An 83,839-nucleotide genomic window follows, 5' to 3' on the forward strand; every position below is an offset into this window, starting at 1 on the left:
GTGCTCGGACTGCTCGGGCGTACGCCTGTGCTCGGGAACGTAGAGGGTCATCGCGGCTGCTCCTTCGTTGTTGCTGCAGCCCGGTCCGGAGGGACCCGGGCCCACGCCGCGTACGGGGTGCTACTTGATCTCGTCGGCGGTGTAGTAGTCGGAGTCGACGAGCACCTTGGTGACGTCGTCCTTGGTGACCACGACCGGGTCGAGGAGGTAGGACGGAACGACCTTCTTGCCGTTGTCGTAGGTCTCGGTGTCGTTGACCTCGGGCTCCTCGCCCGCACCGACGGCGACGATCATGTCGACGGTCACCTTCGCGAGCTCGCGGGTGTCCTTGAAGATCGTGGAGTACTGCTCACCGGCGTTGATCGACTTCACCGACTGCACCTCGGCGTCCTGACCGGTCACGACCGGGAGGTCGGCGGTGGTGTAGCCGTTGCCCTTGAGGGCGGCGATGATGCCGAGCGAGAGGCCGTCGTAGGGCGAGAGCACGCCCTGGACCTTCGTGGAGGCGTACGTCTTGGTGAGGATGTCCTCCATGCGCTTCTGCGCGGTGGCGGGGTCCCAGCGCAGGATCGCGGCCTGCTTGAAGTCCGTCTGGCCGGAGGGGATGACGATCTCGCCGGACTTGATCAGCGGCTCGAGCACCGACATGGCGCCGTCCCAGAAGAAGGTGGCGTTGTTGTCGTCCGGCGAACCACCGAAGAGCTCGACGTTGTAGGGGCCCTCGCCCTTGGCCTTCAGGCCCTCGACGAGCGAGGTCGCCTGCTGCACGCCGACCTGGAAGTTGTCGAAGGTCGAGTAGTAGTCGACGGCCTCGGTGTCGCGGATGAGGCGGTCGTAGCTGATCACCGGGATCTCCTGCGAGTCGGCGGTCTCGAGGACCTCGCCGAGCGCGGTGCCGTCGATGGCCGCGACCACCAGGACGTCGACGCCCTTGGTGACCATGTTCTCGACCTGGGAGACCTGGGTCGGGATGTCGTCCTCGGCGTACTGCAGGTCGACCTTGTAGCCCTCGGCCTCGAGCTGCTTCTTGATGTTGTTGCCGTCTGCGATCCAGCGCTCCGAGGACTTGGTCGGCATGGCTACACCGACGGTGCCCTTGTCGCCGCCCTCGCCGCCGTCGCCGCCGCCGCATGCCGCGAGGCCGAGCGCAAGCGCTGCCGCGGTGATCGTGGTGAGTACCTTGCGCACTTACCTGCTCCATTTCATCTACGGCCGCGTCGGTAGGCCTACGCGCCGCTGTCGGGGGGTGCCGGGAGATCGGCGCACGGGCCGGCTCCCAGGTGAGTCACATCACAGATGTGAACGCTCACATCGAGACAATGTGCCTCGTCATGTCCGAATGCGTCAAGTGCAGGACGACGATGTTTCCGACTCGTGACTTACGGGAGGCTCCGTTGATCATCTGGGCTACACAGCGGACTCACAGACAAGCCCGGAGGCCGTCCCGTCACAGATGACGTACGCCCACCAGTGCCCCGGCGCCGTCCGGCCAGGTGACCTGGATCGACTCCGCACCGTCGGCGTCGGAGCCGTCGACGACGCGCTTCACGACGATCGCGAAGCTGCCCGCGTCCACGCGGGTGTCGGCACCGTGGGAACGGATGGTGACGCCGTCGAAGTGCGGCACCGCGTTGCGCGACCACGAGCCGGTGCCGGTCGCGGTGACGACGCTCTCGCGGCGATCCACCAGGCGGCCCCGGTCGTAGACGTCCATCGGCTCCTGGGTCGCGCCGGTGAGCGCGGCCGTCAGCAGGGCCCGGACCGCCACCGCGTCGGCGGTGGCGTCGTAGACGTAGCGCGTGCCCAGCGCCGAGTGTTCGGTGGTCGCCATCAGGAAGTCCTCGGCGCCGTCGAGGGGCGCCTCACGGTAGGAGACCGGGAGGTGGACGACGGACTCGCCGACCTCGAGGAGCACGCACTCGATCCCGACCCGTCCGGCCGGGTCGTCGAAGCGGTAGGAGCCGATCGTGCCGGTCAGGTCACCCTCGCACCACGACCGGGTGGCGAGCCAGGCGCCGAAGATCTCTTTCTTCGTCGGGGTGAGCGTGGCCTTGTGAACGATCGACATGACCGTTATCTACCAGTTCAGGACACCTTGTGGCTATCGCCTTCGCCGTCCGAGGTGGTGTCGGTCTCGGAGTCGATCTCGGCGTCCTCCTTGGCACGAGCCGCTTCGACCGCCTTCGCGGCCCGCGTCTCGACCTTCTCGGCGAAAGCCCGCCGCTGCGGGTCGAGCACGAAGAAGGAGAGCACGCCGCTGATCACGAACGCCAGGATCACCGCGAAGAAGATGTCGACCTCGCCCGCGACGAGCGACCAGATGCCCGCCACGATGCCGAAGGTGGCGACCAGCGACAGCAGCCGCAGGCCGGTGTAGATCCAGAACTCTTTCATCGGGAGGCTCCCTCGGTGAGGTCGACGACCGCCGGGGCTGCGGGCGCAGCGTACGAGTGCTGCGAGGTCGAGGAGAAGTAGTTGATGCCGATGAAGTTGAACCACAGCGTGGCCAGCCCGATCAGCGCGACGATCGCGGCCTTCTTGCCCTTCCACCCGGCGGTCGCACGGGCGTGCAGGTAGCCGGCGTAGACGACCCAGGTGATGAACGCCCAGACCTCCTTGGGGTCCCAGTTCCAGTAGGAGCCCCAGGCCTCGTGGGCCCAGATCGGACCGGAGATCAGCACCCCGAAGGTCCACACCGGGAACGCGAAGGCATGGATCCGGTAGGAGACCCGGTCGAGGTTGTCGAGGTCGGGCACCCGCGCCAGCAGAGCGGCGTCGGGGAAGCGGTTCTTGAGGAGGTACGTCACCGAGGCGATGCCGCCCAGGGTGAACCCGCCGGTGGCGATGATGGCCGCGATGACGTGGATGACCAGCCAGTAGGAGTTGAGCGCCTCGGTCAGCGGCGCGACCGGCTCGTAGAGCCCGACCACGGCCAGCATCAGCACCACGACGGTGAAGCCGAGAACCCACGGCGCCATCCAGGACAGCTTGAGCCGCCGATAGAGAACGACGTACGCAGCGGCCACCACGAACGAGCCGGAGATCGTGAACTCGTACATGTTGCCCCACGGCACCCGGTTGGGGTCGGCGGCCATCCCACGGCCGACCAGCGCGATCAGATGACACGCGACCGCGATCGCGGTCAGGAACAGGCTGAGGCGTCCGAAGAGGGCGGCCCGCTGCTCACGTACGGCAGCGGCGGGGTTCGCCGGGGCGTCGGTCTCGTCGGCCGGGACACCGGCGCCGACGAGCTCCTTCTCCGCGACCGCGGCCCTGGCCCGCGACTGCCAGGCCGACCACTCGACCAGCGCGCAGAGCAGCGCCAGGAAATAGACGACGCCGGCGGCCGTGATGGCCTGGTTGCTGAGTACGCCCCAGGTGTGGTCAGTCATCGGTTCTCCTCCTGTGTCCGCGCGCCTCGTAAGGTCTCCGCAAGGCCGGCGACGACGGCAGCGGTGTCTCCACCGCCGGAGCGGTCGAGGGCGGCGATCTCGACCAGTGTGCGCCCATCGACTCGGCGGGCGCGAACCCACACCCGTCGCGAGCGGATGAAGAGGGACCCGAGGAGCCCCACGAGGGCGAGGGAGACGCCGAGGAGCGCCCACTCCTTGCCGGGCGACTTCGAGATCTGCACCCGGTTCCACTGCTGGACGTCGTCGAAGGAGATCGATCCCAGACCGTCGGGGAGCTCGGCCGTCTCCCCGAGGCGCAGGTTGAACGCCTTGCCGGTCTCGTCGGGCGACATCATGTTGGCCTTGGAGGTGTCGAGCGAGTAGACCGACTGCGGCCCGGCGTCGAGGTTGAGGTCGCCCCGGAAGCCCTGCAGCGAGAGCATCGCGTGCGAGCCGTCCCCGATGTCGCCCATCAGGTTGACCGGCTCACCGTCGACCGTGCCCTCGAACGGGTAGAACAACCCCTGGAAGCCGAGCTCCTCGGGCGAGGCGTACGGCGCCTTCACGACCCCGAAGGAGAGCAGGTTCTGGCTCTGCGGGAGGAAGATCGTCGGGCCGGAGTAGGCCACGTCGCCCTTGCCGTCGCGCACGGTGATCACCGGCGCATAGCCGTGGGCGAGCAGGAAGACGTCGGTGCTGCCGATGGTCAGCGGGTGGTTGACCCGGAGGTCATAGCTCTTCTCGTCGCTCGATCCGGCGGTGTAGCGGATCTTCGAGTTGAACCCGCGCGCGGTCCCGGCACCCGCTCCGGTGCTCAGCCACTCGGCCTTGAAGTCGTCGATCTTGAAGGTGAAGTCGTCGAGGTCCTCGGGAGCGAAGAGCGAGCCCGACTTGAAGTCGTCGTACTGCGACAGCTCGTTGGCGAAGCCGTACTCCTCCCCCACCAGCACGATCACGCCGCCCTTGTAGCCGAACAGGCTCCCGGTCGCGAACGCGACCAGCACGATGATCAGCGACATGTGGAAGATCAGGTTGCCGGCCTCGCGCAGATAGCCCTTCTCGGCCGAGACGGAGTCGCCGTCACCGTCTTTCCGGATGCGGTAGCCGCGCAGCTGCTTCCGCGCCGCGGCGAGCACCTCGGCGGGCTCCTCGTCGGTGACGTACGACGTGGAGTCGGGCAGCCGGGTCAGCTTGGCCGGCGTCACCGGCGGCTCGGCCCGCATGGCCCGCGCGTAGACGAGGCACCGCGGGATGATGCAGCCGACCAGCGAGACCATCAGCAGCAGGTAGATCGCCGCGAACCACGGCGTCGAGTAGACGTTGAAGAGCCCGAGCTTCTCGTAGATCGGCGTCAGCGTCGTGTGCGCCTCGCGCCACTGGTCCGCCTTGAGCGAGTCGACCCCGTCCTGCGGGATCAGCGACCCCGGGACGGCGGCGAGCGCGAGCAGCAGCAGCAGGATCAGTGCCGTACGCATCGAGGTCAGCTGGCGCCAGCCCCAGCGTGCCAGCTCGCGGGCGTTCAGCTCGCCCGGGCGGCGTACGCCTTCGTTCTTCTCCTGGTCGGGAGCGGACGTGGTGCTCACAGTGCGATTCCCTCCCAACGCTGGACGAGCTGGACCTGCAGCCACTGGACGCCGTTGTCCCACCAGCCGGTGAGCATGGCGATGCCGATCAGGATCATCAGCACGCCGCCGATGATTGTGATCGCGCGGGTGTGCCGGCGGAACCAGGTGAGCGCGACGGTGGCCTTGCGCCACATCACCGCGACGAGGATGAACGGGATGCCGAGCCCGAGCGCGTAGACCGCGAGCAGCAGGCCGCCGCGGGCGGCGGTGCCCTGGTCCCAGGCGAGCCCGGCGATGACGCCCAGCGTCGGCCCGGTGCACGGGGTCCAGGCCAGCCCGAAGAGGAAGCCGAGCAGCGGGGCCGCGGCCAGACCGACCGCCGGCACCTGGTGGAACTTCAGGTCGCGCTGCAGCAGCGGGATGAAGCCCATGAACGCGATCCCCATGATGATCGAGAGCACGCCGAGGACCTTGGTGCCGGTCTCCTGGAACGCGAGCAGCTTGTAGGCGATCCCGCCCACGGTGATGCCCATCAGGACGAAGACCACCGAGAAACCGGCGACGAAGAGCAGGGCGCCCGCGAGCATGCGGCCGCGGCGTACGTCACCGGAGGCGAGGTCGGCGCCGGACAGGCCGGTGGCATAGGAGAGGTAGCCCGGGAGCATCGGCAGCGTGCACGGCGAGACGAACGAGAGGAACCCGGCCAGCAGCGCGACCGGGATGGCCAGCATCAGCGACCCGCTCCCGGCGGTGCTCGCGAACCAGTCCGTCATGCGCTCTCCCCTGCCGTGGAGATGAGCTCGTCGAGCGTACGTGCCGAGGGGATCTCGCCGCGGATCAGCGCGGCCACGCGCCCCTCGGTGTCGAGGATCGCGGTGGCCGGGATGGCGCGCGGCGCCAGCGAGCCCTTCAGCGCGAGGACGGCGGCGCCGTCGGGCGAGTAGACCGACGGGTATTCCACGCCGTAGTGCCGCTCGAAGGCCAGACCCTGCGCGGCCGAGGCGTCGCGGGTGTTGAGCCCCACGAAGGCGACCTCGTCGCCCAGCTCCTCGTAGGCGGCCTGGAGCATCGGCATCTCCTTGCGGCACGGCGCGCAGCCGGTCCACCACACGTTGAGCACCGTGACCTTGCCCCGAGTGTCGGCGAGGTCGAACGGCTTGCCCTCGAGGGTCTCGCCGGCGAGCTCTACCGGCTCCCCGCGGTCGGCGACCGGGATCTCCTGGGTGCGGCCGTCACCGGAGATGTAGCCGGCTTCGTTCGTGCCGGTCTGCCCGCAGGCAGCAAGCAGCCCCACCATGACCACGGTGAGGAGAAGACCGCCAAACCTGTAACGCACGCCCAGGACTCTGCCTAACAAAACTGAGAGACTTCTAATCTTCCGAGTCGCCGGCCGAGAACGGCGCGTACTTGTCCTTCGCCGGCAGCATGTCGCCGGCCGGCTCTCCGTAGGAGAGCGCGACGAACTCGTCGTCGACGAAGTGCAGCGAGGTCAGGGAGCACAGCGCGCACTGGCGACGGCGCGGGTCGTGCAGGAAGCTGCGACCCTCGATGTGGAGCCGGGTGGTCCAGATCGGCAGCTGGTGGGAGACGATGACCGCCTCGTGGCCCTTCGCCAGGTCCCGGGCGTCGTGGATCGCGGCCATCATCCTGGCCACGATCTCCAGGTAGGGCTCGCCCCACGACGGCTTGAGCGGGTTGAGCAGCTTCGGCCAGACCTTGGGGTCCTTCAGCGGCCCCATGCCGTCCTTGAAGCTCTTGCCGACGAAGAGGTTCTCCGACTCGAGCACCCGCTCGTCGAGCGAGATGTCGACGCCGAGCGCCTTCGCCAGCGGCCCGGCGGTCTGCCGGGCGCGCTCGAGCGGGCTGGAGATGACGTGGGTGATGTCCTGCCCGCCGATCCGGTCGGCGACCCGCTCGGCCATCCGCAGGCCGAGGTCGGAGAGGTTGAACCCTGGCCGGCGCCCGTAGAGGATGCCCTCCGGGTTGTGCACCTCACCGTGGCGCAGCAGGTGGACCGTGGTCTCGATGCCATTTCCCTGGGACGTCATGCCTTCACCTTTACAGCAGCCTCGGCGGCGTACGGAAGCGCCTCCGTGATCTGGGAGATCGCCCGCTCGTCGTGGGCGGAGGAGAGGAACCACGCCTCGTAGGCGCTCGGCGGCAGGTAGACACCCTGGTCGAGCATGGCGTGGAAGAAGGCCTTGTACGCCGCCTCGTCGGTGGTCTTGGCCTCGTCGAAGTTGTGCACCGGCCTGTCGGTGAAGAAGACCGAGAACATCGTGCCGGTGGACTGGATGACGTACGGGAGACCGACCTTGGTGAAGCTCTCCTCGATCGCGGCCTTCACGACGTCGGCGGCCTTGGTGATGTGGTCGTAGACCTCGTCGGTCGCCAGCTTGAGGGTCGTGAGGCCGGCGGTGGTCGCGACCGGGTTCCCGGAGAGCGTGCCGGCCTGGTAGACCGGCCCGTCGGGGCTGAGCGAGCCCATCACGTCGGCGCGGCCGCCGAAGGCCGCCGCCGGGAAACCGCCGCCCATCACCTTGCCGAAGGTGACCAGGTCGGGCGTCCAGCCCTCGTGCTTGCCGTCCAGACCCCACTGCCCCTGCTTGCTGGCCCGGAACCCGGTCATCACCTCGTCGGAGATGAACAGAGCGCCGTTCTTCGTGCAGGTCTCGCTCAGGAACTCGTTGAACCCGGGCTCCGGCGGCACGACGCCCATGTTGCCCGGCGAGGCCTCGGTGATCAGGCAGGCCACCCGGCCGGCGTATTCCTCGAACGCCGCCGTCACTGCGGCTCGGTCGTTGTACGGCAGCACGACGGTGAGCTCAGTGCTGCTCTCCGGGACGCCCGGGGTGCCGGGGATCGCGTGGGTGACCAGCCCGGAGCCGGCGCTGGCGAGCAGCGAGTCGACATGGCCGTGGTAGTTGCCGGCGAACTTCAGGATCACGTCACGCCCGGTGAACCCTCGTGCCAGCCGAATGGCCGACATCGTCGCCTCGGTGCCGCTGCTCACGAACCGCACCTTCTCGACCGGCGCCCGCTCGACGATCGCCTCGGCGAGCTCGACCTCGGGCGTGGTCGGGGTGCCGTAGGACGTGCCACGCGTGACGGCCTCCAGGACCGCCGCCTGGACCTCCGGATGGGCGTGGCCCAGCAGCATCGGGCCCCAGGAGCAGATCAGGTCGACGTACTGGTTCCCGTCGACGTCGGTCAGCCACGCCCCCTTCGCCTCCCGGATGAAGCGCGGCGTCCCGCCCACCGCGTTGAAGGCGCGCACGGGCGAGTTCACGCCGCCCGGCGTCACGGCCTTCGCGCGGGCGAAGAGCGCTTCGGATGCCGCTGCGGACAGGGGTGAGATGTCGTGAGGCACCGGGTCATTCTTCATCAACCCCACCCGAATCCCCATTTCCGCCCGGCGCGACTCCTGGTCAACTGTCTTGGTCACGTACGCTGACGATATGCGCTTCTTGATGACGAGAGACCTCTGATGGCGCGCGTCTCGGCCGACGTACGCCGCGAACGCCTGGTCGAGGCCGCGATCCGGGTGATGGTCCGTGACGGCGTCGCCAAGACCACGACGCGCTCGATCGTGGCGGAGGCCGACATGCCGCTCGGGGCCTTCCACTACTGCTTCCGCTCCAAGCAGGAGCTGCTGGAGAACGTCATCGAGGCGATCACCGGGCACACGCTCAACCTGGCCCTGGTGGAGATGCGCGGCGAGGAGTCGTTCGAGGAGAAGCTCCAGGCGGCGCTCAGGGCGTACTGGCAGCACGTCATCGCCAACCCCGACGAGCACCAGGTGACCTATGAGCTGACGCAGTACGCCCTTCGTCAGCCGGGCCTGGCCACGGTCGCGCGCCGTCAGTACGAGACCTACCTCGAGGCCAACACCCAGGTCCTCACGGTGCTCGCGGAGTCCACCGGGGTGACGTGGGATCAGCCGATCCCGATGCTCGCGAGATACCTCACCGCCAACATCGACGGCCTCACCCTGCTGTTCCTCAACGAGGGCGACGCCGAGGCGGCCGGCGCCGCGCTCGACTTCGCCGCGGCGCACGTCGCCTCCATGGCCAGATCGGCGTAGTCACGGGTCTTTGGACCGTTGACCCGGTCATGCGACCAACTCTAGGATGCGGCGTACGTCACGCATCCTGGAGGCACTGTGAACGCCGTCCGCACGCTGCTCTGTCTGGTCCTCATCGGCTTCGTGGCGTTCGCCCCGCCAGGCTGGTCGTCGCCGCCGGACCAGTGGTGGGAGTCGGCCGACCGGCCGGCGCCCGACTCCCAGGTCAACGTCACCGGCAAGCCGTTCACCGGCACCGATGCCAAGGGTGACGTACGCGGCTTCGCCGACGTCCACAACCACCTGATGACCAACGAGGCGTTCGGGGGCGAGCTGGTCTGCGGCAAACCGTTCTCCGAGGCCGGGGTCGCCGACGCTCTCGAGGACTGCGCGGCGCACTACCCCGACGGCTCCGGCGCGCTGCTGGAGAACCTCACCGGCGCGGAGCCGGACGGCAAGCACGACCCGGTGGGCTGGCCGACCTTCAAGGACTGGCCGTCGTACCGCACGATGTCGCACCAGCAGAACTACTACGCCTGGCTGGAGCGGTCGTGGCGAGCCGGGCAGCGCGTCCTGGTCACCGACCTGACCAGCAACGGCGTGATCTGCTCGATCAACCCCAACCGGGATCGCGGCTGCGACGAGATGGAGTCGATCCGGCTGCAGGCGGAGAAGACCTACGACCTGCAGGACTTCGTCGACAGGATGTACGGCGGCGAGGGCAAGGGCTGGTTCCGGATCGTCACCGATCCCGCACAGGCCCGGCAGGTCATCGAGGACGGCAAGCTCGCCGTGATCCTCGGCGTCGAGACCTCCGAGCCGTTCGGCTGCAAGCAGGTCCTCGACATCGCCCAGTGCAGCAAGGCCGGCATCGACCAGGGCCTCGACGAGCTGCACGCCCTCGGCGTACGCAGCATGTTCCTGTGCCACAAGTTCGACAACGCGCTCTGCGGGGTGCGCTTCGACTCGGGCACGACCGGGACGATCATCAACGTCGGCCAGTTCCTGTCGACGGGCACCTTCTGGCGGACCGAGAAGTGCCGCGGGCCGCAGCACGACAACCCGATCGGCGACGCAGCGGTCCCCGAGATCGAGGAGAAGCTGCCCGCGGGCACCGAGGTGCCGACGTACGACGACGACGCCCAGTGCAACACCCGCGGCCTGTCCCGGCTCGGCGAGTACGCCATGCGCGGGATGATGCAGCGCGGCATGCTCGTCGAGCTCGACCACATGAGCGTGAAGGCCACCGGCCGCGCGCTCGACATCCTCGAGTCGGCCGACTACCCCGGTGTCATCTCCAGCCACAGCTGGGCCGACCTCGGCTGGGCCGAACGCGTCTACGGGCTCGGCGGCTTCATCGGTGAGTACATGTTCGGACCGGAGGAGTTCATCGGCGCCGCCGGGCGGACCGAGGCGCTGCGCACCGAGTACGACAAGGGCCTCGGTATCGGTAGCGACTTCAACGGCCTCGGCTCCCACCCCGCTCCCCTGGGTGCCGACGGACCCAGCCCGGTGACCTATCCGTTCCGCAGCATCGACGGCGGGTCGGTGATCGACAAGCAGGTCACCGGCGAGCGGGTCTGGGACGTCAACACCGATGGCGGAGCCCACGTCGGCCTGGTCCCGGACTGGATCGAGCAGATCCGCCGCCTCGGCGGCACGGAGGCCGTTCAAGACCTGATGGGCGGAGCCCAGTCCTACCTCGACACGTGGGGTGCCGCAGCCGACTACACGCTGCCGAGCAACCTCGCGGCCGGGTCGCGCGCCACGGCGAGCTCGTCGGAGTGGAGCGCCTTCACCAGCTTCGCGCCGGGCCGCGCCATCGACGGCGACACCGGCACCCGCTGGGCCAGCGACTGGAGCGACGACCAGTGGCTCGCCCTCGACCTGCGCAGCGAGCGGACCGTGGGCCGCGTGGTCGCCGACTGGGAGAGCGCCCATGCGGCGGCGTGGAAGGTCGAGGTCTCCTCGGACGGTACGACGTGGCGCACGGTGTGGTCGACCGACGCCGGGAAGGGCGGGGTCGAGACAGCCACCTTCGAGCCGACCACCGCCCGCTACGTACGCGTCCACGGCGTCAGCCGCGCCACCCGCTACGGCTACTCGCTGTGGGAGGTCGGCGTCTACGACCGCTGACCTGTCTTGGCTGGTCCCGCCCGCCGGTCAGCGGCGGGCGGCGATCAGCTCCTGGTACCAGCGGAACGAGTCCTTGGGAGTACGCCGTAGCGTGTCGTAGTCGACGTGCACGAGCCCGAAGCGCTCGGCGTACCCCTCCGCCCACTCGAAGTTGTCGAGCAGCGACCACGCGAAGTAGCCGCGTACGTCCACGCCCGCGGCGATGGCGTCGGCGACCGCCCGCAGGTGCGCGTCGTGGTAGTCGATCCGGCGCTGGTCGTGGACTCCGCCGTCGGCGGCGACGGTGTCGTGGAACGAGCAGCCGCTCTCGGTGACGTAGACCGGCGGCAGCGCGTCGGCGTACCGCTCGTGGAACTGGGTCAGGATCTCGGTGAGCCCGTCGGGGACGATCGCCCACCCGAAGTCGGTGGTGGGTACGCCGACGAGCTGGCGCGGCTCGAACGGAAGCCCCTCCGGCATGATCGCGCCCTCGAGCGCCGGGCCCTGGTCGCCGCCGGATCCGGGGGCGCCGACCAGCACCGGCTGGTAGTAGTTGATGCCGTACCAGTCGAGGGGCGCCGAGATCACCTTGAGGTCCTCCGCCACAGGCCCCGGCATCATCGAGGTGATCAGCTCGTCGGGATACTCGCCGCGCAGGATCGGGTCGGAGAACAGCCAGTTGGTCAGCGTGCCGAACATCTCGGCCGCCTCCCGGTCCTCGGCCGAGTCCGACGCCGGCCGGGCAGGCTGGTGGTTGGACGCGATGCCGATGTTGCTCGCTCCGGCCGCGCGCAGCGCGGAGACGGACAGGCCGTGGCCGAGCAGCAGGTGATGGGCCACCGGCAGCGCGTCGAAGCCGAGCGCCTGGCCGGGGGCGTGGGTGCCGAGCGCATGCCCGAACATCGTGACCACGACCGGCTCGTTCAGCGGCATCCACATCGAGACCCGGTCACCGAGGTGCTCGCCGACGATCGCGGCGTACTCGGCGAGTCGGAGCGAGGTGTCGCGGTTGAGCCAGCCGCCGGCGTCCTGCAGAGCCTGCGGCAGGTCCCAGTGATAGAGCGTCGCGGCCGGCTTGATGCCCGCCTCCAGCAGGCCGTCGACGAGCCGGTCGTAGAAGGCCAGCCCCTCGGCGTTGGCCGGCCCGGAGCCGGTCGGCTGGATCCGCGGCCAGGCGATCGAGAACCGGTAGGCGTCCACGCCGAGGTCCTTCATCAGCGCGATGTCCTCGGGGTAGCGGTGGTAGTGATCGCACGCGACCGCCCCGGTATCGCCGTTCTTGATCCGGCCCGGCTCTGCGCAGAACGTGTCCCAGATCGACGGCCCGCGGCCGCCCTCCTCGACGGCACCTTCGATCTGGTAGGACGCGGTGGAGACGCCGTACACGAAGTCGGCGGGGAGCTGCAGGCTGGGCAGGTCAGGGTGGGTGGTCACGAGTTGTCTCCTATCGAACGGACTTGATCCGGTAGACCAGGACGGCGCCGGTCAGCGTCACGCCGGCGGCGACGGCGTACAGGGTGGAGTAGCCGCCGAGCATGCTCACGATCGGCGCGGCCACGACGGGGGCGAGCACCTGCGGCAGCGAGTTGGCGATGTTGACGACGCCGAGGTCCTTGCCGCGGTCGATCGCCTCGGGGAGTACGTCGATCATCAGCGCGAGGTCGACCGAGGTGAACACGCCCATGCCGAGACCGAGGACGGCCACACCGATGATCGCGGCCGTCCAGGAGTGGAAGCCGGCCAGCGAGAGGGTGCCGGCAGCCATCACGACGCCGGCGACGGTCACGAAGATCCGGCGGCGGTCGAACCGGTCCGACAGCCATCCGCCGGCAACGACCGTGACCAGGAGAGCGAGGGAGTTGACCGCCGAGAGCAGGAAGACGCCGGCTTCGGGGTTCTCGTGCTGAACCGCGTCGTCGAGGTAGAAGAGCAGGTAGACCAGCCCGATCGAGAACCCGAGGTTCATCAGGAAGCGGGTGAGCCACGCCCAGGCGAAGTCGGGGTGCATACGAGGGCTGATCCAGAAGCCACGGAGGAACGTTCCCCACGAGAACGATGGCCGGTCGGCGGGGTCGAGGACCAGGTCGCGGCGCATCGCGACGTACGGCGCACTCGCGATGACCAGGAAGACCGCGCACGCGAGGTAGCCACCGACGATCCCGCCCGCAGCCGCCGCGAGCCCGGCGCCGACGACGGCGCCGACGGTCTGGGCGAGGCCGAGGAAGCCGCCGATGGTGCCGCGCTGCTGGTGCGGCGCATGGTCGGGTACGGCGGCGGTGATCGCCGCGAAGTTCGCGTTGAGGGCGATCTGGGCCAGGCACCAGCCGATGGTCACCACGACGAGGTTCGGCGCGAAGGCCAGCAGCACCAGGCTGGCCACACCTCCACAGATGCCGAGGACCGTCCACGGCAGTCGACGGCCGTAGCGCGACGTGGTCCGGTCCGAGAGCGCGCCGAAGACCGGGTTGGCCACCGTCGAGCAGAGCGCGCCGATGCCGACGACCCAGGCGAGCGCGGCCTCCTTGTCGTCACCGGCGAACCGCTCCGCCTGCATCCCGAGCAGGGTCAGGATCGGGCCGAACCATGCGGTGAACAGACCGACGTTGGCCAGCGAGATCGCGGCCACCCATGATTTGGGGGCGGGCTTGGCCGGCTCGTCCAGCGCCGACCGAGTGAGCTCAGAGCTGGTCACGTTGGGCGCCGATCAGCTGCTGATACCAGGAGTAGGAGTCCTTCGGCGTCCGCACCAGGGTGTCGTAGTCGATGTGCACGAGGCCGAAGCGCTGGGTGAAGCCATACGTCCACTCGAAGTTGTCGGTAGGCGACCAGACCCAGTAGCCACGGACGTCCGCGCCCTCCTCGATCGCCTGGTGTACGGCGCGCACATGCGCGTCGAGGTAGTCGATCCGGCCGTCGTCGTGGATCCTGCCGTCGGGACCGGGTTCCTCAGTGCCGGGCTGCGAGGTGCCGTTCTCGGTGACGATCAGTGGCGGCAGGCTCTCGCCGTAGCGCTCGGTCAGGGTCAGCAGGATCTCGCGCAGGCCGTCGGGGTTGATCTCGCCGCCGAGCCCGGTCTTGGGTCCGTCGACCTCGACCGCCCGGAACGGCATCTCCGCCGGGATCTCGTGCTCCTGGATCAACGACGGCTCACCGGTCGGGGCGGCAACTCGCTGCGGGCTGTAGTAGTTGACGCCGTAGAAGTCGAGCGGGGTCGAGATGACCTCGAGGTCTTCGGCGACCGGACCGGGCATCCCCTCGGCATACCCCTCAGGGTAGCGGCCGAGGAGGATCGGGTCGCCCCAGATCCAGTCGGTGAGGTCGGCGCTGAACGCAGCGGCGGCGAGGTCCTCCGGGCTGTCGGAGCCGGGCCAGGTCGGTGCGTGCGGGTTGGCGGTCCCGATGCTGCGGCCGCCGGCCGCACGGATCGCCTGGACGCTGAGCCCGTGGGCGAGCAGCTGGTGGTGGACGGTCGGCAGCGACTCGAAGAGCAGCTCCTGCCCGGGGGCGTAGCCGCCGATCGCGTAGCCGAGCAGCGAGAGCACCACCGGCTCGTTGAGCGGGATCCAGTACGCCGCACGGTCGGCCAGCCGCTCGGCCACGACCGCGGCGTACTCACCGAAGCGGAGCGCGGTGTCTCGGTTCATCCAGCCGCCGGCCTCCTCGATCGGCAGCGGGGTGTCCCAGTGGTAGAGCGTCGGCGCCGGCTTCAGACCGGCCGCCAGCATCTCGTCGACGACCCGGTCGTAGAAGTCCAGGCCCTTCGCGTTGACCTCGCCCGACCCGGTCGGCAGGATCCGCGGCCAGGCGATCGAGAATCGGTAGACGTCGGCGCCGAGGTCGCGGACCAGCGCGATGTCCTCGGGGTAGCGGTCATAGAAGCCGGCGCTGGTCGCCGGCGTCGACCCGTCGGCGATCCGCCCGGGATGCTCACAGAAAACGTCCCACGTGGACCGCCCCCGCCCGTCAGCGTCGAGCGCGCCCTCGGTCTGGTACGCCGAGGCGCCGACACCCCACTCGAAGCCAGCGGGGAATCGGGGCAGCGGCCGGGTCATGGCCTGACGATAACGCGAATACCGAATGGACGCTAGGTTTTCGTTCGGGCCACCTAGACTGCGAGCATGTCCAGCCGAGCCCGTGGCCCGTACGCCAAGTCCGCCGAGCAGCGGCGCCGGATCCTCGACGTGGCTCAGGACGTGTTCGGGCGCCGCGGCAGCCACGGAGCGTCGCTGCGTGAGATCGCGGACCTGGCCGGCATGAGCCAGGCCGGGGTGCTGCATCACTTCGGCTCGAAGACGGGCCTGCTGATGGCGGTGCTGGAGGAGCGTGACCAGGCCTCGCGCCAGCAGGCGGACACCGGCGCGACCTGGGACGAGCAGGCCGAGGTCGCGCGGAGCATGTTCGAGCGGGCCATCGCCGACCGCGGGCTGACCCAGCTGTTCACCACCGTCACCGCAGAGTCGATCGTGCCCGGCCACCCGGCCCACGACTTCACCGTCGCCCGCTACCGGCGTACCGCCGCCGAGTTCACCGCAGCGCTGACCGAGGCCGCACCGGACGAGCTCGAGCCGGACGCGGCACCCGCTACGGACCTGGAGGGCGTCGCGCGCCTGGTGATGGCGGCCATGGACGGCCTGCAGCTGCAGCACCTGCTCGACCCGGACGCGAACGTGCTCGGAGCCTTCGACATCCTGCTCGAAGCGCTACCTCTCCTCGCCCCGCGCTCACCCGGCTCGGCGGACTGACCGACGTTCATCGGGGGCGAATCGGGACGCCATCAGCAACAGGACCGGGCTCAGCAGCAGCGGCAGCACGAACATCGCGCGGTGGCTGACCTGTTCGGCGACGGTGGCGATGGCGACGGCGGCCACGAGGTAGCCGACGTAGTTGGACACATTGACCCGGGCGACGGCCTGACCGCCACCGTCGGCGTCGAGGTGGCCCGCCGCGACGAACGACAGCGGCGGGATCATCGCCAGTCCGGCGCCGAGGAGACCGAAGCCCGCGACCGCGACCCAGACCGACGGCGCGGCGACGACGAGCGCCATCGAGACGATCGCGACGAGCCCGCTGATGCGCACGGTCCGCACCGGCCCGATGCGGCGTACGACCTTGTCGCCGAACAGCCGGGTGACCAGCAGCACCGCCTGGTATGCCGTGAACGCCAGGGCCGCCGCGCTCTGCGTCGACGACAGGCCGTCGACCAGGTAGATGCCACCCCAGGCCGAGATCGACGAGTCGAGGAACCACATCACGAAGGTGGGTACGGCGAGCAGCAGGACCGGCAGCCACGGCACCTGCGGTGCGTGCGGCGGGTGGTCACCGGCGTCGACATGGCCGTCGATGGGGTCGACCACCAGCAGGTCGCCCAGCAGCGCGGCGTTGAGCGCGAGCCCGACCGCGCAGACGATCGCGAACGACAGCAGGAGCGACCAGCCCAGCTCCAGGGTCAGCGCCGCATAGCCGCCGCCGATGACCGCGCCGAGGCTCCACATGCCGTGGAAGCCGACCATGATGCTGCGGCCGTAGCGGTCCTCGATGCCGACGCCCTGCATGTTCATCGCCGCATCGATCTGACCGACGAAGAGCCCGTAGGCACACACCGCGACGACCAGGCCCGCGACACTGTCGGGGAGCGAGACCAGCAGCGTCGCCACCGACGCGCCGACGAGCGCGACCCTGAGGACCCTGGCGCTGCCGAAGCGCGCGGCGGCGTACCCGGTGATGACGCTGCCGACGACCGACGCGATCGCCACCCCGCCCAGCAGCAGGAGAACCTGGTAGTCGCTCAGGTCGTGCTCGGCCTTGATCGTGGGCAGCCGGGTGATCAGGGAAGCGAAGGTGAAGCCCTGGATCCCGAAGGCCGCGAAACAGGCCCGGCGGGCCGCACGTGGCGGCGCGGGGGTGGCGGTCGTGGTCACAGGAACGTCTTTCCTTCTCCTCGGTAGGTCGGGACGGCGTCGACGACGCTGCCGCCGTCGACGAGCACCAGCTCATCGACGTGTTCGCAGAGCTCGCCAGCCTTGGTGTGCCGGAACCACACCCGGTCGCCGATCCCGAGACGGGCGGCCGCGGCACCGGTCAGCGGCGTCTGCACCTCGCCCGCTCCCTCGGACGACACCAGGCCGAGGCCGCGCGGCCACACCGGGATCGGGAGCCGGTCCTTCCCGGCCGCGCCGGAAGCGATCCAGCCACCGCCGAGCACCGTCGCGTGGCGCGGTGAGGGGCGGCGTACGACCGACAGGACGAAGTACGCCGCAGGCTGGGGACGGAAGCGGGTGTAGTGGTCGAACTGGTGCGGAGCGAGCAGTCCGGACCCGGCGGCCACCTCGGTCACGGCGTCCTCGGCGACAGTCGTCTCGATGCTGCCGGTGCCGCCGCCGTTGACGAACTCCAGCGGCGCCACGCGTCGCACAGCGGCCACGGCGGCGGCCCGTCGTTCGGCCAGCTCGTCGACGGACCTCCGCTGCAGCGCACGGACGACGTGCTTGGACAGGCCCGGCTGGTTGTCGCCCATCCCCGCGATCTGGCCCTCGTACGCCATCACGCCGACCAGCTCGCAGCGCGGGTGCGCCACGACGGCCCGGGCGAGCGCGCCCGCCTGCTCGGGCGCGTGCACGGGCGAGCGCCGGGCGCCGAGGTGCACTCGGCCGGAGACCAGGCGGAGCGAGGCGTCGAGCTCGATGCAGATCCGGATCCGCGGACCGCTGGCGCCGGCCGCGGCGGCGATCAGCTCCAGATGCTCGACGCTGTCGATCATCAGGGTGACCCGAGAGGCCAGGAGGTCGTCGTCGGCGAGCCGCTGGATGGCGGCCGTGTCGGCGGTCGGGTAGCCGACCACGACGTCCTCGATCTCACGCGCCAGCCAGAGAGCCTCGGGCAGGGTGTAGGCGAGCACACCCTGGAAGCCCGGCATCGCCAGCGTGCTCCGGAGCAGGGCACGGCAGCGCACCGACTTGCTCGCGACACGGATCGGCTTGCCGCCGGCACGGCGCACCAGGTCGGCTGCGTTGGTGCGCAGTGCGGCCACGTCCACCACGGCGTACGGCGTGGGGAGGTCGGCGGTGGCGGCTTCGAGGTCTTCGAAGGAGGTGCGCGCCCGCGTCGGGACAGTGAGATCCAGCATTCATCGAGAATGGACCGCTCGACGGACTAGGTCAAGTGTCCAAGACTATTGACCTTTGGTGTGACCTGGGTCATCCTGAGGCCCGACTGCCCACAGAAGGGATCCAGCCATGAGCACTCGATGGCGCAACTGGGCCGGTACCGAAGAGGTGACCCCGGCACGCGTGGCCACGCCCGCGACGACCGATGAGGTCGCGGCCGCAGTGAAGACCGCCGTCGCCGACGGCCTGACCGTGCGCGCGATCGGATCCGGGCACTCCTTCACCGGCGCTGCTGTCGCGCCCGGCCTGCAGCTCCGGCCGGACCGGCTGGACGGCGTACTCGCCGTCGACGCGGCCTCGGGCTTGGTCACCGTCGGGGCCGGACTCCCGCTGCACCGGCTCAACCCGATGCTCGCCCAGCACGGGCTGGCGATGGAGATCCTCGGCGACATCGACCGGCAGACGGTCGCCGGCGCGGTGTCGACCGGCACCCACGGCAGCGGCGAGAGGTTCCGGAGCATCTCCAACCAGATCCGCGCACTCGAGCTGGTGCTGGCCGACGGGTCGGTCGTGACGTGCTCGCGCGAGGAGCGGCCGGAGCTCTTCGAGGCCGCGCGGGTCTCGATCGGAGCGCTCGGCGTGATCACCAAGGTGACGCTCCAGTGCGTGCCGCTCTACGCGCTACGCGCGGTCGACGCTCCGATGCCGCTCGACGAGACGCTCGACGGGCTCGACGAGCTGGTGGCTGGCAACGACCACTTCGAGTTCTTCTGGTTCCCGCACACCACCACCGCGCTGACGCGCCGGTTCCAGCGGCTGCCGGCCGACGCCGAGCTCAACCCGATGAGCACGCTCGCCAGGACCCTCGACGACAAGATCGTCACCAACATCGGCTTCGAGGCGCTACTGCGCGTCGGCACCCGCTTCCCTGGTCTGGTGCCGGGGATCACCCGGTTCGTGACCCGCGCGGTGTCGTCCCGGGATTTCACCGACCTGGCCCCGAACGTGTTCGCGTCCCACCGCGACGTACGTTTCCGCGAGGGTGAGTACGCCGTCCCGCGGGCCGCGATCGCAGCCGTGCTCCGCGAGCTCCGGCACTGGGTCGACACCCATGACGAGAAGGTGTCGTTCCCGCTCGAGGTCCGCTTCGTGAAGAGCGACGACATCTGGCTCTCGCCGGCGTACGACCGCGACGTCGCCTATGTCGCCTTCCACCAGTACCACCGGATGCCCCACGAGCGCTGGTTCTCCGTCTGTGAGGACATCCTCGGCGCTGCCGACGGGCGTCCGCACTGGGGCAAGATGCACCGGCTCACCGCGGCCGACCTCGCCGAGCGATACCCGCGGTTCGGCGACTTCACCGCGCTACGCGACGACCTTGACCCGACCGGCGTCTTCGCCAACCCGTACGTCGACCGGGTCCTCGGCCACACCTTGCACCAGAGCGCGCCGACCCATCACTGACCTTCGGCGACGATCAGGTCCTCCAGGTTGCGCATCGACTGCTGGAACGCCTTCCGCAGCCCGGGCTGGGTGACCTTGTCGATCACCGCACCGAGCGGGCCGAGACCGACGCGGTAGCGGACGGCGTATGTCATCTCGGTGCCGGCACCGTCGACACCGTCGACAGCGACCGGCCGGAACCGGAAGACGTTGGTCATCTCGTGCAGCGGGGCGAAGCCCTCCCCGGTGTCGATGCGGGTCGTCAGCGGCTCGATCTCCCTGACCGTCCAGGTCGACCGCGTGGACAGCGGTCCGATGGTGCGGTTGCGTTCGGCGTAGGTGCGGCCGACCTCGGCCTCGCCGTGATGGTCGGTCACCTCGTAGACGCCGTCCACCCACTCGGCGTACCGGTTCGTCGCCGACACCACCTGCCAGACCCGGTCCACAGGGACGGCCAGCACAGCGGTCTCGCTCAGCTCGGTCATGCTCATCTCTCATTTCCTTCCAGTACGTCGATCACGGCAGCCGCGGCGTCGCGGCCGGAGCGGACGGCGCCGTCCATGTAGCCGTTCCAGTAGTCGGCGTGCTCCGCGCCGGCCCAGTGCACGAGCCCGAAGGGCCGGTCCCGCCACTCGCCGAGGGCGGTGAGGACGCCGGGGGCGAGGACCGAGGTCGGCCCGCCCCGGGTCCACTCCTCGCTCGACCAGTCCTGCTCGAAGTAGTCGCGCGGCCGCAGCGCCTCCCGGCCGACCGCCCGCGCGAAGGTACGCAGCACGGCGGCCCGGCGCTCGCGGGGCGGCCGGTGGGCCAGCGCCCGCCAGGCACGGCCGCCGAGGAACCCCATCAGCACTCCGGGTCCGCCGCTCGGCGGGGTGTTGTCGAACATCGAGCAGATCGCCGAGTCGGGCGAGCGGAACGTGGCCTGGCCGGAGAGACCTTCCGCGCGCCAGAACGGCTCGTCGTACACCGCCTCGCACTTCATCAGGTTGCCCATCGGCATCCGGTCGAAGAGAGCCGCCTGCGGCGCCGGCAGCAACGGCGACCACGAGATCTTGCCAGCGAGCGGGGGCGGGACGGCGACGATCGCGTGCCCGGCCTGCCACACGCCCGCGTCGGTACGCAGCTTCACGGTGCGGCCGTTCTGCTCGATCGCGCGCACCGGGGCGTTCGGCACCACCCGGTCGCCGAGCTGTTCGGCCATCGCCAGCGAGACCCCCTGCGAGCCGCCGACGAAACGATCCTGCTGGGCTCCGCCCTCCACCCCGATCCCACGGGCGATCGAGCCGGGGTTGTCCTCATCGCCCATGCCCGCGACGTAGTGGAGGCTGAACAGAGCCGAGGCATCCGCCGCGGTGCCGCCGTAGGCCGAGCCGAAGAAGATGTTGACCAGGTCGACGCCGGCGGCGCTGACCGTGGTGTCGCGGATCCACGAGTCGAAGGTGACCGCGTCCAGCCGTGCGGCGTTGCGTGCCTGCCACGGCTCGCCCAACGGAATGCGCCGGGCGAGCCGGTCGATACGCGCCAGGGTGACCGCGACATCCGCCAGGGCCGTCGGGTCCGGGGGTACGTCGCCGGCGTAGCGCTTGGCGCGGCCGCCGCGGACGTAGACCGCCTCACCCTCGGTGTACGCCGGGAAGGTCTTGACGTCCAGCTCAGCGGCCAGCCCGAGAATGTGGTTCTGGGTCGGTCCGACGAACTGGCCGCCGGCCTCCACGACCTGGCCGTCGCCGAGGTCGTGGTTGAGGGTGCGGCCGCCCACCCGGTCGCGCGCCTCGAGCACGACGACGCTGCGTCCCGCGGCCACCAGAGCACGGGCGGCGGTCAGCCCGGCCAGGCCGGCGCCGACGATCGCCACGTCGACCCGAGCTGTCCGCGGCACTCCTCAGACCTCCTTGAGCGCGGCACTGGCGGCGAAGCTCTCGACCGAGGCGAGGTCGAAGCTGCCGAAGTCGGACCCGAGGCCGCCGGCGACCTGGGCGGCGGTCGCGCAGCCCAGCTCGGCCGCCTCGGTGGGCGTCCGGCCCAGCGCGAGACCCCGGATGTAGCCCGCCGAGAACGCGTCACCGCAGCCGGTGGTGTCGACCACCTCGATGTCGTACGCCGGCACCCGAACGGTCTCGTCTGCAGTCACCACGACCGCGCCCTGGGCGCCGGCAGTCACGGCCACGCAGCCGGCGCCGGCCTCGACCAGCTTGCGGCAGGCCACCTCCAGGTCGGCGGCCCCGGTCCAGCCGAGCGCCTGCTCGTCGTTGACCAGCAGGTGGTCGACATAGGGGAACGCGGCCGCGATCCACTCGAACATGCCCGGGTCGCCGGGCGCGAGGGAGTCGAGCGAGGTGGTCACGCCGTTGTCGCGCGCGTGGGCGAGGATCTTCGCCGCCGCGTCGCCGCCCATGAACTCCGGACCGCCGAGGTGCAGGTGGTCCGCCGCGGCGATCACGTCCAGCGGAGCGTCGTCGGGACCGTAGGCGCCGTTGGCGCCGATCACGTGGAACGCCGGCCGCGACCCGTCGGGGCGGATCGGGAGCACGCTCGCGGAGGTCTGGTGGTCCTCGCGGCGTACCAGATGCTCGGTGTCCACGCCGTCGCGCTGCAGCAGCGAGAGCAGCTGGTCGCCGACCGCGTCGGTCCCGATGGCGCCCGCGCTGACGACGGTCGCGCCGAGCTTGGCGAGCACCAGCGCGGTGCCCCCGGCGGGGCCGGCCGCGGTGACCCGGATCTCGTCGACCAGCTGGCCGTCCTGTCCTTCGGGGATCGCCTCGACGTGGCGTACCAGGGTGTCGAGCACGTGTGCGCCGAGGGTGACGACGGTGGGGGAAGTGGTCACGAGTTCTCCTGTGATGAGGGGCGGGTGGTGCCGTAGCCGCGGGTCAGGGCGGCGTGGATCACCGCGACCTGTTGGTCTTCGTCGAGGACGCGCGGGGTGCCGATGGCGGCGGCTCGCCAGTAGACGGTGCATCCCCACTCCAGGAGCAGGGCCAGCTCGACCGCCTTGGCCAGGTCGGCCGCATGGGTGATCGCGCCGTGGTTGGCCATGAGCGCGCCGCCGCGGCCCTCGAGTGCCTCGATGACCAGCTCGGCGAGCTCCGGCGTGCCGAAGGTGGCGTACGGCGCCACCCGGACCGTGCCGCCGAGCGCCAGCAGGCCGTAGTGGACGCACGGCAGCTCGGTCAGGACGCACGACAGCGCAGTGGCCATCGGAGCGTGGGTGTGAACTATCGCGCCCGTCTCGCGGCGGCGGTAGAGCCCGAGGTGCAGGTCGACCTCGGAGGTCGGCGCGAGCTCACCCGCGACGACCTGCCCGTCGAGGTCGAGGACGGTCACCTGGTCCGCGGTCATCGTGGCGAACGACGCCCCGGTCGCGGTGATCGCGACCAGGTCACCGGAGCGGACACTGACGTTGCCCGCCGTACCGATGACGAGCCCCTCGGCCGCCAACGCCCGACAGGCGTCGGCGACCGCCGCTCGCTCGGCGGCCAGCGGGTTCGACGTGACGGTCATCGGAGCTCCTCAGCCGCCTGCGACGGGATAGTGGTCGGAGTAGTCGGTGTAGGCCGTTCCGGCGTGCTCCCAGGGCGGCGACGTGGGCGTGAGCACCGTGTTGGTCCACACCCGCGGGCGTACGTGGCCGCGGCGATGCAGCACGTAGTCGAGGTGCTCCTGCCCGCCCGTGGCGAGCGGGTTCGTCGTCGGGTCCCAGCTGAACGGGTGTCCTGCGTACGCCGTCGGGGCGACGGTGTCGGTGGCCGCGAGTAGGTCGGCGTACTCGGGCGAGGCTCTGTCGACGTTGAGGTCGCCGGCCACGATGACCTGCTCGTCTGCCGGGATCGCCAGGCCGTCCAGGAACTCGTCGATCTCCGCGAACTGCTCGGCGCGTACGGCCGCGCCGTCGCCGAAGCAGAGCGGGTCCTCCGCCTGGACGTGGGTGCCGACGACGTGGACAGGAGTGCCGTCGACATCGAGCTGCACGTAGACGAAGCCCTTGTTGGACAGCGCGTCGGCGCCGCAGCCGCCGCTGTAGACGTACTGGATCCTGTGGGTGATCGGCCACTTGCTCAGGATCGTCACGCCGCCGTCCTCGGGGGTCAGCCAGGAGTACGCGCCGAGGGTCTCGTCCCAGCCCGACCTCGAGCGCCCGAGCACCGGCGTCTGGTGGGGATACTGCGCTGCGAGCCGGCTCTTGAGGGTCTCCGAGGGACCGTTGTCGAAGGCCTCGTCGAAGACCACCACGTCGTAGCCCTTCACGTAGTCGGCCTTCGCGATCAGCTCGGCCCGGGTGGCGTTGGCCTTGCCGCCGAAGATCGCCGGCAACATCTGGACGTTGTGCGTGAGCACTCGCACTCGCGGCGTGGTGGCCGCCGCTTCGGGCGCGGCTGCGGCGGTCCCCGGGAGCGCGAGCCCCGACGCCGCCAGCAGAGCGACACCCACCAGCCGAGCCGCGACCCGGCTCACGAGCTGACCCCGAAGACGGGCGAGGTGCCGGTGAACGACGAGACCGTCCCGAGCAGGTTGCGCGCATCGCCGAAGTAGCGGATGCGGTAGCTCCCTGACGCGGTGCCAGGCGGGACGTCCCACGTGATCGTCACCTTGGAGGCCGCGATGCCGTCGCGCGCCCAGCGGAACTTCGTCGACCAGTCACCGTCGTCGGCGACCCGCTGCCAGGTCGCACCCACCTTGCGCTCGACGGCGAGGTAGCTGCCGCCGTGGTGCAGGCCGTTGTTGGGATGCGCGCCGGCGAAGACGACGCTGGCCTGCTGGCCAGGGCGGTACGTCGGGGCAGGCGCGGTCAGGACGTCGCCGAAGCGGTGGCCGATCTGCGGCGCATCCATCAGCACGGCGCCACTCGGCGACGGCAGCTGCCACACGCTGCGGTCGCCCTCCTTCTCCCCCAGCGGTACGTCGACCCCGTCGTCCATCGCCGAGCCCAGGTCGGAGGCGACCTGCGCGAACGCCGGCTGCTCGTAGCGGCCGAAGAGGGTGCTGGCGCCTTCGTACTCCTTGGAGTCGTACTCCTCGGGCGTGGTCAGATAGTGCGCGTAGGCGTTGGCGTAGCCCTGCACGAGCACGTTGTCCAGGTCCGTGCCGACCGCCTCGGCCACCGCCTGCCGGATCCGCAGACCCGCCACCACGGTCACCTCGGCCGGGATCCCGACCAGGTAGAAGTCGCCGATCCGCATCAGCTGCACGGGGAGCTTCTGCTGCACCAGGTCGAGGTCACCCACGGGCAGCAGCACCTCCTTCGGCGACTGACAGGCCTTGAGCGCGGGCGAACCGGTGTAGAGCGCTCCGGAGATCAGCCCGACCAGCGGGTTGCCGCCGTCCTTGCCCTCCTTGAAGATCGGCAGTCCGCCGCCGCCGTCCTCGGTGCTGCCGGCGGCGAAGGAGGCGCCGAGCGCAGCCGAGCAGGTGTTGTGCGGCTTGCCGTCGGGGGTGAACTCCGGCCGTACGGCGACCTTGGAGAAGTCGACGTACACCATGCGCGAGTCGATGCCGCCCTCGAGCGACCGCTTGTCGGACTCGAGCCCGTCGCGGGCCGCGTCGAACATCCGAGTGCCGATGATGCGGGTGTTCTCGAACTCGTCCTTGGTCGGGCCGTCGGTCGGCTGCAGGTTGAGGTTGGGCGACATGTCGCCGGCGTTGGACTGCGCGAACGACGCCACGAAGTCGGGGGCGGTGTCGTCGATGTAGTCGACGCCGCGCACCTGCCGCTCCCAGACGTACTCCGCGTAGCCCTTGTTGTCGGGGCTGATCAGCGTGTTGCCGGTCGACATGCTGGTGGCGTGCACCGGGAACCAGTTGATGACCCCGTCGAGGCTGGTCGACCCGTCAGGGGCCTCCCGCCGTACCTGGAGCGTGGTGCTCCGGGTGTCGCTGCCGTTGGGGAAGTACGCCTTGTCGGACTCCGGGTTTCGGTCGAACGCCTGCTTGGAGCGGTTGACGTTGGCGTTGGTGAGCTGGCGGGTCGACAGGCTGAGGTCGGCGGGCGCGAGGTCGGCGTCGGCCCGTCCGATCGAGGACACGATGCCGTCGACGACCGCTCGGAACGTCTTCTCGTGATAGCCGAGCGTCGTGAGGTTGTAGAGGTTGTGGTGCGAGAACCCACCCGGCCCTGCGTGGGTGTGGGTCGCCGTGAGCATGACGTTGCGCTCGCTGTAACGGTCGCCGTACCGCTGTTCGAGCTTGGTCAGGACGGCGTCGCGTACGCCCTGGAAGATCATCCCGACGTCGGCCACCACGTGGACCACGCGCTCACCGCTCGCCGCGTCGGCGATCACGAAGGCGCGGGCGCGCTGACGCATGTGGATGCCGGTGGTGCTCTGGGCGAGGTCGGCGTATCCCATCATGCCGTTCTCCCCCGGCTCGCCGGTGACGTCCGCGATGCCACGGCCGACGAGGTACGTCGACTCGGGGGCGGCGCTCGCGATGCTCAGTCCCGGCCCGGGTGATGGCCCGAGCACCAGCACGGCGGCGACAAGGGCGGCGACCAGCAGGCTGGCGCACGTCGTACTCGAACGTTGGTGGCGCATCGGGTCGGGTCCTCTCGCCGGGTTGCCGCCAGGCTCTCCCGTGGCCAGGCGGTGTGATGAGGATTACCCTTTTCGCCTGTTCGGTCAATCGTCCTGGTCAGTTGACCCACATATTGGGACCAGAATGTTTCGGATCCGGGTTCGGCGTCATGAACTGGAGCTTTCATCCGTCTCACAGGCGTCTCGTTTAGTGGAACGCTATGTTCACGTAAAACGTGACGCGCGTAACTTTGACGTGAGACGGTTCGTTTGAACGTTGCATGAGGGAGCACGACCTCCGTACGATTTCAGTGCGGTGATCACCAGGGGAGATTCGATGTCCGCTTCGCGCTACAGCCGCCTTCAGAAGGCGACCGCGCTCGTTCCGCTCGCGCTGCTGAGCGCGGCCTGGACGGTCAACGTCACCGGTCTGACGCAGTCGAGTGCCACCGCATCAGGGCCCAGATACGACGACGCGTTCAGCCTGCCCGACGGGACATCGGTCCCGGCCGAGGCGATCGAGGCGCCGGCCAGCGTCTCGGCCTCGACCAACGAGGGCGGCAAGTCGCTGCCCGGGACGGCCAGCGCCGCCGGGATCCCGTCCGCCGCGCTCGCCGCCTATCAGCGTGCGGCCACAGTCATCAACGCCGCGGACGCCGCCTGCAAGATCGACTGGCCGCTGATCGCCGCGATCGGGCGGGTCGAGTCCAACCACGGGCGCGCCAACGACAACCGTCTCAGTGCCGAGGGCGTCTCCACGCCCGGCATCTACGGGGTGCCGCTCAACGGCAAGGGCAACGTCTCCCAGATCACCGACACCGACGGCGGGCAGTACGACGGCGACACCAGCTACGACCGCGCGGTCGGCCCGATGCAGTTCATCCCCTCCACCTGGGCGATGGTCGGCGTGGACGCCGACGGCGACGGCAAGCGCAACCCCCAGGACATCAACGACGCCGCCCTCGCCTCCGCCGTCTACCTCTGCTCCGGCAACGACGACCTCTCCACCGACCAGGGCGCGCGAGCAGCGGTCTTCCGCTACAACCACAGCCAGTCGTACGTCACGACCGTGCTCGGTGTCGCCGAGGCCTACCGCTCCGGCGACTTCACCTCCATCCCGAACAGCACGGTCCCGGTCGACTACGCGATCCCGCGGATGGAGGCTCCCAAGTCTTCGAAGCAGAAGGACCGCGAGCTCCGGGCAGGCGGCCAGCAGGCCGGCCCGCGCGGCGGCTCCTCGCAGTCTCCCTCCGGCCCCTCCAGCGAGGCCCCTTCCGGGGAGACTCCCGGCGGGAGCACTGGTGGTGGCACCGGGGGCGGCGGTGACGACGGCGGCAGCACCGGCGGGCCTGCGGAGACGGTGACCGAGCCGCTCAAGGAGACGGTCGAGACGGTCGTCGCTACGCCCGCTCAGATTCTTGCCGCGTGCCAGCGTGAGCTGGCGAAGTACCCGCTCCTGAGCGCGAACCAGTCGGGCCAGGCCTTGACCCAGTGCGTCAATGCCATGGCCGGCAAGACACTCGAGCAGGTCAACGCGACCGTCGGCAACCTACTCACGCTGATCCTCAAGGGCATCCTCGGCGGCCTGTTCGGAGCCCTCACCGGCAACTGATCCGATAAGACGAAGGGCCCCGCCATCCGGCGGGGCCCTTCGTCGTGTCTGGAGCGCTGATCGGCGCCCAGCCACGCATGTAACACGTCGTTCGTAGGACTATCCGGTCGCTCCAATAGGGCGAGTAGTCCTACGAACGACGTGTTACACCCCGCGCGGGCAGCCACAACGGGTTCGCGACAGTCAGGCGGCGGGCTCGTCGTCCTCGTACTCGGTGACGAAGGCACGCCCGAGCTCGCGGACCGCATCCAGGGAGGATGCGTCGGCCAGCAGGGAGCTGAGGTGGTAGTCGGCGACCGACTCGGCCAGCGCGTCGGGGCTAGCCGGGGCCTTCTCGTCGTCGCGCCGGCCGTGCCAGAGCCGGTGCTGGGCGCCTTCGTTGAGCGAGAGCAGCATCAGCGCGGTGGCGGCGGGGTCGGTCTGACGCAGCTCACCGCTGGCGACGCCCTGCTCGAGGAGCTGGGCAGCCGCGTCACGCAGCTTGTCACCGTCCTCCTCGAAGCCCGCGAAGACCTGCGGCTGCGCCAGGGCGGCCACCTCCAGCTCGTAGAAGTCGAGCGGAGCGGTGCACAGCTGGCGGACGTCGGTGTAGAGGAAGGCGTAGAGCCGCGGAGCCGCCGGGCCGGCCTCTTCAAGGAGCTTCTCCGCGAGCGTGAGCGACTCGCGGTTCTTCTCCATCAAGGCGGAGAGGATCTCTTCCTTGGATTTGTAGTAGTAGTACATCGAGGACTGGCGCAGTCCGACGCACTCGGCGATCTGGCTGATCGTCGTCGCCGCGACCCCTTGAGCGGTGAAGAGGCGGGATGCCTCTTTGAGAATCTCTTCCCGCGGGTTCGCCGAATTCCGTCCACTGTTGCGCGGCCGACCGGTGCGCTTTGTGCTGCCCAACTCTCGATTGGTCACAGGCTCGAGTCTACTCTCAGGATATGTTCCACGTCACAGAGGTGCTCGGCTGATCAAGCGAGAACGTCAGCCTCGCAGCCAGCCAGCTGCTTCGGTGGCCCAGTAGGTCAGAATGACGTCCGCACCCGCCCTCTTGAAGGCGGTGAGTGTCTCCAGGATCGCCGGTTCGCGGTCGATCCAGCCGTTCGTGGCGGCGGCTTCCAACATCGAGTACTCCCCTGAGATGTTGTAGGCAGCCACCGGAACATCGACAGACTCACGCACTCGCTGCAGGACGTCGAGATACGGGAGCCCGGGCTTGACCATCACGATATCGGCACCCTCAGCGACGTCAAGGAGCGCCTCGCGGACGCCCTCCAGCGCGTTGGCTGGATCCTGCTGATAGGTCCGCCGGTCGCCCTTGAGCGCGGAGTCGACGGCCTCGCGGAACGGGCCGTAGAAGGCCGAGGCGTACTTCGCGGAGTAGGCGAGGATCGAGACATCGGTGTGGCCCGCGCCGTCGAGGGCGTCGCGGGTCACCGCGACCTGGCCGTCCATCATCCCGGACGGGCCGACCATGTGGACGCCGGCCTCGGCGTGGGCGATCGCCATCTGGGCGTAGATCTCGAGAGTGGCGTCGTTGTCGACGGAGCCGTCCTCGGCGAGCACACCGCAGTGGCCGTGGTCGGTGAACTCGTCCAGGCACAGGTCGCTCATCACGGTGAGCGCGTCGCCGACCTCGGAGACGACGTCGGCGATGGCCACGTTGAGGATGCCGTCGGGGTCCAGCGCGCCCGAGCCGACCGCGTCCTTCGTCTCCGGTACGCCGAAGAGCATGATGCCGCCGATGCCGGCGGACGCAGCCTCGGCGGCGGCCTTCCGCAGCGACTCCCGGCTGTGCTGGACCACGCCGGGCATGGTCGAGATCGGGACGGGCTCATCGATCCCCTCGCGCACGAACGCGGGCAGGACCAGGTTGGCGGGACGTACGGCCGTCTCCGCGACCATCCGGCGCATGATCGGCGTGCGGCGCAGCCGGCGGGGACGGATCACGGGCTTCTCGATGCTCATCTGCACTCCATCGCAAAAGGGTACGTTCCACGGTAATGCAACAGCCGCGTGCACCCACACTCGGGAGCACGCGGCTGTTGCCGTCGAACGGTCGGTTCAGGAGGTGCGCGAACGGCGGCGCGAGGCGGGGCGCCGGTCGGACGGCTTGGTGACCGGCAGGCCCTGCTCGACCAGCGAGGCACGACGCGCCGCACCGAAGGCGGCGAGCGCCTCGGTGAGCGCCTCGATCGACGGCTCGGGCGACATCACGTCGACCCGCAGGCCGTGCTCCTCGGCGGTCTTGGCGGTGGCCGGACCGATCGCCGCGATCACCGTGGAGGTGTGCGGCTTGCCTGCGATGCCGACCAGGTTCCGGACCGTCGACGAGGAGGTGAAGACCACCGCGTCGAACTTTCCGGTCTTGATCGCGTCGCGGGTCGGCGCGGGCGGCGGGGCCGCCCGGACGGTGCGGTAGGCGGTCACGTCGTCGCACTCCCAGCCGAGGTCGACCAGGCCGGCGATGAGGTTCTCGGTGGCGATGTCGGCGCGCGGGAGGAAGACCCGGTTGATCGGGTCGAGGTCCTCGTCGTACTCCGGCCACACCTCGAGCAGGCCGGCGGCCGACTGGTTGTCGGTGTTCGGCACCAGGTCGGGGCGCAGGCCCCAGGCCTCGAGCGCCTGCCCGGTCTTCTCGCCGACGGCGGCGATCTTCAGACCGGAGAAGGCGCGGCAGTCCAGGCCGTACTCGTCGAACTTCTCGCGTACGGCGCGCACCGCGTTGATCGAGGTGAAGGCGATCCAGTTGTAACGGCCCTCGACCAGGCCGCGTACGGCCTTGTCCATCTGCTGCGGGTTGCGCGGGGGCTCGACGGAGATCGTCGGCACCTCCTCGGGCACGGCACCGAAGCCCTTCAGCTTCAGCGACAGCGCAGGCGCCTGCTCCTTGGTGCGGGGCACCAGCACGCGCCAGCCGAACAGCGGCTTCGTCTCGAACCACGAGAGCGTCTCACGCAAGTTGACCACCTTGCCGATCACCACGATCGCCGGCGGCGCCATCCGTGCGGCGCGAGCGTCGACGGCGATGTTCTCCAGCGTCGACTCTACCGTCGACTGCTCGGTCGTGGTGCCGACGCGGGTGATCGCGACCGGGGTCTTGGCCGAGCGGCCCGCCGCAACGAGCTCCTTGGCGATGTCGCCGATCATGCCGACACCGGAGAGGAGAACCAGGGTGCGGTTGTCGGCGTACTGGCTCCAGTCGATCTTCTCGTTGCAGGTGACGACCGCGACCTCTTGGTGGTCCTTGGTCGTCAGCGGGATGCCGGCGTAGGCCGGAACGGCCGACACGGACGAGACGCCGGGGACGATCTCGAAGCCGATGCCCGCCTTGGCGCAGGACTGCGCCTCCTCGGGGCCGGAGGCGTAGAGGAAGGGGTCGCCGGTCATCAGGCGCACGACGCGCTTGCCCAGCTTCGCCTGCTTGACGACGGCCTTGGCACGGGCGGCGTTGGCCAGGGGCTGGCCGTCGACGCCGAACCCGCCGTCGATGAACTCGGGTCCGACCGGTTCCGGGGTCTCGTCACCCTCGGCCGGCTCGACCGGCTCGGGGATGCCGAGAACGCCGCGCACCATCGAAGCGTGCTCGGGGGCCTCGGTCACGACAACATCGGCCTGCTTCAACAGGTCGATCGCCCGTACCGTCAGCAGCTCAGGGTCACCAGGACCGCTGCCGACGAAGGACACCCAGCCCAGTGGGGTGGCCGAGCTGTGCTCGGCCGTCTGCTCGGTGGTCTTTGCTCGGGTCATGCGTTGTGCACCTTGTCCTGCTCGGGAGCGGTCTGGGGGGAACCGCCCGTGTCCATGACAGCCTGGCCGGGGTCAGTGGTGGGGTCGTCGGTCAGGTCTGCTGCACCCTCGGCGAGCATCTCCTCGGCGAGCCGGCGTCCGACGCCTGCGGCGTCGTCGAGCGGCCCGGATGCGGAGAGTCGGATCGAGAGCGAGCCATCGAGTGAGAGCGCGACTGCCCGCACCCACAGCTCTGGTCCTTCCTCACCCTCAACCACGTCGGCGAGGGTCCCGATGGGCGCGGCGCAGCCACCTTCGAGGGTGGCGAGCACCGCGCGTTCCGCCTCGACAGCCGCTCGGGTGGGCGAGTCGTCGAGGGAAGCCAGAATCTTGCGTACGTCGGCATCGGCGTCGCCTGCGCGGCACTCGACCGCCAAGGCCCCCTGACCAGGAGCGGGCAGCACCTGGATCGGGTCGAGGACCTCGGTGACCTCGTCGAGCCGGTCGATGCGGGCCAGGCCGGCACGCGCGAGCACGACAGCGTCGAACTCGCCCGAGCGGACCTTGCCGATGCGGGTGTCCACGTTGCCGCGGATGCCGCCCAGCTCCAGGCCGAGGCCGAGGGCCTTGATCTGGGCGACGCGTCGCGGCGAGCCGGTGCCTACCCGCGAGCCCGGCGGGAGCTCACCGAGGGTCAGGCCGTCGCGGGCGACGATCACGTCGCGCGGGTCCTCGCGCGGCAGGATCGCGACCAGCTCGATGCCTTCCTCGGGGTAGGTCGGCAGGTCCTTGAGGGAGTGGACCGCGAGGTCGATCTCCTTGGCGTGGAGCGCGTCGCGCAGCGCGCTGACGAAGACGCCCGTCGAGTTCGCGCTGGTCAGCGGGGTGTTCGCCGCCTGGGTGCGATCGCCGTCGGAGACGATCTCGACCAGCTCGACGATGTGGCCCTGGGCGCGGAGCATCTCCGCGACGAGGGTCGACTGGGTGACGGCGAGCTGGGAGCGGCGGGTGCCGAGACGAAGAGTTCTCATGAGTGGTCTCCTGGGACGTCGGCCCGGGTCACCGCGGAGACGGCCTCGGGGTCGAGCGCGAAGAGCTCGGCGAGCGCAGCGGCGTACGACACCGCGCCGGTCTCGTTGGCGAGCTCCTTGACCCGGACGGTCGGTTCGTGAAGCAGCTTGTCGGCCACGCGGCGTACGGTCCGGAGGACCTCGGCGCGAGTCACCTCGTCGAGACCGGGCAGCTTGTTGTCGAGGCGCTCCATCTCGGCGGCGACGACACCGGTGGCCATGGTCCGCAGCGCGACCACCGTCGGGGTCACGGCGGACTGGCGACGAGCGCTCAGGAACGCCGCGACCTCCTGGGTGACGATGTCGCGGACCGCCAGCACCTCCTTGCCGGCGGGCGAGGCGTGCAGCTCGTCGGCGAGGGCGGCCAGGTCGATCAGGGTGGCCCCCGGGAGCGACCCCGCGGCGGGGTCGATGTCGTGGGGCAGGGCCAGGTCGATCAGCGCGATCGGGCGGCTGCTGCGGTCACCGACCATGTCCGCCGGGACGAGCAGCCCGCTGGCGCCTGCGCAGGTGATCACGATGTCGGCGGCCGCGACCTCGTCGGCCAGCGTGTCGAGCGAGGCGGAACGCGCGGAGTACTCCTTGGCGAGGCGCTCGGCGTTGGCCGTGGTGCGGTTGACCACGACGACGTCGGCGGCCCCCAGCCGGGAGACGGTCGCGGTGGCCAGCCCGGCCATCGCACCGGCGCCGACGACGGCGACCCGCTTGCCGCGTACGTCACCCACGGCTCGCGCGGCGCGGTCCAGCGACGCGGTGACCAGCGACGGGGCGGCCTGGTCGATGTCGGTCTCCGCGCGCGAGCGCTTGCCGACCCGCAGCGCCTGCTGGAACAGGCTGTTGAGCGCCGGTCCGACCGTGCCCATCTCCTGACCGAGCTGCAGGGCCGCGCGGGCCTGCCCGAGGATCTGGCCCTCGCCGACAGCCATCGAGTCGAGCCCGGCAGCCACCTTGAACAGGTGGGAGACGGCACCGTCGTCGTAGTGGACGTAGAGGTGCGGCAGCATCGTCTCGAGCGTCTGACCGGCACCCTCGATGATGCGGCGGGAGAGCTCCTCGACGGAGCCGTGGAAGCGCTCGACCTCGGTGTAGATCTCGAGACGGTTGCAGGTCGCGATGACCGCTGCCTCGCTGACGTGTTCACAACCAGCCACGTCGGTGAGAAGCTTCTGCAGGCCGTCCGCGTCCACCGCCGCCGCCTCGAGCAGCGAGACCGGCGCAGAGTTATGTGAGATGCCGACAACAAGGACACTCATGCGGTGATCCCTTCCTCGGAACCATTGTCCACCGTCTCCACAGCTTCTGCAGCCTTGCGCGACTCGTGATACGCGAGGATCTGCAGCTCGATGGAGAGATCGACCTTGCGTACGTCGACGCCGGGCGGCACGTTCAGGACGGCGGGCGCGAAGTTGAGGATGCTGCTGATGCCGGCCGCGACCATCGCGTCGGCGACGTCCTGGGCAGCGGTCGCCGGCACCGAGATGACTCCGATCGAGACCTGCTCGGCCGCGACGATCTCGGCCAGGTCGGCGAACGGTCGCACCTCGAGCCCGGCAACCGTCCGGCCCTGCATCGGCGCGGCCGCGTCCAGGAGCGCGACGGTGCGGAACCCGCGGCTACTGAAGCCGGAGAAGTTGGCGAGCGCCTGACCCAGGTTTCCGATACCGACGATGATGACCGGCCAGTCGTGGGTGACGCCGATCTCGCGGGCGATCTGGTAGCTCAGGTAGTCGACGTCGTAGCCGACCCCACGGGTGCCGTAGGAGCCCAGGTAGGAGAGGTCCTTGCGCAGCTTGGCCGAGTTCACCCCGGCAGCCGTCGCGAGCTCCTCGGAGGAGCAGGAGGCGATGTTGCGCTCGGCGAGCGAGGTCAGCGCCCGGAGGTAGACCGGAAGCCGGGCGACAGTCGCCTCGGGGATGTCCCGGTGGGGGTCCTGGGCACCGCTGCCCTCGCCCGTATTCGTGCTCCGTGCCGTCACGCTCTGCTCTTTCAATGCCGGCGCCACAGACGGGGGCTTTTTAGCCCGGGATCGCCCTGCGGCTCAGCCACCATACGGAGTTTGTGACCGCGAGAACAAACTCGCAGAGCGTCGGCTAGCACACGTGTTTGCGGAGTTGTCAGAGGGGGGTTGTTCGGGGTAATGGGCCGATCGACAGTTATTCTGGGGAGCGCGCGAGCGCTGTCCTCAGCCGCTCCTCGGAGACACGCCAGAAGTCGTGCTGCTTCCCGTCGACATACGTCACGGGCACCTCGTTCGTGAAACGCTCGCGCAGTTCCTCGTCGGCGTCGATGTCGACCTCGGTGTAGTCGTCCCCGACCACCTTCTCGAGGACCACCCGAGCCTCGTCGCACAGATGGCAGCCCTGACGGGAGTAAAAGGTCACACGCGGTTCCATCCGACCATCTTGACACCTGGGTCCCGTGACGACGTCCGGACCACTACTGTTGGCGAAATGAGCAGCGCCAGCGACCGCCGCCGTGCCGAGCTGCGGCGAAAAGACCTCAAACGCCGCTCGGCTCTCGCGGGCGAGGCATCGGCCGCGGCCGCGGAGATCGAGGCCTGGCTCTATCCGACGACCGGAGACCCGACAGCGGCAGCCTTCTTCGACGTGGACAACACGATCATGCAGGGCGCGACGATCTTCCATCTGGCCCGCGGCCTGCACCGGCGCAAGTTCTTCCGTACGCGGGACATCGCCTCGGCCGCGTACAAGCAGGCCTACTTCCGGGTGGCCGGGGTCGAGGACCCTGCCCACATGGAGTCGGCGCGCTCGTCGGCGCTGTCGTTCATCCGCGGCCATCGCGCCGAGGAGGTCGAGAGCCTGATGGAGGAGATCTTCGACGAGGGCATGGCCCACCGGATCTGGCCCGGCACCAGGGCCCTCGCGCAGACCCATATCGACCAGGGACAGCGGGTGTGGCTGGTGACCGCGGCGCCCGTCGAGGCCGCCCGGGTCATCGCCCGGCGGCTCGGGCTCACCGGCGCGCTCGGGACGGTGGCGGCCACCGAGGACGGCGCCTACACCGGTGAGCTGGTCGGCGAGATGCTCCACGGGCCGGCCAAGGCGGAGGCGGTCAAGGCGATCGCCGCCCGGGAGGGCCTCGACCTCTCCCGCTGCGCCGCCTACTCGGACTCCTACAACGACCTGCCGATGCTCTCGCTGGTCGGGCATCCCTGTGCGATCAATCCGGACGCGCGCCTACGCGCCCACGCGCGCGTGAAGGGATGGCCGATCCGTGACTACCGCACCGGGCGCAAGGCGGCCCGGGCCGGCGTGGTGACCGCGGCGCTGGGCGGGGCGGCCACAGGGGCGATCGCGGTGGCGATCGCACTCCGCGGACGGCGGGACTGATCGCGCCGTTGGCGACCTGTATGCAGTGCCGGGTATTCGCCGCTCTGTCAGGAAATTGCCAACACACGCCGAGGCAACTTCGGCTCGGGACCTGACATCGGGATGCCCTAACCCGTAAGGTTGGGCTCGCTCAGGGGGAGTCTTCGGGAGGGACCCACATGTCGCGCCGCGCCAATGACGTCCATCGTCGCTTGGATGCGCTGCGTGCTGCGGTCGAGCTCTTGATGAACGAGGGCTACGAACCCGCCTACGCCGGCGTTGCCGGTGCGTCCGGTCCGCTCGCCGAGCCCGAGCGTCGCGGCTCGGGTGGCACCCACGAGTCCAAGCCCCGCTCCGACAACGAGCCGGACGACGACACCGAGCTCGCCACCTCCTCGGAGGAGAGCGAGGCCGACCGCACCCGGCTGATCGCGCTCGTCGAGCTCGCCCGCAAGGGTGACAAGGAGGCGTTCGGCCTCCTCTACGACCACTACCAAGGCGCGGTCTACCGGTTCCTCTTCTACCGGACCCGCTCCACCCAGGTCGCCGAGGACCTGACCTCGGAGACGTTCTTCCGGGCGCTCCGCTCGATGACCGGCTTCCGCTGGCAGGGCAAGGACTTCGGCGCCTGGCTGATGACCATCGCGCGCAACCTGGCCACGGACCACTTCAAGGCGGGACGTACGCGCCTGGAGATGACCACCGAGGACATGGGTCAGCACGACTCGTCCTCGGACGGGCCGGAGAAGATCGTGATGGCCGGGATCACCAACGAGATGCTGCTCGGGGCTCTCACCAAACTGCCCGACGAACAGCGCGACTGCATCATCATGCGTTTCCTCCAAGGGCTGTCAATCGCAGAGACAGCGGCTATCCTCGGGCGCAGCGACGGAGCCGTGAAACAGCTCCAGCTGCGCGGGATCCGCAATCTCGCCAAGCAGATGCCTGACGGGATCCGCTGATGACTGTGTTCCGCACCACCTTGAATGCTCGACCGGTTGCCGTAACCCGCGGCCGGGGCGACTCGTTGTCCGACATGGCAGCACCTTGTGCGCAGCTGTTTCGACGAATCCCTGACAGCCGATACCGAGTAGGAACCCCCCGATGAGCCCGGCATTCCCGGCGCGAAAGCGTGCCGACGAGTTCGACCGAATGGTCGCGGCTGCTGCCGCGACGGATCGGCGTGCCTCGCAGTCTGCCGACGAGCTTCGTGATCTGGCCGTCTTCGCTTCGTCGCTCTCCACTCTCAGCGACTCCGCCGTCCCCAGTCGCGACTTCTCCGTCTCCCTTCGCGAGCGCCTCATGGAGGCCGCCGACACCGAGCTCGTGCCCGCGCCGCGCACCGAGAAGACGGTCGAGCGCAAGCTCACCGTCGGTCCCGTACGCAGGCCGCGCCGGCAGCGCAAGCTGGCTGTCGCCTTCGCCGCGATGGCGATCGTCGGCGGCACCGCGGGTGCCGCGGCCGCGTCCCAGACCGCTCTGCCCGGTGACTCGCTCTACCCGGTCAAGCGTGCCGTGGAGAACGTCTCCGCCGGCTTCACCGTCAGCACCCAGGCCCGTGGCATCCGGATCCTCGAGGACGCCGGCACCCGCCTGCGCGAGGCCAAGTCGCTGGTCGCCGACGCGCCGATGACCGACTCCGAGCGGGTCACCGCGACGCTCGAGACCTTCTCGCGACAGGCCGCGCACGGCTCCGACCTGCTGATCAGCGACTTCGAGCAGTCCCAGGACAACGACTCGCTCGCCCAGCTGCGTACGTTCGCGGCCGATGGCGTCGAGGAGCTGGCCGAGCTGAGCCCGCAGGTGCCCGAGCGTGCCGAGCCGGCAATCTCCGACGCCGCGCAGACCCTCGTGCTGATCGACCAGGCCGCCGCCCAGCTCTGCCCCACCTGCGAGGGTGGCATCACCGAGCTTCCCGCGACACTGGTCTCCAGCCTCACCTCCGACATCGACGGGCTGCTTCCGGCCGACACCGTCGTCGAGGCCGAGGCGCTGCCGCCGCTCACCCAGGACGACAACGCGCTCGACCTGCCCTCCATCGACCCCGACAAGATCGGTCCCGGCTCGGTGACCGATCCCAAGGGCGAGAAGGACGAGGCGGAGAAGCCCTCTGAGGAACCGGAGGAGGACGGCAGCATCCTGCCGACCCCGTCCACCCCCTCCGACGGCGATCCCTCCGAGGATCCGGACACCGACCCCGGCACCGTGACGGACCCCGTCACCGGCCTTGTCACCGGCGTCACCGGCCTGGTCGGCGACGTGCTCGCCGGCGCCACCGGCCTCCTCACCCCGTAATCCCGCCGAGAGGTCGATTTCTGACATCGAGTGGTCCAGTCGATCTCAGAAATCGACCTCTCGCGGTCAGAAACTGACTTCTCGGCGGGGTGACCTCTCGGGATCAGCCGAAGACGGAGGCGCGCTCGCCCAGCAGGCGGTAGAGCGTCTGCTGGATCGTCTCGCGCACCTGGTCGGTGACGTTGAAGACCAGCATCGGGTCGTCAGCCTCCGAGGCGTCGTACGCATCGGTGCGGATCGGCTCGCCGAACTCGATCAGCCACTTCGACGGGAGCGGGATGAGACCCAGCGGCCCGAGGAGCGGGAAGAACGGTGTGATCGGCAGGTAGGGCACGCCGATGACCTTGGCGAGGGCCGGGATGTTGCCGACGAGCGGGTAGATCTCCTCGGCGCCGACGACGGAGAGCGGGACGATCGGGACGCCGGTGCGCAGGGCGGAGGAGACGAAGCCGCCGCGACCGAAGCGCTGGAGCTTGTAGCGCTCGCTGTAGGGCTTGCCGATGCCCTTGAAGCCCTCGGGCCAGACGCCGACCAGCTCGCCGTTGCGCAGCATCCGCTCGGCATCCTCGCTGCAGGCCAGCGTCGCGCCCGCCTTGCGGGCGATGTTGCCGACGATCGGCATCCGGAAGACTAGGTCGGCCCCGAGCGGGCGCAGGTTGCGACCGAGCTCGTCGTGGATCGAGACCATCGTCATCAGGCCGTCCATCGGGATCGTGCCGGAGTGGTTGGAGACGATCAGGGCGCCGCCGTCGGTCGGGATGTTCTCGATGCCGCGCACCTCGACCCGGAACCACTTCTCCTTGATCGGCCGCAGCACGGCCAGCATGAAGCGTTGGGTGAGCTCGCGGTCGAAGCCGTACTCGTCGACGGAGTATTCGCCGGAGATCCGGCGGCGCAGGAACACGATGAACCGAGCGAGCTGCTCCTCCCACTCGGCGCCGAAGACCTCTTTGGCGGCGCTCTCCAGAGCCGCGGCCCAGTCGGCCGCCGGGATCGCCCGCAGCGGGTGGCGCTCGCGCGCCGTGGTGCCGGTGAAACCCTGGGCGGGGGACTCAGTCACCGGGCGCTCCTGTCAGTCGGCTCTCCAAGGCGGCCAGCGCACGGTCGGCACGGTTCGCGGACGGCATCACGCTGTCCGCGAAGTCTACGACCGTGTCCTCGGTCGTGTATCGGGGTTCGAAGCCCAGCAGCGAGCGCATCCGCGTGGTGTCGACGCCACGACCGTAGGTCAGCAGCGCCCTCAGCTCGGCGGGATACTCGCCGCCGCCGAACCTCGCCAGGCCGAAGAGAGGCTCGGGGATCGGCACGGTGACCCGCTGCAGCCGGCGCGCGACCTGCGAATGGGTCAGCACGCCGTCGCCGGCGACGTTGAACGTCCCGGGGACCCCGGTGCGTACGGCATGCTCGAGGACGCCGTAGAGATCCTGCTCGTGGAGGAACTGCAGGCGCGGGTCGAAGCCGAGCACGTTGGGCACGACCGCGCGCCGGAAGTGGGACGCGATCGGGCTGACCACGCTCGGACCGAGAACGTTGGCACAGCGCAGCACCGTGACAGCGATGTCCGGGCGACGACGGGCGAAGCCGCGTACGTAGGACTCGATGTCGGCCGCGTCGCGGGCATAGCCGGAGGACGGCGTGCGCCGCGGCTCCATCGACTCGGTGAACATCGCCGGGTCGCGGCTGCTCGCCCCGTAGACCTGGGTCGTCGACTTCACCACGACCTGACGCAGGGACGGCGCGGTCTGACAGGCCGCGAGGAGCTGCATCGTCCCGATGACGTTGAGCTCCTTCATCGTCGAACGACCCCCGGTGGTGCCGGGGGTCGCGATGACGCTGAGGTGGACGACGGTGTCGACCTCCTCCTTGGCGATCACCTTGGCGATCACCGGGTTGCGGATGTCGGCTCGGACGAATCCGACCTTGCCGATGTCACCGCGAGGCGGTGCGACATCGACGCCGATCACCCGCTCGACGTTGGGGTGGCGGGCGGCAGCGCGCGCAAAACGGCGACCGAGGTCACGCGAGACCCCGGTGACCAGGAGGACCCGACCCTGCTGCCCGCCTCGGGCTTCGCTTCGGCCAGGTCCGGTGCGTTCCGCCACCTACGCCACGAACGTCACTTGCCGAGCTTGCGGCGCTGGACGCGAGTCTTCTTGAGCAGCTTGCGGTGCTTCTTCTTCGCCATGCGCTTGCGACGCTTCTTGATGACAGAACCCACGGGGAACCCTTCACGATCGTTGCAGAGAATGCCGGCCCGGTGCCGACGCGGCCACTCACCGCAGCGCGCGGCAAACAGACCTAGGGGGTAAGACTAACGAAGCCAGGGCACCCAGAGAGAATCGGTGACCCGATGGGATCGGTGTTGCCCCCGCGCCCATTGTGCTGGGCGCGGGGTCCGACAACTAGCCCGCGTTGTAGAACGAGCTCTTGAGGTATTCGTTCGCGTCGTCCTCCCGAACCCGGAAGGAACGACCGACACGCACCGCAGGCAGCTCGCCCGAATGAACCAACCGGTAGACCGTCATCTTGGATACGCGCATCATCGACGCAACCTCGGCAACGGTCAGGAACTTGCTGTCAGAGATGTCTCCAGAAGGAGTAACCATCTGCTTCCACCGTTCTCTCTCGAGTGATCGCGACGCCGGCGGCTTCCCCACCGCCGGTCCAAAACGCGATCCCAAAGTGAGAATAGGGCCTGATGTGACTGATGGGGAAGGGGACACCCCTGAGAATCTCACATACCACCGGCGTGTCGAGTTGCATCTGGGCGCGACGAACTGCGGTTTCTAGACCGTCCCGAAACTATCTGACTGGGCTACGGCATCGGGTCGAGCCCGTGCAGCGGGAACACCGCTGTGCGAGTCGCGTGGACCTGCCGGTCCAGCCACGTGCCGGGGTCATATCCGCTCCCCCAGTCGCGGTAGGCCGGTTCACGCCCGTCCGTCATGCGCAACGGTGCGACCCTCCCGAGGCGCGTCTGCACGTGCTCACGCCAGCCACCTGGCACGTCGAGCGTCGGCTCCAAGGGATTCCCCGACACTAGCGCAAGAAGGTGCGTCCATGCGCGTGGCACGACGTCTACGACCGCATAACCGCCGCCGCCGAACGCCACCCACTTGCCCCCGGCCACCTCGTGGGCGAGCTCGTGGAGCGCGACGTACGCCGCCCGCTGGCCGTCCACGCTGAGCGCCAGGTCGGCGAGGGGGTCGTCGGTGTGCGAGTCGCAGCCCTGCTGGGTCACCAGGATCTCCGGCTGGAACTCCCGGATCAGGTCGGGCACGACGGCGTGGAAGGCGCGCAGCCAGCCGTGGTCGGCCGTGCCGGGCGGCAGCGCGACGTTGACCGCGCTCCCCTCGGCTTCCGGCCCGCCGACCTCCTCGGCGAAGCCGGTGCCTGGGAAGAGCAGCTGGCCGGTCTCGTGGAGCGAGATCGTCAGGACGCGCGGATCGTTCCAGAAGGCCCGCTCGACACCGTCCCCGTGGTGCACGTCCACGTCGACGTACGCGACCTTCTTCACGCCCTGGTCGAGGAGCCACTGGATGCCGGCGGCGACGTCGTTGTAGATGCAGAACCCGGCCGCCCGTCCGCGCATCGCGTGGTGGAGGCCGCCCATGATGTTGGCGCTGTGCAGACTCTCGCCGGAGTAGACCTGGCGGCAGGCCTCGATGCTCGCGCCGACGATGTGGGCGCTGGCGTCGTGGATGTGCGCGAACACCGGGTCGTCCTCGGTGCCGAGGCCATGGGCGAGGTCCGACTCGCCGCTCCTGCCGGCCTTGATGACCGCCTCGATGTAGCTCTCGTCGTGGATGGTGAGCAGCTGCTCCGGGGTGCCCATCGGCGCCTCGACAACCTTCAGATGGTCGAGTACGCCGAGCTCGCCGGCCAGGCGCATCGTCAGGTCCACCCGGATCGGCGCCATCGGGTGGGTCGGGCCGAAGTCGTAGTCGGCCAGACTCTCGTCGAAGACGACCGTCGAGTGCCCCTGGCACGAGGTCGGCCACGTGGTCGGCGGAGTCGTCATGAGCCACACGGTATCTGTGACGTGTGAGACACTGGCGAGGTGTTCAGCATTCGTTCCACCCAGTGGTGGTCCGCCTCCTAGGCGGTCCACCCGATTGTTGAGCACTCACATCAGGCCGCCCACGGGCGGCCTTTCTCGTTGATCGTCGCTGACCCGTGGGCCTCACCACCCCGAAAGGTCCACCATGACCAGGCGACTCTCCCTCATCACCCCCTCCGGCCGACTCACCATCGGCAACCTGCTCGGCGCGCTGCGGCCGATGCGATGTATCGAGCCTGTCGAGATGGCCGCCACGGCCGACTCGGACGCCTTCTACGGGCTCTCCGACCTGCACGCGCTGACGCTGCCGCACGAACCGTCGGTGCTGCGTACGCGGACGGAGGAGATGGCTCTCCTCCTGATGGCGTCCGGGCTCGAACCGGCCACGTTGTTCATCCAGTCCCACGTCCCCGCGCATCGCTCGCTCAGCTATCTGCTCGAGTGCGTCGCGCACACCGGTGAGCTGGGCCGGATGATCCAGTTCAAGGAGAAGTCGCGCCGCGTGGGGGCGTCGGTGCGCGCCTCGCTGTTCACCTATCCGGTGCTGATGGCGGCCGACATCCTGCTCTACGGGGCGACGGAGGTGCCCGTCGGCGACGACCAGCGCCAGCACGTCGAGCTCGCCCGAGACATCGCGATCCGGTTCAACACGACGTACGGCCGGGTCTTCTCGGTCCCACAGGCGGTGCATCCGGAGGCCGGGGCCCGGATCATGGATCTGGCCGAGCCGACCCGCAAGATGTCGAAGTCGGCTGGCGACACGCACCCGGGCTCGATCTTCCTGCTGGACGATGCCGATGTCGTACGTCGCAAGGTGGCCCGTGCGGTCACCGACTCTGCCGGAGACGTCTCCCGCGACGAGGAGCGGCCGGGGGTCACCAACCTGATCGACATCCTCGAGGCCTGCGGCGGATCGGCGACCGGGCTGTCGAGCTACGGCAGCCTGAAGGCCGCGGTCACCGACGCGGTCGTCGCCGAGCTCGAGCCGATCCAGAAGCGCTACCGCGAGCTCGCCGCCGACCGGACGTACGTGACGCAGGTGTACGCCGCCGGAGCCGAGAGGTGCCGCGAGGCGACCGCGCCGGTCCTGGCCGCGGCGGAGGCGGCGATCGGGCTGGCTTGAGGAGCCGCCGCGAGTAACACGTCGTTCGTCGGACTTCTCGCCCTATCTGATAGGGCGAGAAGTCCGACGAACAGCGTGTTACAGGCGGGCTGGGCGCTCAGATGCGTACGTCGGCCAGTTCTCCCACTCGCGCGCCCTGCGGCCGCAGGTAGACCACGAAGGTGACCAGGGCGCAGACGGCGTAGAAGATGGTGAAGGCGATGAACGCCGACTTGGTGGCGTCGAGGGGGTTGTCGACCCAGGGGCTGTTGAAGGCGATCGGGATGAGGAAGCCGCCGACCGCGCCGACGGCGCCGATGATGCCGACCGCGGCGGAGGACTTCTTGGTCGATCCGACGAGTGCGGCGTCACGCTCGGCGGTGCCCGGCGTGGTGGCCAGCTCGGCCTCACGACGGAAGATCGACGGGATCATCTTGTAGGTCGAACCGTTGCCGATGCCGGTCGAGGCGAAGACGAGCATGAAGAAGCCCAGGAAGACCGGGAACCAGGACTGGTTCTCGAACGCGATCGCGGGGGTCGCGTCCGGGTTCGGGGTGAGCTGCATCAGGGTCCACAGCACCCCGAGGGTGAAGACGACCAACCCGATGAACGCGCCGAGCGTGACCTTCGCGCCGCCCCAGCGGTCGGCCAGCCAGCCGCCCAGCGGACGGGTCGCGGAGCCGATCAGGGCGCCGAGGAAGGCGAAGTAGGCGAAGTAGATGCCGGTGCCGAGCGGCGCGGGCTCGGGCACCCAGAAGTTGAGCTTGATCAGCAACGGCATCGCGGCGGAGTAGCCGATGAAGGACCCGAAGGTGCCGATGTAGAGGAACGACATGATCCAGGTCTGCTTCGACTTCACAACCGAGAGCTGTTCCTTCGGGGAGGACTTGGCGTCAGTGATGTTGTCCATGAAGAAGAAGGCGGCGAAGATCGCGATGACGGCCAGCGCCGCGTAGACGAAGGCGGCGCGCTCGAGGTGGATGCCGCCGTCGGAGGCCTTGATCAGCCCGAAGATGCCGGCACCGCCGACGATGACCGGCAGCAGGAACTGGATGAGCGCGACGCCGAGGTTGCCGCCGGCGGCGTTGAGGCCGAGCGCGGCACCCTTCTTGTCGGAGGGGTAGAAGAAGTTGATGTTCGCCATCGAGGAGGCGAAGTTCCCGCCGCCGAGGCCGGCGGTGGCGGCGATGACGCAGAAGACCCAGTAGGGGGTGGACGGCTGGGTGACGGCGTACGCGAAGCCGAGGGTCGGCACGAGCAGCAGCGCGGCCGACATCATCGTCCAGTTGCGGCCGCCGAACTTCGGCACCGCGAGGGTGTAGGGCACCCGCAGCAGCGAGCCGACCAGGTTCGGGATGGCGATCAGGAAGAACAGCTGGCTCGGGGTGAAGTCGAAGCCCTGGGCGACCAGGAAGGCCGAGGAGACCGACCAGATCAGCCAGACCGAGAAGCCGAGGTGCTCGGCGAAGATCGACCAGATCAGGTTGCGGCGGGCGGTCTTCGCCCCGGTTTCCTCCCAGAAGGTGGCGTCCTCCGGACGCCAGTCGTCGATCCAGTAGCGGCGGCTCATGGTGGGCTCCTCAGATGCGGCAGTCGGCGAGATATCACTCACCATCGCCAGTCCACGTTTCAGCCGGCGCCAACCCTCGCGCGCAGGCCCGTCAACTTCCTCTCACGACCTCACAGGGCTCACAACCTCACCGCTGCCACCGAGGACGGCGTTACCCAAACCGGGCGATTCGATCGCCACCAGAGGAAATGAGACTGAAGAACGACCGGCGACGACGCGGTCGCTGGTCGGTACAGACAACACAAGGGGGACACGCAATGTCCAGACTTCCACGGTGTCTGACGGCGGCCGCCGCACTGATCCTCGGTGCGGCGCTCATCGCCACCACCCCAGCAGCGCAGGCACATTCCAAACCTCGTCTGCCCACCGGCGTACTCGCATCCGGCCTGCTCTCCCCGCTCAGTGCGGCGGTGGGCGATGACGGGACGGCGTACGTCTCCTCGAACTTCGCCGGTCAGATCCTGAAGGTCCGGCCGGGCAAGTCGCCGAAGGTCGTCTACACCGATCCGAACGGCTACGAGGTCGGCGGGCTGTCCGTCCACGACGGCGTGGTGACCTTCGTCGTCACCCGCTCCAACCGCGAGACCTTCGAGAACACGGGCAGCTGGCTGAAGAGGCTCTACCCGTCCGGCAAGGTCAAGACCGTCGCCGACCTGCACGCCTACGAGAAGAAGCGCAACCCCGACAGCCGTACGTCCTACGGGTTCCGCAAGAGCGACCCCGAGTGTGACGCGAAGTGGCCGGCCGAGATCGGCGCGCCCGCGTCGTACAAGGGCGGAGTCGACTCCCACCCGTACGCCACCGCGACCAAGAAGGGGAGCACCTACGTCGCCGACGCCGGCGGGAACAGCATCCTGTCGGTCTCCTCGTGGGGTCATGTGAAGACCGTCGCGACGCTGCCGGGGATCCCGTACAAGTTCACTGCGGAGGCCGTCGAGGGATTCGGGCTCGACCCATGCTTCGTGGGTCGGACCTACTACTTCGAGGGCGTGCCGACCGATGTCGAGACCGGCCCTGACGGGCGGCTCTACGTCTCCAGCCTGCCGGGCGGGCCGGAAGGCCCCGAGCTCGGATCTCGCGGAAGCGTCTTCAAGATCGACGCCCGCACAGGTCACCAGAAGCAGATCGCTCGTGGCTTCCTGGGTGCCACCGGCGTCGCGGTGAGTCCGCACGGCACGATCTACGTGGCCGAGATGTTCGGGAACAAGATCACCGCCGTACGCCACGGCCACCGTTGGACCAAGGCCTCACCGCCGACTCCTGGGGCCGTCGAGTGGACCAGGTGGGGCGTGGTCGCCACGACCGACGTCCTGTCAGGCACCGACGGCACTTCGCCGCCGGCCGGCCAGCTGGTCAACCTCGGGTAACCGTCGACAAACGACAACCGACCCGCGGCGATGGTGTTCAGTATTTCCTGTTGTTCAGTTACCCTGAACAACAGGAAATACTGAACGGACGTGACGATGACCATCGACCCTGACACTGCGGTGACATACCTGAGCGAGCTCGGTCTAGCCCTCGAACTGGAGTCGCCCACGGACCACAACGGTTATGTCTTCTGCAGGGCCACACTAAGCCGCGGCAGGACGACCACGCCGTACGCTTTCATGGGGACCCAGCGACTCCGGCTGGCCGACGCTCGAGGCGCGCTGGTCCTCGCCGGCGGGCTACCGCTGCTCGTCTGGGCTCACCACGTCCCACCTAAGACGGCAGACGCCCTCAGCCGCGCCGGCATTCAGTACGCAGATGCGGCAGGCAACGCCCATATCGAGTTCGGCGATGTCTTGGTGGATGTCCGCGGACGCCGACCGAGGGGTCCCGCACCGCAGTCGCCAACGACCACGGTCACCAACCTGTTCAGCACCAGCCGATCTCAGGTTGTCTTCGCCCTTCTCGCCTGGCCGGCGCTCTGGCGCGCCTCCCAGCGCGAGATCGCCCAAGCCTCTGGCGTATCGGTGGGGCTGGTGAACGACACGCTGCGGCTACTCCGTGCGTCGGGCTACGATCTACCCGCGCCCGGGACCCGGAACAGCGACCTTCTCGACCACTGGGCAGCAGCGTTCCCCGGCGGGCTCGCCCCTCGGCTTCGGCTAGCCGACTTCCATGGGGACATCGACGTCGAGAAGCTCCGCGGCACGTCGATCCACATCAGCGGCGAGAGTGCCGTACGCGACTCGATCCGTCCTGCGACGCTGACCCTCTACGTCGACGACCTCGCGCAGCCCGACGGACCAAGCCTGCCGATCTTGAACCGCTGGCGCACCGACGGCACCATGAACATCTTCGTACGACGGAAATTCTGGCGCGATCCCGACGGTGAAAAACACCCAGCGGAGTCGCCTCGACTCAGTCCGTGGCCACTTGTCTACGCCGATCTTCTGGCGGCCGGAGACCCGCGCCTACGCGCCATCGCCCATGATCTGCGTGACCATGCAGCTTGATCTCTCCCGCGTACCGGCTGGAACGCTCGACCCGGTGAGAGCCGTCGTCGACGCGGCCCTGAGCGCCGCTACGAACCTCCATCCTGACGACGTCATGCTCGTCGGCGCCCACGCCCGCGATCTCTGGCACACCTCGCTCGGGCATGAGACCAAGACAAGACCCACGCACGATATCGATATCGCGGTTGCCTTGGCCTCCTGGGACTCGTACCGGGATCTCACCAGCACTTTCGCACCGACCGGCAGCAACCAGATCAGATACCGCATCGCGGGTATCGACGTCGACCTCCTTGCATTCGGCGGGGTCGAGCACCCTGCCGGCGTCGTCACCCCACCACCTCGTAAGGAAGCCGTCAGCGTGTGGGCGTTCGATGAGATCTACGACGCCGCGGTGCCGCTCGACCTGGGGCTCGCCGACCCCATCCGTCTGCCTTCCCCCTCCGGATACGCGGCGGCCAAGCTCGCCGCCTGGCTTGATCGTTCCTCCTACGGCGAATTCAAAGACGCCCAAGACATCGGCATCGTGCTGTCGTGGTACTTCGACTCCTCAGAGGTGAGCGATTCCCTCTACCAAACCGAAGAGGGCAATGGTGTTTTGGCCGCCGAAGAGTACGACTCGGACCTTGCCGCCGCGCATTGGCTCGGTCGTGATGTCGCGATCCTCATCGGCACCGCGCGAACCGCCGAACTCCTCGCACGATGGCCCGGCGACAAGGCGAACCTGGGCGCATATCTGGGCCTCTCCTTCGCACCATCCTCTTCACCTGAACATCGACGGCGGCTGGATCACGTCGCGGCCCTCTCAAGGGGATTGAGCACACACTGAGTTGAGGGTGGCTCGGGCTGCCCGAACGACGCTGCGGGCGCCCGAGCCGCCCGCCACGTACGTCTCATCTCCTGATCCGCCGATCCTCAGCCGAGGTAGCGCTCCCACGGGCCGGTGATGGCCAGGGTGTAGCCGGGGTCCTGCATGTTGACGAAGAGGACCTTGCCGTCGGGCGAGAAGCACGGCCCGCAGAACTCGGAGTCGTTGAGGTCGTTGCGGGCGATGGCGTACGACGGGCCGCCCGGGAACGCGCCGAGCACGTGTGAGGCGCCGGAGCCGTCCTCGGCGAGCACCAGCGAACCCCAGGGGGTGACGGTGACGTTGTCGGGGCCGTCGAAGGTGAGGTCGCTGTACTTCGGAGCCGGGGCGTCGTCCTCGGACTGCGTCTGGTGCGGGAAGTACGTCACCAGCTGGATGGTCTCGGCCGCGTAGTCGTAGAACCAGACCATGCCGTCGTGCGGGGACGCGTCGGCGGGCATGTCGCCCTCCTCCCACGCGTAGGAGTTGACCACGTAGACGCCCTCGTCGGTGCCCCACACGCCCTCGAACTTGCGGCCGCGGGTGACCTCGCCGTCGGCGAACTGCTCGCGGCACGGCGTCTCCTGGGCGTCGCGCTCGGGGACGGTCTTCCACTTCACCGGGAAGGGCTGACCCATCTGCGCGGAGGTCAGGTAGGCCACGTCGGGCAGCACCGAGCCGTCGGGGAGGATGATCTGCATCGCGGCGAGCGTGCCGGCGTCGTCGGCCAGCTCGGTGAGCACGCCCGGGCCGAGCCTCACCCCGGCCGGGGCGGTCCAGCGGTAGAAGAGCCCGTTGGGCTCGTCGGCGTCCTCGGAGAGGTAGACCTTCGTGCGGGTCTTGTCGATCGCGAGGGCCTCGTGGTCGTAGCGGCCGAAGGCCTTGATCGGGCGCGGGTCGGCCGAACCGTCGGCCCAGACCTCGAAGACGTACCCGTGGTCCTTCTCGTAGACGCCCTTGGCGCCGTCCTCGCCCTCCCACTCCTCGCCGGCGTCGTTGACGGTCTCCTCGCAGGTCAGCCAGGTCCCCCACGGCGTCGGGCCGCCGGCGCAGTTGGTGGAGGTGCCGGAGATCGCGACGAACTCACCGAAGTTGGCGCCGCCCGCGTCGGTGGTGATCACGGTGCAGCCGCCCGACGGCGCGCCCGGGTCGTAGACGGTGCCCTCGACGAGCGGGACCGGGATGCCCTCACCGGGCTCGATCTCGTGGTTCTGGATCAGCGTGTAGCGCCCACGCCTCCCGCCGAGAACCATCATCCCGTCGTGGTTGGACGGCGTCTTCTCACCCGTCTTCAGGGTCGTCTCCCCGGCGGAGGTGACGATGGCGTACGCGAACCCCTCGGCCAGCGCGAGGATCCCCTTGGGGTCGTCCACGAGCGGCGGGAACGGCTCGCGGGCGCGCTTGCGTCCCGGGGTGCCGGGCCGCGCCGGCTTCGCCTCGGCAAGAGCGGGAACGGCACCGGCGACGGCCAGGCCGACCCCGGCCGCGGCTCCTCCGGTGAGCAGGGAGCGTCGAGTTGCGGACATGGGTTGGTACTCCTCGGAGCTTGGTAGGGGATCCCGAGACAGGTCTCAGCCCTCTACCCAAGCCACTCCGCAACACCTGCGCGCCCGCGCGAGATGAACCTCAGGCGACGTCGGCGTGAAACGTACGCCGGCGGCGCGTCAGGCCGCTCCGAACAGGCCGTTCAGGCCGGTCCTCCGGGCGGGGCCGGAGCGCCCGCTCTCCCACGCGTACCCGCACCTGCAGCACATCAGCCGCCGGCGGCCCCCCGCCGAACGCGAGAGAACCCGGATCTCCTCGTCTTCGGTGCACTTGGCACACATAGCCGAAGTCATCGAGTGAACTCCTCGCACTTCTCAAGTGAACAGAATCTGTACAACTCAGCCCAGGGTGACATATGCCCGGGTCCATCCACCAGATGACAACCTCCTGTGGATGAACTGTAAAGCGCTATTGACCAGCGGGAACGTCGTCGGCGTTGGCGACGCCGTAGGGGATGTGGACACCGGCGATCGACTCGACCGCCTCGTCCAGATGGGTCGTCTGGTCGTCGAAGAAGATCAGCGGACGGAGCACCTCGAGCACCCGCACCTTCTCCACGCCGCCGAGGAAGAAGGCCTCGTTGACGTAGACGTCCCAGGACTGCAGGGACCGGATCGCCCGCTCGTGGGCGGGGGCTCCGCGGGCGGTGACGAGCGCGATCCGCAGCCGTGGCTCGTAGCCCGGATCCTCCAGGCGGCGCTGCTCCTCGATCTGCTGGATCCGGTTGAGGTCGCGCAGCAGCGGCTGCAGCGGCCCGGGCTCGAGCGGCTCGGCCTTCCGGCTGGCCTCGTAGGCCCGATATCTCTCGATCCCCTCCTCCCGGAAGACCCGCTCGGAGCCGTCGTCGGCGAGCACACCATCGAAGTCGAAGGCGACGACCACGGAGCGATCGGTCTCGTCGTACGTCGCCGCCGACGGCAGCACGTGACCGGCCGGGAACCCCTCGCGGCTGGCCGCGATGACGTCCTCGCGGTTGCCACTGAGGAACAGCGACATCCCGAGCGCGCCGATGTAGGGGTGGGGCGAGCGGCCCTGGGTGAAGACCGCGCGGGTCATCGGCAGGCCGTGGTGCTCGATCGAGCGCATCACCCGCAGACCGGTGTTGGGGTCGTTGCGCGAGACCACGATCACCTCGACGAGCCCGTCGTCGGCGTCGGCCGCCAGGTCGTTGAGGCTCAGCAGTCGCTTGATGAACGGGAACGCGACACCCGGTCTGAGCGGGTCGTCGATGCGCTCGTCCTGGTAGCGGCGGTAGGCCTTCTCGCCGTGCTCGCGGAAGTACGCATCCGACTCGGTGAGGTCGAAGAGCGCGCTCGAGGCGATCCCGACGACCAACCGGTCCCTCAGCTCGTATCCCACGCGTCGCAACCTACCGCCGATAAATCGATAAATCGTGTGCGTTCGGGGTCATGGCCTGTCTAACGTGGTCGTCATGCAGCAGCGACCGCGCCCGTGAAGACACTGCACGGGTTGTGGGGAAGCGGCTATCCCTCCTGGGTTGGGTCCAGGCGATCGCGGGTTCGAGTCCCGCCAACCCGACGACGAAATCAGTCCGCGTTGGTGACGCGGAGGAACTCCTGGACGTCGAAGACGGCCCGGAAGACGCCGGCAGCCTTCGGGAGCAGCGGCGCGACCTCGGCGTACGGGACGACGCGCGGGTCGGTGACCCGGTGGTCGACGCCGTCGTAGACGATCGTGGCCGAGTTGGCGGCCAGCACGTTCTGGGCCCAGTCGACCTTCGAGGTGTAGGGCAGGTTGATGACGAAGCCGTCGGGGGTCGGGAACGGCGTGATCGGGGTGGCGTACTCCCGTCCGCTCGCGCGGCCGACGTGGAGGACGACGCCGTTGGTGGCGCCTTCCATCCCGGCGGTCTTCAGGGCCTCGGAGGCGAAGCGCTTCGAGAAGGCGCGGATGCGGTCCTGCAACCACGGCGACTTGTTGCGCATGCCGATCACGAAGGCGGCGCCCGCGCCCGCTACGCCGACAGCCAGCAGACCCGGGATCACTCGACTCAATCGCATGCCGCAAACCTACCTCGCGCCCCTGCGGTGGCCCGGGTGACAGATAGCGTGGGCGCCGTCACAATTGTGTGATCGGAAGAGAGGAGTGCGGATGCGGCGCTGGCTGCGCTCTCCCTTGCGCACCCACCTGGGCACAGAAGCCGATCGGGCGACCTTCCGCACCCTCCACAACGCATCGCTGGCGAGCCCGGCGTTGCGTGGCGGCCTGACCGTCGACAGCGCCGAGCGCGCCGCCCCTCACCTGCAGGCGCTCCTGGCCGCCCCCGCGCTCGCGATCACCGACACCGACGGCCTGCTCGCCTGGGAAGGCATCGGCACCCACCACCAGGAGCACGTGACCAAGCTGGCCGAGGGGACGCTGGAGCGCGGCGCGACCCGGTTCTACGACCGGGTCGACCTGGAGTGCGGCCAGGCGGGCTGCCCGCTGCACTCCGCCGTGGTCAGCCCGCTGGTCGTCGACGACCACCTGGTCGGCACGCTTCAGGCGTACGCCCCGGACACCTCCGCGATGATGGTCCGCGCCACCGACGAGGTCGCGACGTGGGTCTCCGGCCAGCTCGAGCTCGCCGAGCTCGACGCGTCGCGGCGGCGCCTGATGGAGGCCGAGGTGCGCGCGCTCCGCGCGCAGATCAGCCCGCACTTCATCTACAACTCGCTGGGGGCGATCGCCAGCTTCGTACGCACCGATCCGGAGCGTGCCCGCGAGCTGCTGCTGGAGTTCGCGGACTTCACCCGCTACTCCTTCCGGACCCATGGCGAGTACACGACGTTGTCCGAGGAGCTCCGCTCCGTGGAGCGCTACCTCCTGCTGGAGCAGGCTCGGTTCGGCGAGCGGCTCTCGGTGAGGCTCTCGGTGGCGCCCGAGGTGCTGCCGATCGCGGTGCCGTTCCTGTGCCTGCAGCCGCTGGTCGAGAACGCCGTACGCCACGGCCTGGCCGACGCGCAGACCGGCCACATCTCCATCCGGGCCGCCGACAGCGGCACCGAGTGCGTGATCGAGGTCGAGGACGACGGCGCCGGCGAGGACCCGGAGAAGGTACGCAACGCGCTGGCCGGCGGCGCCGACTCCGTCGGGCTCGGCAATGTCGACGCCCGGCTCCGCAACGCCTACGGCGACGACTACGGCCTGGTGGTGGAGACCGCCCCCGGCGCCGGCACGAAGGTCATCCTCAGAATCCCGAAGTTCGCCCCAGGAGTGCACACATGAGTGGCCGTACGACGCAGGCGTTCGCCGCGCGACAGGGAGCGCCCGGCGGCCGGCTGAGGATCCTGGTCGTCGACGACGAGCCGCCGGCGGCCGACGAGCTCTCCTATCTGCTCACCCAGGACGCGCGGGTCGCGGAGGTGCGCACCTGCCTGAACGCGACCGACGGGCTGCAGCAGCTGCAGGGGTCGGGGGTGGACGCGGTGTTCCTCGACATCCAGATGCCCGGCCTGAACGGGCTCGAGCTGGCCCGGCTGCTGGCCCGGTTCAAGACGCCGCCGGCGGTCGTGTTCGTGACTGCTCACGAGGAGCACGCGCTGGAGGCGTTCGACCTGCGCGCCGTCGACTACGTGCTCAAGCCGGTGCGCGCCGAGCGGCTGGCAGAGACCGTCACCCGGCTGATGGGCAGCATGCCGGAGGAGGAGCCGAGCGGTGACGTACAGATCCCGGTCGAGCTCGGCGGCGTCACCCGCTTCGTGTGGCGCTCCCAGATCACCCACGTGGAGGCGCAGGGCGACTACGCCCGGCTGCACACCGCCGACGCGTCCCACCTGGTGCGGGTCCCGCTGACCCAGCTGGAGCAGGAGTGGGCCTCCGCCCGGTTCGTACGCATCCACCGCTCCCTCCTCGTCAACCTCGCCCACGTGACCGAGGTGCGCTCGGAGGCCGGGCGCTGCTCGGTCGTAGTCGGCGGCTCCGCCCGCGGGACCGAGCTGCAGGTCAGCCGCCGGCACACGCGCCAGCTCAAGGACCTGCTGGCCCGACGGTCATGAGCCGATCCCGATGACAGAACCACAGCGCGTACGCGTCACCGGACCGCCCCGACGACGCCCGGCCGTCCGACGGGTCGACGTCGACGAGGACACCCGCCTCGGCGAGATCTACCTCGGCTCGCTGATGCGCGCCCAGTTCTCGATCGCCCTCCGCACCCTGGCGGTGCTCTTCCTCGGCGTCGGCTCGCTCCCGCTGCTGTTCTGGCTGGCTCCGGGTCTGGTCCGCACCGCGCCGTTCGGCGTACCGCTCCCCTGGCTGCTCCTTGGGGTGCTGGTCTACCCGTTCCTGTTCCTCCTCGGCCGCTGGTACCTGCGCGGCGCAGAACGCAACGAGGCCAGCTATGCCGACCTGCTCCGCTCGGACGACGAGACGCCATGACCCTCGACTCCGCCCCGGCGATCGTCGCGGTCACCCTGGTCACCCTGGCGACGCTGACCATCGGCACCTGGGGCCTGCGGTTCAGCCGCACCACCAGCGACTTCTACGTCGCGTCGCGGTCGGTGCGACCCGGACTCAACGCGAGCGCGATCGGCGGGGAGTATCTCTCGGCCGCCTCCTTCCTCGGGGTCGCCGGGCTGGTGTTCACCTCCGGCGCGGAGATGCTCTGGTATCCGATCGGCTGGACCGCCGGCTATCTCGTGCTGCTGACCCTGGTCGCGGCACCTTTGCGCAGGTCAGGGGCGTATACACTGCCCGACTTCGCCGAGGAGCGGCTCGCCTCCACAGGAGTGCGGCGGCTCTGCTCGCTGCTGGTCGTGAGCATCGGCTGGCTCTATCTGCTGCCCCAGCTGCAGGGCGCCGGGCTGACCTTGGAGCTGGTCGCGGGCGCACCTCGCTGGGTGGGACCGGTGCTGGTCGGGACGGTCGTGCTGGTCAGCGTCTTCTCGGGCGGGATGCGCTCGATCACGTTCGTCCAGGCCTTCCAGTACTGGCTCAAGCTGACCGCGCTGCTGGTGCCCGTCGGGGTGCTGGTCGCGGTCTGGGCCAACGACGGCGCACCCCGCGCCGACCTCAGCCAGGCCTGGTCGCTACCCATCGGCACCGACACCACGACCGGCCTCTACGCCACCTACTCGCTCATCGCGGCGACCTTCCTCGGCACGATGGGCCTCCCGCACGTGGGCGTCCGCTTCTACACCAACCCCGACGGCCGCGCCGCCCGCCGCACGACCCTGGTCGTGCTGGCTCTCCTCGGCGTCTTCTACCTGCTGCCGCCGATCCTCGGCCTCCTCGGACGCGTGTACGCAGCCACCCCCGCCTCCGCCGACACCCTGGTGCTGGAACTGCCCCGGCTGATGGTCCCCGGCTGGGCTGGCGACGCGCTCACCGGACTGGTCTGCGCCGGCGCCTTCGCGGCCTTCCTCTCGACGTCGTCGGGTCTGGCGATCGCCGTCTCCGGAGTGCTCTCCCAGGACGTCGTCGTGCCGCTGCTGCGCCGAAGGGGCAGCCGCTTCGGCGGCGTCGCCGCTTTCCGGATCGCCTCCCTGGTCGCCGTCATCGTCCCGGTCGCCGGCGCCCTGCTGACCCCCAGCGTCGGGGTCGCCCGCGGCGTCGCGCTGGCCTTCGCTCTCGCCGCCGCCACCTTCTGCCCGCTGCTCCTGCTCGGCATCTGGTGGCGCCGGCTGACCGCCTACGGCGCCGCCACCGGTCTCGTCACCGGCCTGGTCACCACCGGGTCGGCCGTGGTGTTCACGATCAGTGGGTCGCGTACGGGCACCTGGGCGGATGTCGCGCTCACCCAGCCCGCGCTGTGGGCGGTGCCGCTCTCCTTCGCCGTCATGATCGTGGTCAGCCTCGCCTCCGCCGCCCACGTCCCGGCCCACACCACCCGGCTCCTGGTCCGCCTGCACTCCCCTGAGCCGGTGACCGAGCCGGCTGTGTCGTCCATGAAGGCGGCCCTGCAGGAGCGCTGACCGGGCCGCGACAGCAGCCATTCAGCGTACGAAATCGACCGCTCGTCGCGCGACGACGCCGTCTACCGAGGGACCGGGCGTTACCCCGCGACGAGCGGTCCGACAGGCCCCTAATGTGACTGCGATCACACGTCGTCCGTCATCCACCCCCACGGTTGACGGCCTCGTCAACGAAAGGGTTAGACCGTGAGCGAAGAAGCGCACGACCAAGCCCACCGGCACGACCCGGTCTACGACAGTCTGCACGCCACAGCGGAGTTTCGCGCTCTGCGGTCGGCGTACCGGAAGTTCGTTTTCCCGGCCACGGTGGCATTCCTGGCTTGGTATCTCCTCTACGTGTTCTGCTCCAACTGGGCAGAGGACTTCATGAACACCAAGGTCGTCGGCAACATCAACGTCGCGCTGGTCTTCGGGCTCCTCCAGTTCGCGACCACGTTCGGTATCGCCTACCTCTACGCCAACTACTCCAACAAGCACCTCGACCCGCTGGCTCGGAAGCTCGACGAGGAATACGAGATCGAGAAGAGGCAGCTCTGATGGACGGTAGCCAGATCCTCACCACGGTCCTCTTCCTCGCGGTCGTCGCGGTCACGATCGGCATCACCTTCTGGGCGAGCCGGCAGACGAAGACCGCGGCCGACTACTACGCAGGTGGCCGCGGCTTCTCCGGTTTCCAGAACGGCCTCGCCATCGGCGGCGACTACATGTCGGCGGCGTCGTTCCTCGGCATCTCCGGCGCCATCGCCCTGTCCGGCTACGACGGGTTCCTCTACTCGATCGGCTTCCTCGTCGCCTGGCTGGTGGCGCTGCTGCTGGTCGCGGAGATGCTGCGTAACTCTGGTCGCTACACGATGGCCGACCAGCTGGCGTACCGGATGAAGCAGCGTCCGGTCCGGCTGGCGGCGGCGACCTCCACGGTCGTCGTCTCGATCTTCTACCTGCTGGCCCAGATGGTCGGTGCGGGCGCCCTGGTGGCCCTGCTGCTCGGCGTCGAGGACCAAGCGGTCAAGAACATCGTGATCCTGTTCGTCGGCGCGCTGATGATCTTCTACGTCACCGTCGGCGGGATGAAGGGCACCACCTGGGTCCAGATCGTCAAGGCCGTCCTGCTGATGACCGGTTCGGCGCTGATCGTCATCCTGGTGCTCGCCCAGTTCGGCTTCAACCTCTCCGAGCTGCTCGGCTCCGCCGCCGACGCCTCGGGCAAGGGCGACGCCTTCCTCCAGCCCGGTCTGAAGTACGGCCTGAGCTTCACCAGCGAGCTGGACTTCGTCTCGCTCGGGCTCGCCCTGGTGCTCGGCACCGCCGGCCTGCCGCACATCTTGATCCGCTTCTACACGGTCCCGACCTCGGCGGATGCTCGCAAGTCGGTGCTGTGGGCGATCGGCCTGATCGGCGTCTTCTACCTGTTCACCCTGGTCCTGGGCTTCGGTGCGGCCGCGCTGGTCGACCCGTCCACCCTGGACAAGGCCGGCAACCTGGCGGCACCACTGCTCGCCCAGGAGGTCGGTGGCGGTGAAGGCTCCGTCGGCGGCGCCGTACTGCTGGCTCTCATCGCCGCGGTCGCCTTCGCCACGATCCTCGCCGTGGTCGCTGGTCTGACGTTGACCTCCTCGGTCTCCGTCGCCCACGACATCTACAACTCGGTGATCAAGCGTGGCAAGGCCACCGAGAAGGAGGAGATGAAGGTCTCCCGCTGGGCCGCGGCGGGCATCGGCCTGGTCGCGATCCTGCTGGCCATCCCAGCGCAGTCGTTGAACATCGCGTTCCTGGTGGCACTGGCGTTCGCGGTCGCCGCCTCGGCGAACCTGCCGGCGATCATCTACAACATGTTCTGGGCGCGGTTCAACACCCGTGGTGCGGTGTGGTCGATCTACGGCGGCCTGATCTCCTGTGTCGGTCTGGTCTTCTTCTCGCCGGTCGTCTCCGGCAAGGTCGACCCGGCCACCGGCGACAGCCTCTCGCTGTTCCCGGCCGGCATCGACTTCTCCTGGTTCCCCCTGGAGAACCCCGGCATCATCTCCATCCCGCTCGGGTTCTTCCTGGGCTGGCTGGGCACGGTGACGTCGAAGGAGCCGGAGACCGCTGAGCGTTACGTCGAGCTCGAGGTGCGCGCCCTCACCGGCGCCGGCTCGGAGAAGGCGATCACGCACTGATCCATCACGGCGGGCCGTCGTACACAGGTGTTGTACGACGGCCCGCCATCATTCTTTCCCCCGCACTACCCTGTGGCTTGAGCCACACATTTTTCGTACGTAGGAGTCACTGTGAGCGACGAGACCCTGTCCAACCTGCTGCACGAGAAGCGCCGGTTCGAGCCCCCGGCCGAGCTTGCCGCCGCTGCCAACGTCAAGGCCGATGTGTACGACGCCGCTACCGCGGACCGCGACGCGTTCTGGGCGGCCGCCGCGGAACGGCTCACCTGGTCCAAGCCGTTCGATCGCGTCCTGAACTGGGACAACCCGCCGTTCGCGAAGTGGTACGAGGGCGGCGAGATCAACGTCGCCTACAACGCCGTCGACCGCCACGTCGAGGCCGGGCTCGGCGACCGGGTCGCGATCCACTGGGTCGGCGAGCCTGCCGACGACAAGCGCACCATCACCTATGCCGAGCTCAAGGACGAGGTCTCCCGGGCCGCGAACGCCTTCGAGGCCCTCGGGGTCGGCAAGGGCGACCGGGTGGCGATCTACATGCCGATGATCCCCGAGGCTGTCATCGCGATGCTGGCCTGCGCGCGGATCGGCGCGATCCACACCGTCATCTTCGGCGGCTTCTCCGCCGACGCTCTCGCGACCCGCGTCGTCGACTGCGGCGCGAAGCTGATCGTCACCTCGGACGGTGGCTACCGCCGTGGCGCACCCTCGGCGCTCAAGCCCGCCGTGGACGAGGCGGTCACGAAGGTCGAGGCGACTCAGCCCGGGCTGGTCGAGAACGTACTCGTGGTCAAGCGCACCGGGCAGGACGTCGACTGGAACGACTCGGTCGACAAGTGGTGGTCGGATGTCGTGTCGTCGGCGTCGACCGAGCACACTCCGGTGGCGCACGACGCCGAGCACCCGCTCTTCGTCATGTACACCTCGGGCACCACCGGGAAGCCGAAGGGCATCCTGCACACGACCGGCGGCTACCTCACCCAGGCGGCGTTCACGCACTGGGAGGTCTTCGACCTCAAGCCCGAGACCGACGTCTACTGGTGCACCGCCGACATCGGCTGGATCACCGGCCACTCCTACATCGTCTACGGACCGCTGGCCAACGGCGCCACCCAGGTGCTCTACGAAGGCACCCCGGACTTCCCCGAGAAGGGTCGCTGGTGGCAGATCATCGAGGAGTACGGCGTCACGATCTTCTACACCGCGCCGACCGCGATCCGAACGTTCATGAAGCAGGGGCGCGCCATCCCGGACGGCCGCGACCTCTCCTCGGTCCGCCTGCTCGGGTCCGTCGGTGAGCCGATCAACCCCGAGGCCTACATCTGGTACCGCGACGTCATCGGTGGCTCCTCGGTGCCTGTCGTGGACACCTGGTGGCAGACCGAGACCGGCGCGATCATGATCTCGCCGCTCCCCGGGGTCACCCACGGGAAGCCGGGTTCGGCGATGAAGGCCCTGCCGGGCGTGGGCGCCGACGTGGTCGACGACAACGGCGTCTCCGTCCCGAACGGTGCCGGGGGCTACCTCGTGCTGACCCAGCCGTGGCCGTCGATGCTGCGTACGATCTGGGGCGACGACCAGCGCTACATCGACACCTACTGGGCGCGGTTCAAGGACCAAGGGTTCTACTTCGCCGGCGACGGCGCGAAGAAGGACGAGGACGGCGACGTCTGGGTCCTGGGCCGCGTCGACGACGTGATGAACGTGTCCGGGCACCGGCTCTCCACGACCGAGATCGAGTCGGCCCTCGTCTCGCACCCCTACGTCGCCGAGGCGGCGGTCGTCGGTGCGACCGATCCCGACACGGGCCAGGCCGTGGTGGCGTACGTCATCCTGCGCGACGGGTCGCCGGAGGACTGCCACAAGGAGCTCTCCGACCACGTCCGCAAGGAGATCGGCCCGATCGCCAAGCCGCGGCAGATCATGATCGTGCCCGAGCTGCCCAAGACGCGCTCGGGGAAGATCATGCGCCGACTCCTCCGCGACCTCGCCGAGGGTCGCGGCGTCGGCGACACGACCACGCTTGCCGATCAGACGATCATGGATCTGATCGCCGCCGGGAAGACGACCGCCACGGACGAGTGATCACGGACGGGGTCCCACAGCGGCCCGGTCGCCCCTCGGGGTGGCCGGGCCGCTGCGTACGTCTAGTGCTTCTTGTACTTCACCCGGCGGATGAAGTGGCTGTCGGTCCAGATCGGGTCCTTCGTGACGGCCTCACCCGACCCGGGCGCATGCCAGACCCAGCGGCGGCCGTCGCGCTTCCCGGCGTAGATGCCGACGTGGTAGACACCGCCGCTGCCGTAGAAGAAGACCAGGTCGCCCTTGCGCGGCTTCTTGACCTTGAAGGTGTGGCCGACCTGGGCCGACGAGCTGTGCGGCAGCTTGCGGCCGAGCTTCTTGTAGACCCATTGTGTCAAGCCCGAGCAGTCGTAGGCGTGGGGGCCGTTGGCGCCGTAGGAGTAGGGGTCGCCGGCCTGGCTCTTGACGCGACGCAGCGCTCGCAGCCCGCGCGACTTCTTCTTCTTTTTCTTGGTGGTGTGGGTGCTCGCCTGAGCGCTCGTGCTGGCGCTGGTCTGGGCACTTGCGCCCGGCGGGGAAGCTGCCGTGGCGGACTGGTTGGGAGCGGCGGCGAGCGCGAGACCGACCACAAGGGCGGTCGCGAGGCCGACGGTCATCGTTCTGCAGGCGCGCGAAAGCGCACGGACACACGATCCGGTCATTCGAGGTTCCCCTGTTGCAGCGACGCCTGCGAAGGTTCACCTGTCGGATTCGGGCTGCTGTTGCCCGGGCGCTGGTCTCATCTACGCCTTCACCCCGAGCCGGTCTGCCTTGTCTCTGGCTCCCGGCGTACTGCTCGGTTCCCCCGTGCCCGCCACCGTGGTCGGATCGACTCTCCTCCGGTTGTGACGGGCCTCGGCGCGACCGGAGCGGCCCCACCATTCGGTGAGGGCTCATCCACTATGCAACGGAATCTGGTGCCTGGCGGGGCATTTGTGCAGCAACTCACTCTCTGTTCGATAAATTTATTCGTGTTTGATTCCGTTTGTGCTCGCTTTCCGGTCGGAAACGTCCCCAAGTTGAGCACCCTCCTGTCTCTGACAACGGTGCTTGCTAGGGTCGAGATCAGGTGTGCCGGGAAGTCTGGTCGGCGTGACATCGTCGACCCCTGAGCCCCTGGAGGCCCACCCGTGACCGACACCCGCAACCGCCTCTTCACCCGCGGCTCCTGGCTGGAGACCTCGCGGACGGCCGAGATCCTGCGAGCCGAGACGACCGGCGGCGTACTCCTCATCATCGCCGCGATCATCGCGGTCATCCTGGCCAACAGCCCGTGGCAGGAGGCGTACGAGGCGGTCCGCGACTTCCGGGTCGGGCCCGAAGCACTGCATCTCGACCTGACCATCGGGGCCTGGGCGGCCGACGGTCTGCTCGCGATCTTCTTCTTCGTCGCCGGCCTGGAGCTCAAGCGGGAGTTCGTCTCCGGCGACCTCCGCGACCCCCGGCGGGCCGCACTGCCGATCGCGGCCGCGGTCGGCGGCATGGTCGCGCCGGCGCTGGTCTACGTGGCCGTCAACCTGATCGGCGACGGTTCACTGGCCGGCTGGGCGACACCGGTGGCCACCGACATCGCATTCGCGGTCGCGATCCTGGCGGTGATCTCGACGCATCTGCCGGCGGGGCTGCGTACGTTCCTGCTGACCCTCGCCGTCGTCGACGACCTCCTCGGCATCACCATCATCGCGGTCTTCTTCACCTCGGAGCTGCACATCGGCTACCTGCTGCTGGCGCTCATCCCGATCGGGCTCTTCGCGGTGCTGGTGCAGCGTCGCGTACGCAGCCCCTGGCTGCTCCTCCCGCTCGCCCTGATCGCCTGGGCCCTCGTCCACTCCAGCGGCGTCCACGCCACCGTCGCCGGGGTGCTGCTCGGGTTCACCGTGCCCGTGATCGCCCGCAATCCCGAGGCCAAGCGCGGGCTCGCGGAGCACTTCGAGCACCTGGTCCGACCGATCTCCGCCGGTGTCGCGGTGCCGATCTTCGCCTTCTTCGCCGCCGGCGTTTCTCTCGGTGGCTGGGACGGGGTGACCAGCGCGATGCGCGACCCGATCACGCTCGGCATCATCCTCGGCCTGGTCGTCGGCAAGACCATCGGTATCTCCGGCTCGACGTGGCTGCTGGCCCGGTTCACCAAGGCCTCGCTCGACGACGACCTCGCCTGGTGGGACGTGATCGGGATGGCGATGCTGGCGGGCATCGGGTTCACCGTGTCGCTGCTGATCGGCGAGCTGGCTTTCCACTCCGATCCCGGCGCCCATGACCACATGAAGGTGGGCGTGCTCTTCGGGTCCGTCCTGGCCGCCGCCTTGGCGACGGTGGTGCTGCGTGCCCGCAACCGGGTCTACCGCCGCATCGAGCAGGTCGAGACTCTCGACGCCAACAAGGACGGCGTGCCGGACGTGTTCGAGGATGATCAGGGTCGGGACCGGTAAGGTCGTGGGCGCTCCCCAACACACGTTCAGCGAAGGGTTCCCATGGCAGTCGACATCGTGAAGTCCCCGGGCGACGAGGACCCGACGATCGGGAAGCTCGTCGTCGACGCCACCCGTGACATCTCCGAGCTCGTCAACAAGGAGATCACGCTCGCCAAACAGGAGCTCAAGGTCTCGATGACCAACGCCGGCGTCGGCGTCGGTCTCTTCGCCACCACCGCGTTCCTGCTTGTCCTCGCCGTGATCATGCTCTCCTTCTCGGCGGCCTACTTCATCCACTGGGCCGGCCTCGGCCTGCACTGGTCGTTCCTCATCGTCTTCGGCTTCTACGTCCTCCTCGCCGCCCTGCTCGGCTTCATCGGCGTACTCAAGGTGAAGAAGGTCAAGGCCCCCGAAAGGGCCATCGCCCAAGGCAAGGAGATCCCCCGGGCTCTCAAGGGCCAGCGCTGACCCACCTGCCGAATCGGTAGTTGTGGCGGACGAATAGGTAGTTCTGGCGAACGAGTTCGGGCCACTTACTGTCCACAGGCGCCCTTCGGGCTGAAGTTATCCACAGCCGGCGGAAACGGCAGTGAATTTCGTACGCCACGGGCGCACAGTGGCTCGCATGAACCTGTCAGTTGTCGGCGCTGCCTCGGCTCTGCCAGCGCGCCCCTTTACCGCCAGCGAGCTCAACGAGCTCTCCATCAAGAGGTACGACCTCCGCGTCGCCGTCGAGCGCGGAGAGGTCCTCAGACCCTTCCGCGGTGTCTTCATTCCCTCCGACGTGGAGGACACCGCGGAGACGAGAGCTGCAGCGGTTTCCCGCGTCGTATCTCCACACCACGTCGTGTCCGATCGCACCGCCGCATGGATCCATGGGATCAACACCTACTCGCTCAGCGAGCAGACCCAGATTCCGGCCGTCGAAACATGCGCACGTCGTGGCTTCGCGCCGACGCGCCTGGAAGGAGTCGACGGCCGCTCACGTGACCTCCTCGACCGGGACATCACGACGATCAACGGCGTCAGGATCACGACCCCCTTGCGAACCGCGCTCGATCTCGGGTGCAACCTGAAGCGCCGCGAGGCAATGGCCGCCCTCAACGACTTCGCCAAAGAGCACGGCATCACCCGAGTTGCCCTCAACCAAGAGCTTCCCCGTTTCAAAGGCCGACGCGGTGTCGTCCAGCTTCGGGAGCTCGTTCCGCTTCTCAATCGCCACGTCGAGTCCCAGCGAGAGTCCTGGACGTTGCTCGCAATCAGCGACGCCGGTCTACCGCTCCCTGAGACGCAGGTCTGGGTCGATGTGGAAGGCATTCCGACCTATCGCCTCGACTTCGCTTACCGCCTCGCCAAGGTCGCCGTCGAGTACGACGGCGAAGACCATGACGACCCGGAGCAGCGGATCTACGACGAGGAGCGACGAGGCTGGCTGGTCGACCATGGCTGGATCGTGATCATCGTGCGCCGAGGAGACTTCACGGGCGATCGCCTCGACGCCTGGCTCCGGGAGATCAAGGACGCGCTCACCCCGACGTACTCCTCACGCCGCTTCTGACCACACCGCGCGGTCCTCAACCAGCCGAGTCCGCAGTTGTGGCGCGTCGAATCTGTAGTTGTGGGCGACGCAACTCGAGTTTCGTCGCCCACAACTACAAATTCGACGTCCGGAACTACCGACTCGGCCGCCACATCTACCGTCTCGGCAGGGATTAGCCGGCGCAGGCTCCGGTGTCGACAGCAGCGGTCTGGGAGCGAGCCTCGCGGGCGATCTCGATGACCTGGTCGGTGGTGAGGGCGTAGCCGGTCTCGGAGTCGGTGACCGAGGCCGCGAAGACGACGCCGACGACGTCGCCCTCGGAGTCGACGATGGGGCCTCCGGAGTTGCCGGGGCGGATGAGGCTGCGTACGGAGTAGACGTCTCGGATGACGGTGCCGACGCCGTAGATGTCGGGCGAGCGGAGGCGCTGCTCGGCACGGATACGACCGGGCTGTACGTCGAAGGGGCCGTCCTGCGGATAGCCCAGGACGGCGATCGGGTCCTCCGCGCCGGCGGTGCGGTCGAACTCGAGGCGCTCGAGGTTGCCGCCACCCTCGAACTTCAGGACCGCGATGTCGATCTCGGGGTCGTAGTGGACGACCTTGGCATCGTTGGCGCCTTCACCGACGATGACGTTGGGGTCGTCGACGCCGGCGACGACGTGGGCGTTGGTCATCAGGTAGCCGCGGCCGATGACGAACCCGGTGCCCTCGACACCCTTGCCGCACTCGTTGGCGCCGCGGATCTTGAGGACCGACTCGCCGGCGCGTTCGACATCGGGGTCGGTGAGCATCCGCCGCGGTCCGGGTCCGACCTCGACGATCCGCTCGCTGGCGAACGGCTCCAGGTAGCGCGGGAAGAACGAGGTGCCGACGACGTCGTTGAACGCGCTCAGCGCACGGTCGGCAGGCGACGGCATGATCGAGTCGACCTTGGCCAGGATCGCCGACCCACGCACCGCGGGCGTGAGCCCGTTGATCTGTGCCCCCGAGACCGCGACCCCGAGAGCCCAGGCGACCACCAGCACGGCCGCCGCGCTGAGCAGCGAGCCGCCGAGCGCATCGACGATCCGGGCCGGCTGCCAGGTGATCTCGTCCCGCACGCGTACGCCGCCGTATTGCAGCACCGCCTGCCCGATGGACGCACACGCGATCACGACGAACAGAGCGCCGAGCGAGACCCACAACGACGGAGCCGCGCTGCCGAGCACCTTCGGTGCCAGCCAGATGCCGATGAAGCCACCGAGCAGAAGTCCGCCGGTCGCGAAGGCGCCGGTGATGAAGCCCTGCCAATAGCCCGAGAGCGCGTAGGCCCCGACGAGGATGATCAGGATCCAGTCAAGAAAGTTCACGGCTGATTCCGTTCGCGTCCCTGGAACATGTATTCGGGCAACTCCTTGATCGGGGCGTCCGGAATCTCCGTGATCCACCCGAGATAGGTGAAGAAACGGCTGATGATTCCACCTGTGAAGCCCCAGAGGATGACATCCTTCTCCGGTCCGATCAAGAACGCGGGCATCAGCCATCCGCTACGGCCCGGCGCGCCGACCTGGATCCGGTGAGCAGGGTCGATGAGATCCGACAACGGCACCCGGTAGACGGCGTGCACCTCTTCTACCGAGCGCGTGGTGACCGGAGACGGCTCCCGCCACCACGCGATGATCGGCACCACCGCGTGATTGGAGAACGGGATCCACAGTGCCGGAAGGCGGCCGACGACGTCGACACCGGTCGGGTCGAGCCCGGTCTCCTCCCAGGCCTCTCGGAGCGCCGCCTCCTCGGCTGTCTCACCCGGATCGAGCCGACCGCCGGGGAACGAGACCTGGCCCGGGTGCGACCGCATCGTGTGCGAACGCTCGGTCAGCAACAGGTCGGGCCCAGAGGGACCTTCGCCGAAGAGCATCAGCACGGCCGACTCGCGGGCGCTGCCATCGGCCGGCGGCAGGAACTGTGAGATGTCCTCGCCCTGGATCTGCTGCGCCGCCTCGACGATCTCGTCGAACCAGTCCGGCCGCGTTCCGTTGGCCGCCTGACGCTCGCTCACAGCTCGATCCCCAGCTTCTTCTCGACGAGCTCCTTCACCTGGGAGGCACTGGTCATGCCACCCATCTGCAGCAGCTCGACCTCGCCGGAGGTGGACAGGACGTACGTCGCCGGCACCGATCGCGCCGTAAGCGGCCCGCCCTGCAGCTCACCGCCTGGATCGGCGTACATCGGGAAGGTCACCCCTCGCGAGATCGCCTCCTCGAGCGCGACCCCGGGGACGGTGTCCATGACGTCGATGCCGATCACCGGCACCTCGTCGCCGTAGGTCTCGTAGAAGCTCTGCAGCGCCGGCATCTCTTCCTTGCAGGGCGCGCAGAAGCCCTGGAAGAGGTTGATCACCATCGGTCCCTCGAACGAGGCGAGGTCGGCGGACTCGCCACCGCCGAGGCAAGGCAGCACGATCGACGGCAGGCCACCGTCGCTCGCGGACCCTTCCTCGCAGGCCTCCACCTTCGACGCCTTCTTGGCCGCCACCATCTCCGCAGTGGCCACGTTGACCTTGGAGGACGGCTCGTCGGCGAGTGGCGCGCCGGACTGGCCGCCCCCGCTCAAGGAGTCGGTGCCGCAACCGGCCAGGGCGGCCAGCAGCAGGGCGGCTGCCGACGCGACCCGGGCTCGTCTCCCCAGGGCACGAACCATCAGTTGCGGCCCTCCGTACGGACCAGCTTGGCCGCGGCGACTGGGTCGGTCGGCCCCTCGCCGTACGCAGGGCACAGCTGCGCCACCGGACAGGCACCGCACGCGGGCTTCTGCGCGTGACAGATCCGCCGCCCGTGCCAGATCACATGGTGGGACAGCATCGTCCAGTCCCGCTTCTCGAAGAGCGCGCCGACCTCGTGCTCGACCTTGACCGGGTCCTTCTCGGTCGTCCAACCGAAGCGCCGCGAGAGCCGTCCGAAGTGCGTGTCGACGGTGATCCCCGGCTTGCCGAAGGCGTTGCCGAGCACCACGTTGGCGGTCTTGCGGCCGACGCCGGGCAGCTTCACCAGCTGCTCCAGACGGTCAGGAACCTCGCCGTCGTACTCCTCCACCAGCACGGCGCTCAGCTTCAGCAGCGCCTCGGTCTTGGCACGGAAGAAGCCGAGTGGTCCGACGAGCTGCTCGAGGTGCTCCCGGGGCGCCGCCGCCATCTCCTTCGCGGACGGGTACGCCGCAAAAAGGGCCGGTGAGGCCAGGTTGACCCGCTTGTCCGTGGTCTGCGCGCTCAGCACGGTCACGACCAGGCATTCGAACGGATTGGTGAAGTCGAGCTCGGCCTTGGCATCCGGGTAGGTCTCACCGAGGATGCGGTCGATCCGACGGGCACGACGCACCAGACCCAGGCGCGTCTCAGTCGCAAACTTCTGGGCAGGCACGCAGCAAGGCTACGCGGCCGCACCGACAATCCCGATCCGGCCTAGAGCTCGGCTACCACAAACACCGCTCAACACATGCACTTTCTGCCCTTATCGGTGGGTGATGTGCACTTGTGAGACGTTCCACAGATAGGATTCCCGGTGTAATACCCGCGGATGTGGGGAAAATCCAGGAGGAATGGCCGCAATGGACAACGACGTACTCCGTCAGGCACCGCTCTTCAGCGCACTCGACGACGAGTCGATGACGGCCCTGCACGCCTCGATGGCAGAGTCGAAGCTCCGCCGCGGAGAGGTGCTCTTTCACGAGGGCGACTCCGGCGACAAGCTGTACGTCGTGATCGACGGCAAGGTGAAGCTCGGCCGCACCTCGTCCGACGGCCGCGAGAACCTGCTCGCCATCATGGGCCCCGGCCAGATGTTCGGTGAGCTCTCGCTCTTCGACCCCGGCCCCCGCTCGGCCACCGTCACCGCGGTCACCGACTCCGCCTTCGCCAGCCTGTCGCACGAGGACCTCCTCAAGTGGCTCGAGGGCCGCCCGGTCGTCGCCCGCGGCCTGCTCGCCCAGCTGGCCGGCCGCCTCCGCAAGGCCAACGACGTCGTGGCGGACCTCGTCTTCTCCGACGTCCCCGGCCGTGTCGCGAAGGCCCTGCTCGACCTCGCCGACCGCTTCGGCCGCACCGCCGACGACGGCGTCCACGTCCACCACGACCTCACCCAGGAGGAGCTCGCCCAGCTCGTCGGCGCCTCCCGCGAGACGGTCAACAAGGCCCTGGCCGACTTCGCCAGCCGCGGCTGGCTCCGCCTCGAGCCGCGCAGCGTCGTCATCATGGACATCGAGCGCATGGCTCGTCGCGCCCGCTGATTCTTTACCTTCCAACAGGCATCCGGCCTCCTCCCACCTGGCGTAACAGCAGGTGAAAGGAGGCCGAGATGCTTTTCGGATCAGACTCGGGTCAGGCGGAGTTCGACGAGTTCGTACGCTCCCGCGCCCAAGCGCTCTCCCGCACGGCGTACCTGCTGACCGGTGACCCCCACCTCGCCGAAGACCTCCTCCAGCAGGCGCTCCTGTCCGCGGCCAAGGCCTGGCACCGCATCGAAGGACACCCCGAGCCGTACGTCCGGCGGATCCTCTACACCCAGAACATCTCCTGGTGGCGCCGCCGTCGCTTCGCGGAGACCCCGCTGGACACGCACGAGGCCACCATCGCAGCGCCCGAGACCGGCGACAAAGACCTCAGGCTCAGCCTGGAACAGGCCCTTGCACAGCTGACGCTGAAACAGCGCACGATCCTGGTGCTGCGCTACTTCGAAGACCTCACCGAGGCCCAGACCGCCGACATGCTCGGGCTCCACGTCGGCACCGTGAAGTCGGCCGGCCGTAAGGCGCTCGACCGGCTGCGCACCCTCGCCCCGCACCTCGAGGAGCTCATCAATGAATGACCAGAAGCTTCGCGACGAGCTCTCCCGCATCGCCGACACGACACCCGCTCTTCGGGTCCCTGACGGCCTGTACGCACGCGGTCGCCGCATCCATCGCCGCTCGGTCGCGATCGTGGCGGCCTCCGTCATCGCGGCCGTGACTCTCATCATCGTCGGCTTCACCGGGCTCCCCGACCGACAGTCCGATATCGAGCCGGCCGAGCGCAACGGCGACCTGGCCGTCCCAAAGATGGTCGAGACCGCGCCGGAGTGGTTGGCCCAGCTCGACGGGCTCGGCTCCTACGCCCACGCCGACGTCATGGAGGACGACCTCGACCTCGGCGTCGGGGCAGTCGCGTACGTCCGGAGCAGCGGCGACGAGAACGGCAGCGTCCCGGTCGTGGTTGATGCCGCCACGGGCAGCTATCACGTGCTCGACCTGCCTGGATTCGTCGGCAAGGAGGTGCGCGGCCAGCCGTCACACAGCGCCCTCGCACTCTCGCCGGACGGCAGCCATCTCGCCTGGGCATGGGCCGATCCCACCGACAGCGACACCACACCGCGTCCAGCCGGCGTGAGGGTTGCCGACCTGACCACCGGGGACGTACGCAGCTGGAACGTCTCCGCGCAGCACGACGCCGCGGTCTACGTCCACAACCTCGAGTGGTCCACCAACGGACAGTGGCTGCTGTGGCAGGGCTGGCAGATGCAGAGCTGGCGTGACGCTACCTTCGAGACCGAGACCTCCCGGGCCGGCGGCATCGGGCTCGGGGGCGACGGGTTCCTCTTCACGGATGAAAGCTCCGCCCAGGCCGATCAGCAGAACAGGGAGCTCGGGTTGAGCCGGGAGGTCGAGTGGGCCATCTCGGACGACGGCACGATCGCTCGCCTCATCGAGAGCCACGTCATCACGCAGGCACCCGGGATGGACCCCGAGAACCAGCCGTTGACCCCGATCGACGAGGGACAGTACGTCGGCCTGGCTTTCAGAGGAACAGAGCTGCAGGTCATCAAGCAGCCCTTCGGGACCGAGGTGCTACCGGCGGACGGGAGCTCACCCGGACTGAAGACCACTGCGAGTGGATACCCGCGGCTCGTCGGCTGGGCCGGCGCGAACCCGATCCTCTGGCAGGAGATCGACGACAACCTCACCTCCTTTGATCAGTACTGGTCGGCGGCCCCCGACGGCAGCTCGAGCCTCGTCGCGATGCACAGACAGATCGCCAAGGGCGCGACGATCGCCTACCGGCTGATCGAACCCGGTGAGGTCAGGACCACCGTCATCCGCCCCGACCCGACCTGGCCCGAACCGTCCAGCAGTCTGGGCCTGCCGATGATCGGCCTCATCATCGCCCTGTTCGCCCTCGTCCTCGCCCCGTTTGTCGTACGACGGCGTCACTTCCGTTCGGCGAGGAAGGCCAGCTGAGCGCGCACCGAGAGCTCCGCGGCAGCCGCCCACACGAACGGAGTTACTGCGGCCGGCGCTTCTGTGGATGGAGCGTCTCGTGACGGGCGAGCATGGCGACGTACTCCTCGATCCTGCGCGCCCGCGCGGCCTCGGTCTTCAGGGAGGTGATGCGGTGATAGAGGGCGTAGCGGTTCTGCGAGGTGAGGACGTCGTACATCGCCTGGGCCTCGGGCACCGCGGCAATCGCGGCGAGGAGGTCGGGCGGAGTCTCTGCGGTGGCCGGACCGGCGTACGCCGCCTCCCACCGACCATCCGCCTTCGCCGCCTCCACAGCGGCCCGCCCGGCGGCGGTCATCCGGCCGTCGCGCTCGAGGCGGTCGATGTGCTCGACGTTCCTCAGCGACCAGCGGCTCTTCGGCCCACGCGGGGTGAACCGCTGGAACGACGACTGCTCGTCCCGCCGCCGGGCCTGACCGTCGATCCAGCCGAAGCAGAGCGCTTCGTCAAGCGCGGTCTGCCAGGTCAGCGTGGTCAGCGTGCCGCCCTTCTTGGTCAGCACCAGCCAGACCGCGGGCGTGTCGGCATGGTGCTCCTCCAGCCAGGCCCGCCACGCGGGTGGGTCGGGAAGCAGGAGCTCGGCTCCGGACAGGATCGCCATGAGCCGAACAGTAGGCCTCAGCGCTCAGCGAGGTAAGCCAATTGCGCTCGCACCGAGAGCTCGGCGGCACCCCAGAGGACCTGGTCGACATCGGCGTACACGATCTCGACGATCGCCCGCGGGTCGGCCTCGGCAGGGGTGGTGCCGAGCCCGGAGAGAGCTTCCTCGACCTGGCCGAGGCGTTCGCGGCGGTGGGCGATGTAGTAGTCCAGCGCACCGAGGGCGTTCCCGATGACCGGGCCGTGACCGGGCCAGACGCTGCCGACACCGTGCTCGGAGGCGAGGGCGTGCAGGCGGTCGAGCGAGTCGAGATAGGCACCCAGCTCGCCGTCGGGGTGGGCGACCACGGTCGTCCCACGCCCGAGGACGGTGTCGCCCGTCAGCACCGCCCCGTCGGCGGGTAGCCAGAAGGACAGCGAGTCCGAGGTGTGTCCGGGAGTTCCGACGACGCGGATCTCCAGACCGTCGACCTCGATGACGTCACCGTCGCCGAGCCCCTCGGTCCCGAGCCGGTATTCAGGATCAAGAGCGCGTACGCCGGCTCCAACCCGCTCCGCGAAGGCCCGTGCCGCCTCGGAGTGGTCGTAGTGATGATGGGTCAGCAGCACCGTCGCCACCTCGCCGGCGGCCTCCGCGACGGCATCGAGATGCCCCTCGTCGAGAGGTCCGGGGTCGATCACGACCGACCGGCGCGCGCCGGGCTCGCGCAGCACCCAGGTGTTGGTGCCGTCGAGCGACATGATCCCGGGGTTGGGCGCGAGGATGCACTGCCCGCGCTCGCCGAATGCCCCGCCTGACCAGGACTCGTTCATGAGCGTTTCCTTCCGGCGACGAGGGCGGCGTGCAGCGGCATCATCGACAGCGTGTGCCCGCCGTCGACCTCGGTCACAGCGGGAGTGAACATCGTCAGCACACGCTCCGCGGCGACCGCGAGGACCTCGTCCTCGGACCCGAACGAGGTGACCTCGAGACAGTTGAGATAGGTCGGCGGCATCATCGCCAGCTCGCCGGCCTCGACCTGGGCGACCGCCTCGGCGGTGCTCAGCCAGAGCACCGAGGACGACTCGCTGGACACGTCGCGCGTCACCTGCCCCTCGGGGAGGCGCGCGACGAAGAACCAGGTCGCGAAGCGCTTCGGCTCGAAGACGGGCGTCGTCCAGGCGGCCCATGGCCCCAGCAGATCCGTACGCAGCACCAGCCCGCGCCGGGTCAGCAGCTCGGTCAACGACAACGAGCGTGACTCCAGGGCGGCCCGGTCGGCCTCCCAGTCGTCGCCCGAGACGTCGTCGACGACGGAATCGCCCGAGGCTCCCGCGAGCAGCACCCCGGACTCCTCGAACGTCTCCCGCACCGCCGCGGCGACCAGCGCTCGCGCGCGGGACTCGTCGACCCCGAGCCGCCGTGCCCACTCACCGGCGGACGGCCCGGCCCAGCAGGAGTCGGGCAGCTCGGCGTCGCGTACGTCCACGCCGCCCCCGGGGAAGACAGCCATCCCGGCGGCGAAACCCATCGTCAACTGCCGACGGAGCAGGTAGACCTCTGGGCCAGCGGATCCGGCATCGGAGCCCGGCCGCAGCAGCAACACCGTCGCCGCGTCGCGCGGCTCGACCGGGGTGCGTACGCCCTGGGCGTACTCCCCGGCCAACGCCACGATGTCGTCACCAAGCCGGACTGGAGGGATCGGGATACGCACGTTCGTCACTGTAGCGACGCTCACACCAGCGCCCTACCCCCATCCGAGCCTCAGACCAGGCTCAGATCTCGACGATGATCTCCACCTCGACGGGGGCGTCGAGCGGGAGGACGGACACGCCGACGGCGGATCGGGTATGGCGTCCAGCGTCACCGAAGACCTTGCCGAGCAGCTCGGAAGCACCGTTGGCGATGCCCGGCTGGCTGGTGAAGTCAGGAGTGGAGGCGACGAAGCAGGTCACCTTGACGACCCGCTTGACCAGCGACAGATCGCCGATCTCGGCCTTCACCGCAGCGAGCGCGTTGAGCGCGCACTGCTGCGCGGCCGCCACACCCTCCTCGGGCGAGACCTCGCCACCGAGCTTGCCGGTGGACAGCAGCGCGCCGTCCTTCATCGGCAGCTGCCCCGAGGTGAAGATGTAGTCGCCGGTTCGAAGCGCCGGGATGTAGGCAGCCACCGGCGGCACGACGTCCGGCACGCTCAGCCCGAGCTCGGCGAGGACGTCCTCGGGGCCGCTCACTCGGAGACCGCCCGCTTGAAGAAGCCGACGTAGTTGCCGGTGCCGTTGTCGAGGATGGAGACGAGCTCCCACCCATCGGCACCGAAGTTGTTGAGAATCTGCGCCGCAGCGTGGTTGAGGATCGGCGCTACCTGGTACTCCCACTTGGTCATATCGGCACCCTACTTCGCGGACCCGCGGACCGGTTTTCCGGCGACATGGTTTGACCTTCCAACCGAGGACCCGGCCCACTATCGTCAGGTCCGTGACTCCCGCAGAGCAGCTGAAGACGTACGTCGACACCTGGTGGTCCTCCGTCCAGGACCTCCTCACGCTCCTCGAGGAGCTCTCCGAGCCCGACTGGGACCAGCCGACCGATCTCCCCGGCTGGGACGTACGCGCGATCGCCTCCCACGTCGCTCACCTCGAGGGCCTCACCGCCGGTGCGCCTCGCGAGGACGCCCCCGTGCCGGAGTCCGCCCACATCAAGTCGCCGATGGGCCAGTTCACCGAGATCGGCGTGATCACCCGTCGCGACGCCTCCCCGGCGAGCATCATCGACGAGATCCGCCGCTACACCGCCGTACGTCACGACGAGCTGCTCGCCTCTCCGCCCGAGGACCCCGCTGCGCCGGCGTCCGGCATCTTCGGTGCGCTCGGGTGGACGACCGGCAAGCTGCTCCGCAACCGGCCGCTCGACCTCTGGCTGCACGAGCAGGACATCCGCCGCGCCACCGGCCGCCCGGGCAACCTGGACAGCCCCGGCGCCCTCCACACGGCCGACTACCTCCTCGAAGGTGTCGGTTTCGTGCTCGCCAAGAAGGCCGGCGGCGCTCCCGGCACCTCCGTCATCGTCGAGGTCGAGGGCCACTCTCCCTACGCCTTCACCGTCACCAAGGAGGGCAAGGGAGTCCCCGTGGCCGACCCGGTCACCGCCCCCACCGTCACCCTCTCCACGGACCGGGAGACGTACGTCCTCCTCACCGGCGGCCGCGCCTCCGGTGATCCCGCCAAGGTCGAGATCACCGGCGACACCGCGCTCGGCACCAAGATCGTCGAGAACCTCAACATCACCCCCTAGTGGCGCGACCCCGTTAAAGTCACTCCCATGAGCGAGCGCAAGCGAGCGGCATTCGGCCTCAGGCCGCCGCGTCCGTACTCTTGGCTCCTCTCAACGGAGGCGGCGGCATGAGTTCCGACTGGCCCCACGTGCAGCTGCATGTGGTGACCGGCAAGGGCGGCACGGGCAAGTCGACGTTCGCTGCGGCCCTGGCGCTCGGGCTGGCCTCGCACGGACAGAACGTCCTGCTGTGCGAGGTCGAGGGCCGCCAGGGGGTGGCGCGGATGTTCGACGTCGACCCGCTGCCCTATGCCGAGACCCGCATCGCGACCGGTCTGCGGCTGCGGGCGCGATCCGGTGCCGACGCCGAGCCGGGCAACGTGTACGCCCTGCACATCGCCCCGGAGGAAGCCCTCCTCGAATACCTCAAGATGTACTACAAGCTCGGCCCGGCCGGCCGCGCCCTCGACCGCTTCGGCGTGATCGAGTTCGCGACCACGATCGCGCCCGGGGTCAGGGACGTACTCCTCACCGGCAAGCTCTTCGAGGCCGTCCAGCGCAACAGCCGCAACAAGGGTGCCCGGACCTACGACGCCGTCGTGCTCGACGCTCCCCCGACCGGCCGGATCACGTCCTTCCTGAACGTCTCTGAATCGGTGGCGGGTCTGGCCAAGGTCGGCCCGATCAAGCACCAGGCCGACACGATGATGACCCTGTTCCGCTCCCGGCGCACCGCGGTCCACCTCGTCACGCTGCTCGAGGAGATGCCGGTACAGGAGACCGCCGACGGCATCAGCGAGCTGCGCTCCGCCGGGCTCCCGGTCGGCGGCGTCATCGTCAATCAGGTACGCCCCCGCGACCTCCCCGACACCGCCCTCGACCCCGCGCTCGCCGGCACCCTCGACGACGAGCTGATCGCCGAGGACCTCAAGCGCGCCGGCGTCGAACCCGACCCCGCCCTCATCTCCGCCCTCGCCGACGAGGCGAAGGAGTACGCCGAGCGCCGAGCCCTCGAGGACGCCCAGCGTGACCTCGTCGCCGGCCTCGGGGTCCCGACCTACGAGCTCAACCGGATCGCCGGCGGGATCGACATGGGCGGGCTCTACGAGCTCGCGGCGGAGCTCAAGGATCAGGGGCTGGCATGACGTTGGAATCCCCGGTTAACCGGGTATCCCTGCACTTCTCGGGCATTGCAACACCAGAGAAGTGCAGGAATTGCCTGAGCGGTGTGACGGAAGTGACGAGAGGGACACCCCGATGAGCGCGCACCCACGCGTCGGCCCCTTGGCCGCCCACGCCGACCACACCCAAGCCCTCGAGGTCGACCGGCTGCTCGACGACCGCGACACCCACATCATCGTCTGCTGCGGCAGCGGCGGCGTGGGCAAGACGACCACGTCGGCGGCGCTCGCGCTCAGAGCAGCCGAGCGCGGACGCAAGGTGGTGGTGCTGACGATCGATCCGGCGCGGCGCCTCGCCCAGTCGATGGGCATCGAGCGGCTCGACAACACGCCTCGCCAAGTGCCCGGGATCGGCCCTGGCCGGCTCGACGCGATGATGCTCGACATGAAGCGCACCTTCGACGAGGTGGTCGAGTCGCAGGCCAGCCCGGAGAAGGCGCAGCAGATCCTCAACAACCAGTTCTACATCGCGCTGAGCTCGAGCTTCGCGGGCACGCAGGAATACATGGCGATGGAGAAGCTCGGCCAGATCTACCGCGACGCCTTCGCCCACAACGGCGGCAACGGCGACTACGACCTGATCGTCGTCGACACGCCCCCGAGCCGCAGCGCCCTCGACTTCCTCGACGCCCCCGAGCGCCTCTCCAGCTTCCTCGACGGGCGCTTCCTGCGCCTGATGCTGGCCCCGGCGAAGGGCCCGGTCAGGCTGATGTCGGCCGGGATCAACATCGTCACCAACGCGCTGAAGAAGGTCCTCGGCGGGCAGATGCTCACCGACCTGCAGACCTTCGTGACCGCGCTCGACACCGTCTTCGGCGGGTTCCGGCAACGGGCCCAGGAGACGTACGCACTGCTTCAGGCCGACGAGACCGCCTTCCTCGTCATCGCTGCCCCCGAGCCCGACGCGCTCCGGGAGGCCGCCTACTTCGTCGAGCGGCTCTCCGGCGACCGGATGCCACTCCAGGGCCTGGTCGTCAACCGGGCCACCCTGCCCGACGACGCCTCGCTCACCGCAGCCGCGGCCGGCGCCGCCTCGGAGCGTCTCCCCGACGCGCCGCTCACCGCCGGGCTGCTGCGGCTCCACGCCGACCGCGCGCTCCTGGTCGAGCGCCAGAGCCAACTGCGCGAGCGCTTCGCGGTCGCCCATCCCCAGGTGCCGACCGCCGTCGTGCCGGCGCTGCCCGGTGACGTACACGATCTAGACGGGCTCCGCGAGATCGGTCGGCTGCTGGCCAGGGAATGAGTCGAGCCAGAACGTACGAAACGTACGTCCTGGCTCAGACCAAGATTTTCAGCGACTCACTCGAGTAGGGGACGAGAGGTCACTCCACAGAGGCACGGGTGCGCGCGGCCTCGAGGACAGCGCGCCAGGAGGCGTTCGGGCTGCGGCGGAGCAGCGCCCGACGCTCGCGCTCGGTCATGCCGCCCCAGACACCCCACTCGATCTGGTTGTCGAGCGCCTCGGCGAGGCATTCGGTGCGGACGACGCAGCCTGAGCAGACCATCTTGGCCTTGTTCTGCTCGGCTCCACGTACGAAGAGCTCGTCGGGCTCGTTCTCACGACAGGCGGCCTGTAGCGACCATTCATCAACCCACATGGTGTGCCATCCCTTCATCGGAGCGCTTCGCCCTCCCCATATTGATGACGTGGCGCCCGTGCGGACTAAAGGTTAAGGACTCGACCCGGTCGAGTGACACACCCTTCTGGCCCAAAGTACGTAGTTCGAAATGACTAGATGGGGTCCTAGGACCCGTTTCTGGCTCCCTGTCCGGCCCCGATTGCGAATCATGTGCTATTAGCCGCAATCACCTACGATGACCAGCATGTCCTCGCCGTCGCTGCGCCCGCAGACCGTGCTCAAGCATCTCGCCGTCATGTGCGGCGTGGCAGCCGTCCTCGGAGTCGTCGCCGCAGGTCTCGCCATTCCCTTCGCCGGTGTGGCCGGGATCGCGGCCAAGGAGACCGCCGAGAAGATGGACTCGCTGCCGCAGGCCTTCGAGGTCGACGACATGTCCCAGACGACCAAGATCGTCGACCGCAAGGGCAACCTGATCACGACGCTCTACGACCAGAACCGCGTCTACCGTCCTCTCGACCAGATCTCGTCCAACATGACGAAGGCGCTCCTGGCGATCGAGGACTACCGCTTCTACCAGCACGGCGCGATGGACCTCAAGGGCACGCTGCGCGCGCTGATCACCAACCAGGCCAGCGACTCGGTGCAGGGTGGTTCCTCGATCACCCAGCAGCTGGTGAAGACGACGCTGGTCTACTCCGCGAAGACCGAGGCCGAGCGCAAGGCGGCCATCGAGAAGTCGACGGCCCGCAAGATCCGCGAGCTGCGCTACGCGATCGCGCTGGAGGAGAAGCACTCCAAGGACTGGATCCTCGAGCGCTATCTCAACGCGGCCTACTTCGGCGACGGCGCGTACGGCGTCCAGGCGGCCGCCAAGCACTACTTCAACGTCAACGCCTCCGAGCTCAACTGGCAGCAGTCGGCGATGCTCGCCGGGATGGTGAAGAACCCCACCGGCTACGACCCGACGAACTACCCCGACGCCACCATCGCCCGTCGCAACGTCGTCGTCGACCGGATGGCCGCGCTCAAGGTCGTCTCCCGCCCTGAGGCGGAGAAGCTGAAGGACGCCAGCCTCGGTCTGAACGTCCAGAAGCAGCGCAACGGCTGCCTCGGCTCGTCCGCGGAGTTCTTCTGCGACTACGTCCTCAACTGGCTCCTCAAGGACCCCTCTTTCGGCGAGACGGAGGCCGACCGGCTGGCACTCATCAGGTCCAGCGGTCTGACCATCAAGACCACCTTGGACCAGCGCTTCCAGGACGCTGCTCAGGAGTCCGTCGAGGACCATGTGTACGCGACCGACGACGCGATCGGCGCGCTGGCGATGGTTGAGCCCGGCACTGGCCGGGTGCGCGGGCTCGCCCAGTCGCGTCCGATGGGTGACAAGCGCAAGAAGGGCCAGTCGTACCTGAACTACATGGTGCCGACGCAGTACGGCGACTCCGCCGGGTTCCAGGCCGGATCGACGTTCAAGCCGTTCGTGCTCACGGCGGCGATCGAGCAGGGTTTCCCGCTCAAGCAGCAGATCAACTCGCCGGAGAACATCGTCCTCCAGGAGTCGTCGTTCGCAGGCTGCCCTGGAGACGGCAACCGTATCGGGACCTGGCCGGTCGGCAACTCGACCACGAGTGGGTCGAAGGACGCCTACACCGGAACTCGCGAGTCGGTGAACACTTTCTACGCCCAGCTGGAGCAGATCACCGGCCTCTGTGCCCCCTACAAGATGGCCCAGAAGATGGGCGTCCAACTGAGCGACCCCAAGGACGAGCGAGTGCCGTCCTTCACCCTCGGCGTCACCAGCGTGAGCCCGCTCGAGATGGCGGAGGCATACGCCACCTTCGGCGCCCGCGGCAAGCACTGTGACTCGGTACCGGTCAACGAGATCCTCGACGCGAACGACAAGGTGATCAAGAAGTACGAGCCCACATGCAAGCAGGTGATGGCCGAAGGCACCGCCGATGCCGTCAACGACATCCTGCGCGGCCTCCTCGAAGGCGGTTTCGCGAGCAGCCAGGCGCTCGCCGTGCCCGCCGCCGGAAAGACCGGGACGATCAACGGGAACCGCGCCGTCTGGTTCATGGGGTACACCCCGAAGCTCGCCACCGCCGCCATGATCGCCGGCGCGAACTACGACGGCACCTGGAAGTCCCTCAACGGGCAGCTCGTCGGAGGCTCCTACATCGGCGAGGCTTCTGGTTCAGGGCAGGCTGCTCCGATGTGGGGCGATGCGATGAAGGTGATCGACAAGTACCTCAAGTGGGAGGACTTCCACGAGGTCGACCCCAAGGTGATCGCGGGGAACACCGTCGACGTCCCTTGGACCGGCGGCATGACCGTCGAGAAGGCGACGAAGGTCCTGCGGGCCGCTGGTTTCCAGGTTCAGGTCGGCCCGGAGGCGTACTCGGAGTACGACCCCGGTCTGGTCGCCTTCACCACCCCGTCCGGCGAGGCCGCCGAGGGATCGCCGGTCACGATCTACACCTCGCTGGGCCCGGAGCCGAAGCCCGACCCCAAGCCCGACAAGAAGAAGCAGCCGGACAAGAAGCCCGGCCGCGGCGATGAAGAGAGACCGGCCACGGTCGAGGAAGAGCCCGACTTCGGCTGGGAGTGGCCGACCGGCTGACGCCCAACCCAGCAACGACTGTGGCCCCACCGATCCGGTGGGGCCACAGTCGTTCTCGGGCAGTCGTCAGGCGAGCTGCTTACGCACCTCCGCGGCCACGGCGCCGCCATCGGCACGTCCCTTGGTCTGCGGGGTCAGGATGCCCATCACCTTGCCCATGGCACGCATCCCCTCGTCAGCCGCACCGGTCTGGGCGATGGCCTTGCTGACCAGGTCGGAGATCTCCCCGGCGCTCAGCTGAGCGGGCAGGTACTCGGTGATCACCGCGGCCTCCGCGGTCTCCTTCTCGGCCTGCTCGGCGCGACCGCCGTCGGCGAAGGCAGTGGCGGCCTCGCGGCGCTTCTTGGCCTCGCGGGTGAGGATCGTGATGATCTCGTCGTCGGTGAGCTCCTTGGCCTCCTTGCCGGCGACCTCGGCCTCGGTGATCGAGGCCAGGACCATGCGGAGCGTGCCGGCGCGCTCCTTGTCACGGGCCTTCATCGCGGAGGTCAGGTCGGTCCTCAGCTGGTCCTTCAGAGTGCTCATGGAACCCATTGTGGCAGGGTTGAGCCATGCGGCTCGCCTCAGTAATCGGCCCAGTAGTCGGCACAGCACTCGGCACCGGGCTCGCCACCGGCGCGGCCATGACGGCGTACGCCTTGTGGGAGGCCCGTCAGTACACGCTGCGCCACGTCGGACTGCCAGTGCTCCCCGAGGGCGCGGACCCGCTGCGGGTGCTGCACCTCTCCGACATGCATGTGGTCCCGTCGCAGCACAAGAAGCTCGACTGGATCGCGTCGCTGGCGTCCCTGAAGCCGGACCTGGTCATCGACACCGGTGACAACCTGGCCCATCAGCGGGCGGTGCCGTCGATCGTCAACGCTCTCGGCACGCTTCTCGACGTACCTGGCGTCTTCGTGCACGGCTCCAACGACTACTACGAGCCGCGACTGCGCAACCCGATCGGCTACCTGCTGCCGGACAACGGCAAACGGCAGACGAACGTGCCCGAGCTGCCTTGGCGTGACCTGTCCGCGTCGTTCACCAAGTCCGGCTGGCTGGATCTCACCAACACGCGCTCATCGCTGACCGTCAAGGGCATCGAGCTCGCCTTCGCGGGCGTCGACGACCCCCACCTCCGCCTCGACGACCTGTCCGCGGTCGCCGGACCCGCGGACCCGTCCGCGGACGTACGCCTCGGGGTCGCGCACGCTCCCTATCTACGGGTCTTGGACCAGTTCACCGCCGACGGCTACGACGCGATCCTGGCCGGCCACACCCACGGTGGTCAGATCTGCCTGCCGGGCGGACGAGCCCTGGCGACCAACTGCGATCTCGACCCCGCCCGGGTACGCGGCCTGCACACTCACACCCACGGCGGAAGGCAGGCCTGGCTGCACGTCTCGGCCGGCCTCGGCACCTCGCCCTACACCCGGATCCGCATCGCCTGCCGCCCCGAGGCGACCCTCCTGACGCTCACTCCGCGCGGGGCGTCTCGCCGGTAGGGGCCGATTACGGCTCAGGGGAGTCTCTGGGCTATGCTCATTCCTCGTTGGACCGTTTGTTCGGTGCAGCATTCGGGTTGTAGCGCAGCTTGGTAGCGCACCTCGTTCGGGACGAGGGGGCCGCAGGTTCAAATCCTGTCAACCCGACATCGAGCTCAGGCTCGGAGATCGCAAGATCTCCGAGCCTGATCCCGTTTTCCTGCCCAGTAAAGTCGACGCCATGAGCTTCGACACGCGCAACGGCACCCGCGGCGCCAAGCAGCCCTCGGCCAACCTCCTCCTGAAGCTGGGCAACAAGCTGATGATGAGCCGGGCCCGCAAGAGCAGCGGCACCACGGCGGGGATGCGCCTGCTCGTGCTCACCACGATCGGCAAGAAGAGCGGCGAGCCCCGCTCGACGCCGCTCGCCTGGTTCCCGGGCGACGACGCCACCTGGCTGATCGTCGCCTCGGCAGCTGGCGGACCGAGGAACCCGGCGTGGTACTACAACCTCGCCGCTAACCCGGACCGGGTCACCATCGAGCTCGGCGGCGAGACCATCCCGGTGGTAGCCGAGCAGTTGCACGGCGAGGAACGCGCCCGCGCGTGGGCCGCGATCGTCGAGTCGGCCGCCAACTTCGGGACGTACGAGGAGAAGACCGACCGCGAGATCCCGGTCATCCGTCTCACCCGCGCCTGAGTTCCATGGTGAGACGCGGCATCCCGGAGACGGGAGAATTTGCGGTCACGCTGCGGCGATGGCAGTGGCGAGCTCCTGTACGCGCTCGTGGGCGCGCGCCATCGACGCCTCGTGCATCGGCAGCAACGACTTGAGTGCCGGGGCGTGCGGGACCATGGTCAGCTCAGGGATCACGGTGGTCACGTCCAGGCCGAGCAGGTCGTCATGGCCGAGGATCGCCTCCAGCACGGGAACGACGTAGTCATAGCCCTCCCTGGGGGCACCGGGTCCGTACCCTCCGCCGCGGGCAGAGATCAGGACTGCCGGGCGCCCCGCGGCCGGCGACGGTCCGGTGTGACTGAAGGTGCGGCCATCGACGACTATCTGGTCGAGCCACGCCTTGAACACCGACGGCATCGTCAGGTTGTACATCGGCACACTGAACAGGTAGGCGCCTGCACCGAGGAACTCCTCGATGAGCTCGTCCTGCACCTTGGCCGCTTCGGCCTGCTCTGGAGTGTGTCGGGCCCGTTCGATGGCCCGGGCGGTGATGCCCGCGCCACTCAAGTGAGGCACCGGGGCCGTGGCGAGGTCGCGGTGGACGACTTCGCCCGACCACGCCTGCCGGAAGGACTGGGCGACCTGACGCGAAACCGACGCCTCGCCGAGCGACGAGGAGTCGATGTGCAGCAGATATGACATAGCTGGTTCCTTTCAAGGTGGTGGATGCGCCTTCGTGACGCGGCCACAGCCGACTCACGAGGGTGCGTTACATACCGCTGGTGCGGTAGATTCGGGTTGGAGAGGTGTTGCAATGGCGGAGAGAACGATCAGCGGGCCGTGCCAGGCTTGGCCGGAGGAAAGCGGGCTCATCCGGGAGGTTCTCGACCGGATCGGCGACAAGTGGACGGTGCTGGTGATCAGCACTCTCGCCGATGCACGGCTGCGCTACTCCGACCTCCAGGCGAGCATCCCGGGCATTTCGCAGCGGATGCTGACTGTGACGCTCAAAGCCCTCGAGCGCGACGGCCTGCTCCTGCGCACCGCCTACCCCGAGATTCCCCCGCGGGTGGAGTACGAGCTCACCGCTCTGGGACGGTCGCTGCTGGACTCGGTGATGGCGCTCGCAGCGTGGGCGGCAGCCCATCACCAGGACATCGCCGCCAGCCGTAGCGCTCACGAGCAGACCGGAGTCGGCCGAGAGAAGGCCCGCACCGCCTCCGCCGAGGATTCCCGCGCGCGCTGAGTACGGGCCCAATCACCATCGGCCATGTCTAACCTCTTTCCACCTCACTATTGGTTCGTAACAACATCGTAGGTGCGTCGAAAGAGGCGTACAAAAGGCACTTTCACGTGCGCAGGGCACATTCGGAGTCAGGCAACAGGCCGGACAGACGTCAGGTGGCGCCTAGCCGGACCTGGGTTCGGACAAGCGCATGGTCCCGGCTCGAGTTGATGCTCAGAGATCGCAAAGATCTCCGAGCCAGAGTTCATTGTGGGACCCGCCACATGCGAAACTGCCCGTCATGAGCAACGACCCCGCCGACAAGCTCGCCGCGCCGTCGTTCGGTTTCAAGAAGAAGCGTGGGGGCACGAAGCCGGCGAACGCCAAGCCCGAGAAGACCCAGCCCTCGAAGACTCAACCCCAGAAGACCCAGGCTCCGAAGGCTCGGGTCGAGAAGGCACCGGTCGAGACTGCTGCTCTCGAGACCTCCTCCACGGAGAAGACTCAGGTGCTGGAGAAGACGGCACCGCCAGTCGTAGCGCCCGAGAAGCCTGCGAAGAAGCAGAAGGCGCAGAAGCCGCCCAAGCCCGCGAAGGAAGCGAGGGCGCCCAAGGCACCCAAGCAGCCCAAGGAACCGAGCCAGCGGCGGATCAACATCGGCACCCCGTCGGGCCTGTCCGCGGCGGTCATGATCGGCGCGATCGTCGGCGCGTTCATGGCTCTGGCCGTCTGGTTCAGCGGCACCGTGAGCCAGTGGACGCGTGGCACCTCATCGCTCGGCGACAAGGGAGCGATCATCCTCATCGCCGTCTTCGCCCTCGCGATCATCGTCGGCGGTTACCTCCTCCGCCTGGCCGGCGCCCGCTCCCCCTTCACGATCAGCTTCCTCGGCTCAGCGCTCGTCGCCGTACTCTCGATGCTCTTTCTCACCGACCTCTTCGCCCACGCCTGGGGAGTGATCATCGTCGTGATCCTCGCCGCCGCCGCGTACGCCCTCGCCTACTGGGTCACCACCAACTACATCGACTGACAGACCCTGCCGAATCGGTAGAAGCGGCGTGCCGAGAATGCAGTTGTGGGCGACGAAACCAGAGTTTCGTCGCCC

The 83,839-nt window shown here is 68.9% G+C and carries 82 protein-coding genes and 2 tRNA genes; 35 read left to right on the plus strand and 49 right to left on the minus strand.

The genetic code is table 11. The features are described from left to right. Positions 1–120: 120 nt before the first annotated feature. The 9 genes from chvE to hemL all read right to left on the minus strand — a co-directional run bounded on the left by chvE (position 121) and on the right by hemL (position 8,327). The gene (gene chvE / locus ABZY89_RS19065) at positions 121–1,188 is read right to left on the minus strand and encodes a multiple monosaccharide ABC transporter substrate-binding protein (RefSeq protein ID WP_355229702.1); all 1,068 of its coding nucleotides are present in this window, start codon (positions 1,186–1,188) and stop codon (positions 121–123) included. 259 nt (positions 1,189–1,447) lie between these two features. After that, a complete protein-coding gene (locus ABZY89_RS19070) occupies positions 1,448–2,068 on the minus strand; it encodes a hypothetical protein (RefSeq protein ID WP_355229704.1) in 621 nt (206 codons plus the stop codon). A gap of 17 nt (positions 2,069–2,085) precedes the next feature. Next, complete coding sequence (locus ABZY89_RS19075; protein WP_355229706.1) at positions 2,086–2,394, minus strand: DUF4229 domain-containing protein; 309 nt, start codon at positions 2,392–2,394, stop codon at positions 2,086–2,088. Further along, positions 2,391–3,392 carry a c-type cytochrome biogenesis protein CcsB gene (gene ccsB, locus ABZY89_RS19080; RefSeq protein ID WP_355229708.1) on the minus strand — a complete coding sequence of 334 codons (1,002 nt, stop codon included), beginning with the start codon at positions 3,390–3,392 and terminating at the stop codon, positions 2,391–2,393. Before ccsB ends, ABZY89_RS19075 begins: the two co-directional genes overlap by 4 nt. After that, a complete protein-coding gene (locus tag ABZY89_RS19085) occupies positions 3,389–4,975 on the minus strand; it encodes a cytochrome c biogenesis protein ResB (protein ID WP_355229709.1) in 1,587 nt (528 codons plus the stop codon). Before ABZY89_RS19085 ends, ccsB begins: the two co-directional genes overlap by 4 nt. Further along, on the minus strand, positions 4,972–5,730 hold the full coding sequence (locus ABZY89_RS19090; RefSeq protein ID WP_355229711.1) for a cytochrome c biogenesis CcdA family protein: 759 nt from the start codon (positions 5,728–5,730) through the stop codon (positions 4,972–4,974). Before ABZY89_RS19090 ends, ABZY89_RS19085 begins: the two co-directional genes overlap by 4 nt. Further along, complete coding sequence (locus ABZY89_RS19095; RefSeq protein WP_355229713.1) at positions 5,727–6,293, minus strand: TlpA disulfide reductase family protein; 567 nt, start codon at positions 6,291–6,293, stop codon at positions 5,727–5,729. Before ABZY89_RS19095 ends, ABZY89_RS19090 begins: the two co-directional genes overlap by 4 nt. A 34-nt stretch (positions 6,294–6,327) precedes the next feature. Continuing rightward, positions 6,328–7,005 carry a histidine phosphatase family protein gene (locus tag ABZY89_RS19100; RefSeq protein ID WP_355229715.1) on the minus strand — a complete coding sequence of 226 codons (678 nt, stop codon included), beginning with the start codon at positions 7,003–7,005 and terminating at the stop codon, positions 6,328–6,330. Continuing rightward, positions 7,002–8,327: a glutamate-1-semialdehyde 2,1-aminomutase gene (hemL, locus tag ABZY89_RS19105; protein ID WP_355229717.1), complete on the minus strand. Its 1,326-nt coding sequence runs from the start codon at positions 8,325–8,327 to the stop codon at positions 7,002–7,004. The genes ABZY89_RS19100 and hemL overlap by 4 nt, the downstream gene beginning before the upstream one ends. Before the next feature lie 117 nt (positions 8,328–8,444). On the opposite strand from hemL, the gene ABZY89_RS19110 reads away from it, so the two are divergent. Next, entirely contained in the window at positions 8,445–9,041 is a 597-nt protein-coding gene (locus ABZY89_RS19110; RefSeq protein ID WP_355229719.1) for a TetR family transcriptional regulator C-terminal domain-containing protein, read from the plus strand. A 78-nt stretch (positions 9,042–9,119) separates the two neighbouring features. After that, complete coding sequence (locus ABZY89_RS19115; RefSeq protein WP_355229721.1) at positions 9,120–11,156, plus strand: discoidin domain-containing protein; 2,037 nt, start codon at positions 9,120–9,122, stop codon at positions 11,154–11,156. Positions 11,157–11,183: 27 nt separating this feature from the next. Here the strand turns inward: ABZY89_RS19115 and ABZY89_RS19120 are convergent, their stop codons facing one another. The 3 genes from ABZY89_RS19120 to ABZY89_RS19130 are packed head-to-tail and all read right to left on the minus strand — an operon-like array spanning position 11,184 to position 15,187. Beyond that, complete coding sequence (locus ABZY89_RS19120) at positions 11,184–12,569, minus strand: GH1 family beta-glucosidase (protein ID WP_355229722.1); 1,386 nt, start codon at positions 12,567–12,569, stop codon at positions 11,184–11,186. Positions 12,570–12,579: 10 nt separating this feature from the next. Further along, positions 12,580–13,827, minus strand: coding sequence for an MFS transporter (locus ABZY89_RS19125; protein WP_355229724.1), 1,248 nt, complete (start codon positions 13,825–13,827; stop codon positions 12,580–12,582). Next, on the minus strand, positions 13,814–15,187 hold the full coding sequence (locus ABZY89_RS19130) for a GH1 family beta-glucosidase (RefSeq protein ID WP_355229726.1): 1,374 nt from the start codon (positions 15,185–15,187) through the stop codon (positions 13,814–13,816). The genes ABZY89_RS19125 and ABZY89_RS19130 overlap by 14 nt, the downstream gene beginning before the upstream one ends. A 66-nt stretch (positions 15,188–15,253) precedes the next feature. Here ABZY89_RS19130 and ABZY89_RS19135 point away from each other — a divergent pair, with 66 nt between their 5' ends. After that, the gene (locus ABZY89_RS19135; protein WP_355229728.1) at positions 15,254–15,877 is read left to right on the plus strand and encodes a TetR/AcrR family transcriptional regulator; all 624 of its coding nucleotides are present in this window, start codon (positions 15,254–15,256) and stop codon (positions 15,875–15,877) included. Here the strand turns inward: ABZY89_RS19135 and ABZY89_RS19140 are convergent. Both ABZY89_RS19140 and ABZY89_RS19145 read right to left on the minus strand, forming a co-directional pair. Then, a complete protein-coding gene (locus ABZY89_RS19140; RefSeq protein WP_355229730.1) occupies positions 15,857–17,053 on the minus strand; it encodes an MFS transporter in 1,197 nt (398 codons plus the stop codon). The two genes, ABZY89_RS19135 and ABZY89_RS19140, sit on opposite strands and share 21 nt — an antisense overlap. Continuing rightward, complete coding sequence (locus ABZY89_RS19145) at positions 17,050–18,258, minus strand: amino acid deaminase/aldolase (protein ID WP_355229732.1); 1,209 nt, start codon at positions 18,256–18,258, stop codon at positions 17,050–17,052. The genes ABZY89_RS19140 and ABZY89_RS19145 overlap by 4 nt, the downstream gene beginning before the upstream one ends. Before the next feature lie 109 nt (positions 18,259–18,367). Here ABZY89_RS19145 and ABZY89_RS19150 point away from each other — a divergent pair, with 109 nt between their 5' ends. After that, complete coding sequence (locus ABZY89_RS19150) at positions 18,368–19,702, plus strand: D-arabinono-1,4-lactone oxidase (RefSeq protein ID WP_355229734.1); 1,335 nt, start codon at positions 18,368–18,370, stop codon at positions 19,700–19,702. On the opposite strand, the gene ABZY89_RS19155 is transcribed toward ABZY89_RS19150, so the two are convergent. The 6 genes from ABZY89_RS19155 to ABZY89_RS19180 are packed head-to-tail and all read right to left on the minus strand — an operon-like array spanning position 19,696 to position 26,208. Continuing rightward, complete coding sequence (locus tag ABZY89_RS19155) at positions 19,696–20,172, minus strand: SRPBCC family protein (protein ID WP_355229736.1); 477 nt, start codon at positions 20,170–20,172, stop codon at positions 19,696–19,698. The genes ABZY89_RS19150 and ABZY89_RS19155 overlap by 7 nt on opposite strands. Next, entirely contained in the window at positions 20,169–21,560 is a 1,392-nt protein-coding gene (locus ABZY89_RS19160; RefSeq protein WP_355229738.1) for an FAD-dependent oxidoreductase, read from the minus strand. The genes ABZY89_RS19155 and ABZY89_RS19160 overlap by 4 nt, the downstream gene beginning before the upstream one ends. Positions 21,561–21,563: 3 nt before the next feature. Continuing rightward, on the minus strand, positions 21,564–22,508 hold the full coding sequence (locus ABZY89_RS19165; protein ID WP_355229740.1) for a sugar kinase: 945 nt from the start codon (positions 22,506–22,508) through the stop codon (positions 21,564–21,566). After that, the gene (locus ABZY89_RS19170; protein ID WP_355229742.1) at positions 22,505–23,182 is read right to left on the minus strand and encodes a class II aldolase/adducin family protein; all 678 of its coding nucleotides are present in this window, start codon (positions 23,180–23,182) and stop codon (positions 22,505–22,507) included. Before ABZY89_RS19170 ends, ABZY89_RS19165 begins: the two co-directional genes overlap by 4 nt. A gap of 9 nt (positions 23,183–23,191) precedes the next feature. Next, a complete protein-coding gene (gene sph / locus ABZY89_RS19175) occupies positions 23,192–24,133 on the minus strand; it encodes a sphingomyelin phosphodiesterase (protein ID WP_355229744.1) in 942 nt (313 codons plus the stop codon). Next, complete coding sequence (locus tag ABZY89_RS19180; protein WP_355229746.1) at positions 24,130–26,208, minus strand: neutral/alkaline ceramidase; 2,079 nt, start codon at positions 26,206–26,208, stop codon at positions 24,130–24,132. The genes sph and ABZY89_RS19180 overlap by 4 nt, the downstream gene beginning before the upstream one ends. A gap of 316 nt (positions 26,209–26,524) precedes the next feature. Between ABZY89_RS19180 and ABZY89_RS19185 the strand changes: the two genes are divergently transcribed. After that, the gene (locus ABZY89_RS19185; protein WP_355229748.1) at positions 26,525–27,799 is read left to right on the plus strand and encodes a lytic murein transglycosylase; all 1,275 of its coding nucleotides are present in this window, start codon (positions 26,525–26,527) and stop codon (positions 27,797–27,799) included. Positions 27,800–27,982: 183 nt separating this feature from the next. Here ABZY89_RS19185 and ABZY89_RS19190 read toward each other — a convergent pair whose 3' ends face one another. The 7 genes from ABZY89_RS19190 to ABZY89_RS19220 form a co-directional block, all read right to left on the minus strand. After that, positions 27,983–28,702 carry a TetR/AcrR family transcriptional regulator gene (locus ABZY89_RS19190; RefSeq protein WP_355229750.1) on the minus strand — a complete coding sequence of 240 codons (720 nt, stop codon included), beginning with the start codon at positions 28,700–28,702 and terminating at the stop codon, positions 27,983–27,985. 66 nt (positions 28,703–28,768) lie between these two features. Beyond that, positions 28,769–29,752 carry a porphobilinogen synthase gene (gene hemB / locus ABZY89_RS19195; protein ID WP_355229752.1) on the minus strand — a complete coding sequence of 328 codons (984 nt, stop codon included), beginning with the start codon at positions 29,750–29,752 and terminating at the stop codon, positions 28,769–28,771. Positions 29,753–29,848: 96 nt separating this feature from the next. Further along, complete coding sequence (locus tag ABZY89_RS19200) at positions 29,849–31,534, minus strand: uroporphyrinogen-III synthase (RefSeq protein ID WP_355229754.1); 1,686 nt, start codon at positions 31,532–31,534, stop codon at positions 29,849–29,851. Further along, positions 31,531–32,544 (minus strand): hydroxymethylbilane synthase, encoded by a 1,014-nt coding sequence (gene hemC / locus ABZY89_RS19205; protein ID WP_355229756.1) that lies wholly within the window; start codon positions 32,542–32,544, stop codon positions 31,531–31,533. The genes ABZY89_RS19200 and hemC overlap by 4 nt, the downstream gene beginning before the upstream one ends. Then, positions 32,541–33,836: a glutamyl-tRNA reductase gene (locus tag ABZY89_RS19210; protein ID WP_355229758.1), complete on the minus strand. Its 1,296-nt coding sequence runs from the start codon at positions 33,834–33,836 to the stop codon at positions 32,541–32,543. The genes hemC and ABZY89_RS19210 overlap by 4 nt, the downstream gene beginning before the upstream one ends. Then, positions 33,833–34,558, minus strand: coding sequence for a redox-sensing transcriptional repressor Rex (locus ABZY89_RS19215; RefSeq protein ID WP_355229760.1), 726 nt, complete (start codon positions 34,556–34,558; stop codon positions 33,833–33,835). The genes ABZY89_RS19210 and ABZY89_RS19215 overlap by 4 nt, the downstream gene beginning before the upstream one ends. A 178-nt stretch (positions 34,559–34,736) precedes the next feature. Beyond that, complete coding sequence (locus tag ABZY89_RS19220) at positions 34,737–34,976, minus strand: glutaredoxin family protein (RefSeq protein WP_355229761.1); 240 nt, start codon at positions 34,974–34,976, stop codon at positions 34,737–34,739. A 57-nt stretch (positions 34,977–35,033) separates the two neighbouring features. Here ABZY89_RS19220 and ABZY89_RS19225 point away from each other — a divergent pair, with 57 nt between their 5' ends. The 3 genes from ABZY89_RS19225 to ABZY89_RS19235 all read left to right on the plus strand — a co-directional run bounded on the left by ABZY89_RS19225 (position 35,034) and on the right by ABZY89_RS19235 (position 38,207). Further along, positions 35,034–35,933, plus strand: coding sequence for an HAD-IB family hydrolase (locus ABZY89_RS19225; protein WP_355229763.1), 900 nt, complete (start codon positions 35,034–35,036; stop codon positions 35,931–35,933). Between the two features lie 158 nt (positions 35,934–36,091). Then, entirely contained in the window at positions 36,092–36,874 is a 783-nt protein-coding gene (locus ABZY89_RS19230; protein ID WP_355229765.1) for a sigma-70 family RNA polymerase sigma factor, read from the plus strand. A gap of 142 nt (positions 36,875–37,016) precedes the next feature. Then, positions 37,017–38,207: a DUF5667 domain-containing protein gene (locus ABZY89_RS19235; protein WP_355229767.1), complete on the plus strand. Its 1,191-nt coding sequence runs from the start codon at positions 37,017–37,019 to the stop codon at positions 38,205–38,207. 103 nt (positions 38,208–38,310) lie between these two features. Here ABZY89_RS19235 and ABZY89_RS19240 read toward each other — a convergent pair whose 3' ends face one another. The 5 genes from ABZY89_RS19240 to ABZY89_RS19260 form a co-directional block, all read right to left on the minus strand. After that, positions 38,311–39,267, minus strand: coding sequence for a lysophospholipid acyltransferase family protein (locus ABZY89_RS19240; protein ID WP_355229768.1), 957 nt, complete (start codon positions 39,265–39,267; stop codon positions 38,311–38,313). After that, complete coding sequence (locus tag ABZY89_RS19245) at positions 39,260–40,309, minus strand: NAD-dependent epimerase/dehydratase family protein (RefSeq protein ID WP_355229770.1); 1,050 nt, start codon at positions 40,307–40,309, stop codon at positions 39,260–39,262. The genes ABZY89_RS19240 and ABZY89_RS19245 overlap by 8 nt, the downstream gene beginning before the upstream one ends. A gap of 14 nt (positions 40,310–40,323) precedes the next feature. Further along, entirely contained in the window at positions 40,324–40,425 is a 102-nt protein-coding gene (locus tag ABZY89_RS19250) for an AURKAIP1/COX24 domain-containing protein (RefSeq protein WP_008356322.1), read from the minus strand. 184 nt (positions 40,426–40,609) lie between these two features. Then, positions 40,610–40,813, minus strand: coding sequence for a helix-turn-helix domain-containing protein (locus tag ABZY89_RS19255; RefSeq protein WP_008356311.1), 204 nt, complete (start codon positions 40,811–40,813; stop codon positions 40,610–40,612). A 209-nt stretch (positions 40,814–41,022) separates the two neighbouring features. After that, complete coding sequence (locus ABZY89_RS19260; RefSeq protein ID WP_355229772.1) at positions 41,023–42,228, minus strand: acetoin utilization protein AcuC; 1,206 nt, start codon at positions 42,226–42,228, stop codon at positions 41,023–41,025. 184 nt (positions 42,229–42,412) lie between these two features. On the opposite strand from ABZY89_RS19260, the gene trpS reads away from it, so the two are divergent. Continuing rightward, positions 42,413–43,390 (plus strand): tryptophan--tRNA ligase, encoded by a 978-nt coding sequence (gene trpS / locus ABZY89_RS19265; RefSeq protein ID WP_355229774.1) that lies wholly within the window; start codon positions 42,413–42,415, stop codon positions 43,388–43,390. A gap of 97 nt (positions 43,391–43,487) precedes the next feature. Here the strand turns inward: trpS and ABZY89_RS19270 are convergent, their stop codons facing one another. Next, the gene (locus tag ABZY89_RS19270; RefSeq protein WP_355229775.1) at positions 43,488–44,939 is read right to left on the minus strand and encodes an MFS transporter; all 1,452 of its coding nucleotides are present in this window, start codon (positions 44,937–44,939) and stop codon (positions 43,488–43,490) included. A gap of 257 nt (positions 44,940–45,196) precedes the next feature. Between ABZY89_RS19270 and ABZY89_RS19275 the strand changes: the two genes are divergently transcribed. From ABZY89_RS19275 to ABZY89_RS19285, 3 genes are all read left to right on the plus strand, one after another. Further along, positions 45,197–46,306 (plus strand): ScyD/ScyE family protein, encoded by a 1,110-nt coding sequence (locus ABZY89_RS19275; protein WP_355229776.1) that lies wholly within the window; start codon positions 45,197–45,199, stop codon positions 46,304–46,306. 240 nt (positions 46,307–46,546) lie between these two features. Then, complete coding sequence (locus ABZY89_RS19280) at positions 46,547–47,380, plus strand: type IV toxin-antitoxin system AbiEi family antitoxin (RefSeq protein ID WP_355229778.1); 834 nt, start codon at positions 46,547–46,549, stop codon at positions 47,378–47,380. Next, on the plus strand, positions 47,364–48,206 hold the full coding sequence (locus ABZY89_RS19285; RefSeq protein ID WP_355229779.1) for a hypothetical protein: 843 nt from the start codon (positions 47,364–47,366) through the stop codon (positions 48,204–48,206). The genes ABZY89_RS19280 and ABZY89_RS19285 overlap by 17 nt, the downstream gene beginning before the upstream one ends. Before the next feature lie 86 nt (positions 48,207–48,292). Here ABZY89_RS19285 and ABZY89_RS19290 read toward each other — a convergent pair whose 3' ends face one another. Both ABZY89_RS19290 and ABZY89_RS19295 read right to left on the minus strand, forming a co-directional pair. Continuing rightward, positions 48,293–49,750 (minus strand): alkaline phosphatase PhoX, encoded by a 1,458-nt coding sequence (locus tag ABZY89_RS19290; RefSeq protein WP_355229781.1) that lies wholly within the window; start codon positions 49,748–49,750, stop codon positions 48,293–48,295. Between the two features lie 427 nt (positions 49,751–50,177). Beyond that, complete coding sequence (locus tag ABZY89_RS19295; protein ID WP_355229782.1) at positions 50,178–51,128, minus strand: 5'-nucleotidase; 951 nt, start codon at positions 51,126–51,128, stop codon at positions 50,178–50,180. A 107-nt stretch (positions 51,129–51,235) separates the two neighbouring features. Between ABZY89_RS19295 and ABZY89_RS19300 the strand changes: the two genes are divergently transcribed. Continuing rightward, positions 51,236–51,308: transfer RNA gene (locus tag ABZY89_RS19300), tRNA-Pro, on the plus strand. 8 nt (positions 51,309–51,316) lie between these two features. On the opposite strand, the gene ABZY89_RS19305 is transcribed toward ABZY89_RS19300, so the two are convergent. Continuing rightward, entirely contained in the window at positions 51,317–51,790 is a 474-nt protein-coding gene (locus ABZY89_RS19305; RefSeq protein ID WP_355229784.1) for a hypothetical protein, read from the minus strand. A 91-nt stretch (positions 51,791–51,881) separates the two neighbouring features. Here ABZY89_RS19305 and ABZY89_RS19310 point away from each other — a divergent pair, with 91 nt between their 5' ends. The 7 genes from ABZY89_RS19310 to acs all read left to right on the plus strand — a co-directional run bounded on the left by ABZY89_RS19310 (position 51,882) and on the right by acs (position 59,919). Next, the gene (locus ABZY89_RS19310) at positions 51,882–52,997 is read left to right on the plus strand and encodes a histidine kinase (RefSeq protein ID WP_355229785.1); all 1,116 of its coding nucleotides are present in this window, start codon (positions 51,882–51,884) and stop codon (positions 52,995–52,997) included. After that, on the plus strand, positions 52,994–53,767 hold the full coding sequence (locus ABZY89_RS19315) for a LytTR family DNA-binding domain-containing protein (protein WP_355229787.1): 774 nt from the start codon (positions 52,994–52,996) through the stop codon (positions 53,765–53,767). The genes ABZY89_RS19310 and ABZY89_RS19315 overlap by 4 nt, the downstream gene beginning before the upstream one ends. A 10-nt stretch (positions 53,768–53,777) precedes the next feature. Beyond that, complete coding sequence (locus tag ABZY89_RS19320; protein ID WP_350665926.1) at positions 53,778–54,146, plus strand: hypothetical protein; 369 nt, start codon at positions 53,778–53,780, stop codon at positions 54,144–54,146. After that, a complete protein-coding gene (locus ABZY89_RS19325) occupies positions 54,143–55,681 on the plus strand; it encodes a cation acetate symporter (protein WP_355229788.1) in 1,539 nt (512 codons plus the stop codon). The genes ABZY89_RS19320 and ABZY89_RS19325 overlap by 4 nt, the downstream gene beginning before the upstream one ends. Positions 55,682–55,867: 186 nt before the next feature. Continuing rightward, the gene (locus ABZY89_RS19330) at positions 55,868–56,218 is read left to right on the plus strand and encodes a DUF485 domain-containing protein (protein WP_355229789.1); all 351 of its coding nucleotides are present in this window, start codon (positions 55,868–55,870) and stop codon (positions 56,216–56,218) included. Beyond that, positions 56,218–57,837, plus strand: a complete 1,620-nt coding sequence (locus ABZY89_RS19335) for a cation acetate symporter (protein WP_355229791.1) — start codon at positions 56,218–56,220, stop codon at positions 57,835–57,837. Before ABZY89_RS19330 ends, ABZY89_RS19335 begins: the two co-directional genes overlap by 1 nt. A gap of 111 nt (positions 57,838–57,948) precedes the next feature. Next, positions 57,949–59,919: an acetate--CoA ligase gene (gene acs, locus ABZY89_RS19340; protein WP_355229793.1), complete on the plus strand. Its 1,971-nt coding sequence runs from the start codon at positions 57,949–57,951 to the stop codon at positions 59,917–59,919. A 62-nt stretch (positions 59,920–59,981) separates the two neighbouring features. Here acs and ABZY89_RS19345 read toward each other — a convergent pair whose 3' ends face one another. After that, positions 59,982–60,512, minus strand: a complete 531-nt coding sequence (locus ABZY89_RS19345) for a C40 family peptidase (protein ID WP_355229794.1) — start codon at positions 60,510–60,512, stop codon at positions 59,982–59,984. A 513-nt stretch (positions 60,513–61,025) separates the two neighbouring features. Here ABZY89_RS19345 and nhaA point away from each other — a divergent pair. The 3 genes from nhaA to ABZY89_RS19360 all read left to right on the plus strand — a co-directional run bounded on the left by nhaA (position 61,026) and on the right by ABZY89_RS19360 (position 63,864). Then, a complete protein-coding gene (nhaA, locus tag ABZY89_RS19350) occupies positions 61,026–62,324 on the plus strand; it encodes a Na+/H+ antiporter NhaA (protein ID WP_355229795.1) in 1,299 nt (432 codons plus the stop codon). Between the two features lie 42 nt (positions 62,325–62,366). Next, a complete protein-coding gene (locus tag ABZY89_RS19355) occupies positions 62,367–62,774 on the plus strand; it encodes a phage holin family protein (RefSeq protein WP_355229797.1) in 408 nt (135 codons plus the stop codon). Between the two features lie 157 nt (positions 62,775–62,931). Continuing rightward, a complete protein-coding gene (locus ABZY89_RS19360; protein ID WP_355229799.1) occupies positions 62,932–63,864 on the plus strand; it encodes a DUF559 domain-containing protein in 933 nt (310 codons plus the stop codon). A 154-nt stretch (positions 63,865–64,018) separates the two neighbouring features. Here ABZY89_RS19360 and ABZY89_RS19365 read toward each other — a convergent pair whose 3' ends face one another. Genes ABZY89_RS19365 through nth form a run of 4 tightly spaced genes read right to left on the minus strand, consistent with a single transcriptional unit; the run spans position 64,019 to position 67,246 of the window. Further along, complete coding sequence (locus ABZY89_RS19365; protein ID WP_355229801.1) at positions 64,019–65,197, minus strand: MarP family serine protease; 1,179 nt, start codon at positions 65,195–65,197, stop codon at positions 64,019–64,021. Beyond that, positions 65,194–65,889 (minus strand): CoA pyrophosphatase, encoded by a 696-nt coding sequence (locus ABZY89_RS19370; protein ID WP_355229803.1) that lies wholly within the window; start codon positions 65,887–65,889, stop codon positions 65,194–65,196. Before ABZY89_RS19370 ends, ABZY89_RS19365 begins: the two co-directional genes overlap by 4 nt. Continuing rightward, entirely contained in the window at positions 65,886–66,530 is a 645-nt protein-coding gene (locus ABZY89_RS19375) for a TlpA disulfide reductase family protein (protein WP_355229805.1), read from the minus strand. The genes ABZY89_RS19370 and ABZY89_RS19375 overlap by 4 nt, the downstream gene beginning before the upstream one ends. Then, positions 66,530–67,246, minus strand: a complete 717-nt coding sequence (gene nth, locus ABZY89_RS19380) for an endonuclease III (RefSeq protein WP_355229806.1) — start codon at positions 67,244–67,246, stop codon at positions 66,530–66,532. Before nth ends, ABZY89_RS19375 begins: the two co-directional genes overlap by 1 nt. A 187-nt stretch (positions 67,247–67,433) precedes the next feature. Between nth and ABZY89_RS19385 the strand changes: the two genes are divergently transcribed. From ABZY89_RS19385 to ABZY89_RS19395, 3 genes are all read left to right on the plus strand, one after another. Then, complete coding sequence (locus ABZY89_RS19385) at positions 67,434–68,111, plus strand: Crp/Fnr family transcriptional regulator (RefSeq protein WP_008356269.1); 678 nt, start codon at positions 67,434–67,436, stop codon at positions 68,109–68,111. A 68-nt stretch (positions 68,112–68,179) separates the two neighbouring features. Continuing rightward, on the plus strand, positions 68,180–68,689 hold the full coding sequence (locus ABZY89_RS19390; protein WP_355229808.1) for a SigE family RNA polymerase sigma factor: 510 nt from the start codon (positions 68,180–68,182) through the stop codon (positions 68,687–68,689). Further along, positions 68,682–70,094, plus strand: a complete 1,413-nt coding sequence (locus tag ABZY89_RS19395; RefSeq protein WP_355229810.1) for a hypothetical protein — start codon at positions 68,682–68,684, stop codon at positions 70,092–70,094. The genes ABZY89_RS19390 and ABZY89_RS19395 overlap by 8 nt, the downstream gene beginning before the upstream one ends. A 43-nt stretch (positions 70,095–70,137) precedes the next feature. Here ABZY89_RS19395 and ABZY89_RS19400 read toward each other — a convergent pair whose 3' ends face one another. The 5 genes from ABZY89_RS19400 to ABZY89_RS19420 all read right to left on the minus strand — a co-directional run bounded on the left by ABZY89_RS19400 (position 70,138) and on the right by ABZY89_RS19420 (position 73,099). After that, positions 70,138–70,734, minus strand: coding sequence for a YdeI/OmpD-associated family protein (locus ABZY89_RS19400; RefSeq protein ID WP_355229812.1), 597 nt, complete (start codon positions 70,732–70,734; stop codon positions 70,138–70,140). Between the two features lie 17 nt (positions 70,735–70,751). Continuing rightward, positions 70,752–71,546, minus strand: coding sequence for an MBL fold metallo-hydrolase (locus ABZY89_RS19405; RefSeq protein WP_355229813.1), 795 nt, complete (start codon positions 71,544–71,546; stop codon positions 70,752–70,754). After that, positions 71,543–72,427: an NUDIX hydrolase gene (locus ABZY89_RS19410; protein WP_355229815.1), complete on the minus strand. Its 885-nt coding sequence runs from the start codon at positions 72,425–72,427 to the stop codon at positions 71,543–71,545. Before ABZY89_RS19410 ends, ABZY89_RS19405 begins: the two co-directional genes overlap by 4 nt. A 61-nt stretch (positions 72,428–72,488) precedes the next feature. Continuing rightward, the gene (locus tag ABZY89_RS19415; RefSeq protein ID WP_355229816.1) at positions 72,489–72,947 is read right to left on the minus strand and encodes a RidA family protein; all 459 of its coding nucleotides are present in this window, start codon (positions 72,945–72,947) and stop codon (positions 72,489–72,491) included. Beyond that, positions 72,944–73,099, minus strand: a complete 156-nt coding sequence (locus ABZY89_RS19420) for a DUF4177 domain-containing protein (protein WP_141791386.1) — start codon at positions 73,097–73,099, stop codon at positions 72,944–72,946. The genes ABZY89_RS19415 and ABZY89_RS19420 overlap by 4 nt, the downstream gene beginning before the upstream one ends. Before the next feature lie 92 nt (positions 73,100–73,191). On the opposite strand from ABZY89_RS19420, the gene ABZY89_RS19425 reads away from it, so the two are divergent. From ABZY89_RS19425 to ABZY89_RS19435, 3 genes are all read left to right on the plus strand, one after another. After that, positions 73,192–74,007, plus strand: coding sequence for a maleylpyruvate isomerase family mycothiol-dependent enzyme (locus ABZY89_RS19425; protein ID WP_355229818.1), 816 nt, complete (start codon positions 73,192–73,194; stop codon positions 74,005–74,007). Between the two features lie 107 nt (positions 74,008–74,114). After that, positions 74,115–75,131: an ArsA-related P-loop ATPase gene (locus tag ABZY89_RS19430; protein ID WP_355229820.1), complete on the plus strand. Its 1,017-nt coding sequence runs from the start codon at positions 74,115–74,117 to the stop codon at positions 75,129–75,131. Between the two features lie 112 nt (positions 75,132–75,243). Continuing rightward, the gene (locus tag ABZY89_RS19435) at positions 75,244–76,410 is read left to right on the plus strand and encodes an ArsA family ATPase (protein ID WP_355229822.1); all 1,167 of its coding nucleotides are present in this window, start codon (positions 75,244–75,246) and stop codon (positions 76,408–76,410) included. Positions 76,411–76,489: 79 nt separating this feature from the next. Here the strand turns inward: ABZY89_RS19435 and ABZY89_RS19440 are convergent, their stop codons facing one another. Then, a complete protein-coding gene (locus ABZY89_RS19440) occupies positions 76,490–76,765 on the minus strand; it encodes a WhiB family transcriptional regulator (protein WP_045548985.1) in 276 nt (91 codons plus the stop codon). A 226-nt stretch (positions 76,766–76,991) separates the two neighbouring features. Here ABZY89_RS19440 and ABZY89_RS19445 point away from each other — a divergent pair, with 226 nt between their 5' ends. Further along, positions 76,992–79,367: a penicillin-binding protein gene (locus ABZY89_RS19445; RefSeq protein WP_355229824.1), complete on the plus strand. Its 2,376-nt coding sequence runs from the start codon at positions 76,992–76,994 to the stop codon at positions 79,365–79,367. A 66-nt stretch (positions 79,368–79,433) separates the two neighbouring features. On the opposite strand, the gene ABZY89_RS19450 is transcribed toward ABZY89_RS19445, so the two are convergent. Next, a complete protein-coding gene (locus tag ABZY89_RS19450) occupies positions 79,434–79,892 on the minus strand; it encodes a GatB/YqeY domain-containing protein (protein ID WP_355229826.1) in 459 nt (152 codons plus the stop codon). A 26-nt stretch (positions 79,893–79,918) separates the two neighbouring features. Between ABZY89_RS19450 and ABZY89_RS19455 the strand changes: the two genes are divergently transcribed. From ABZY89_RS19455 to ABZY89_RS19465, 3 genes are all read left to right on the plus strand, one after another. Beyond that, entirely contained in the window at positions 79,919–80,851 is a 933-nt protein-coding gene (locus ABZY89_RS19455; RefSeq protein ID WP_355229828.1) for a metallophosphoesterase, read from the plus strand. A 73-nt stretch (positions 80,852–80,924) separates the two neighbouring features. Next, positions 80,925–80,998: transfer RNA gene (locus ABZY89_RS19460), tRNA-Pro, on the plus strand. 73 nt (positions 80,999–81,071) lie between these two features. Next, positions 81,072–81,530 carry a nitroreductase family deazaflavin-dependent oxidoreductase gene (locus tag ABZY89_RS19465; RefSeq protein ID WP_355229830.1) on the plus strand — a complete coding sequence of 153 codons (459 nt, stop codon included), beginning with the start codon at positions 81,072–81,074 and terminating at the stop codon, positions 81,528–81,530. A 45-nt stretch (positions 81,531–81,575) separates the two neighbouring features. Here the strand turns inward: ABZY89_RS19465 and ABZY89_RS19470 are convergent, their stop codons facing one another. Next, a complete protein-coding gene (locus ABZY89_RS19470) occupies positions 81,576–82,211 on the minus strand; it encodes an NAD(P)H-dependent oxidoreductase (RefSeq protein ID WP_355229832.1) in 636 nt (211 codons plus the stop codon). 112 nt (positions 82,212–82,323) lie between these two features. Here ABZY89_RS19470 and ABZY89_RS19475 point away from each other — a divergent pair, with 112 nt between their 5' ends. Both ABZY89_RS19475 and ABZY89_RS19480 read left to right on the plus strand, forming a co-directional pair. Continuing rightward, positions 82,324–82,755: a helix-turn-helix domain-containing protein gene (locus ABZY89_RS19475; protein ID WP_355229834.1), complete on the plus strand. Its 432-nt coding sequence runs from the start codon at positions 82,324–82,326 to the stop codon at positions 82,753–82,755. 280 nt (positions 82,756–83,035) lie between these two features. Beyond that, positions 83,036–83,764, plus strand: coding sequence for a hypothetical protein (locus tag ABZY89_RS19480; protein WP_355229836.1), 729 nt, complete (start codon positions 83,036–83,038; stop codon positions 83,762–83,764). The last annotated feature ends 75 nt before the right edge of the window (positions 83,765–83,839 follow it).

The sequence above is a fragment of the Nocardioides sp. NPDC006303 genome (genome assembly GCF_040613175.1).
GTDB lineage: Bacteria > Actinomycetota > Actinomycetes > Propionibacteriales > Nocardioidaceae > Nocardioides.

Excerpts from the sequence above, each read along its gene's own strand:
- ABZY89_RS19255 (WP_008356311.1), bottom strand. The coding sequence starts at position 40,813 with ATGGTTACTCCTTCTGGAGACATCTCTGACAGCAAGTTCCTGACCGTT.
- ABZY89_RS19145 (WP_355229732.1), bottom strand. The coding sequence starts at position 18,258 with ATGCTGGATCTCACTGTCCCGACGCGGGCGCGCACCTCCTTCGAAGAC.
- ABZY89_RS19075 (WP_355229706.1), bottom strand. The coding sequence starts at position 2,394 with ATGAAAGAGTTCTGGATCTACACCGGCCTGCGGCTGCTGTCGCTGGTC.
- ABZY89_RS19435 (WP_355229822.1), top strand. The coding sequence starts at position 75,244 with ATGAGCGCGCACCCACGCGTCGGCCCCTTGGCCGCCCACGCCGACCAC.
- ABZY89_RS19390 (WP_355229808.1), top strand. The coding sequence starts at position 68,180 with ATGCTTTTCGGATCAGACTCGGGTCAGGCGGAGTTCGACGAGTTCGTA.
- ABZY89_RS19270 (WP_355229775.1), bottom strand. The coding sequence starts at position 44,939 with ATGAGCCGCCGCTACTGGATCGACGACTGGCGTCCGGAGGACGCCACC.
- ABZY89_RS19355 (WP_355229797.1), top strand. The coding sequence starts at position 62,367 with ATGGCAGTCGACATCGTGAAGTCCCCGGGCGACGAGGACCCGACGATC.
- ABZY89_RS19155 (WP_355229736.1), bottom strand. The coding sequence starts at position 20,172 with ATGAGCATGACCGAGCTGAGCGAGACCGCTGTGCTGGCCGTCCCTGTG.
- ABZY89_RS19280 (WP_355229778.1), top strand. The coding sequence starts at position 46,547 with ATGGGGACCCAGCGACTCCGGCTGGCCGACGCTCGAGGCGCGCTGGTC.
- ABZY89_RS19185 (WP_355229748.1), top strand. The coding sequence starts at position 26,525 with ATGTCCGCTTCGCGCTACAGCCGCCTTCAGAAGGCGACCGCGCTCGTT.
- ABZY89_RS19170 (WP_355229742.1), bottom strand. The coding sequence starts at position 23,182 with ATGACCGTCACGTCGAACCCGCTGGCCGCCGAGCGAGCGGCGGTCGCC.
- ABZY89_RS19420 (WP_141791386.1), bottom strand. The coding sequence starts at position 73,099 with ATGACCAAGTGGGAGTACCAGGTAGCGCCGATCCTCAACCACGCTGCG.
- ABZY89_RS19235 (WP_355229767.1), top strand. The coding sequence starts at position 37,017 with ATGAGCCCGGCATTCCCGGCGCGAAAGCGTGCCGACGAGTTCGACCGA.
- ABZY89_RS19385 (WP_008356269.1), top strand. The coding sequence starts at position 67,434 with ATGGACAACGACGTACTCCGTCAGGCACCGCTCTTCAGCGCACTCGAC.
- ABZY89_RS19310 (WP_355229785.1), top strand. The coding sequence starts at position 51,882 with ATGCGGCGCTGGCTGCGCTCTCCCTTGCGCACCCACCTGGGCACAGAA.
- hemB (WP_355229752.1), bottom strand. The coding sequence starts at position 29,752 with ATGAGCATCGAGAAGCCCGTGATCCGTCCCCGCCGGCTGCGCCGCACG.
- ABZY89_RS19290 (WP_355229781.1), bottom strand. The coding sequence starts at position 49,750 with ATGTCCGCAACTCGACGCTCCCTGCTCACCGGAGGAGCCGCGGCCGGG.
- ABZY89_RS19090 (WP_355229711.1), bottom strand. The coding sequence starts at position 5,730 with ATGACGGACTGGTTCGCGAGCACCGCCGGGAGCGGGTCGCTGATGCTG.
- ABZY89_RS19180 (WP_355229746.1), bottom strand. The coding sequence starts at position 26,208 with ATGCGCCACCAACGTTCGAGTACGACGTGCGCCAGCCTGCTGGTCGCC.
- ABZY89_RS19405 (WP_355229813.1), bottom strand. The coding sequence starts at position 71,546 with ATGAACGAGTCCTGGTCAGGCGGGGCATTCGGCGAGCGCGGGCAGTGC.
- ABZY89_RS19375 (WP_355229805.1), bottom strand. The coding sequence starts at position 66,530 with ATGGTTCGTGCCCTGGGGAGACGAGCCCGGGTCGCGTCGGCAGCCGCC.
- ABZY89_RS19335 (WP_355229791.1), top strand. The coding sequence starts at position 56,218 with ATGGACGGTAGCCAGATCCTCACCACGGTCCTCTTCCTCGCGGTCGTC.
- ABZY89_RS19070 (WP_355229704.1), bottom strand. The coding sequence starts at position 2,068 with ATGTCGATCGTTCACAAGGCCACGCTCACCCCGACGAAGAAAGAGATC.
- ABZY89_RS19230 (WP_355229765.1), top strand. The coding sequence starts at position 36,092 with ATGTCGCGCCGCGCCAATGACGTCCATCGTCGCTTGGATGCGCTGCGT.
- ABZY89_RS19210 (WP_355229758.1), bottom strand. The coding sequence starts at position 33,836 with ATGAGTGTCCTTGTTGTCGGCATCTCACATAACTCTGCGCCGGTCTCG.
- ABZY89_RS19135 (WP_355229728.1), top strand. The coding sequence starts at position 15,254 with ATGTCCAGCCGAGCCCGTGGCCCGTACGCCAAGTCCGCCGAGCAGCGG.
- ABZY89_RS19400 (WP_355229812.1), bottom strand. The coding sequence starts at position 70,734 with ATGGCGATCCTGTCCGGAGCCGAGCTCCTGCTTCCCGACCCACCCGCG.
- ABZY89_RS19110 (WP_355229719.1), top strand. The coding sequence starts at position 8,445 with ATGGCGCGCGTCTCGGCCGACGTACGCCGCGAACGCCTGGTCGAGGCC.
- ABZY89_RS19200 (WP_355229754.1), bottom strand. The coding sequence starts at position 31,534 with ATGACCCGAGCAAAGACCACCGAGCAGACGGCCGAGCACAGCTCGGCC.
- hemC (WP_355229756.1), bottom strand. The coding sequence starts at position 32,544 with ATGAGAACTCTTCGTCTCGGCACCCGCCGCTCCCAGCTCGCCGTCACC.
- ABZY89_RS19150 (WP_355229734.1), top strand. The coding sequence starts at position 18,368 with ATGAGCACTCGATGGCGCAACTGGGCCGGTACCGAAGAGGTGACCCCG.
- ABZY89_RS19450 (WP_355229826.1), bottom strand. The coding sequence starts at position 79,892 with ATGAGCACTCTGAAGGACCAGCTGAGGACCGACCTGACCTCCGCGATG.
- ABZY89_RS19260 (WP_355229772.1), bottom strand. The coding sequence starts at position 42,228 with ATGACGACTCCGCCGACCACGTGGCCGACCTCGTGCCAGGGGCACTCG.
- ABZY89_RS19275 (WP_355229776.1), top strand. The coding sequence starts at position 45,197 with ATGTCCAGACTTCCACGGTGTCTGACGGCGGCCGCCGCACTGATCCTC.
- ABZY89_RS19475 (WP_355229834.1), top strand. The coding sequence starts at position 82,324 with ATGGCGGAGAGAACGATCAGCGGGCCGTGCCAGGCTTGGCCGGAGGAA.
- ABZY89_RS19225 (WP_355229763.1), top strand. The coding sequence starts at position 35,034 with ATGAGCAGCGCCAGCGACCGCCGCCGTGCCGAGCTGCGGCGAAAAGAC.
- ABZY89_RS19480 (WP_355229836.1), top strand. The coding sequence starts at position 83,036 with ATGAGCAACGACCCCGCCGACAAGCTCGCCGCGCCGTCGTTCGGTTTC.
- ABZY89_RS19320 (WP_350665926.1), top strand. The coding sequence starts at position 53,778 with ATGACAGAACCACAGCGCGTACGCGTCACCGGACCGCCCCGACGACGC.
- ABZY89_RS19315 (WP_355229787.1), top strand. The coding sequence starts at position 52,994 with ATGAGTGGCCGTACGACGCAGGCGTTCGCCGCGCGACAGGGAGCGCCC.
- ABZY89_RS19220 (WP_355229761.1), bottom strand. The coding sequence starts at position 34,976 with ATGGAACCGCGTGTGACCTTTTACTCCCGTCAGGGCTGCCATCTGTGC.
- ABZY89_RS19455 (WP_355229828.1), top strand. The coding sequence starts at position 79,919 with ATGCGGCTCGCCTCAGTAATCGGCCCAGTAGTCGGCACAGCACTCGGC.
- ABZY89_RS19470 (WP_355229832.1), bottom strand. The coding sequence starts at position 82,211 with ATGTCATATCTGCTGCACATCGACTCCTCGTCGCTCGGCGAGGCGTCG.
- ABZY89_RS19440 (WP_045548985.1), bottom strand. The coding sequence starts at position 76,765 with ATGTGGGTTGATGAATGGTCGCTACAGGCCGCCTGTCGTGAGAACGAG.
- ABZY89_RS19130 (WP_355229726.1), bottom strand. The coding sequence starts at position 15,187 with ATGACCCGGCCGCTGCCCCGATTCCCCGCTGGCTTCGAGTGGGGTGTC.
- ABZY89_RS19465 (WP_355229830.1), top strand. The coding sequence starts at position 81,072 with ATGAGCTTCGACACGCGCAACGGCACCCGCGGCGCCAAGCAGCCCTCG.
- ABZY89_RS19360 (WP_355229799.1), top strand. The coding sequence starts at position 62,932 with ATGAACCTGTCAGTTGTCGGCGCTGCCTCGGCTCTGCCAGCGCGCCCC.
- ccsB (WP_355229708.1), bottom strand. The coding sequence starts at position 3,392 with ATGACTGACCACACCTGGGGCGTACTCAGCAACCAGGCCATCACGGCC.
- ABZY89_RS19325 (WP_355229788.1), top strand. The coding sequence starts at position 54,143 with ATGACCCTCGACTCCGCCCCGGCGATCGTCGCGGTCACCCTGGTCACC.
- ABZY89_RS19305 (WP_355229784.1), bottom strand. The coding sequence starts at position 51,790 with ATGCGATTGAGTCGAGTGATCCCGGGTCTGCTGGCTGTCGGCGTAGCG.
- ABZY89_RS19100 (WP_355229715.1), bottom strand. The coding sequence starts at position 7,005 with ATGACGTCCCAGGGAAATGGCATCGAGACCACGGTCCACCTGCTGCGC.
- ABZY89_RS19395 (WP_355229810.1), top strand. The coding sequence starts at position 68,682 with ATGAATGACCAGAAGCTTCGCGACGAGCTCTCCCGCATCGCCGACACG.
- ABZY89_RS19445 (WP_355229824.1), top strand. The coding sequence starts at position 76,992 with ATGTCCTCGCCGTCGCTGCGCCCGCAGACCGTGCTCAAGCATCTCGCC.
- trpS (WP_355229774.1), top strand. The coding sequence starts at position 42,413 with ATGACCAGGCGACTCTCCCTCATCACCCCCTCCGGCCGACTCACCATC.
- ABZY89_RS19345 (WP_355229794.1), bottom strand. The coding sequence starts at position 60,512 with ATGACCGTCGGCCTCGCGACCGCCCTTGTGGTCGGTCTCGCGCTCGCC.
- ABZY89_RS19430 (WP_355229820.1), top strand. The coding sequence starts at position 74,115 with ATGAGTTCCGACTGGCCCCACGTGCAGCTGCATGTGGTGACCGGCAAG.